Source organism: Paenibacillus sp. sgz302114 (assembly GCF_056120345.1).
The window spans coordinates 1-111956 of sequence record NZ_JBVYOI010000007.1; the positions used below are offsets into that span (position 1 = coordinate 1).

The 111956-nt window shown below is 49.9% G+C and carries 130 protein-coding genes and 1 other annotated feature (1 of these 131 running past the window's edge); of the genes, 31 read left to right on the top strand and 99 right to left on the bottom strand.

Annotated elements, in window-relative coordinates; translation table 11 throughout:
- Positions 1-751: 751 nt before the first annotated feature.
- Both AC0LWF_RS17885 and AC0LWF_RS17890 read right to left on the bottom strand, forming a co-directional pair.
- Positions 752-1579, bottom strand: coding sequence for a hypothetical protein (locus tag AC0LWF_RS17885; RefSeq protein ID WP_474652906.1), 828 nt, complete (start codon positions 1577-1579; stop codon positions 752-754).
- Positions 1548-1985 (bottom strand): DUF6941 family protein, encoded by a 438-nt coding sequence (locus AC0LWF_RS17890; RefSeq protein WP_474652907.1) that lies wholly within the window; start codon positions 1983-1985, stop codon positions 1548-1550. Before AC0LWF_RS17890 ends, AC0LWF_RS17885 begins: the two co-directional genes overlap by 32 nt.
- Positions 1986-2241: 256 nt before the next feature.
- On the opposite strand from AC0LWF_RS17890, the gene AC0LWF_RS17895 reads away from it, so the two are divergent.
- Positions 2242-3099 carry an ATP-dependent DNA ligase gene (locus tag AC0LWF_RS17895; RefSeq protein ID WP_474652908.1) on the top strand — a complete coding sequence of 286 codons (858 nt, stop codon included), beginning with the start codon at positions 2242-2244 and terminating at the stop codon, positions 3097-3099.
- A 134-nt stretch (positions 3100-3233) separates the two neighbouring features.
- Positions 3234-4370 (top strand): DUF4238 domain-containing protein, encoded by a 1137-nt coding sequence (locus AC0LWF_RS17900; RefSeq protein WP_474652909.1) that lies wholly within the window; start codon positions 3234-3236, stop codon positions 4368-4370.
- A 416-nt stretch (positions 4371-4786) separates the two neighbouring features.
- Here AC0LWF_RS17900 and AC0LWF_RS17905 read toward each other — a convergent pair whose 3' ends face one another.
- The 5 genes from AC0LWF_RS17905 to AC0LWF_RS17925 form a co-directional block, all read right to left on the bottom strand.
- Complete coding sequence (locus tag AC0LWF_RS17905; RefSeq protein WP_474652910.1) at positions 4787-5290, bottom strand: hypothetical protein; 504 nt, start codon at positions 5288-5290, stop codon at positions 4787-4789.
- Positions 5291-5537: 247 nt separating this feature from the next.
- Positions 5538-6056, bottom strand: a complete 519-nt coding sequence (locus AC0LWF_RS17910; protein WP_474652911.1) for a hypothetical protein — start codon at positions 6054-6056, stop codon at positions 5538-5540.
- A 259-nt stretch (positions 6057-6315) separates the two neighbouring features.
- Complete coding sequence (locus tag AC0LWF_RS17915) at positions 6316-6657, bottom strand: hypothetical protein (RefSeq protein ID WP_474652912.1); 342 nt, start codon at positions 6655-6657, stop codon at positions 6316-6318.
- Positions 6658-6787: 130 nt separating this feature from the next.
- The gene (locus tag AC0LWF_RS17920; protein WP_474652913.1) at positions 6788-7264 is read right to left on the bottom strand and encodes a copper amine oxidase N-terminal domain-containing protein; all 477 of its coding nucleotides are present in this window, start codon (positions 7262-7264) and stop codon (positions 6788-6790) included.
- A gap of 222 nt (positions 7265-7486) precedes the next feature.
- Positions 7487-7861 (bottom strand): Rid family detoxifying hydrolase, encoded by a 375-nt coding sequence (locus AC0LWF_RS17925; RefSeq protein ID WP_474652914.1) that lies wholly within the window; start codon positions 7859-7861, stop codon positions 7487-7489.
- A 168-nt stretch (positions 7862-8029) separates the two neighbouring features.
- Here AC0LWF_RS17925 and AC0LWF_RS17930 point away from each other — a divergent pair, with 168 nt between their 5' ends.
- Positions 8030-8389: a YolD-like family protein gene (locus AC0LWF_RS17930; protein ID WP_474652915.1), complete on the top strand. Its 360-nt coding sequence runs from the start codon at positions 8030-8032 to the stop codon at positions 8387-8389.
- A 54-nt stretch (positions 8390-8443) separates the two neighbouring features.
- On the opposite strand, the gene AC0LWF_RS17935 is transcribed toward AC0LWF_RS17930, so the two are convergent.
- The 29 genes from AC0LWF_RS17935 to AC0LWF_RS18070 all read right to left on the bottom strand — a co-directional run bounded on the left by AC0LWF_RS17935 (position 8444) and on the right by AC0LWF_RS18070 (position 31730).
- On the bottom strand, positions 8444-9367 hold the full coding sequence (locus tag AC0LWF_RS17935) for a GH25 family lysozyme (protein ID WP_474652916.1): 924 nt from the start codon (positions 9365-9367) through the stop codon (positions 8444-8446).
- Positions 9345-9878, bottom strand: coding sequence for a phage holin family protein (locus AC0LWF_RS17940; RefSeq protein ID WP_474652917.1), 534 nt, complete (start codon positions 9876-9878; stop codon positions 9345-9347). The genes AC0LWF_RS17935 and AC0LWF_RS17940 overlap by 23 nt, the downstream gene beginning before the upstream one ends.
- 49 nt (positions 9879-9927) lie before the next feature.
- The gene (locus tag AC0LWF_RS17945; protein ID WP_474652918.1) at positions 9928-12573 is read right to left on the bottom strand and encodes a phage tail spike protein; all 2646 of its coding nucleotides are present in this window, start codon (positions 12571-12573) and stop codon (positions 9928-9930) included.
- Positions 12570-12695, bottom strand: a complete 126-nt coding sequence (locus tag AC0LWF_RS17950; protein WP_474652919.1) for a hypothetical protein — start codon at positions 12693-12695, stop codon at positions 12570-12572. The genes AC0LWF_RS17945 and AC0LWF_RS17950 overlap by 4 nt, the downstream gene beginning before the upstream one ends.
- Positions 12695-12934, bottom strand: a complete 240-nt coding sequence (locus AC0LWF_RS17955; protein ID WP_474652920.1) for a hypothetical protein — start codon at positions 12932-12934, stop codon at positions 12695-12697. Before AC0LWF_RS17955 ends, AC0LWF_RS17950 begins: the two co-directional genes overlap by 1 nt.
- A 3-nt stretch (positions 12935-12937) precedes the next feature.
- Complete coding sequence (locus tag AC0LWF_RS17960; protein WP_474652921.1) at positions 12938-15094, bottom strand: hypothetical protein; 2157 nt, start codon at positions 15092-15094, stop codon at positions 12938-12940.
- A 19-nt stretch (positions 15095-15113) separates the two neighbouring features.
- Positions 15114-15533: a hypothetical protein gene (locus AC0LWF_RS17965; protein ID WP_474652922.1), complete on the bottom strand. Its 420-nt coding sequence runs from the start codon at positions 15531-15533 to the stop codon at positions 15114-15116.
- A gap of 15 nt (positions 15534-15548) precedes the next feature.
- Positions 15549-16373 carry a phage tail family protein gene (locus tag AC0LWF_RS17970; protein ID WP_474652923.1) on the bottom strand — a complete coding sequence of 275 codons (825 nt, stop codon included), beginning with the start codon at positions 16371-16373 and terminating at the stop codon, positions 15549-15551.
- Positions 16360-20385 (bottom strand): phage tail tape measure protein, encoded by a 4026-nt coding sequence (locus AC0LWF_RS17975; RefSeq protein ID WP_474652924.1) that lies wholly within the window; start codon positions 20383-20385, stop codon positions 16360-16362. Before AC0LWF_RS17975 ends, AC0LWF_RS17970 begins: the two co-directional genes overlap by 14 nt.
- Positions 20386-20655 (bottom strand): hypothetical protein, encoded by a 270-nt coding sequence (locus tag AC0LWF_RS17980; RefSeq protein ID WP_474652925.1) that lies wholly within the window; start codon positions 20653-20655, stop codon positions 20386-20388.
- A gap of 29 nt (positions 20656-20684) precedes the next feature.
- The gene (locus tag AC0LWF_RS17985; RefSeq protein ID WP_474652926.1) at positions 20685-21080 is read right to left on the bottom strand and encodes a hypothetical protein; all 396 of its coding nucleotides are present in this window, start codon (positions 21078-21080) and stop codon (positions 20685-20687) included.
- Between the two features lie 75 nt (positions 21081-21155).
- Complete coding sequence (locus tag AC0LWF_RS17990; protein WP_474652927.1) at positions 21156-21692, bottom strand: hypothetical protein; 537 nt, start codon at positions 21690-21692, stop codon at positions 21156-21158.
- The gene (locus tag AC0LWF_RS17995; protein WP_474652928.1) at positions 21685-21885 is read right to left on the bottom strand and encodes a hypothetical protein; all 201 of its coding nucleotides are present in this window, start codon (positions 21883-21885) and stop codon (positions 21685-21687) included. The genes AC0LWF_RS17990 and AC0LWF_RS17995 overlap by 8 nt, the downstream gene beginning before the upstream one ends.
- 10 nt (positions 21886-21895) lie before the next feature.
- Entirely contained in the window at positions 21896-22279 is a 384-nt protein-coding gene (locus tag AC0LWF_RS18000; protein ID WP_474652929.1) for a minor capsid protein, read from the bottom strand.
- Positions 22279-22665 (bottom strand): hypothetical protein, encoded by a 387-nt coding sequence (locus AC0LWF_RS18005; RefSeq protein ID WP_474652930.1) that lies wholly within the window; start codon positions 22663-22665, stop codon positions 22279-22281. The genes AC0LWF_RS18000 and AC0LWF_RS18005 overlap by 1 nt, the downstream gene beginning before the upstream one ends.
- Positions 22666-22679: 14 nt before the next feature.
- Positions 22680-23006: a hypothetical protein gene (locus AC0LWF_RS18010; protein WP_474652931.1), complete on the bottom strand. Its 327-nt coding sequence runs from the start codon at positions 23004-23006 to the stop codon at positions 22680-22682.
- Between the two features lies 1 nt (position 23007).
- The gene (locus tag AC0LWF_RS28025; RefSeq protein WP_488656656.1) at positions 23008-23538 is read right to left on the bottom strand and encodes a phage gp6-like head-tail connector protein; all 531 of its coding nucleotides are present in this window, start codon (positions 23536-23538) and stop codon (positions 23008-23010) included.
- On the bottom strand, positions 23538-24530 hold the full coding sequence (locus tag AC0LWF_RS18015; protein WP_474652932.1) for a phage major capsid protein: 993 nt from the start codon (positions 24528-24530) through the stop codon (positions 23538-23540). The genes AC0LWF_RS28025 and AC0LWF_RS18015 overlap by 1 nt, the downstream gene beginning before the upstream one ends.
- Positions 24412-24723 carry a hypothetical protein gene (locus tag AC0LWF_RS18020; protein WP_474652933.1) on the bottom strand — a complete coding sequence of 104 codons (312 nt, stop codon included), beginning with the start codon at positions 24721-24723 and terminating at the stop codon, positions 24412-24414. Before AC0LWF_RS18020 ends, AC0LWF_RS18015 begins: the two co-directional genes overlap by 119 nt.
- 2 nt (positions 24724-24725) lie before the next feature.
- Positions 24726-25340 carry an HK97 family phage prohead protease gene (locus tag AC0LWF_RS18025; RefSeq protein ID WP_474652934.1) on the bottom strand — a complete coding sequence of 205 codons (615 nt, stop codon included), beginning with the start codon at positions 25338-25340 and terminating at the stop codon, positions 24726-24728.
- Positions 25327-26598, bottom strand: a complete 1272-nt coding sequence (locus AC0LWF_RS18030) for a phage portal protein (protein ID WP_474653172.1) — start codon at positions 26596-26598, stop codon at positions 25327-25329. Before AC0LWF_RS18030 ends, AC0LWF_RS18025 begins: the two co-directional genes overlap by 14 nt.
- Positions 26573-28366: a terminase large subunit gene (locus AC0LWF_RS18035; protein WP_474652935.1), complete on the bottom strand. Its 1794-nt coding sequence runs from the start codon at positions 28364-28366 to the stop codon at positions 26573-26575. The genes AC0LWF_RS18030 and AC0LWF_RS18035 overlap by 26 nt, the downstream gene beginning before the upstream one ends.
- Positions 28347-28826, bottom strand: a complete 480-nt coding sequence (locus tag AC0LWF_RS18040; protein ID WP_474652936.1) for a phage terminase small subunit P27 family — start codon at positions 28824-28826, stop codon at positions 28347-28349. Before AC0LWF_RS18040 ends, AC0LWF_RS18035 begins: the two co-directional genes overlap by 20 nt.
- 123 nt (positions 28827-28949) lie before the next feature.
- Positions 28950-29372: a hypothetical protein gene (locus tag AC0LWF_RS18045; RefSeq protein WP_474652937.1), complete on the bottom strand. Its 423-nt coding sequence runs from the start codon at positions 29370-29372 to the stop codon at positions 28950-28952.
- Complete coding sequence (locus AC0LWF_RS18050) at positions 29369-29716, bottom strand: HNH endonuclease (RefSeq protein WP_474653173.1); 348 nt, start codon at positions 29714-29716, stop codon at positions 29369-29371. The genes AC0LWF_RS18045 and AC0LWF_RS18050 overlap by 4 nt, the downstream gene beginning before the upstream one ends.
- Positions 29716-29847 (bottom strand): hypothetical protein, encoded by a 132-nt coding sequence (locus AC0LWF_RS18055; RefSeq protein WP_474652938.1) that lies wholly within the window; start codon positions 29845-29847, stop codon positions 29716-29718. The genes AC0LWF_RS18050 and AC0LWF_RS18055 overlap by 1 nt, the downstream gene beginning before the upstream one ends.
- Before the next feature lie 150 nt (positions 29848-29997).
- Complete coding sequence (locus AC0LWF_RS18060) at positions 29998-30543, bottom strand: site-specific integrase (protein ID WP_474652939.1); 546 nt, start codon at positions 30541-30543, stop codon at positions 29998-30000.
- 528 nt (positions 30544-31071) lie between these two features.
- The gene (locus tag AC0LWF_RS18065) at positions 31072-31452 is read right to left on the bottom strand and encodes a hypothetical protein (RefSeq protein ID WP_474652940.1); all 381 of its coding nucleotides are present in this window, start codon (positions 31450-31452) and stop codon (positions 31072-31074) included.
- Positions 31453-31562: 110 nt separating this feature from the next.
- Positions 31563-31730 carry a hypothetical protein gene (locus AC0LWF_RS18070; protein ID WP_474652941.1) on the bottom strand — a complete coding sequence of 56 codons (168 nt, stop codon included), beginning with the start codon at positions 31728-31730 and terminating at the stop codon, positions 31563-31565.
- 243 nt (positions 31731-31973) lie between these two features.
- Here AC0LWF_RS18070 and AC0LWF_RS18075 point away from each other — a divergent pair, with 243 nt between their 5' ends.
- Positions 31974-32186, top strand: a complete 213-nt coding sequence (locus AC0LWF_RS18075) for a hypothetical protein (RefSeq protein ID WP_474652942.1) — start codon at positions 31974-31976, stop codon at positions 32184-32186.
- Between the two features lie 78 nt (positions 32187-32264).
- Here the strand turns inward: AC0LWF_RS18075 and AC0LWF_RS18080 are convergent, their stop codons facing one another.
- From AC0LWF_RS18080 to AC0LWF_RS18130, 11 genes are all read right to left on the bottom strand, one after another.
- Positions 32265-32459 carry a hypothetical protein gene (locus tag AC0LWF_RS18080; RefSeq protein ID WP_474652943.1) on the bottom strand — a complete coding sequence of 65 codons (195 nt, stop codon included), beginning with the start codon at positions 32457-32459 and terminating at the stop codon, positions 32265-32267.
- 58 nt (positions 32460-32517) lie between these two features.
- Complete coding sequence (locus AC0LWF_RS18085; protein WP_474652944.1) at positions 32518-32793, bottom strand: hypothetical protein; 276 nt, start codon at positions 32791-32793, stop codon at positions 32518-32520.
- 11 nt (positions 32794-32804) lie between these two features.
- Complete coding sequence (gene dnaB / locus AC0LWF_RS18090; protein WP_474653174.1) at positions 32805-34166, bottom strand: replicative DNA helicase; 1362 nt, start codon at positions 34164-34166, stop codon at positions 32805-32807.
- A complete protein-coding gene (locus AC0LWF_RS18095; RefSeq protein ID WP_474652945.1) occupies positions 34135-34494 on the bottom strand; it encodes a replicative helicase loader/inhibitor in 360 nt (119 codons plus the stop codon). Before AC0LWF_RS18095 ends, dnaB begins: the two co-directional genes overlap by 32 nt.
- Positions 34481-35203, bottom strand: coding sequence for a hypothetical protein (locus AC0LWF_RS18100; RefSeq protein WP_474652946.1), 723 nt, complete (start codon positions 35201-35203; stop codon positions 34481-34483). Before AC0LWF_RS18100 ends, AC0LWF_RS18095 begins: the two co-directional genes overlap by 14 nt.
- A 107-nt stretch (positions 35204-35310) precedes the next feature.
- Positions 35311-35472 (bottom strand): hypothetical protein, encoded by a 162-nt coding sequence (locus AC0LWF_RS18105; protein ID WP_474652947.1) that lies wholly within the window; start codon positions 35470-35472, stop codon positions 35311-35313.
- Positions 35465-35740, bottom strand: a complete 276-nt coding sequence (locus AC0LWF_RS18110) for a hypothetical protein (RefSeq protein ID WP_474652948.1) — start codon at positions 35738-35740, stop codon at positions 35465-35467. The genes AC0LWF_RS18105 and AC0LWF_RS18110 overlap by 8 nt, the downstream gene beginning before the upstream one ends.
- A gap of 1 nt (position 35741) precedes the next feature.
- Positions 35742-36239: a helix-turn-helix domain-containing protein gene (locus AC0LWF_RS18115; protein WP_474652949.1), complete on the bottom strand. Its 498-nt coding sequence runs from the start codon at positions 36237-36239 to the stop codon at positions 35742-35744.
- Positions 36240-36420: 181 nt separating this feature from the next.
- Entirely contained in the window at positions 36421-36777 is a 357-nt protein-coding gene (locus AC0LWF_RS18120; protein WP_474652950.1) for a hypothetical protein, read from the bottom strand.
- Positions 36777-37106, bottom strand: coding sequence for a DNA-binding protein (locus AC0LWF_RS18125; protein WP_474652951.1), 330 nt, complete (start codon positions 37104-37106; stop codon positions 36777-36779). Before AC0LWF_RS18125 ends, AC0LWF_RS18120 begins: the two co-directional genes overlap by 1 nt.
- Positions 37107-37146: 40 nt before the next feature.
- Positions 37147-37398: a helix-turn-helix transcriptional regulator gene (locus AC0LWF_RS18130; protein ID WP_474652952.1), complete on the bottom strand. Its 252-nt coding sequence runs from the start codon at positions 37396-37398 to the stop codon at positions 37147-37149.
- A 133-nt stretch (positions 37399-37531) separates the two neighbouring features.
- Between AC0LWF_RS18130 and AC0LWF_RS18135 the strand changes: the two genes are divergently transcribed.
- The 5 genes from AC0LWF_RS18135 (at position 37532) to AC0LWF_RS18155 (ending at position 40422) form a co-directional block, all read left to right on the top strand.
- Complete coding sequence (locus tag AC0LWF_RS18135; protein ID WP_474652953.1) at positions 37532-37939, top strand: helix-turn-helix domain-containing protein; 408 nt, start codon at positions 37532-37534, stop codon at positions 37937-37939.
- Between the two features lie 4 nt (positions 37940-37943).
- Complete coding sequence (locus AC0LWF_RS18140; protein WP_474652954.1) at positions 37944-38126, top strand: hypothetical protein; 183 nt, start codon at positions 37944-37946, stop codon at positions 38124-38126.
- A gap of 61 nt (positions 38127-38187) precedes the next feature.
- Positions 38188-38811: an ImmA/IrrE family metallo-endopeptidase gene (locus tag AC0LWF_RS18145; RefSeq protein WP_474652955.1), complete on the top strand. Its 624-nt coding sequence runs from the start codon at positions 38188-38190 to the stop codon at positions 38809-38811.
- Entirely contained in the window at positions 38804-39202 is a 399-nt protein-coding gene (locus tag AC0LWF_RS18150; RefSeq protein WP_474652956.1) for a hypothetical protein, read from the top strand. The genes AC0LWF_RS18145 and AC0LWF_RS18150 overlap by 8 nt, the downstream gene beginning before the upstream one ends.
- Complete coding sequence (locus tag AC0LWF_RS18155; protein ID WP_474652957.1) at positions 39202-40422, top strand: tyrosine-type recombinase/integrase; 1221 nt, start codon at positions 39202-39204, stop codon at positions 40420-40422. The genes AC0LWF_RS18150 and AC0LWF_RS18155 overlap by 1 nt, the downstream gene beginning before the upstream one ends.
- A gap of 79 nt (positions 40423-40501) precedes the next feature.
- On the opposite strand, the gene groL is transcribed toward AC0LWF_RS18155, so the two are convergent.
- The 8 genes from groL to AC0LWF_RS18195 all read right to left on the bottom strand — a co-directional run bounded on the left by groL (position 40502) and on the right by AC0LWF_RS18195 (position 46627).
- Positions 40502-42139 carry a chaperonin GroEL gene (gene groL, locus AC0LWF_RS18160; protein ID WP_474652958.1) on the bottom strand — a complete coding sequence of 546 codons (1638 nt, stop codon included), beginning with the start codon at positions 42137-42139 and terminating at the stop codon, positions 40502-40504.
- 83 nt (positions 42140-42222) lie between these two features.
- On the bottom strand, positions 42223-42504 hold the full coding sequence (gene groES / locus AC0LWF_RS18165; protein WP_090580879.1) for a co-chaperone GroES: 282 nt from the start codon (positions 42502-42504) through the stop codon (positions 42223-42225).
- 202 nt (positions 42505-42706) lie between these two features.
- The gene (gene tatC / locus AC0LWF_RS18170) at positions 42707-43477 is read right to left on the bottom strand and encodes a twin-arginine translocase subunit TatC (RefSeq protein WP_474653175.1); all 771 of its coding nucleotides are present in this window, start codon (positions 43475-43477) and stop codon (positions 42707-42709) included.
- Between the two features lie 113 nt (positions 43478-43590).
- Positions 43591-43833, bottom strand: a complete 243-nt coding sequence (gene tatA / locus AC0LWF_RS18175) for a twin-arginine translocase TatA/TatE family subunit (protein ID WP_474652959.1) — start codon at positions 43831-43833, stop codon at positions 43591-43593.
- Between the two features lie 113 nt (positions 43834-43946).
- Entirely contained in the window at positions 43947-44975 is a 1029-nt protein-coding gene (locus tag AC0LWF_RS18180) for a molybdopterin-binding protein (RefSeq protein WP_474652960.1), read from the bottom strand.
- Positions 44972-45466: a MogA/MoaB family molybdenum cofactor biosynthesis protein gene (locus AC0LWF_RS18185; RefSeq protein ID WP_090580868.1), complete on the bottom strand. Its 495-nt coding sequence runs from the start codon at positions 45464-45466 to the stop codon at positions 44972-44974. Before AC0LWF_RS18185 ends, AC0LWF_RS18180 begins: the two co-directional genes overlap by 4 nt.
- 40 nt (positions 45467-45506) lie before the next feature.
- Entirely contained in the window at positions 45507-45980 is a 474-nt protein-coding gene (gene moaC / locus AC0LWF_RS18190) for a cyclic pyranopterin monophosphate synthase MoaC (RefSeq protein WP_474652961.1), read from the bottom strand.
- On the bottom strand, positions 45971-46627 hold the full coding sequence (locus tag AC0LWF_RS18195; protein ID WP_474652962.1) for a 5-formyltetrahydrofolate cyclo-ligase: 657 nt from the start codon (positions 46625-46627) through the stop codon (positions 45971-45973). Before AC0LWF_RS18195 ends, moaC begins: the two co-directional genes overlap by 10 nt.
- A gap of 132 nt (positions 46628-46759) precedes the next feature.
- On the opposite strand from AC0LWF_RS18195, the gene abc-f reads away from it, so the two are divergent.
- Complete coding sequence (gene abc-f / locus AC0LWF_RS18200; RefSeq protein ID WP_474652963.1) at positions 46760-48700, top strand: ribosomal protection-like ABC-F family protein; 1941 nt, start codon at positions 46760-46762, stop codon at positions 48698-48700.
- Positions 48701-48702: 2 nt separating this feature from the next.
- On the opposite strand, the gene AC0LWF_RS18205 is transcribed toward abc-f, so the two are convergent.
- The 9 genes from AC0LWF_RS18205 to AC0LWF_RS18245 form a co-directional block, all read right to left on the bottom strand.
- The gene (locus AC0LWF_RS18205; protein ID WP_474652964.1) at positions 48703-50952 is read right to left on the bottom strand and encodes a YhgE/Pip family protein; all 2250 of its coding nucleotides are present in this window, start codon (positions 50950-50952) and stop codon (positions 48703-48705) included.
- Positions 50953-51460: 508 nt separating this feature from the next.
- Positions 51461-51814, bottom strand: a complete 354-nt coding sequence (locus AC0LWF_RS18210) for an HIT family protein (RefSeq protein ID WP_474652965.1) — start codon at positions 51812-51814, stop codon at positions 51461-51463.
- 47 nt (positions 51815-51861) lie between these two features.
- Positions 51862-53463 carry a 2-isopropylmalate synthase gene (locus AC0LWF_RS18215; RefSeq protein WP_474653176.1) on the bottom strand — a complete coding sequence of 534 codons (1602 nt, stop codon included), beginning with the start codon at positions 53461-53463 and terminating at the stop codon, positions 51862-51864.
- Positions 53464-54418: 955 nt separating this feature from the next.
- Positions 54419-54728, bottom strand: a binding site (T-box leader).
- An 85-nt stretch (positions 54729-54813) separates the two neighbouring features.
- Positions 54814-55842: a tRNA (adenosine(37)-N6)-threonylcarbamoyltransferase complex transferase subunit TsaD gene (tsaD, locus tag AC0LWF_RS18220; protein WP_474652966.1), complete on the bottom strand. Its 1029-nt coding sequence runs from the start codon at positions 55840-55842 to the stop codon at positions 54814-54816.
- Positions 55829-56329: a ribosomal protein S18-alanine N-acetyltransferase gene (gene rimI / locus AC0LWF_RS18225; protein ID WP_474652967.1), complete on the bottom strand. Its 501-nt coding sequence runs from the start codon at positions 56327-56329 to the stop codon at positions 55829-55831. Before rimI ends, tsaD begins: the two co-directional genes overlap by 14 nt.
- Entirely contained in the window at positions 56326-57198 is an 873-nt protein-coding gene (tsaB, locus tag AC0LWF_RS18230; RefSeq protein ID WP_474652968.1) for a tRNA (adenosine(37)-N6)-threonylcarbamoyltransferase complex dimerization subunit type 1 TsaB, read from the bottom strand. Before tsaB ends, rimI begins: the two co-directional genes overlap by 4 nt.
- Positions 57195-57683, bottom strand: a complete 489-nt coding sequence (gene tsaE, locus AC0LWF_RS18235) for a tRNA (adenosine(37)-N6)-threonylcarbamoyltransferase complex ATPase subunit type 1 TsaE (protein WP_474652969.1) — start codon at positions 57681-57683, stop codon at positions 57195-57197. The genes tsaB and tsaE overlap by 4 nt, the downstream gene beginning before the upstream one ends.
- 17 nt (positions 57684-57700) lie before the next feature.
- Positions 57701-58786, bottom strand: coding sequence for a thiamine-phosphate kinase (thiL, locus tag AC0LWF_RS18240; RefSeq protein ID WP_474653177.1), 1086 nt, complete (start codon positions 58784-58786; stop codon positions 57701-57703).
- 238 nt (positions 58787-59024) lie between these two features.
- A complete protein-coding gene (locus AC0LWF_RS18245; RefSeq protein ID WP_474652970.1) occupies positions 59025-59891 on the bottom strand; it encodes a YitT family protein in 867 nt (288 codons plus the stop codon).
- A gap of 286 nt (positions 59892-60177) precedes the next feature.
- Here AC0LWF_RS18245 and AC0LWF_RS18250 point away from each other — a divergent pair, with 286 nt between their 5' ends.
- Positions 60178-61758 (top strand): response regulator, encoded by a 1581-nt coding sequence (locus AC0LWF_RS18250; RefSeq protein ID WP_474652971.1) that lies wholly within the window; start codon positions 60178-60180, stop codon positions 61756-61758.
- Positions 61755-63575, top strand: a complete 1821-nt coding sequence (locus AC0LWF_RS18255) for a cache domain-containing sensor histidine kinase (RefSeq protein ID WP_474652972.1) — start codon at positions 61755-61757, stop codon at positions 63573-63575. The genes AC0LWF_RS18250 and AC0LWF_RS18255 overlap by 4 nt, the downstream gene beginning before the upstream one ends.
- Before the next feature lie 62 nt (positions 63576-63637).
- Here AC0LWF_RS18255 and AC0LWF_RS18260 read toward each other — a convergent pair whose 3' ends face one another.
- From AC0LWF_RS18260 to AC0LWF_RS18275, 4 genes are all read right to left on the bottom strand, one after another.
- Positions 63638-65203 carry an ABC transporter substrate-binding protein gene (locus AC0LWF_RS18260; RefSeq protein WP_474652973.1) on the bottom strand — a complete coding sequence of 522 codons (1566 nt, stop codon included), beginning with the start codon at positions 65201-65203 and terminating at the stop codon, positions 63638-63640.
- A gap of 53 nt (positions 65204-65256) precedes the next feature.
- Positions 65257-66144, bottom strand: a complete 888-nt coding sequence (locus AC0LWF_RS18265) for a carbohydrate ABC transporter permease (protein ID WP_474652974.1) — start codon at positions 66142-66144, stop codon at positions 65257-65259.
- A 32-nt stretch (positions 66145-66176) separates the two neighbouring features.
- Positions 66177-66995: an ABC transporter permease subunit gene (locus AC0LWF_RS18270; protein WP_474652975.1), complete on the bottom strand. Its 819-nt coding sequence runs from the start codon at positions 66993-66995 to the stop codon at positions 66177-66179.
- A 320-nt stretch (positions 66996-67315) separates the two neighbouring features.
- A complete protein-coding gene (locus tag AC0LWF_RS18275; protein ID WP_474652976.1) occupies positions 67316-68191 on the bottom strand; it encodes a nucleoside hydrolase in 876 nt (291 codons plus the stop codon).
- Between the two features lie 229 nt (positions 68192-68420).
- Here AC0LWF_RS18275 and chrB point away from each other — a divergent pair, with 229 nt between their 5' ends.
- Both chrB and chrA read left to right on the top strand, forming a co-directional pair.
- Positions 68421-69026, top strand: a complete 606-nt coding sequence (gene chrB, locus AC0LWF_RS18280) for a chromate efflux transporter ChrB (protein WP_474652977.1) — start codon at positions 68421-68423, stop codon at positions 69024-69026.
- An 11-nt stretch (positions 69027-69037) separates the two neighbouring features.
- The gene (gene chrA / locus AC0LWF_RS18285; protein ID WP_474652978.1) at positions 69038-69574 is read left to right on the top strand and encodes a chromate efflux transporter ChrA; all 537 of its coding nucleotides are present in this window, start codon (positions 69038-69040) and stop codon (positions 69572-69574) included.
- Positions 69575-69664: 90 nt separating this feature from the next.
- Here the strand turns inward: chrA and AC0LWF_RS18290 are convergent, their stop codons facing one another.
- On the bottom strand, positions 69665-69853 hold the full coding sequence (locus AC0LWF_RS18290) for an H-type small acid-soluble spore protein (protein ID WP_090580826.1): 189 nt from the start codon (positions 69851-69853) through the stop codon (positions 69665-69667).
- Positions 69854-69860: 7 nt separating this feature from the next.
- Complete coding sequence (locus AC0LWF_RS18295) at positions 69861-70028, bottom strand: hypothetical protein (protein WP_474653184.1); 168 nt, start codon at positions 70026-70028, stop codon at positions 69861-69863.
- Between the two features lie 129 nt (positions 70029-70157).
- On the opposite strand from AC0LWF_RS18295, the gene ku reads away from it, so the two are divergent.
- From ku to ligD, 3 genes are read left to right on the top strand one after another with little or no spacing between them, the layout of a single operon-like run.
- Positions 70158-71090, top strand: coding sequence for a non-homologous end joining protein Ku (gene ku, locus AC0LWF_RS18300; RefSeq protein ID WP_474652979.1), 933 nt, complete (start codon positions 70158-70160; stop codon positions 71088-71090).
- Positions 71091-72137, top strand: coding sequence for an ATP-dependent DNA ligase (locus AC0LWF_RS18305; RefSeq protein WP_474652980.1), 1047 nt, complete (start codon positions 71091-71093; stop codon positions 72135-72137).
- On the top strand, positions 72134-73036 hold the full coding sequence (gene ligD, locus AC0LWF_RS18310; RefSeq protein ID WP_474652981.1) for a non-homologous end-joining DNA ligase: 903 nt from the start codon (positions 72134-72136) through the stop codon (positions 73034-73036). The genes AC0LWF_RS18305 and ligD overlap by 4 nt, the downstream gene beginning before the upstream one ends.
- A gap of 327 nt (positions 73037-73363) precedes the next feature.
- Here the strand turns inward: ligD and AC0LWF_RS18315 are convergent, their stop codons facing one another.
- Complete coding sequence (locus AC0LWF_RS18315) at positions 73364-74302, bottom strand: aldo/keto reductase family protein (RefSeq protein ID WP_474652982.1); 939 nt, start codon at positions 74300-74302, stop codon at positions 73364-73366.
- A 156-nt stretch (positions 74303-74458) separates the two neighbouring features.
- Between AC0LWF_RS18315 and AC0LWF_RS18320 the strand changes: the two genes are divergently transcribed.
- Complete coding sequence (locus AC0LWF_RS18320) at positions 74459-74791, top strand: winged helix-turn-helix transcriptional regulator (RefSeq protein ID WP_474652983.1); 333 nt, start codon at positions 74459-74461, stop codon at positions 74789-74791.
- 87 nt (positions 74792-74878) lie between these two features.
- On the opposite strand, the gene AC0LWF_RS18325 is transcribed toward AC0LWF_RS18320, so the two are convergent.
- From AC0LWF_RS18325 to AC0LWF_RS18345, 5 genes are all read right to left on the bottom strand, one after another.
- Complete coding sequence (locus AC0LWF_RS18325) at positions 74879-75901, bottom strand: HD-GYP domain-containing protein (protein WP_474652984.1); 1023 nt, start codon at positions 75899-75901, stop codon at positions 74879-74881.
- A 224-nt stretch (positions 75902-76125) separates the two neighbouring features.
- Positions 76126-76707, bottom strand: coding sequence for an RNA polymerase sigma factor (locus AC0LWF_RS18330; RefSeq protein ID WP_474652985.1), 582 nt, complete (start codon positions 76705-76707; stop codon positions 76126-76128).
- Between the two features lie 92 nt (positions 76708-76799).
- Entirely contained in the window at positions 76800-77933 is a 1134-nt protein-coding gene (locus AC0LWF_RS18335; RefSeq protein WP_474652986.1) for a glycerate kinase, read from the bottom strand.
- A gap of 133 nt (positions 77934-78066) precedes the next feature.
- Positions 78067-79269, bottom strand: a complete 1203-nt coding sequence (locus AC0LWF_RS18340; RefSeq protein WP_474652987.1) for a stalk domain-containing protein — start codon at positions 79267-79269, stop codon at positions 78067-78069.
- Between the two features lie 112 nt (positions 79270-79381).
- On the bottom strand, positions 79382-79999 hold the full coding sequence (locus tag AC0LWF_RS18345) for a phosphatase PAP2 family protein (RefSeq protein ID WP_474652988.1): 618 nt from the start codon (positions 79997-79999) through the stop codon (positions 79382-79384).
- Between the two features lie 148 nt (positions 80000-80147).
- Here AC0LWF_RS18345 and AC0LWF_RS18350 point away from each other — a divergent pair, with 148 nt between their 5' ends.
- Complete coding sequence (locus AC0LWF_RS18350; protein ID WP_474653178.1) at positions 80148-81017, top strand: SDR family oxidoreductase; 870 nt, start codon at positions 80148-80150, stop codon at positions 81015-81017.
- A gap of 14 nt (positions 81018-81031) precedes the next feature.
- Here AC0LWF_RS18350 and AC0LWF_RS18355 read toward each other — a convergent pair whose 3' ends face one another.
- From AC0LWF_RS18355 to AC0LWF_RS18370, 4 genes are all read right to left on the bottom strand, one after another.
- Positions 81032-81901 carry a protein phosphatase 2C domain-containing protein gene (locus AC0LWF_RS18355; protein ID WP_474652989.1) on the bottom strand — a complete coding sequence of 290 codons (870 nt, stop codon included), beginning with the start codon at positions 81899-81901 and terminating at the stop codon, positions 81032-81034.
- A 49-nt stretch (positions 81902-81950) separates the two neighbouring features.
- The gene (locus AC0LWF_RS18360; RefSeq protein ID WP_474652990.1) at positions 81951-82904 is read right to left on the bottom strand and encodes a glycoside hydrolase family protein; all 954 of its coding nucleotides are present in this window, start codon (positions 82902-82904) and stop codon (positions 81951-81953) included.
- Positions 82905-82969: 65 nt separating this feature from the next.
- A complete protein-coding gene (locus AC0LWF_RS18365) occupies positions 82970-83251 on the bottom strand; it encodes an ATP-binding protein (RefSeq protein WP_474652991.1) in 282 nt (93 codons plus the stop codon).
- Positions 83252-83277: 26 nt separating this feature from the next.
- On the bottom strand, positions 83278-83493 hold the full coding sequence (locus AC0LWF_RS18370; protein WP_474653179.1) for a DUF6171 family protein: 216 nt from the start codon (positions 83491-83493) through the stop codon (positions 83278-83280).
- Between AC0LWF_RS18370 and AC0LWF_RS18375 the strand changes: the two genes are divergently transcribed.
- Complete coding sequence (locus AC0LWF_RS18375) at positions 83401-83592, top strand: hypothetical protein (RefSeq protein ID WP_474653185.1); 192 nt, start codon at positions 83401-83403, stop codon at positions 83590-83592. The two genes, AC0LWF_RS18370 and AC0LWF_RS18375, sit on opposite strands and share 93 nt — an antisense overlap.
- On the opposite strand, the gene AC0LWF_RS18380 is transcribed toward AC0LWF_RS18375, so the two are convergent.
- Positions 83589-85100, bottom strand: coding sequence for an alpha-N-arabinofuranosidase (locus AC0LWF_RS18380; protein WP_474652992.1), 1512 nt, complete (start codon positions 85098-85100; stop codon positions 83589-83591). The two genes, AC0LWF_RS18375 and AC0LWF_RS18380, sit on opposite strands and share 4 nt — an antisense overlap.
- 195 nt (positions 85101-85295) lie before the next feature.
- On the opposite strand from AC0LWF_RS18380, the gene AC0LWF_RS18385 reads away from it, so the two are divergent.
- The gene (locus tag AC0LWF_RS18385; RefSeq protein ID WP_474652993.1) at positions 85296-85721 is read left to right on the top strand and encodes a hypothetical protein; all 426 of its coding nucleotides are present in this window, start codon (positions 85296-85298) and stop codon (positions 85719-85721) included.
- A gap of 92 nt (positions 85722-85813) precedes the next feature.
- Positions 85814-86170, top strand: a complete 357-nt coding sequence (locus AC0LWF_RS18390; RefSeq protein ID WP_474652994.1) for a YmaF family protein — start codon at positions 85814-85816, stop codon at positions 86168-86170.
- A 62-nt stretch (positions 86171-86232) separates the two neighbouring features.
- Here the strand turns inward: AC0LWF_RS18390 and AC0LWF_RS18395 are convergent, their stop codons facing one another.
- Positions 86233-86853 (bottom strand): TetR/AcrR family transcriptional regulator, encoded by a 621-nt coding sequence (locus AC0LWF_RS18395; protein WP_474652995.1) that lies wholly within the window; start codon positions 86851-86853, stop codon positions 86233-86235.
- Between the two features lie 5 nt (positions 86854-86858).
- Complete coding sequence (locus AC0LWF_RS18400; RefSeq protein ID WP_474652996.1) at positions 86859-87314, bottom strand: hypothetical protein; 456 nt, start codon at positions 87312-87314, stop codon at positions 86859-86861.
- Between the two features lie 147 nt (positions 87315-87461).
- On the opposite strand from AC0LWF_RS18400, the gene AC0LWF_RS18405 reads away from it, so the two are divergent.
- Entirely contained in the window at positions 87462-88205 is a 744-nt protein-coding gene (locus AC0LWF_RS18405) for an MOSC domain-containing protein (protein ID WP_474652997.1), read from the top strand.
- A 78-nt stretch (positions 88206-88283) separates the two neighbouring features.
- The gene (locus tag AC0LWF_RS18410; RefSeq protein ID WP_474652998.1) at positions 88284-89090 is read left to right on the top strand and encodes a MerR family transcriptional regulator; all 807 of its coding nucleotides are present in this window, start codon (positions 88284-88286) and stop codon (positions 89088-89090) included.
- Positions 89091-89398: 308 nt separating this feature from the next.
- Here the strand turns inward: AC0LWF_RS18410 and AC0LWF_RS18415 are convergent, their stop codons facing one another.
- The 11 genes from AC0LWF_RS18415 to AC0LWF_RS18465 all read right to left on the bottom strand — a co-directional run bounded on the left by AC0LWF_RS18415 (position 89399) and on the right by AC0LWF_RS18465 (position 99493).
- On the bottom strand, positions 89399-90181 hold the full coding sequence (locus AC0LWF_RS18415) for an ABC transporter permease (protein ID WP_474652999.1): 783 nt from the start codon (positions 90179-90181) through the stop codon (positions 89399-89401).
- 9 nt (positions 90182-90190) lie between these two features.
- Complete coding sequence (locus AC0LWF_RS18420) at positions 90191-90997, bottom strand: ABC transporter permease (RefSeq protein WP_474653000.1); 807 nt, start codon at positions 90995-90997, stop codon at positions 90191-90193.
- Positions 90994-91971, bottom strand: a complete 978-nt coding sequence (locus AC0LWF_RS18425; RefSeq protein ID WP_474653001.1) for an ABC transporter ATP-binding protein — start codon at positions 91969-91971, stop codon at positions 90994-90996. The genes AC0LWF_RS18420 and AC0LWF_RS18425 overlap by 4 nt, the downstream gene beginning before the upstream one ends.
- 377 nt (positions 91972-92348) lie before the next feature.
- A complete protein-coding gene (locus tag AC0LWF_RS18430) occupies positions 92349-93422 on the bottom strand; it encodes an ABC transporter substrate-binding protein (RefSeq protein WP_474653002.1) in 1074 nt (357 codons plus the stop codon).
- Entirely contained in the window at positions 93419-94249 is an 831-nt protein-coding gene (locus tag AC0LWF_RS18435; RefSeq protein ID WP_474653003.1) for an ABC transporter permease, read from the bottom strand. Before AC0LWF_RS18435 ends, AC0LWF_RS18430 begins: the two co-directional genes overlap by 4 nt.
- 9 nt (positions 94250-94258) lie before the next feature.
- A complete protein-coding gene (locus AC0LWF_RS18440) occupies positions 94259-95095 on the bottom strand; it encodes an ABC transporter permease (RefSeq protein ID WP_474653004.1) in 837 nt (278 codons plus the stop codon).
- Positions 95092-96207 (bottom strand): ABC transporter ATP-binding protein, encoded by a 1116-nt coding sequence (locus AC0LWF_RS18445; RefSeq protein ID WP_474653005.1) that lies wholly within the window; start codon positions 96205-96207, stop codon positions 95092-95094. Before AC0LWF_RS18445 ends, AC0LWF_RS18440 begins: the two co-directional genes overlap by 4 nt.
- Positions 96208-96389: 182 nt before the next feature.
- Positions 96390-96869, bottom strand: coding sequence for a DinB family protein (locus tag AC0LWF_RS18450; protein ID WP_474653006.1), 480 nt, complete (start codon positions 96867-96869; stop codon positions 96390-96392).
- Positions 96870-97108: 239 nt separating this feature from the next.
- Positions 97109-97963 carry an aminoglycoside 6-adenylyltransferase gene (locus tag AC0LWF_RS18455; protein ID WP_474653007.1) on the bottom strand — a complete coding sequence of 285 codons (855 nt, stop codon included), beginning with the start codon at positions 97961-97963 and terminating at the stop codon, positions 97109-97111.
- Positions 97964-97985: 22 nt separating this feature from the next.
- On the bottom strand, positions 97986-98909 hold the full coding sequence (locus AC0LWF_RS18460) for a 5'-nucleotidase (RefSeq protein WP_474653008.1): 924 nt from the start codon (positions 98907-98909) through the stop codon (positions 97986-97988).
- Between the two features lie 29 nt (positions 98910-98938).
- Positions 98939-99493 carry a hypothetical protein gene (locus AC0LWF_RS18465; RefSeq protein ID WP_474653009.1) on the bottom strand — a complete coding sequence of 185 codons (555 nt, stop codon included), beginning with the start codon at positions 99491-99493 and terminating at the stop codon, positions 98939-98941.
- Positions 99494-99703: 210 nt separating this feature from the next.
- Here AC0LWF_RS18465 and AC0LWF_RS18470 point away from each other — a divergent pair, with 210 nt between their 5' ends.
- Both AC0LWF_RS18470 and AC0LWF_RS18475 read left to right on the top strand, forming a co-directional pair.
- Positions 99704-100645 (top strand): GH25 family lysozyme, encoded by a 942-nt coding sequence (locus AC0LWF_RS18470; RefSeq protein ID WP_474653010.1) that lies wholly within the window; start codon positions 99704-99706, stop codon positions 100643-100645.
- A gap of 95 nt (positions 100646-100740) precedes the next feature.
- Positions 100741-101664: a GH25 family lysozyme gene (locus AC0LWF_RS18475; protein ID WP_474653011.1), complete on the top strand. Its 924-nt coding sequence runs from the start codon at positions 100741-100743 to the stop codon at positions 101662-101664.
- Between the two features lie 71 nt (positions 101665-101735).
- Here the strand turns inward: AC0LWF_RS18475 and AC0LWF_RS18480 are convergent, their stop codons facing one another.
- Positions 101736-102686, bottom strand: a complete 951-nt coding sequence (locus AC0LWF_RS18480) for an NADP-dependent oxidoreductase (RefSeq protein ID WP_474653012.1) — start codon at positions 102684-102686, stop codon at positions 101736-101738.
- A gap of 126 nt (positions 102687-102812) precedes the next feature.
- On the opposite strand from AC0LWF_RS18480, the gene AC0LWF_RS18485 reads away from it, so the two are divergent.
- The 5 genes from AC0LWF_RS18485 (at position 102813) to AC0LWF_RS18505 (ending at position 108044) form a co-directional block, all read left to right on the top strand.
- Complete coding sequence (locus AC0LWF_RS18485; RefSeq protein WP_474653013.1) at positions 102813-103694, top strand: LysR family transcriptional regulator; 882 nt, start codon at positions 102813-102815, stop codon at positions 103692-103694.
- 104 nt (positions 103695-103798) lie between these two features.
- Positions 103799-104026, top strand: a complete 228-nt coding sequence (locus AC0LWF_RS18490) for a small acid-soluble spore protein H (RefSeq protein WP_474653014.1) — start codon at positions 103799-103801, stop codon at positions 104024-104026.
- Between the two features lie 142 nt (positions 104027-104168).
- On the top strand, positions 104169-105290 hold the full coding sequence (locus tag AC0LWF_RS18495) for an ROK family transcriptional regulator (RefSeq protein ID WP_474653015.1): 1122 nt from the start codon (positions 104169-104171) through the stop codon (positions 105288-105290).
- Positions 105291-105472: 182 nt separating this feature from the next.
- Entirely contained in the window at positions 105473-106654 is a 1182-nt protein-coding gene (locus tag AC0LWF_RS18500; protein ID WP_474653016.1) for a hypothetical protein, read from the top strand.
- Between the two features lie 136 nt (positions 106655-106790).
- Positions 106791-108044, top strand: coding sequence for a DegT/DnrJ/EryC1/StrS family aminotransferase (locus tag AC0LWF_RS18505; RefSeq protein WP_474653017.1), 1254 nt, complete (start codon positions 106791-106793; stop codon positions 108042-108044).
- A gap of 116 nt (positions 108045-108160) precedes the next feature.
- Here the strand turns inward: AC0LWF_RS18505 and AC0LWF_RS18510 are convergent, their stop codons facing one another.
- The 4 genes from AC0LWF_RS18510 to AC0LWF_RS18525 all read right to left on the bottom strand — a co-directional run.
- Entirely contained in the window at positions 108161-108514 is a 354-nt protein-coding gene (locus AC0LWF_RS18510; RefSeq protein ID WP_474653018.1) for a phosphoribosyl-ATP pyrophosphohydrolase, read from the bottom strand.
- 202 nt (positions 108515-108716) lie between these two features.
- Positions 108717-109508 carry a phytanoyl-CoA dioxygenase family protein gene (locus tag AC0LWF_RS18515; protein ID WP_474653019.1) on the bottom strand — a complete coding sequence of 264 codons (792 nt, stop codon included), beginning with the start codon at positions 109506-109508 and terminating at the stop codon, positions 108717-108719.
- 996 nt (positions 109509-110504) lie between these two features.
- Positions 110505-111302: a ChbG/HpnK family deacetylase gene (locus AC0LWF_RS18520; RefSeq protein WP_474653020.1), complete on the bottom strand. Its 798-nt coding sequence runs from the start codon at positions 111300-111302 to the stop codon at positions 110505-110507.
- A 29-nt stretch (positions 111303-111331) separates the two neighbouring features.
- Positions 111332-111956: the 3' portion of an alpha-L-rhamnosidase-related protein gene (locus tag AC0LWF_RS18525; RefSeq protein ID WP_474653021.1), read on the bottom strand. It continues 929 nt past the right edge of the window; 625 of the gene's 1554 nt are visible here — the last part of the coding sequence; its start codon lies beyond the right edge, outside the window; the stop codon is at positions 111332-111334.

The following is a 111956-nucleotide window of genomic DNA, read 5'->3' on the forward strand; positions in this document are numbered from 1 at the left end:
GGCATCCCACAAGTTCGGTGAACTCATGAGAAGCCTCTAGTTTTCTGCCGATGTTACCCTTTCGTTACCTCAGGACAACCTCGTACCTTCAACCCCTTATAAATCAGGGGTTTTGGGCATTTATTACATCATGCCGCCCATCTTGGAGCCGTTTTTATTCACTTTTATGCTCGTTCGATTTCATGAGATTAAGCTGTTGAACACAATAGTACACATGTTTATGGACCGTTTATTTTCGAGTTTGAACGAAAAATTTGTGAGGTTTCGTGTGAGGTTTCTGAAATATGTGAGGTTTTGATTATAGCTGAAGAACATACTCCTAAAACCTTTACATATCAAGGATAGGAGAATGTCTGGTACTCACAATTCTCCTCACATATATACCGGTCGATTACACTTGATGCACATGTAGATGTGCTTGCCACCGATCCACTGCCAGCGGAACTTGCCCAGTGCCTTGCAGTTGCAGATACCATTTTCGTATATTTGTTTGGAACTGTCACTTTCGGCTTCTCAGCTTTCTTCCGCTCGACCACAATATGCGGCGGTCCCGGCTCGTATAATCGAACCAAACCGTCATCATGAACGAACAGAATATTTTTCTGCAGGCTAGGCAACGTGAAGGTGTATATGGCGAAGTTCTTTTCAACACCACCATGCTTGAGAGACACGTAATTATTTGACTGACAATAAAAGCCCTGAACCATTCCCTTTTAACTGGAGATGGTTTAGGGCATTAGAATTAAGCGGCTTACTTAGAAACACTTTTAGCCGGCTTTGAGCTAAATTTAAGATAAGGCCTTATCCGCCCCAAATAAAAGCCAATAATCGTATAACCTGTAATATTTGCGATTCCAAGCCAACTTTTCAGAAAACTCGAAACACCTGGAAGCTTCGCATTGATTTGATTCAGGAAATTTATGTCTTGAGTTCGGACATATGTACCTATACCGACTTGTATTACTATTGCGACCAACAATAGAAATAAAAAGTATAGTAACAAGTGCACATTATCCAATATTTTTTTCTCTTTAGGCTTTTTTACTTTAGGTAAGCTAACCGGTCGGGGTGCTTTACTTACTATGTAATCTAAACCCGCAAGCACTATGATTAGTACAACAGCTACTACAAATGGCACTCCGAAAGTTGCCTTCACCGCAGAGCCTACAGTTGCTATAATACCAATCGACTTTACGTTACCTACCGTCCCTTTAACCAAATCTTCTTTGACGTTAGTTATCGATTGTTTCACTTCAGCTGGTAAAACTGCTGATGAAATCCCCGGCATAGCAACACCTTCTTTTCGGCTGGTGGTACTATATGTATTACTCACATCAATCGAGATATAACTTCGTTGTACTGTTTTACTTAGTGACGAGATCTCAAACACGACCATATTTAGAGTTTGATTATCAAAACTAACATCTTCATGAGTTACTAATACGTTTGTGTTGTTGGCGAAGGCTTCTATCGTTGTACTATTGCGTTTAGACGCAGAAGGGGCTTGGAGTGGACGCCTTCGTACAAGTGGTTTTTTCCTGGAAAAATTAATGGTTTCCAGTGACGTTACTACGTTCACTTACCTTACCTCCTTCTTGTTTAATAATATGCATCGGAAATTCACCTATAAGAGTATCGTGTCTTTTACTCTTTTCGAATAATAAAAACTTATAAACACCGAAACTTTCTACTGGGAAATTAATAGGAGAAAACAAATAAACTACTGGCGAAATATCATCTTCACTTTTCAACTCAAACTCATGTTTAAAAAAAACATCCCCATTAGGCTTAGTTATTTGTATTAAAAAAGAGGCTCTCTCACCTTTGGGAATTCCATCTACACCTATTGCAATAAAGAACTTCTCTAATAACGATGGAAGTTCATATGTATTCCACGTATCAAACATACCAATGCAAGATAGGCGATTGTTCTCATCCATAGTAGCTGAATTACATAGAATAAAAAATCTAATTTTGGATTTCATTAGTTGTAACTTTCCCCTTCACCCATTCTCTCTGTTGATTTGATTTTACAGGTTTTATTTAAGCCACGCAACAATATTTGCCATATCAGGAGGATGATACACAGCCGCTGAGCAGCTTAGTTGCGGCTCTCACGTCAATAATATAGGCAAGCAGCAGCTTCCGTATCGCATTTACCGCACTGGATCATTTCCCAATGATCTCATATAAGATGTCGAGTCCTTCGATGGTAAGCTAGTACATAGGAGGACTTTTCACATGCTCAACACGATTATTAAACCTATGCTGCTTCAACCATCACCTACTGTCATTAGCAAACAGGGGTGGTTCCACCAGATAAAGTGGGACGGTTTCAGAGTCCTAATACATTACGATCATGGAAATGTTCGTGCGTTCACTCGTCACGGAACAGAAGTCACTGATCGCTTCCCTGAATTACAACTAATACGATTAAACTGCTCGCAAGCCATCCTAGATGGTGAATGCATTTGTCTCGATCAAACCAACAAACCTTGCTTTGAAGATGTAATGACTCGATTTCACGCAAAGAAATCTGATGCTGTAATTAAACTTGCTCAACAGTTTCCAGCTCATTATGCTGTTTGGGATTGTTTATGGCATGATGGGAAAGACTTGACAAAGACGAGTCTTCATCAGCGACTAGAAACCCTCCAGAAACTCGTCAATCCTTCATCAGTAATTTCAGTTACACCGATGTATGAAGATGGTGAGAGCCTGTTTCAACAGGTTAAGACATTGAGTTTAGAGGGGATCGTATCGAAGAATCCATCAAGCCTATACAGCTTAGATTCAAGGCCAAAGAACGTATGGGTTAAAACGAAGAATTACCAATTCGGTGAATTTAAAATATCAGGGATCCGCAAGTCAGAGTTCGGATGGAGCTTGTCCAACAAAGGACAACATGTAGGTATCATTGAGTTTCCTCCACCTTCCGATGTTCTGAAAGCATTCGAAGCAGTGGCCAAACAGATCGTCAAAGGTGAGAGTAAGAACTGGATTCATCTCGAGTCGGTACTGACATGCAAAGTAAAATTTCAGTGTTATACGAAAGACAATAAGCTACGTCACCCTACATTTGAATCGTTTATTTTATGAAGCTGCTGAGATGCAGCTTTTTATTTCCCTGTCTACAGGATATGGTAATATTAGTAATTGAGAGCCAGTTATTTTTTGTCGATAAAAAATGGTCATTATAAAAAACTTTTGGAGCTTCACCAGGAGATAAGAACATGAGTGAACAATTTGTAATAAATCAGCATTATGTTCCGCAATTTGTCTTGAGTCACTTTTCAAGCAATAAAAAACATGTTTGTGAAACTCTATTAGATGAAAATAAAATTTATACAACAACCTACACCAGGTCGATGTCCGAAAGGAACACATATGAACACCCGTTTCTTCAAAAGAACGAGCTGGAAAAATTCTTCACTAACATTGAATCCGATTTTGCACCTGCTATCAACGAAATAATCCGCATTCTAGACTCCCGAGAAAATGAATCAGTAATCTTGGCTAAAGTAAAAAAAATTATAGAAACATATATGTCGGCAGTAATCGTTTTTTATTACAGGAGTGGAGCGTTATTAAATGAGTTCTCCCTGGAGAACTTAGTAAAGGGAGCGAGAATCGGATATCTCATAGAAAAATTGTCTAATAAGAAATATATAAACGCACTTGGGGACACGATTAAGAAATATTACGATTTTGCTATTATTAAAAGTGAAAACAATGAATTTCTATTGAGTGACCAATACTTGGCTACTGCTGCCTTAGCAATAAAGAGCAGGTTTGCAAATATTAGCAATAGACATATTGGACTCAAGGATGTAATTTTATTCATACCCATTTCAAGTAAATACTACATCGTGTATTACGAGGGTAAGAAACCCAGCTATATATTAAAGGGAAAGATAAATGTCCTGAATGAACAACAAGTGGATGAAATCAACAAGATAATAATCAATAACGCATATGTAAAATGTGTTGGATACTCAAAAGAACCGTTACAAAGAGCTATTGAGCATTTTAACTACCAATCACCTTCTTCAACTTATTTAGGGTATGAAGACGGGTCGGTCGGTGGAGCAACTCTTAAGAAAGAAGTATTTTTTTATGAGACAGATGCGGAGGCGTGGAAGCAGTTTATTGGGGCAAAATGGTTTCCGTATAAAGAGCTTGGTAGAAATGAACAGTGTAGATGTGGAAGCGGTAAGAAACTAAAAAACTGTTGCATTGAAATATTTATGATAATTAAGAAAATGATCGGAACCTTTGGGGATAAAGATTTAAATTTAAAAATAAAACCGCATCCTTCTGCCATGACTGAATATAGTGTTACAGAATTCTTTAGCCCCAAAGTTCGATAGAAAAGTATTGATCCCATTCTAAGGAATTATGTTGAATGGACAAAAAATTGACGACAGCTCAATGAAACCGCCGTATTACGAAGGCGGTTTTTATTAATTTTGGTTATATATATCAATATTAAGGATTTAACAGGTCAAATAAATAATCCCACTCTAGAATTGGTCGTGGATTATTCTTTCTATATTACACTCACTTGACCTATGCATTACGAGTGCGTACAAATTCAGTTTTGCTAGGTTCTACAAGGTCTTATTATCAGTATTTTAGCCTATAATCTTCGTTTAGGTTCGGTAAGGATTTTTATGATGGTAGATGAATGGGTAGATGTGCATTAGATTTTTTCATGTTTCTGAGAGTACATACCTAATAGGAGAGTAAGCTTTAGCCAAGGTCATTATTGAGCTATCGTACACCGTTAGCTTAATTCTCTTTTCCGTCGGTTTCGTTTTAAAAAAAAGATTAATGGAGAAATTACAAGCAATGAAATCATAGCGATTAAGTAAAAATTGTAGTGCTTATTTTTTAAATCATCAAGTTGTTGAAGGTCATAATCTGCATCTGACAGTAATTTTGTACCGCCGCATAAAGTGTCCTCCGCGTACTCTCCCTTCTCATAGTAATATAAGTATTTATCTTTCGTTGTTTTATAAGCATACACAAGATACTCCGTACCTTCTTGAAGCCCATTTCCAACAATATTAATTCTGTCTCCAATATCACCTTTGATTAATGATTCAACTTCAAATGTTGTCCTGCTTTTGGGATTCAAACCACCAAAATCCTCATATGTGGTCTTACCGGCTTTTCCAACGAAAATCAAATCACTTCTATTAAACAAATCTTTTGGTTCTTGGCTATAAACACAAATCCATGCATAGCTTTTATTCGGTGTTAAAACTAAAAATGTAAAAAATACCAATGTTACAATTCCACCAAAGGTCTTAATGTGCCCCACCTATTTTCATATTTATTAACTCACGTTTATTTCCATTATATTATCAACTCAGCTATCTTGACCGTTAGTGGAATAGACCACCGAGTAGCCTGTCCTTTGATGTGTTATCGTGCCCCGTTAGTTGAACAAAGGCAACCTCGCTTATAGTCGGTTGCCTTCTTGTTTTTTAAACTATTGCACCTGTGAAAGCAAGACAAAATAATAAATTGAATCACTTTGAATTCACATTTAAATTATAAAGTTTTACAATGTCTGTTTCTTTATATCTTTTGATGTCTCTCATCATTGCAAATGTATCACCAACTACTTCATTGTCGCATCCCACTAACAACATAAACGTAATACCAAGATCTTTATTTGTACCGGTTTCGAACCCCCTACAAATCGTGCTGCCACTTACATCGACACCCCCGCCATCCCTTGAGTTGTCAAATCTGTAATGAATCACGTTGCCATCATAGTAGATGTCATAAAAAGTTTTCGTATCTGTAATACGTATTTGAGCCGGTGTTTTTGCATCTACTTGTTTGAGAAACTGAACCCACTTGTCTATGTGATAACTATTTCCATACCCGAAAAGGATTACATCTTCATTCTGAACGGCTTCTTCAAATGAATAATCCCCTATTATTGGAGGAAACTCTCCATTTGCAGTTATAGCATTTTCTCGACTTCCGCAAGCCGTTAGTAAGATAAGCACAATGGACAGCACGAATATAACTCTAATCACATTAACACCTCGAACTTTGATAAAATGGTTGGCATTTCAGCGTTCTCACGCGATTGCTTCTTCAAGTTATGCGAGTAAGCCGGATGTGCTTGCGCAGTTCATTCCTCATAAACATCATTATTTAATAAATAATTATTCAATATTTCGTTGATGAATCCTGCCCGTTACTTCAATGAAAAATGGCAGCTGAACATTATGCCAGCTGCCGTCGTGTTGTATTCAGCAAAAGTGTGCCCGTTAGTTCAATGATAAATTCAATTCACGAGTTAAGATCAAACTCATAAATCGGGTTTATACACCTCAAGATTGAGACAATCGCATTATTATATCCAGACATTTTCTCTGTTTCTTTTTCATCAGTGAACTCTTCGTTTTCGATTTGTACCGCAAGTTTACTAATTATATCGAGGTACTTGCTTACAAATTCGTTTTCATCCATAGCTTTAACATCAACTAACATTTCATTATAAGCGAGTAACTCGCCCTCGTTAATATATTGAAATTCTGTTTTATCGAATATGTCATTTGTATTTGTGAAATGAATTTTCCTCTCGATAATATCAACCATTGTAAATTGAATCATTTTCTTTTTATCACGCATTTTTATTCCACCTTTTTTATTCAACCCAACTTTCAGGCTATCCTGCCCGTTACTTCAATAAAAGAAATGGAACTGCTTTGTAGCAAGCTCCTCAGCTATCGTTCCTCGTTTAGCGTAACGGGAGCGGACACTAATTTGTTTTGGGGAAGTCGATATATACAGACAAGTCACTCTTATCGAACCGAACCACTGCACCGAAAGCTTCGGCAATAAAGCGTAGGTTTACATACATTAAATCGTCATCCTCAGAAAGTGCAGGACTTTGTAGAAGACTCACTTCTTTGCCATTTAACTTGGCAATTCTTTTTCCAGCGGTTAAAGTAATCGTAGTATCGTCGTTCTTGGCGGTAACTGTTTTCGTTTGGTTATCAAACTGAGCATTCAATTTCAAACTTGAAAAAAATGCTCTATACGGAACTAATGTAGAACCGCTTGGAGGAATGTTACCCTTTAAATCTTGTTTTTCACCATTGATATAGATGGTCGGTTGACACGGCCAACATTGTTTTGTGTCTTTTAACGTGCCCTGCGCCGATACATTGTGCCCGCCAACGAGCATGAAACAAACAAATAGAACGGCAAGGGAGAGCAATGAATGCCTCTTCATGTATAACAACTCCTTAATATTTATGATTTGGATTTCTCAAACGACTATCTTGTCTTAGACGTATTAGTAACATTGAATGTTGCGCAATAAAGAACATCCAAAATACACCACCAATGAACTTCACAACACCAACAAAAAAACACCTCTGGTTAATGAAGTGCTTTTCTGCGGCGTTTCATTCAACTATCGTACCCGTTAGCGTAATGACAATAAAGAGGAATATTACGAAATATGAGCTATTGCATCGATTTGCACCATGAAACCCATATTAGCAGGTGCTATCGTTCTTGCGGGATATGGTTCTGAAAAGTATTCTTTATATATTTCATTGAAGGTGTCGAACACCGCACCTTCTCCTAGAAATACTGTTACTTTGACAACATCTGATAACTTTGCGCCAGATACCTCTAAAATTGCTCGAAGATTATCAAGTGCCCTTCTTGCTTGCACATCAAGAGTAGTTCCAACACTCATTCCAGTTTCAGGGTCGAATGGTCCTTGCCCAGCGACATAAACCACATTGCCAACCTTTATTGCTTGAGAATATGGCATGCCTCCAGGCTTTTGAGCATCATTTGTGAAAATTATTTCTTTCATGAAAACACCCTCCAAAGTTTATTTACCTTAATAATTCTATACCATGGATATATTTACCTCTTTGTTTATAACTGCCCGTTAACGGAACAGGTAGTGAATAGAATTATCACACGTTGCAACAGAACATACATTCGCATATAATAACACCATCACTACAGAGGACGGTGTATGATGGGAGATACAAAAAAACTAACAGCCGGTGGTAACTGGCTCTGGGAGGATAGCCGGATGATACTTCCTGAGCACAAAAAGGCGCAGAATGAGCATCAACGGGAACTAATGCGTCGAGATCAGAATATCGTCGATGAGGCAGCGTGTTCCGATATATCTGCTGCATTCGGCGCTTCACTGCAACACAAGGTTCCTATACGAGTGAAGATGTTTGACCCTTTTGAGGATCTTACAATTGAAGGTGTGCTCGAACGTGTGGATCAGCAATTACGCCGGTTTAAAATAGACGGGGAATGGTTCGACATGTCAAAGATCGAACGCGCCGGACTTGTCGAAGAGCTTGATTGGGTAAATTAAAAAACTCCGCTCAAATCACCAAGCGCTTGGAGATTTGAGCGGAGCTGCCAACACTTATTTTTTAAAATTCACTTTCTTAGTCTTGCCATCCCACGATACATTGCCACCTAGTAACTCAGCAGCAACTCTGACTCCAATATACGTTATGCCTTCTCTCAGCTTGTATCCGCCAACTACCTTGCCGTTAAGATACGGTGTAGCGGCCGCAGGGTCCCAGTGTACCGTTGCACCGAGAGCAACACCAAGTGGTCGCATCGGTAAGTACACATGACCATCAATCACACGGCCATAGCCGACCAGCTTCTCGTTGACCGTAACCGGGATCTTGTCCGCGCCACTAGGACGCGGAACATCTGGATGAACATATTTGTCGTAAAAGGTACGATCCATTGCATTCGTATCTACATTTCCGTCGATACCATCAATATGACCCTTCTCCGTGTATTGAAACACCGCCCACTCCGACCATGTGTTGTTGCTCATGGGCTTCTCAACTTCATAATGTGCCACCCAGAGCGGCCATTTGGCAAGCTGCTTGCCCAAGTATGACCGCGCGAAGCTAGCTCCGGTATACACCATCGTCGGATGTCCTGTTAGACGCTCCACCTCCTGCAGCCAAGCTACGCACCAAGTCGTCAACTTCGCCAAACCGATCTTCTTGCCCATTCCCTCTCCCTCAATATCCAGAACATGCGGAAAGACTGGCTTGTACTGCTTAACGCTAACGGCAAAGTGTGCCGCTTCCTTGAGCGGATCGTTAAGATCCGGGTGTGCGAAATGGTAAAGACCGTAGGGTAGACCAACGCACTGTGCTCCCTCGGCGTGAGAAGCGAGCTTAAGGTCTACTTTGCTGCCTCCCTCTGTTGCTTTAATAAATACGCCTTGTACACCGCTAGCGCTAACAGCTCTCCAATCGATCTTATCTTGCCACTTGGACACGTCAATCACTTTAATGTTACTTGCTTGCTTTGCTTGCATCCTTACCCTCTCCCTTCGTTGTTGCCATCATATTTAATGCGCGCTCACCCTTAGCTTTGATTTCAGAAGATACGAAGTTAAGTACCTTCTTCGGAATCCACCGTCCCCATCCAGCTCTAAAGGTGTTTGCCGTCATGCTCTCCCAGCTGTGGTAAGCAAGCATGAACGTGAGTCCGTAAAAGGCGACTCCTGGCTGGTTAACTCCAAACGTGGATGCTGCTACCTTATCCAGCAGCATGCCGATGAATGGAATGAAGCTAAGAAATATGGTTCTCAGAGCGCCGGTCTGTCCGTACTCACTACGGTATGTGTCTGTTTTTTTCGCTGCAGCTACACCTGCGATCCAGTCGGCAAGCACGATGGCAGCGAACAATAGATACGCCCAGAACTTCCCGCTCTCGGTTGCTCGATTAATGATTGGTGAGATTATCGCTCCGAATGAAGCAATAATCCCGTTAGCAGGCTTGACGAGCGTATCCAAGCTAAATAAAGATCGAATAAACCTGTTCAAATTGACCATCTCCTTTTGACAACAAAATAAGCCCCGCGAGTGCGGAGCTTTACAATGCATGCCAGTTCAGTTTTAAATTGAAGCTCTCTGTTACACTACTGCTGTAGTTGCGGAAAGTCAGCTTGAGAGCAATGATGCCTCCGTTGTTTGGATCAGGCGTCAAGTCAACATCATAGAGCATTGTATATGTCTTGTTCCAGACACGCGGAGAGAGAACGTGAACGCCATATGGTGTCAAGTTCCTCTGACCGTTTACATGCCCCCGAGCATTATCCGCATCGACGTATGTCGCCCAGCAGGTACGGCCTAAACCATCCGCATTGTTTGCGGATTTTCGCCCAACTGTTAGTTGTGCGCCATATGTGTAATTATCGTAGTCAGTCCCGTCATCCAAAGAGATCGATAAGTTAACGCTTCGACGACCCGAACCAATCTGAACATAATACGTTTGGTAAGAGTTTGCCGCAACACTTACTGCCAATGATTGCGCGCCATATGGCGCACCGCCATATGCTATATCTCCCGCAACAGCTCGGATAGCTCTCTCATCACGGTATCTGACATCGTGATAGATTCGCTCTTTGAATACTGGGAACCCGTCTGTCCCATAATCCTTAGTTCGACTTAACCCGCCGTCCGGATCTTCTTTGCCAAACCCAATAAGAATAAATCCAATTCGTATGCTGCCAGCTGGTGGGCTTGGCGGATATGCAGATAAGCCTCCACTCGTCCCAGCGTTGGCTAATCGCACTACGCCACCAGAATCTAGATAGAGATATCTAAACTCCCAACCATCAAGATCAGAATAGCCTGCCCCTAGCTTCTGTGCTGGGAAGCGCGTTTCCTGGATGGTGAGATATTTGCCGTCCGGCATTATAACCTCCATCGCCGATACGACAATATCAGCTTGCGGTCGGCTAAATAAATACACGCTAGCTGGTAGAGGTAAATTAATACTCAACCCCGATACACCTGTAAACGTAGTCGCTGTCTTGCCCGTGTAGTTGAAAGTCGTAATTGAGCTAAAACTACCGTTGGCAGTGCTCGCGTAAGCCGTACCGCTTGCAACAAAGGCTGCCGTGCTTGCTACCGTAAGAACCGTGTCAGAGGTAGAGTTCGAAGCAACTGTCATTGCTGTCTTGACTACGGTTTGCGAGCGGTTTTGTATCGAGATGATCCCACCGCTGACAATGCCCTTCCCCGCAACTTTATCAATCGCACTTTGCGATATAAATGACCAGGAATCCTGAAGCGCTTGACGTAGCAGAGCAAGCTTGCTGTTAAGATCGCTGAACTTATCATTTACGTTATTGCGCTCAATAGAAGTAATGCTCTTGTCGGCAATTGCGGCGTCGATGGCCGTAATGAGCGCGGCATATGAAGCATCATAATTCGTTTTGCTCGTTCCGAGAGCAGTCTTTAACGTCGCATTGGTATAATACGTATTGTTGTACACGTTGGCATACTCTGCGTCCACGTCCGCTTTTTCGTTCGCGAGCTGCAGCTTATGCTCTCCGATCGCTTGCGTTTCGACAGCTGTAATGACTCCATCCTTAAACGAGCCATCAATATACGCTGACAAGTCGGATTGTGCTTGTGCAAGTTGGGTTTGCTGCAAATTCAGCTCTGCGGCTCGTCGAGCAAGTGTTGCCTCAAGATCGCGTTGCTTACGGCGATAGGTTAACAAATAATCTGATACACCGCGATCACGGAAGTTGCCGAGTACCAGGCGCGGATGCTGCGGCTCGAATGGATATCGTTCATATTCCAGTACCCGTGTGTCAAAATCGAAACCGAGCTCCTCGTCAATCACGCGAACCGTATCTCCAATGCTGATCGCTCCAACCGATATACCTGCTTTGGAGAGGTCCACGAGATCGACTTCATAGCTTACCTTCGGCAACTCGTTCTCCGCGAGATACTTCTGCATCGCAGCGAGTAAGCGCGCTTGATCCTCAATATCCGGCCACTCTTGTTTTGCTTGGTATGGACGCTGTTGATCATAGTAAGGCGAGTCAATGTATTTTTTCGTCTGACCGGGCATCCCCTCGATTGTTAATCCATCCTTGCCATACCCATACAGGCGCGTCACGCGGTCCATCGTATGGACAGTTCGCTCAATCCCTTGCAGGTTTTTGCGATATCGGATTTGCTCACCGTTGTTGGCCCCTCTGCGTGTCGTGAACGTAATCGTTTGATTGTTAAACGACAGCTCCGCCCCAAATACATCGCATAGGTCATAAAGCAATGCTAGCCGCGACTTCTCGCCCCAATCAAAGATATCCTTTGGAGCAAAAGTACCTGATACCACGTAGTTAAAAGGTGTGCCTGCGAATAATTGAGCGAGCAACGTTTCCGGTGTCTGCGCTGCAGCAAAGTCGATGTAGGAGTCAAAGTAGTATTGACCGAAGGTAATCGCAATGTGATGTGCCTCCACATTCTTGCTAATCTTGTCCTTCCTGCCTCCCGACTCGTGCTTAATAATAAACCGCTGACCACCCTCCGTGCTGGCGGGAAAGCGGATCTCATTATCTGTAATCAAGCCGGAATATCGTTCGTCGCTGCCTTGAGACTTCGGATGTCCGAAGGAAATAAAGAATTCCCCGTTAAGCACTTCACGAACGCGAACAGACGAGGCGGCTGGCAAATACGCCAACCGCCCCGTTTGATCCCATAGCTCTAATTTTGAAATCATTCCGATGCACCTTCACCTTGATCCATATAACCCAGATCGCGTAATTGCGCTCGATATGCCTCTGGCACTTCGGCGAGAGTAATCATGCCTTTGTCCAACTTATATCGGTAGTAGGTTAACATTACGTTGCTCCTCCTTCCAGTTGGTTAATCCGTTGATCTTGAGCAGCGACCTTGGCGGCCAGTTCATCGACCAATATCATAAGACCGACCATCGTCGCCCCGAGTTCATCATCATTTTGAAGGGACAACGTCAGCGCTTCTCCGATGTCCCGGATGACGGGCGGTTCGTTCAGCTGGTCCAGTTCCTCCGGTGGAATACCGTGTTGGATGCAAAACTCACGAATAGCTGCTAAGTCCATCGTCTACCCTCCTAGCGCCTTCACGCGCTTATACATCTCTGCCATACTTCGAACCAAGATTTCAATCTGAGTTGTGTTATCGGCACCTTGCTGCACTAGAGCCGATTGGATACTTCGAGCCGTTGATTGGTATTCAAGTTTGGCTTCGACCGCATTGGCCGTGTATGAATACTTATCCATCACAATATAACTGATGTAATAATCGTAAGCAGGGTCAAAATCAGCTATTGTGCACTCTGCACGCTCTAGCCCGTAACTCGTACCACCTTGCTTAATTGCCCACTTTGGATCTTTATCCTGACCTCTGTAGATACCCAAGATTTTTTGGATTCTGTTTTTGGCTATACTAGTCGATAAATTCCCAAAACCAGTGTCGCTGTTGTTTATATGATATAAGTTAGTCGCTGCGCCTGTTGATAGCTTTGGAGCTATCTTCTCGCGCACTATAACACCTTCGAGCAATTCTATTTGATTGCCACCTGCTGCTAGTGATATTACACCTTCAGCTCCGACGATTAGTTCTTCAACTGGATTGGCTAACACATAATCCAATGTGTAAGGAGTAAACCCTGTTGCGAGCGTAGTCGGTACGGCAGTAACTGCCCCTGTGTTACTCGTCGCATTCCATAGTGTCCATGTCTTTGTACCTGAGCCATCATATGGTGATCCAAATGTCCCGTTATTCATCTTCCAACCATAAAAATACGCTTTCCAATCAGCATTGCTCGGCACGTAAGAATCACCAAAACCGGTTAATGAATTCGATACTGACATGTAAAGATTATAAGGACTGGTTCCGCTAATAACATGTGCATCAGCTGCATTACCTGGATCAGTCTTAAGTACAGTGGCTCCATCAAAACGAGTTACGCGACTTTTTTCTTCATTTGTGGACGGCATCCAAGCTTGTCCTGTGTTGTTATAATAGACTCGCTTCGAACCTGTGAATGATGTGGCCACATGATTAATCCACGCCAGTGACCCGTCTAAGACAAAACCTGTACCCCAACGTTTTCCCTTGTACCAGTTTCCTTCACGTTCGTATGCCCAATCCCGAATACTACCATCAATGTTTGACGCAAGGATTGTTGGAAGATAGATGTAGTCAGCGTTATATGGAGCGAATTGTGTTGCAGTTGAACCATATTCAATTTGCAAATTCGACCATGTAAATGTTCCTGCATTTATGTTAACGGTAATAATTGCAAGCTCTACAATGTCTGATGCTATCGTTAGCGTCTTAGAAGTGCCACTATTGAAAGTTGTGCTTGTGTATGTGCCATCTGCTTTATAGCAGCGAACATCGTAATAGCAATTGGTCGTAAGGGCTATTCCCGATGATAATGTAATAGTTTGCCCTCCAAGAATAGGAATACGGATTGAGCTGTTTTGACCTGTAGCTGTGGCATTCAAGGTCAAATTGTTCTGGTCTGTAATAACTGCATTGGCATGAAGCGACCAATCTTTAAAAGACGGCAAAAGGTTCTTTCCTGACTTTCTTACCGCCGCCCCTTGCAAATGCTTTACTCCATCGACATAAGGGATTTTATCGGCCAGCCGATCTCCGATGTATTCGGGATCAATACCTAGCTTTGCATAAGTTCCCGCATCTACTTCGTACAAGCAAAGGTTATCCACTTGGAAGTTGCGTGATGCTACAGAACCACCTTGCCAAAGCCAGTTCAATCTCAAATTCGTTTCGCCGTTATATTGAAATTTCAAGTAGGAAAACGCATAGTTGGCATTAGGCGGAATCGAGGTTCCGGTAATCCCATTAGCCGCCCAATCTCCATTACCAACATTTACGTAGTCGCTATTGTTTTTGGTTAGCTGAAAATATAAATCAGTACCATTAGCAATGTCGTTACGAATAAATGCAGAGATTATATAATACTTCCCGGAAGTAAATAAAGTTGAGTCTACATTATAAACTTCACCACCAAATCCCGATTGGGTACTTGTATACTGCGCTGCATACGTGCCGGAATATACATTTGAAGTTGTTATACCCCACGTCCCTCCTGGGTCATTTCCTATACGTCTTGCACCTGACAGACCGTTTACATTGCTTATGCCAGATTCAAAATTCCCTCCCTTGAACATATTGGCTAGCGTACGTCCATAGATAGTTGCCTTTGCAAGACTTGCTGCCGCTACCATAGCATATATACCTCCCTTCTTAGATAATGTTTAAACCATGCTTCAGTGATACGCTCTGCGTCGCCGCATCTAGTTGTTGCGCATGGATCTCCCGAACAAGAGTCCCAAGCGTTGACCGGGCAGTTCCGTCCGCTCCGAGGCGAGCGTCCACCATCTCCGTGTTCCCGGTACCCGCTGATCCAACGATGTTGTTGACCTGCGTTTGCAGTGCATCGATCTTACCTTTAACACTGGTTCCGGCTGTGTACTCAATCTGTGTCGCCGTATGCGCGGTTGACGCGCTGGCATGCGCGGAGTCTGCCGCGATTCGCTGCTGCTGCTCGGTCGTGATTTGTTGCTGCTGACTCGTAAGATCCGCGTCGGCCTGATCAAAGTTCCTCTGCAACTCGACTTGCGATTGCGCATCGAGATCCTCTCGGATCGTCGCAAAACGACTCATCGTTATTCCCCCTTATCAGTAGAAGTAAGTATGTCGGAAACGAAAAGCGACCGTCATGTTCGGACCGGTCGCTGTTATCGTAAAACTATTGGGTCCCTCTATGACCTTCGGGAACTGGCCCGAGAAGAAATTCAGGACGTTGACTCCATTCTTCTTGGCCGTCTGCTCCAAAGGCGTGCAATTGAGCTCAAGAACATCGGTCGGACCGAGTGAAATATTAACAGTACATGATTCGCCAGTAGTCGTATTGGCTATCGTCAGGTTAGATGCTGCTCCAGTAATCGTAATGATTGGATGCGCTTCATGAGTTCCTGCATGATGTACGGTAACCGTCCTCGGAGATGAGTTAACCGCAAACGAATATTGGCTACCTCGCTTCAACCCCATACCAAGCGTGTATCCTTGCCCATACTTGAGCGGAACTGTGGTATCCAGCACGCTCCTAGAAAACGGGCTAAACGCTTTAAACGGAAGTGTAAACGAACCGAGCTGCAGCAGCTTTTCAACACTAATGGTGCCGTTGTACTTGCACATCCAGCGCTTACCTGTCGCTCTGTCGAGCACAAGCGGTTTCGCTCCTGCGCGTGCATTAAATAGTTTCGCAATCTGCTGCAGCCTGCTTTGGTACTGATTCTCGCTGGATGCCAGCAATATTACTTCGAGCTCGATGAGCCGAGGACCGTATTCCGTCCCCATATCAATCGTGCCATCGTATCCTGGTATTTCGACTTCTGTTTGCCGCGTCTCAGGTAGCAATGGGATATTCGACTTCACGAGTTTCAGCCCAAGAGATGCGAAGCTGATTCCATCGTACGTCGCGCCCCCGTTATCGATTGTCATAACGTTCACCTCTCGCCAAGAGTCGTTGAGCAACGGAGTCGCGTTCACCCCAGTAAGATTTTGCATCGGACTGGTCATCAATATGAACATCTCCACTATGTTCAACAAGCGGCCCATAGTAGTTGTTCGTGACCTCAACTGCTTGCTGGCTCTGTACCGCCCCTACCAGGCTCCCAATCTGTTTACGTGTTAACGTTACCTCGCCAAGGCGAAGAATCGAATGGAGCTCATCCGGCATAAGCGTGTCCCCGATTCGGAACGGCTTCTGACCGGCAACGCCGCCTGTATGATAATAGATTGGTACTGTACTGACGATCTTGCCGTTGAGCACGTACCCTCCAGCCTCCGGCGTCCAAACCGCTCCTGAAGCTAGTGTTTCCTTTAATTTCTTGCTCGCATTTCCGCTGCTGTTCTTTGTACTTGATGCAGCGGTTCCGGTTTCCGTTATCCCGCTAGGTTGACTCGTACCCGAACTCGTTGTGGAAGAAGCAGTTCCAGTTTCCGATATTCCGCTAGACTGGCCAGAACCAGCATTCGAAGCTAGCGCTGCATATTCTCTCTCCAAAGCTAAGAGCTCCGCCCGAATCTGGTTATTGGTCTTCTTAAACGCTTTATATCGCTCGTCTTCAAGCAATTTGTATAACGGTTTCATGTCCCCGCTATGGTCTTGAAAAGCTTGCTTCAAATCATCGTACCAAGACTCAATGTCGTCTTTCTGATCGTCGAGTGCATCAAGCTTGTCCTGACGTTCTCTGTCCAGTTGTCGCTTCTCGTCCTCATTGTCCATCTGCCGCATCTTGTCCTGAAGCTCTTTGTACTTTGCTTTACCTTGTTCGGATGTGGCGAGTCGATATTTCTCAAGTTCTTCAATGAGTGACTTACGCTCTATAACTCGCTCGGAATCGTCAATCGCTTCTTTCTGATCGTTGTAAAACTGATCGATTTGCTCGCGCCGCTCTTCCAACGCATCAAGCTCTGCTTGTTTCTCCCGCTCAATCGCATCGAGCGCAACGTCAGATGCTTGCTTGATTTGCTCCTTCCGCTCGGTTTCTAGAGCCTTAAGAGCATCCTCTTCGCGCTGCATAAGGTCGAGCTTGTTCTCGTAGACCTCGTTGTCCGCTTCCTTGTAAAACTCGGAGTCTTTCTCATAACGATCGCGTACCCGCGTCCACGCCTCCAGCTTCACGGTGGTAATGTCCGCCTCTGACTTGCCAGCCAGTCGCATTCGTCTCTCTTCTTGTTCAATCCACTCGCTCGAAGCTTCAAACTTGTCCTTAGCAGCCTCTTCACTCTGCCTCAGCAGTTCCTCTTGATGCCGCTCTTCTTTGTCTCCCATTTGTTCCTTCAGCTGATATACGCGCTCTTCAAGGTCCTGCCGAATCTCGCGGTTGTCTTTGTACCGCTGCTGAAGCCGCTGAAGCGCTTGAAGTTCCTCACTGTCGGACATTTGGTTCAGACTACGCTGGTGGTCGATAAACTTCAGTGACGACTGGTACTGATCCTGCAACGCTTGTTCGGACTTCCTAGCCGCTTCATCCTTCTTCTTGCGCTGCTCTTCCAGTCGAGCTTTCTCCTCCACTTCCATTTGCTTTTTCAGCTGATAAACGCGCACCTCAAGGTCCTGCCGGATCTCACTGTTTTTCTTGTATCGGCCCTGCAGCCGCTCAAGCGCCTGAAGCTCCTCGGCCTCTGATAGCTGATTTAGCTGTCGTTTGCGCTCGATATATTTTAACGAAGCTTGATACTGCTCCTGTTGAATCTCTTCTGCCGTCTTCCCTTTACCCTTACCTTTATCCGGAGTAGTCGAACTACCCGGCAATGGTTTGTCAAATACACTGTAGTTTCCAGTGGTAATCGCGCTGATATCGCGCTCAGCTTGCAGTAACGTAGCCTGAGCGGTATTAATTTGTCCCGATGTGTCCTTCATGGCAGTCTTCAACGTCCGCTTCAGCGTATCTTGCGTAAAGGTCCCTAAACCGGGAACTGTTGGTTGCGGAATTGGTTTGCCTTCCAGAGCTTGCATCGCTGCCAACTGAGGTTTGAGTAAATCAATTCGCGTCTGCGCTTCATTCTTTGCGATCTCAAGACGCTGCTTAGAACCTTCGGCTGCGGCCTCCACAGTGTCCTGCTCTGCATCAATAAGTTGCTTGAGCGCATCAACATTGTTAATATGCCACTTGCCTTCCTCGTCCAGCTGCACGATAAGGTCGGGGTATTCCCGCTTGAGCTGCTCTACTGTATCCGCAAGCTTCTGCTTTTGCTGTGTGGATAGCTTTTCCTTGCTGCTCAGCTGCTCGTATTGCTTCTGCAGCTTGTTCATTGCATCAATATGCTTAACTTGTCCGGACACGACACGGACGTTTGCTTCCTCTAAAGCGACTTGCGCGCCAACAGCACCTTTCGCCTGATCTCTCATGCGCCCAAGCGCATCTGCAGCAGCATCTCCTGACTCAAACCCAAGCCCCCGAAGCTCTGCGTCCACACTTTTTATGGCATCTGCGAGTTCATATATTTCATGCGTATTCTCAATGCTTCCTTTGCCACTCTGAGCAAGAGCCATTTTCTTGTTATACTCGTCCATCAGTGCGTTACGCTTCTCCATAATCGGATTCAGCGTTTTAATGCTGGATGTCAGCTTTTTGTACTCCTCGACCTGCATATTGAGCGGAGACTGCTGAAGCTTCGCGTTTAGAATTTCTTGCGAGCTCGCGAACTCCAATGCCGATTGAGAAGCTGATGAAGCTCCAGCTGTATAGGCTGCAAACCCACCGACAACTAGTCCGATCGCAGCGATCGCTAGTCCGATTGGCCCGAGAGCGATCTCTAATCCGGCGAAGGCCGTTGTAAGGGTATAGATTAACGGTACGAGCGCTGTTACAGCCGCTGTAATGGCTAAAACAGCCGCAGTTCCCGCCGTAATACCTACTGCAAGCCCTTGGTTCTCTTTTGCCCAATCTGCAACAGATTTAATGATCGGCATGAATAGTTCCATAAGCTCTTGCAACAATGGGAGAAAGCCTTCACCTATCTCTGCTTCGGCTGTTTGAAGTGTTTGATTGAACTGCGCTTGAGTACCGTTATAACCCTCCATAGCTGAAGCAGCATTTCCGGCGTACATGGATGACTCCTGAATAATACCGTTGTATGCAGCCATCGTCTTTTGCGCATCCGAGAGTTTATCCGCTGTCGTACCGATTGAGGCGGCAAAGCGGTCATACATGACGCTCAGATTCGTAGTAATGCCTGCGGCGTCAGTCAATTCCGAGTTTCCTGTCTTAACTCCTTGCGCAACCTGTTCAATGGCTTCACCCCAGCCAAGATGAGCCTCTCGGTTATAAGCTGCGGCATCCGCTGTGGCGAGAATTAGACTTTTGGTTTGATCCAGATTCAAGCCGGATGCTAGCAAGGTTTTAATCGTCCCTGAAGCTTGAGCGAGATCCATAAATCCCCTGTCGGTCAACTCTTGCGCTAATTCAGTCGTTTGCTTTACATTGACTCCTAACGCCTTCGATACCTCTTCAAGACCTCGTTGCGCATTAATATAAGCATTTGCTTTATCAGCAAGCGTCTCGATCTCGCCGATAAGCTTTGTCAGCGCAGCTCCTGCGCCCAATGCGATAAGCGCATTACTTAAAGCCTCGACGCGGTTTATGGACTCCTTGGTCTCTTGCTGCGCTTCACGCATCTTCTGCTTGATCTTCTCGATCATATCGCTGCTCGCGCCAAGCTTCCGCAGTTGGATTTCGACCTTCTTCAGTTCCTGCTCCAGCAGCTCCGGCTTAACCTCCCGAAGTTCCCGCTGAATCTGCCGCATTTCCTTCGCGCTCAAGCCAGTATCCATCAAAGATTTGCCCAAGTCCTTGATTTGCTTCGTCACTTGGCGTGCTTCATTGGTGGATGCGCCCATACTCTGCTTGGCTTTGGATAGCGATTCGTTAAAACCGCTTGCGTCCAGCTCCATCCTGGCACGGATCGCTCCGACATCGGTAGCGTTCGCCGTTGATCCTGACATCTACTCTCCGCCCCCTTGCAACCGTCTCCGAAGCTTCGCTAGCCCCTCAGCGTCAAATTCATTCTCAGTGTTGCTTGCTTGATGCAATACTTCGCTGATTGATTGATAAAACTGCTCGAACTTCTCCTGCTCCATATTCGGTGCACAGATTGAGAGCAAATTTATCACTCTCTCCTCAGCAATCTTCACTTCCATTTTGTAAAGAAGCTGTGGGAGATCGACCATATAAAAGTCGTTTTCCAACCTCAACTGCGTCGTTCCGAACTTCAAAGCTGCCTCCGCAAGCCATTCGTCAAGCGTTATCGGCCCGCGACCGGCTTGCTCAGGAGAAGCTTGCCGAACGGGGCGAGAAACTTTTTTGCAGCTTCATTTAAGTTGTTCCTCTGTACCGTCCGCGATATGAATTGAATCAACTCATTGTGATCGACATTCTCTTCAATCCACGTCGGTTCCAAATCCGTCAGGACAGCTACGAGTTCAACGATCTCATCTACAGCCAGTTGAACGCCGACCAATACCGTTGCTGTAAAATCTGATGTTTGGCGGGAAGCGATTATGTCCAGTACCAGTTGCGGCAGCGTCTCGACTTTCTGGAACAACGCCTTCCACTTAGAAACCGTGAGTTTCGGTATTTCGACCCGTTTATCTCCAAACATAACGTAATTCTGATCATCTTCCCTCTTAGACCATCGCATGCCTTTTCTTCCCCCTCATAAAAAGAAGCAGAGCCTCGTTGAGGCCCTGCTTCTAACATTATTCCTATAGAATAACTACGCGGTTTGGTCGCCGAACGCTAGTAGGTAACCCGTTGTTGTATCGGGGAACGCCTTGAAGGTTACATTCGTAATGAGCTCGCCGGTATAGTCATACTTATATTTCAAGTTTGTGCGTGGTGCTGCCTTATACAAAACAACAGCGTCGTTTGCCGTTGCCGTTGCCGATAGAGGCTCAAGCTTCACCATCTTCGCAATGTCGAGTAGGTTAATAACCTTCGATGCGTCGATATCCACACGTTTTTTAATAGGATTCGTTCCGTTCGTTGTCAGCTTCGCACCTGGAATGACTTTCGATAGCTTGTCCAAATCCTTCTCAGCGAAAGGTACTTCAATTGATGCAACGCGGCCGATGATGATTTCACCTACTGGCGTATCGCCATACTGATCGACCTTTACCTCTCGAGTGGTCTCTTCGTAACTAAGTACGACTCCACCTTGTGTCGTCTCAAAAACGACAGGTGTACCGCCTGATCCTGCATCAAACGTTACTTTACATGGACCAAGTGCAATTTTAGTCAAATCGCTAGGCATCCGTATTCTCCCCCTTGTTTTCATTCTTATCTATATAAACAGCAAGACCGTCGGCGACTAGCGCATCTGCAACCTTCTCGTCGCAGTTCACTTCTTTTCCATCGGTCTTGTAATCTGGCTGTTCCGCCGTGCCGAAATTAACTTGATGGTTATCAGCCAGCGTTAATCGGATTAAAACTTTCTGTGCTTTCACGTCTTCCACCTCACTCCAAATAGATGCATGTGAAATTCAAGCTGTACATTGGTCGCTTGTTTTCATCGCGGCCAATATAAAGCGGTGCTGGTTGGTCTGCAGTACACTGCCGTATGCACATGCCGTCAGGAATCAGCTCAAACTCGCTTTTTCCGTGTAAATGGGTATGAATCGCCACCGCCAGCTCTTCGGCTTCCTGCATACCGAATTCCTCGCCTCGTAATACAATCTGGAAAGACGGCCGCCTAATTGCCGACTCTGGATTCGGTGGAAATCCACCAGATACCTGAACATATGCTGCCGAATCCGGCGCGTTCTCAGGGAACTCATTTACAAAATAAGCGAGTGGAAATAGAACGCTGAGATAATCAACGAAGTAAATAGCTCGCAGCATTAACCGTTCAGCTCCTTTGCTATCTCTTGAGCAATTATCTGCCGATATCGCGCTGACTTTGCCTTTAATGGTCGTTCGAGGTACTTCGGTCCTGTACCTGGCGTTGTTAGCTGTCTGAATCTTCGGTGCTCATGCAAGAAAAGCGCGACATCTGTACCCCAGCCGCGCTTGTTCTTCTTTAAAAGGGAGAATGAAACTTCTCCTTTAACACTGTATCCCGAAACAGTTACATTCACACGCGCATGCTGACGCAGTTCTCCGGTCAGTTTCGGCGCGGCAGCTTGTGCGTCTTGCTTGAGTTCTTCCATTGCCTTTTGCATCCCGCGCTCAGCTGCAGCTCGGAAGCGTTGTTCTGCGAAGTCGATACCGCGAAAAACATCGTTCAAGTTGATCTCGAAGCTCATGGAAGATTCACCACAGTTATACGCACTCTGCCTTGAAAATCATGAATTGGTTGAATCCGAATAGGCGTTTTTCTTAATGCTTGTCCAAATGCGTCAATCCATTCAATTTCGTCATCATAAGAGACTGGAACCATGCCAAGAAAGCTAATTGTGGTGCCACTTTTACTCTCTTGCCCATGCTGGTCCTGTACTAACTGACTGTCTGCATCTATGCGGCATCGGTATCTCAATGGCGTGGACGTGCCTAGCGGTTTACCCCACGCATCGACACCGTCTCCCTCTTTGCAAATGACTTCCGCAGAGTGAATAAATAGATGATTCATCCTATGCGAACCTCCTGTGGGCGTCCAAGAGGCTTTTTACAGCCAATGACATCCCACCTTCCTCGTAAGTCGTGGAGACTGGTCCGAATCGCTCAGAAATCACGCCGGGACTTCGCATTAATTCTTGAACAAGTAGCAAACATGCCAGCTCAATGTCCTCTGGAAGGTTAGCCTCAACATTACCCGGCAGAATATAGCCGCCTGTATACGCAATACAAAGATTGTACCTACCAGTCGGCCATCCGGAGGCGCGAAATAAGCGTCTCTCATCGATTACCTCAAAATCGAGAACAGGTTCTTCGTTCGCAGTGACTGCATGCACTTCTGAGACAGGGTAACATGAGAGGTTAATGTGTTTCGCCCCAGAATAAACGTCGAGCACCTCAGTTACCTCTCGCTGTTCCAATTGCCGGTTTACATATTGACCGATTGTCGCAGACGCGGCACGGATCATTAAGAGCAAATGCTCGTCCTGAACCCCCGGAAAGACAGCTGAACCTTTTAATCGCTCCAGCGTGGTCAGCATCGGCATTATGGCAGCGTGATAAGACCCGCTACAACAGCTTCAGAGTCAATTGTCTGCATGTCGTCTCGGTAAATGGCCCGTGCTTCCGTCGTATCCGTGCGCCATGCGCTACCGCCAACCGTAGTCGTTTCAAGGCGATAGCCCTTTCGCTCGAAAATAGCGATTCTATCGTTTAAGGAGCCGAGATAGATCGGCGCTTTCTTCGTTGTCGTGCCGATGGATGGCATTGTATCATTGCCAACGACCTCTACAGTCCTGCCGTTAAACAACTTCTCGGTTGGTTGCGAAGGGTTTGGTTGCAGTAGCGGACGCCCTGTTCCGTCAACCAAGTTGTCCAAGAAGTTAAAGCCATCCTGATTGGTCACGAGAGACGATACCTTTGCAATTGCCGGGTTCAACGTGACATTCAGAATCTTCTTCAGATCGGATACCCCAGCGACTGCCACAGGATTAGCAATCGCGGCCAGCATCGTAACAATCTCATCATTTCGCGTACCTGTTACACCACGAGCAACCCACTCGGCCAGGTAAGCCATAATTTCTGCTTCGTTGCCGTCTTCAAGCAGGTCGTTAGGAATATCCATAAATCCGGCTTTATCCTCAATGGTGTACGTAATTTGTGCGAGTTTCGGCGAAGCCAGTTCGCTAATTGCCGCACGCTCTGCTTTTGTAAGGAATTTCGTAAATCTTGCACCGGTTTCAATGTTCCGCGTACCGCTCGCCGTTTTAACTGAAATTAGGCGGCATAATTTTTCGAGCTGCGGAAGATCCCGTTTCAGTCGCATAATCTCCAGTTCAACATCTTTCGGTACCAAAAATCCACCGTCTTGACCTGTTAGGGCGGACAGTGCACGCGCTTCCTGAAGCAGAGCATTGTCTTTATCGCTTACGCACGCTATTGATAAACGCGCTACGATATTCTTTCGATTCCAGAATCTGCATGACGCGTTGTGCGTTACGCTGTTCAACCGGCGTTTGATCATCAACCGGATTCCCATTCGGGTTTGGAGGGCCATCCTCTAACGCATCAAGCTCTTCGAGCGTTGATACGTTCTCCTGCAAACTCCGCATCTCTGCAGTAATGCCTCGTACTTCTTCAAGCTTGCCTTCTTCGGCCAGCTTGTTCGCCATAGACCGTTTTTCATTGAGCAGTTGTTTCAATTCGTTAATTTTCTTAATGTGTTTGCCCACTGTTATACCCCCATGATTTCAATTTCGCAAAGCAGCTTTCGCATTTCCAACTCGCTTGCTGCTTGCGGTTGTTTGATAAACTTATCAACTAAACTACGCGCTTCCGCGTCCACTTCGCTATCCTGATATGCTGCGAACCCTGTTGGAGATATTTCGAACAAATCGACATCCAGCAACGTTCTCAAGTAAGCTCCCTCATCAGGAAGGTAAATCCAATCCTGACCTTCGGAGGGCGCATTGAATCCAAACGAAACCCCGTCGACATCGCCGCGATCCACCGCATCAAAAGCAAAACGGCCCCACTGATTGTCCGGTAGATCGAGTTCGAATCTTAATCCGATCTCGTCCTCTTCCAGACGCAGCGTGCCGCTTTTGGTTGAACCCAATACAATATCAACGTTATGATTCCACAATGCCTTCACGTTCGTTTCCGCAAGTGTCCGTTTAAATGCTTGCGGTGCAATCATTTCATAAAATTCACCGTAAAGCAGATTCGAACGTGTGTTGAACTTGGCTGCATATCCGTAAATGGTCAAGCTCTTCTCCCCATCAGGCGCTGCTCTTGTCTCCAGCAGCGGGATCTGGAGGAACCTCATCTCCTTTTTAATTGCCTTCACCCCCTTTCAGGCCAGCTTTGGCGTTCTGGTAATCGTCCATGTTCTCCAAATTCACGAAGTTTAAGGATACGAATCGTTTATCTCCATGCGGACCGATTCCTTCTTGCTCTTCGAGAGCCAAGACCATGTTAATGGAGTAAACGCCTGATTCGATCATAATCTTATAGAAGTTCGCTCTTGTCGCCATGTCCCCGCGAAGCTCGCTAGTCATGTTAGCTTTAACGTAGTACACTTCCTGCTCTGAAAACGTAAATAACTTATCATCCAGCTCCTGCTCAACGTTCGTAACCAGTGGCTGTAGCGTATTTTTGACGTACTCCAGGGATTGGTTCTCCATGTTGGAGTACTTCACATCAGAAATGCCTAATTTGTAACCTGGAACCTTGTAGATTTTTGACACTTCCGCAATGCCAAACTTTGCGGATGCGATAAACTCAGCATCCTTGAGAGGCATGCCGAGCGGTGTATACTTCATGGTGTTATCCATGACAGCCACCCGCGCTACATTATCCATGCCTGATGTCGCTTTTTCAAATTCTTCTCGAATAATATCCTTGGATTCACTCTTCAAGGGTACATTCGTCTGAACTTCCAAGATGCCTGATATATTCGTGCCTTTGCTATAAAAGCGGCTGAGGAACTTCTTCTGCGCTTTCTGCACACCTAATTCTTCTCGGATTGCCTCTATAGGTGTAATCCCCTTCAGTCCTGATGTGCCAAGTGCCTTAAAATGCAGTATTTCATCTGGATATATTTTACGGATTTGCCCATTCGGGAGCTGCGTGACGTAATACACTTCGCCTTCCCGCGAAAGATAAACCTCCGTAAGTGATGGATTAAGCGGCCACAATGCCTTGGGATAACCTGTCCTATCGTCGAATTCAATATTGGCATACGCGTTGCCCCAAACAACCATATGAACCATCATCGTTTCCTTAAAGGTATAGGCTGTCATGTACGGATTCGCTTTTTTGCCCAATATTCTTGATACAGGGTGATCGGTCACCTTCTTTATGCTATCTCCCTGTTTGCGAAAGACTTGAAAGGGAAATTTGCCGATATCTCCACCTAAAACAGAAGCTACAGTATAGACATTGCTGTTCAGGACGGCTTGATCATTTGAAACGTATGCGCCTTCTTCGTAGGTGGACCTGCCCATACGCCATGAGTCCCAACCATCAGATCGCCGTTGCCAGAATTGCCACCATCTCCTCGTGATAAGCTCGCCTCCCTTAGAACGTAAACCCGTTCGAAATATGCTCGTTCATATCAACTGCCTGATCCAGCAGCATCGCACGAACTAACGCATTGATTATCGCTGCCAGCAAGTCAATTCGTTGGCTATCGTCTTTATGTTTCTTGCTCAGCTTAATATTTCCGTTATTATCCACGATCTCAAGCGCGTTCGAAACGCACCAAGTAAGCAAAGGACTGCCATCGTGAACCAGCAGCCCTTTGAGTACAAGCTCACGGAAAAACTTCGTCGGCTCCGTCAACGTCTGAACGCCTTGGCGAATCTCAACTCGTTCGTATCCTTCCGCTTCGAGTTCCTGTGTAAAGTGCGTAGCATTGTACGGATCGTAACAGACCTCCTTCACCATCCAACTCTCGCTCACTTCGAGCTGTTGTATATGGCTCTTAATGAATCGATAATCGGTTACCGATCCTTCCGTCAATGTACACCAGCCATCATTTGCCCAAGCCGTGTAAGGCACTCGGTCTGAATGCTCATGTTCACGTGCCCGCTCAGCTGGCATAAATCCATGTGCAGTAACCGCATATCGTCCATCCGGCAGCTTGAATACATAAGCGGCAGCTGTAAGGTCCGTTGTCTTGGATAAGTCCAATCCGCACCAAGTCTGCCATCCCTTCACCAACGTCAAAAAAGCGTCTCGCGAAATGCCGAGCGCCTTATACTTGTCCATCAGTCCGGACATAAACTTGTGTTCACTATCCGACTGCCAGCGATTTACCCGCTTAGTCAGCCATTCACGAATCTTTGCAGGGTCGCCGGTATTGTACGCTTCGTCATGCTCTGCACGTATTTGCCCCCGCAGCTCCTCCGCATACTCATTGTCTTCTTGCAGAATGGGATTCGCTTTAATCCAAAATGCTTCATCGTGAGGATCATCTTCTTTTTCAAGCTCACGAATCATTGCGAAATAGGTTTCGTTCATCGGCGTTTCACCTGAAAGCATCTTGCAAAGCGCGTCATATTCCTTCTTGCATGGACTGTTCTCAGCATCTTTCCCAGCCGTTGTGATAATTAGCATCAGCGACTGGAGACGCTTGCCGAATCCCGAGTAAAGTACGTCCACGATCTCACTTGTCGAGTGAGCGTGATACTCGTCAATAATAACAATGCAAGGTGCCCCAGAATCTTTGTTCTTGGTATCCTTGGAGAGCGGCCTCAGCCACCCACCTCGCGTCGAGTGCTCAATATAGGTCCTCTTAATTCGCAAGCGCTTGTAAATATCAGGACTAGCCTCACCCATTTTCTGTGCATCGAGCCAGACACGCTTTGCCTGAGTCTTATCGACCGCGGCACATTCAACTTCAGGACTTTCTTCGAAGCGTTTAAACTCCGGCATTGCTGGAGGATAAACGCAATCCCCGCACATACCATATAAGGCAAGTCCGCTCATCTCAGTCGATTTAACATTACCGCGAGCACGCTGGTTGTACGCTTTCTTGAATCGGCGCTTTCCAGAGTCCATATGAACCCATCCAAAAATGCATCCAAGATCAAACTTCTGAAATGGAAGCAGCTCAATGAGTTCGCCGGAGAAAGGACCGCGTACGTGTCGGCAGCAGCGCTCGAACCAGGCATACAATCGGTCTGCACGGCTCTCATCGAAAACATAAGGGAAGCCTTCTGTTGCTTGTCTCTGAAGATCGTCCAGATGTCGCTTGCAAGCCAGCCACTCCATCCTACAGCTTGGTCGATATCCCGTTACGATCTCAGCAGCATAGCGGTTAGCAGGATGAACATCTTCCCAATCTGGATTAGTCGAAGAGTTCATCATTCGGATCTTTCTCCTCTGCCATACGCCTTGCAAGTCGGGCACGCGCACCAGCGGTGATACCGAGTTTCTCGCCAAATTGGAGAATCAGCCGTGCATAATCCTTCGCCATAGTTACATGAGGATTAGCAATTTCAATGCCGCCCTTGCCCTCTATCGTGAACCCTTGCTCATCAATTTGCTCGTTCATCGCTTGATGCTTCGCAACAGCATCACAATAGGCAGCAAGAACGTCCTCGTCCAACGGATCGAAGATATCGAACTCTTCCATGTCCCGAACGATCTTCCGCCATACCTTGCGGGCATTGTCGTCAAGCCAAGACGGTATCTTAAGCGTCCGCTTCTTCTTGCGTTCAAACGACTTACCGGCTTCTTCCCGCGACTGTACTTCTTTCTTTGTCCAATGCTTCCCGCCGCCCTTCTGACCGACGCGCATATGATCGAAATGGACGACCTGATTCATCGCCAGTTTCCTCCTTTCAAAACGATCTCGTTTCTCATATCGTTTTGGGGACTTTTTTTCACAAGCGAGACCCCTGCGGTCTCGCCCCCGTTGCCGTAAATTTTCGTACCCCCGGGGGGTCTCCTAGCTAGCGTTTGTCAGCTCGGCAAGCTTCGCCTCAAGCATCTCCACGGCTGACTTCCTCGGTTTCTCTTTGGACTGTTCATACGCTAGGAAGTGTTGGACAGCTTCCACATCAGGTGCATCCGCCAATGCTTCTTTCAGTTGCTCAATCGTCATGTCAACATCAGGAGCCGTGACTGCATCCGAAGCCGCTAACGCTTCTTCAATTGGTTCTTCCAGTGTCCGAACATAGAGAACGCTGCTGAACGGCAGGAAGTAAGTAACTCCGCTTGTGTCGTTTACAATCACCGTTACCTGCGATGTATTAACTGATTGGTGTATCTTCGACATGAGCCGCTCTGCACTAGGCTCATCAATAACAATCACTGTACCGTCGAGTAGTTTCACTTCAGTCTTCATAATGGATTGCTCTTCTTGGTTCATCTTCCAAATCCCCCATCTTCCTTAACTGTTTTAATGTCGTGATGCTTCTTACATAATGGCTGCCAGTTGTTACGATCCCAGAATAGCGCCTTGTCTCCCTTGTGCGGCTTGATATGGTCCACAACAGTCGCCGCTGTAACCAGTCCAACCTTGTAGCACTCAGCGCATATCGGATGCTTCCTAAGATAGCCAGCTCTGGCCGCACGCCATTTACTGTCGTACCCCCGTTGTGCAGCTGAACCACGGTGCGCGTCCGCAGCTGACTTGTGTACCGAGCAAAACCGCTCCGTTGTCAGCTGACTGCAACCAATCTTCCCACATGGATGCTTCGGCTTAGCTGGCATTAACGCTGTGCCTTCATCGTCTTCCAGCTCGCTCGCCACATTTCACGGCGCTCCTTGCGATTCAGAATGAGCATCGATGCAGCTTCTTGCAAAATAATCTTTTTTTGTTTCTTCCACCATTTCTTCAGCATTTCGTCCCCTCCAGTTTTATGAAAATAAGGTGTTTGAGCTGGACATAATGTATATTCTGTCTAACTCGGCAAGAGACTCGAACCCGTTTCACTACATGGGATTGAGCCTAGTCATGAAAACGAGTAGCACGTATCCGCAATATGGCGAACTCAGAACAGTCTGAAGTTCTTCATAGACGAATCCATGGTCTCCTGAAGCTCTCCAATATAGCGCAAAGTGATCTTCTCTGACGAGTGGTTAAAGTGATTCATCAGCAACACAATGTCCTTGAACTTCTTATAATGGAAGTAGCCGAACGTTTTCCTAAGAGTATGGCATCCCACTTCAGAAAGACGAAACACGTCCGCAATAGACCGCATAATGTTGTATGCTTGGCTTCGACTAATTGGTCGATTGACGCCTTGCCTGCTTGGAAACAAGTATTCGTGCGGTTGCATACCATCCACATATGCCTTCAATGCCTTCCGCAGTTCCGAAGTCATCATGATTCGTTTTTCCTTCTTGGTCTTTCTCTCTCGAATCGAGATATGAGATCCTAGTACATCCCTGACTCGTAGCCTCAATAAGTCACTCACTCGAAATCCTGTGCTGAAACCCGTTATCACAAATGCATAGTTACGCGGGTTCGTCTGTCTGAGATGATCCAGTATATCTTCTAGAAGCTCAGAGTCAGTTATCGGCTGGACTGTATTCACATGACCACCACCCCTATTGCTATAAAATGGAAGTTGCACTACATTAAAATGACTCGTGGGAAAGCATCCCCGAGTCATTTTCTATTTCCCTGCTTAATGCAGGGTCTTCTACTACATAACTGCTTCACGCCATCCCATCTTCCCCAAACGCATCCACGGCAGGGAACCGGTTGCGCTTTAGAGGTGTCGATGGGTCTCAATTTCCTCGTTAATGGCAACTGTATCGCCTCCTGGTGACTGCCGATCTGCGGCCTAAAATAAGATCCTCACAACAACCCATGAAACAACAACTCGCTTCGCGAATGATCTCATGAGTTGTTGTAAAAAACTTATGGGGTGTCAAACCCCACCCCATCTCCACACGCTTGACGATTAACGTCTAAGGTCAATGACCCACCGCATGGCCGAGTCCTACATGTAATAAGGGTACAGTAGGTATCACCCGAGCAATTCGCTCTTTGTGATTCCACTGTACCCTCGTTTTGCCGACATTTTGCCGACGCTTTCCCGACAAAAAACCGTCATTTTTTAACTTGTCCACATCTTCAACGTATTGGCAATCGACGTGATCCCTTCATTAAGCTTACGCTCCACTGTCCGATCACTCATGCAGCTGCTGAAGAAAAGAACTGTTGCGCTGTGGGTCTGACCTTTTACAAATCGATGTTCTATAATTCTGCGAACTTCTTCGTCGATAATAAGGGAAATCGATTGCTCAATAAGTCTGACGTTTGCTCTGTACTTTTGCAGCCTATCTTTTTGTTCTGGCGATAACCGGTCAACATCTTGATCAAAAGCAATTACGACCTGCTTTGCCTTTCTAAAATCCTTCAGCAGCTTCTTCGCCTGAACAAGATCCGCCAACGTCGCTCGCGGGAAAAGCTCTATTTGTTCGTCAAATTTCGCCATTGCCAACATTCCCCTCGACCTCTCTCTATGATATATTTTAGAGAGAGTCAAGGCTCCAAACAAAGCCCCGGCGTCCAGATCCCCATCAGGTCCGGGGCATTTCTATGCTTTCAAACCAAAATAATCGCATCATACCAATCAACGAACTCACCAAGATACTCCCCATCTGTTAGTATCTGATATCTTTCAATAAAGAATGGACCCTTTACACTTCTCGCCTCGAATTCTTCACCTTGTTTAGGACCCTTATCCGTTTTCCTGATGATCTTGATTTTCAAGCTGCACACCTCCCTTCGCGTATTCATCAATATTCAAAGCTGGGTTATCTTTGCTTAATGGTTCACATGGCTTTCAATTTCCCTGCTGCTGCTGTCGTATTTAGTCCATACGATCACTTCAGATCGTTCCTCCTTATGTCATTCCGTATTCAAACTTGTCAGTGCTACGTTGCCACCTAATTAGGAAAAATATCCTATTTCGTCGATTTTATAGTAGAATATTACTAGAAAGGAGGGATTCCTGTGGCAGATAGAGTAGAAGTTAATCCTACACCCATTCAGAGAAACACACTTGATGTTGCAATGGAGTTAACACAGCTATATTTTCAACAAAGTGCGGAAGCAGACATCGAAAAAATAGATTCTATTTTCGCTCGATTTTATTCAGCAGCTAGAATACTTCACAGTATGCGTCCGGACCAATTACATCAGTATTTTTCTGAAGATCTGAAGTAACTTCATCCCGCTCTACGGAAAATCCGTAGGGCGGAAGTCGTTATGCCGTTCGCCTCATGTTCTTCCGTATTCATTGAATTACATCACCGGAACCAATACCCCTAGATGCTCCAATGCGATTTCAACATGTTCTAATGCAAGCGAAGCAGCTGCAATTTCTTCAATATCTCGCTCATTGACAGACAAATATAATTTCGCTGTCTCGGCCTGCTCTCTTGCCTTGATTAATGCTTTAATTAATGAGTCTTTCCTCGACTGGTCGTGCTTGTTCAAACTCAACGCCTCCTAATCCATACAAAAGTGTCCTACTTGAATTAGTTACTACAGTCCATCAAATTATCATTTCCAGTTGACCGCCAATGACCTCATCAATAAAGTGATAAGGCGCCGAAATCCCCTCCAAAACTCCGCGATCCATGATACTACCTACCGAGCTGCTCCATGTATACGCCGCGTTGCAGAAAGGAGAGACAACGAAGGACTTGAGCGTCCCACCATGCAGAGCTGCGAAGCGATTGTCTTCAGTTAACGCGATTATTTCAATTCCGGCTTGGCAATTTTGAATGACTCTCTGAATAAGTGCATGTTTCTGTTCATATAAGGTCAACTGCTCTCCTCCTAACTGGCATGCTGCCGATCAAGCGAAATGAACTTGTTGAACTGCTTTAAGAAAGCGAGCTCCACCGTTCCAACAGGTCCATTCCTTTGCTTTGCTATAATGACTTCGATAATATTTTTCTTCTCCGATTCCTTATCGTAGTAATCATCACGATAGAGAAATGCGACAATATCGGCATCCTGCTCGATTGAACCGGATTCACGAAGGTCAGACATCATTGGCCGCTTGTCCTGGCGCTGCTCGACGCCCCTACTCAACTGAGAGAGTGCGATGACCGGCACCTCCAATTCTCTTGCAATTTGTTTCAGTGTTCGAGAAATCTCTGAAACTTCTTGCTGCCGATTTTCTTTACGAGTTCTGCTTGAGATTAATTGGAGATAATCGATTAAAATAAGCCCAAGACTGCCCACTTGTTTTTTCAACGTGCGGCATTTGTTGCGGATTTCCGAGACGGTTATCATCGGAGTGTCATCTATGTAAATATTCGCCTCATGAAGGCTACCTGAGGCTACCGCAACTTTCTCCCAGTCCTCATTTTCCAAATATCCCGTACGGATCCGGCTTGCATCTACATTACCTTCTGCAGCTACCATTCGGTTAACTAACTGAGATGCCGACATTTCCAAGCTGAATACAGCTACGGTCTTTTTGGCGCGAATGCCGACATTTTGTGCAATGTTGAGAGCAAAGGCTGTCTTTCCGACCGAAGGTCGAGCAGCAACAACGATTAAATCGTTGCTTTGAAATCCCGAGGTCATCTTGTCTAAGTCGATAAACCCTGATGGCACACCCGTTACCCCGTTCTCGGAGCGATGCAGTGACCGAAATTCAAGTTCTTCGAAGTTACTAAGACAGATGTCCCCAATACGCTTAAACTGAGAATCAGTAGTTGTACGATCAGCAAGTGCTGCCCCTGTTTCTTGCATCCCTGCAACGATTTCCTTAGCGTCACCTGCTAGAATCGCGGCTTGCAATCGTTCTTTATATTCTGCAATCGCAGATCTCTGCAAGAATCTATCCAGGACAACACTTGCATAATGCGACACATTCGATGATGATGGAACGGCTCCCGCAAGCTTCGTAATATAACTGATTCCGCCTACCTTTTCCAATTCATCTCGGGATTGTAGTGCTGTGCTCAATGTAACAACATCAATGGGCTGGCCTTCCTCTCGCATATGGACCATGACGCGGAACAACCGGGAATGGGGCTCGTAATAGAATTCATCACCACGGAGCATTTCAGTGAGCTTGTCCAATGCCTCAATATCAAGGACGGCTGAACCTAACGCCGCTTGCTCTGATTCAATGCTTCTTGGCAGTAGCTCGTTATTGATCTCTACGATTGGAGTTCCGTTCAGCAAGTTCTCGCATCCTTTCTTTCACGTTTGATGGTGGCTGTGTAGCGGTAAGTCGTTGCTGCTCCATTTGCCCAATAAAAAGTTCTGCATCTTGGCGCAACTGGTCTTGGTAAACAGTTACGCTATCCTTATCCTTTCGCAAGTCAGCGATAGTAGGTGGCCACTTTGGCTCCTTAGATGCAAATTGCTTCAAATTAGACAAAGCCAAATCAAATGGCACATCAAGAAGCAGTTCATGCCATGCTATAACTTTCTCATCATCTCCACCAAAATTCGCATAGTAGCGATTAATATATGCGAATAAAGTGAACACCTCAGACTTCTTCAAGTTCCGCCTCCCTCGCTTTCTGAACAAAATAAGATGCTGGGTCTGACTTCGGGAGCTGATTCGACTGGAAGGCTTCAAAAGCTGCCAGCGTCACGATACCACGCTCATCACAACGCTGGAGAATGCCCCATAAGTAACCGATGTCTTTTCCTTTAAGGCGTGTGATCTCAACTGCTCTGGTTACAAGATCGTGCCCCATTCCCTTGGATATGTAGGATCCTAGGTGCTGAGACTGAAGCGAATTTATCCGGGCTGGGAATTGAGCATCAATTGCTCTTATTGCCTTCCTAAAGTTCAGGTCGATGATATCGGACAGATCACCACTATCTTGTTTCGTTTCGTTTAGTTTAAATAATGCTGAACCTTTTACCTCATGGTTTACCCTATACTTTGCCTCATACTTTGCCTCATGGTTTACCTCATTATTTGAGGTAAAGGGAATGAGGCGGTATCTACCGGCCTGCTGTTTCCCCTGGCTTTTATACTCGATCCTTCCTTTTTGGACCAAATAGTTTCTGTGCTTCGTCAGGGTGTTTTCGGTGACGCCTACTTTTGCCTGTAACAGGGTATTGGCTACTGCAAACCACTCTGGCCATCCACTCTTATTTGCGACCGCCATAAGGTGAAACCACAAAGTTTGTGTGGATGCTTCCAACGGATTTGTTTCGAGCCAATCGAAGAAGGCGTTCATCTCGCGTAAATAATTCATACTTCACCGCCTCGACACCGTTCCACTTCCCAAGTTCCATTTCCCAAATCTTTATAAAACGCTGCATAGACAGGAGCCTGGTCAACTGGCATTGCCTTGTTATTAAATTAATCCCCTACAACAACGACCTTCTTACTACCGGCTTCTTTTCTAGGGACGACTGGTACAATATCTCCATGCCGAGGAGCTCGCTCCTGGACCCCGACAATTACCCCATCTCGATTGCGCTTTACCCATAACAATTCCTGCGTCCAAGCTTGTTTATCCAACTGAGATTTCCCCCTTTGACAAACGTTTGGGTATTGGTAAAATAGAGCACAAGAGTTCCATTGCACGGATTCTTACTGATGTCCGCCCTGGCCGGCGGGCATTTTTCATTTCATAATTTGCAAAACGAATTAGCATCAAAAGATACGCTACCATTTCTTCGTGCTTGTTATTGTCGTACCGATCAGGGTGCTTTCCCATCCACATCAAGTTATGAATAGCATTAATCCCAGCTCGCTGAGCTTCTGCGGCCAATTGCTCTCGTGACATTTCACCGATCTCCCCTTTTTACTTCCATCTCGTGACGCTTAATGAGCTGCTTACGATCTAACCCGAATTCTTCTTCCAGTACGCCTTGCATCACAGCTACCTTTTGCCCTACATCTCGCAGTTCAAGGTAAACACGTTCAGCCGATTCACGCCTCTTCTCGGGGTCAATGTGTTTTGCCATAACCAGTGCCTCCAATGCTGTCTCAGCTTCGTCGAGCTCTTTCAGTAAGAGATCCTTAAGCGCAGCCGGATGTAAGTCGAGATTCGGTACGTCTTTCAAAATATTGCTTATAAAGCCGTCTGTCTCTTCATCTGCGATTGTTAATGCCATTCGCCAAGATGACCTAGACAAATGCTGTCTCATTTGAACAGTTGCATCACGCTCACCGGACTCTATTCGAGAGAGCTGTGTCCGATCCATCGAGAGTAATAATGCGAACTCCGATTGATTCATGTTCTTCCCAAGGCGAAACTCCTTCAACGCTTGTCCAATCGACATAGATCCATCTCCCCGTCACATATTTAATCGTTGTTTGCTGCAATGGCGCAGGCTTACTATGCTTTGTGACAAACTGGCACAAAGTAGCAGTCGATATGTGACATTCCAATTTGCTACAATTTGATTACCAACAACATTCCCTTATCTTGCCTGCCGTTCATATTCACCGGCAGGTACTTTTTTATCCAAACCGCAGCTTGATTGCTTCGAATGCAAGTTGCTTATTGTTTGGATCTAAGTAGTCCATATCGGACAGATTGACTTTATGGATCTCGTTATATAGGTGGAGAGCAAGATTCAGCATGAACTTTTCGCTTTGAGACCAAGGAGCAGATGCCCGCTTTAAACCTGTTGCTTTTATGGAGCGGTAATACAAATCAAAATACTGAGTTGTGAATACTGCGCGAAGCTTGGCTTGATTAGAGAAGAGATGTATTGTTCCTCTCCAATATCGATCTCTCATTAGATCAATGGGGATTGTGTTTTCTACTGGGCAGGTCAATTCAATTCCTCCAGATTTTGAATTAAAATTGTTCATTATTTTGCTCGTCGAAGGTTTGCTGGTCTTGTTCCAATTAATGATGAAGAACCTGAGTTCTTATTAATCCAATCAGTATGTTCTTCACACCATTGAAGCAATAAATGGGTTAAAACTCTCGGATGGCCAAGCTCTCTAATAACTGGGAAATCATCACGGTTCAAAAGCTCAGCTGCTTTCGTAGCGCCGATGTCCAAGAGTTCCATGAATTGCGTCCGATTGAGTATCGGAGGTAAATTACTTGATAATGAGTGCCGTTCAAGTGCTGAATCGACTGCAGCATTGATTATTCCTTGAAGCTGGTCATAATCAAACTCAAATTTAAGCATTGATTTCATTTCCTTTCGTCATCGGCTTTACTTTCAGGAATCAAGCACCTTGCGATCCTGAAACTTCGCGTATCGCATAGCGACTAGCCAGAAAAATTTCTTCTCGTGGTTTTCCATACAACATTGCAATCTCAAGTGCTCGCTCAGAGCTAACCATTCTTCTGCCGTTCTCAATTTGAGATAAGTAACCAGCTGAAATACTAAGTTTTCTTGCAGCTTCTTCAATGCTCATTCCAGCCATTAAGCGTGCTGACTTCACATGGTTTTCCATTTCACACCTCCAACTTCGCATATTGCGTAGTTCATGGATCGAATATACTACGCAATACGTAAAGTTGTCAACGCATTTTGCGAAGTTTATTCAACGTTTCTTTTCATTATGCAAAGTGCAAAGTATAATTGATAAGACAAAGGAGGTGTTCGGATTGTACGGAGAACGAATTAGACAGCTACGTAAGGAGAATAAATGGACAGGTAAACAACTCGGAGAAAAATTGAATTTAGCGGAATCAACAATATCTGGGTACGAGAACGAAACACGAAAACCTGACATTAGCTTACTTGATCGAATGGCAAATCTCTTTAACGTGTCTGTCGACTTTCTGACAGGAAGAACAGACTCCAGGGAACGCAACCATACAGCCGCTCCTGATCTGAATAAGTTTACCGTAAGTGTAAATGAGCTTTCTGCCAATGAAACAGACATTGGACGTGCATTTTTCGGTGGAGCCGATAAATACACCGAAGAAGAAATCGAGGTTGCTCGTGCAGCTGCTAGAGCAGCTATTGAAGCGATGAGAAAAGCGCGGAAAAATAAAGAAGAGGGAAATTGACACCATGAGAGCAAGTGAACTTAACGATGCGTTCCTCTACAGTTCCCACATCGAAGTCTGGCAAGACGGTGAACTTCACGATTATGGCGGCCAGATCGAGCGCCATAGCAAATATGAAGTTGTCATTAACGGCATGCATTATTTGAAACATGCTTTTGAATTTCGGATTAAGAAAAATAGCCCATAATCAACAGGGCTATTATTTTTCACCATAAATAGAACATATGTTTGTATTTTGGAGGGACAACATGAATTACATAGACCTTTCTCTTTACAAAGAAACTGATTTGGAGAAATGGATTAACGAAGCATATCGCAAGAACGATATTCATTATGCTAGCGATATCGATATTGAACGGATTGCTGCGATTTGGAATGTTGAAATTCGCACTTACCTCGGCCCCTCGTTTGCAGAGTGGAAAGATGACGATTACTCTTTTATTTTTATCAACGCCTACTTAACAGAAGAACATCGCCGAGAAGTATTCTTCCACGAGTTGTGCCATCCATTACAGCACACCGGATGTCAAGACACTCATATGGCCATTCAGTTCCGCGAGCTGCAGGAGACCCAGGCAGGGCTGTTTCAACTCTACTCTGCTATGCCGGTCTACATGCTTGATGAATTTAAATCCATTCAGGATCGCTCTTACTACTTAAAAGTACTAGCAGAAGAGTTTGTTCTACCACTACGTATCGTGGAGCGAAGAATCAGTCAGATACAAAGAAGAGTTCAGCAGGAGCGAACTGACCTGCAGTTCAAAGAGCGTCAAACACGACAAGAGCCTCGGACGTATTCAGCAGCCACTCGTGAGCTCATGGAGCAGCTTCACCGGCAGCTGCGAAAAGACCAGGTACAGCATAATGCGTAGGGCATCTGTCGTCTACAGAGAGAGCGGGTTCTTCGGTGAGCTAGCACCTGAATGGCTCATATACGACCTTGGCTTGCTCACTGAGGCATCGTGGGGTAAACGCCTGTATATTCCTATAAACGCACCGTTCGAACGTCAGGAGATCGATGAGTGCGACGATACAGCGTCGATTACAGTTCCTATCAGCGCGTACACGTTACGAGAGGACAAGCCTGATCGAGTTGGCATCCACCTCCCCACCGTCGCAGCTTTCGCAGAAGCACGTTGCCGATCCATCGGTGCGACATTCGACAGCTCACTTATCAGACGCCTCGTTATGCGCCTAGCCGACATCGAGGAAGTCCTTCAAATAGATGTTCGATTTCATATTCAGAATGGAGGTTTCGACTAATGGCATCGTTTAAGAAAATTCCATCCAACAACAAGCAAGGTTACAAGTGGGTCTGTATTAAAGACGGCCCGCCAGATCCTGTGACAGGGAAACGCAATCAAATTGAAAGAAGAGGAGATACGAAGAAAGAAGCTGAGGCTCGTGTAGATGCAGCTCTCGCTTCTCTGAAGAATGATGGCATCAACCAGAAGAAGATTAAATCTTTGCCATTTGAGCAAGTCGCCGAAGAGTGGATTGAAGCATATTCGCGAGGACCGGTAAAGAAGAGTACCGTGCGATCACGCAGAAATTCAATTGATCTCCTTAACAAGCACATAGCATCCGTAAACATTGATAAAATCACACACAGAGCTCACCAGAATATCTTGAACGAACTCTTCGACAAAGGATATTCTAGATCCCACATTGAGAGTGCGCATGTAACGGCCAATCTCATATATAAGTATGCAGTTCTGGTTAAGTATCGTAAGGACAACCCAGCTGCTGGAGCGATGATTCCTGTGAAGGCAGTGACTGTAGAGGAAATTGAGAATAACCCAATCGAGGAGAAATACCTTGAGAAGAACGAATTAACCGAGTTGTTGAAAGCAGTCGTACAACACGGACTGCCCGATGATAAAGAAATGTTTTACTTAATGGCTTTCTCCGGCATGCGAAGCGGAGAAATGATCGCACTTAAGGATACAGATTTCAATTTCGATACGAATGAGATGCGTGTTACTAAGACGTTATATAATCCAGACAACAACGCCAAGAAATACGAATTAACACCACCAAAGACAAAAGGGTCTATCCGAACGATCGATCTCGATCCGACTATTATTGACCTGGTTAAAGAACATATCAAACGGCAGAAGAAGATTCGAAAGAGTGTCATGCACTTTAATCCGGACTACCATGACGAGAAGTTTCTCTTTTGCAATGAAGAAGGGTACCCCATCATTCAGAAAACCGTTAATCGCCGGCTTGAGAGACTGATTACAAAGACCTCCATCAAGAAGAAGGCAACCTCACACATATTCAGACACACCCACATTAGTATGCTGGCAGAAGCAGGCGTCGATCTCCCGACGATTATGAAACGCGTCGGCCACGATGATCCTAAGACCACGCTGCAGATCTACACACACGTCACAGACAAAATGAGAAAGGATGCTGGCGAGAAGGTGAATATCCACTTCAAAGACATCCTTCAAGGCGCCTGTTTGCAAGAAATGTGAGTTTTTTGTGGGTTTTTATAATAAAAGGGACCCCTAGAGGTCCCTTTTCCCTTGATATTACTGGACTTTTTAAAACGGCTTACATCATGCCGCCCATACCGCCCATGCCGCCCATGCCGCCCATGTCAGGCATGCCTGGTTTGCTTGCTTCTGGTTTGTCAGCTACTACAGCTTCAGTTGTCAGGAACATTGCTGCAACGGATGCTGCGTTTTGCAGTGCGGAACGTGTTACTTTCGCAGGGTCTACGATACCTGCTTCGAACATGTTTACCCACTCGCCAGTAGCTGCGTTGTAGCCTACGCCGATTGCTTCTTTTTTCAGACGCTCAACGATTACGGAGCCTTCTTGACCCGCGTTAGCCGCGATTGTGCGAACTGGCTCTTCCAACGCGCGAAGCACGATGTTTACGCCTGTTTTCTCGTCGCCAGAAGCGTTAACAGCTGCTACTGCGCTGTATACGTTCACGAGTGCTGTACCGCCACCGGATACGATACCTTCTTCCACAGCTGCGCGAGTGGAGTTCAGAGCATCTTCGATGCGCAGTTTGCGCTCTTTCAGTTCTGTTTCTGTTGCTGCGCCAACTTTGATTACGGCTACGCCTCCAGCAAGTTTAGCAAGACGCTCTTGCAGCTTCTCGCGGTCGAAGTCGGAAGTTGTTTCTTCCAGCTGCGCACGGATTTGGCCGATGCGAACTTCGATGTCTTTCTTGTCGCCAGCGCCGTCAACAACGATTGTGTTTTCTTTCGTTACGCGGATTTGACGAGCTGTACCCAGTTGATCTACAGTTGTCGCTTTCAGCTCAAGGCCGAGCTCTTCTGTGATCACTTGGCCGCCTGTCAGAGCAGCGATGTCGCCAAGCATAGCTTTGCGGCGGTCGCCGAAGCCAGGAGCTTTAACAGCTACGCAAGTGAATGTACCGCGCAGACGGTTAACGAGTAATGTTGCCAATGCTTCGCCTTCGACGTCTTCAGCGATGATAAGCAATTGCTTGCCGGATTGAACCACTTTCTCCAGAACCGGAAGGATCTCTTGAATGTTGGAGATCTTCTTGTCTGTGATCAGAATGAATGGATTGTCGAGGACAGCTTCCATTTTGTCTGTATCCGTGATCATGTATGGGGAGAGGTAACCGCGGTCGAATTGCATGCCTTCAACCACTTCAAGCTCCGTTACGAAGCCTTTTGATTCCTCAACTGTGATAACGCCGTCGTTGCCGACTTTCTCCATCGCTTCAGCGATCAGTTGGCCAACTTCATCGTCAGCGGAAGAGATCGAAGCAACTTGTGCAATAGATTGCTTGCCTTCGATTGGCTTCGCGATTACTTTCAGCTCTTCAATAGCTGCACGAACCGCTTTTTCGATACCTTTGCGGATAACCATTGGGTTAGCGCCTGCAGTAACGTTCTTCAGACCTTCGCGGATCATCGCTTGCGCAAGAACCGTTGCAGTTGTCGTACCGTCACCAGCAACATCGTTAGTCTTTGTAGCAACTTCTTTAACGAGCTGTGCACCCATGTTCTCGAATGCATCGTCAAGCTCGATTTCTTTCGCGATGGACACGCCATCGTTCGTGATCAGCGGGCTGCCGAATTTCTTCTCAAGCACCACGTTGCGGCCCTTAGGACCAAGTGTAACTTTAACGGCATTAGCCAGTGCATCTACACCGCGCAGCATTGCGCGACGAGCGTCTTCGCCGAATTTAATTTCCTTCGCCATCGTTAATAACCTCCTAATGTCTTGTAAAAAATAAGTAAGACGTATCTGTTTGTTGCCATGTATGTGGAGTCAAGCCGGAAGGCTTAGCCCAAGATCGCGTGAATGTCGCTTTCTTTCATAATCAAAAGCTCTTTGCCTTCGAACTTCACTTCTGTACCAGCATACTTGGAGAACAACACGCGGTCGCCTTCTTTAACTTCAAGCGCAATACGTACGCCGTCTTTAACCGCGCCGCTGCCTACAGCGATAACTTTGCCTTCTTGCGGCTTCTCTTTCGCTGTTTCCGGCAACAAAATGCCGCTAGCAGTCGTTTCTTCTTTCGCGATTGGTTCGATCAATACGCGTTCACCTAAAGGTCTGATCATGAAAATAGCCTCCTCCTGATTTGGTGCTGCAAATTTTTACTGTTAGCACTCGCAATCATCAAGTGCTAATAACAATTTTTATAATACCGATTTTAACGACAAATTTCAAGTCTTACGGTTACGAATTCAAATGAATTTTACAATCAGCCCCGGCTATCCTGCTGCAAATAAAAAAAGCCGGCCAAAAGGCCGGCTTTACCTATTAATTCCCATATTCTGCTTCCCACGCCTTATCAGCCTTCAGCTGTTTCCGGTACACAACGCTCGACAGCAGCACGCTCAGTTCATACAGAAGAATGAGCGGGGCTGCTACCAGTGAATCGGAAATAAAGTCCGGCGGCGTTACGATGACACCGATGATGATTAGGACGAAATACGCGAGACGGCGCATCTTCCGAAGTCGCTTCGGATTCAGAATGCGCAGCTTCGTCAGAAACATAATCGCAATCGGCAGCTCGAAGAGGAGCGAGATCGGCAGAATTATATTGAACATAAACGAGAAGTACTGATAAATACCGTACGTTTCGATCAAATTTAAATGCCTTGCAACCTTCGTCGTGAAATTAAACGCCATCGGGAACACGACCAAGTACGAGAAGGCCAATCCGACCAGAAACATGAAGAGCACGAACGGGATAAACATCAAAGTTGCCCGCTGCTCCTGCACGCGAAGCGCCGGCTTAACGAATGACCAAATCTGATATGCCGCTACTGGCAGCACCAGAATAAGGGCGATAACAAGCGCAAATTTCATATAGATGCCAATCGCATCCCACAAGGAGAATGCGTGAAGCTCCATCCCCTTAACCGGCTCCTGATTAATGAGGAAGTTATATACCGGGTCCGCGCACACAAGGCCGATAATCATCCCGATCACTAGGACGATGATGATGATGATCAAACGTTTGCGAAGCTCGCCGATATGATCAAACAGCGACATAAGCTGATCGCCGCGTGCCGCTTCCGCAGTCATGGGTTCTTTCCTATCTGCCACTGCTTACAACTCCTTCCAAGCAAACGACATGGATGCCGCTATGTAAGAGCACAAATCCATTTTGTGCCTTGACTAAAAAAAGCGGGCCCCAGTTATTCTGGGAGCCGCTTGTTCGTGCTTTGATCTTCTGTAGCCGTACGATCTGTACGACTCACTTCAACCCGATTGCGATCACGATCGTCGTTATCGTCCATTATGTCTTTCGCGCCTGCCTTGAATTCCTTCAGCGTACGGCCGAATGCGCGGCCGAGCTCAGGCAGCTTGTTCGGTCCGAACAGCAGTAATGCGACAAGTGCAATGAGTAGAAAACCTGTTACGCCAATACCATTAAACATCTTTGAAATTACCTCCTTCTAATGACTTGTAAAAGCTTATGCAACGAGTAATCTGCCTAGTAGGGCAGAGGAAATAGTCAGTTCGCTTCATTAATGATTAACCATCTTGATCATTAACAACCATGCAGTCCGCCATAGCCCATCCCGATAATGTCCGCTCTTGTAATCGTGTCGCCTGCGAGAATCCGCGGCAGCAGCACATTGAACGAGGTGTACGGGTCATGCATGACGCAGCCTGGGAGTCCCATAATCGGTACATCGCCAATATAGCCCATAAGCAGCATCGAGCCCGGAAGCATCGGTGTTCCATAGCTGACAATTTGCGCGCCGGCCTCGGCAATTGCAGCTGGCGTGCGGTCATCGGGGTCTACCGACATCCCGCCTGTTACAAGTATCATATCATACGACTGATCGCGTAAATAGTGTATTTCCTTGACAATTGTATGGCGGTCATCCGGCGAGAACCGCTGCTCTGCGATCTCCGAACCGAGCGACTCTACGATGCTTGTAACGGCAGGGCCGAACTTATCTTGAATCCTTCCAGAAAATACTTCTCCACCCGTTGTCAGCAGGCCGATCCGGAATTTGCGAAGTGGCTTCAAGCGAAGCGGAGACGCGCCTTCATGCTGTTCCTTGTAGCTGGCAATAAGCTCTTCCACCGCGTGCACTTTAGCCTCTGGTACTACTAGCGGAATGACCCGCGTCGCAGCCAGCTGTCCACCGGGCATGACCACTGCGTTCGTCCGAACCGTCGCAAGCGCAATCTCGCCTAGCTCGTTAACGGCATGAACGACAGCCGGGTCGATCTCGGCGATGGCTGGAACGTCCAGCCCCGACTTGATCGCCACCTTGCCCTCATGCGGCTCAGACAGCTGTAGGCCATCACACTTAAGCGCATTTGCCATACGGCGGGCCGCGTCATCCTCATGCAGATCGCCTTCGGCAAGCTCCATAATGTAAATATGCTCCTTGCCAATATCAAGGAGCTTAGGTATGTCTGCTTCTGTAATCAAATGGCCCTTCTTAAACAGCCGTCCCTTAAACTGACCGGGGATGATCTGTGTCAGATCATGCGCGAGCCGTAGGCCGATCGCTTCCTGTACCGGCACTTCCTTCAATACCGTACGTTTGCTCTCACTCACTCTGTATGCTCCCCTATCCGGCCGGAGAGGATGCTAAGCGCATGCGGGAGCTGATCCATAATGGCCAATAAATTTTCATGTACGCCTTTCGGACTGCCGGGCAAATTAATGATCAGAGAACGACCGCGTATGCCGCATACACCGCGCGAGAGCATCGCTCTGCGCGTGCGCTGCATAGCGCCTACGCGCATCGCTTCTGCAAGTCCCGGCACTTCGCGATCGATGACTTTCAGCGTCGCTTCCGGCGTCAGATCACGTGGCGCAAGTCCTGTGCCGCCCGTCGTAATGACAAGGTCCGCTTGATAGTAGTCGGTCATCTCAATAAGCGCCGCCATAATTTCATCCTGCTCGTCGGGTACAATCCGGTAATCGACGATTTCTCCGCTGAGCTCTTCTTCAACCAGCTCCCGGATAACTTGTGCGCTCGTATCCTCGCGCTCGCCTCGCGATCCTTTGTCGCTCGCTGTCAATAACGCTACTTTCCACCGCATGAGCTTCTTCCCCCAATCGCTTTTTCAGAAAGATATGCCATTAACGATCAACTTTATAATCACCGTTTTTTCCGCCGCTCTTCTCGCTCAGATAGGTCGGTCCGATAACCATGTCTTTCTGCAGCGCCTTGCACATATCGTACACGGTCAGCGCAGCCGCGGAGACTGCTGTTAATGCCTCCATCTCAATGCCGGTCTTGCCGGTCGTCTTCACAGTGCCTTCTATATATAGCTCGTCCCTGCCATTATCGGCAAAGGCCAAATTCACGCCAGTCAGCGGAAGCGGATGGCACATCGGAATCCAGTTCGACGTGTTCTTCGCCGCCATAATGCCCGCCACCTGCGCAACCGCGAGCACATCTCCTTTGCCAATGGTGCCCGCTTTGATCCGTAACAATGTATCCTCTGCCATCGTCACAGTCGTACGCGCAACTGCAATGCGTGAGGTCACCTCTTTGTCCGAGATGTCCACCATGCGAGCTCTACCCTGTTCATTAAAATGTGTCAAATCCATGCTGCGCGCCCCCTTGTCATTCCATGTTCCGTAATGACCGCATCGACGGCCGCATCATGCTCATCCATTGGCACGCTATCGACCCACTGCGCTTCGTAGCCAAGGCCAACCCAGAGCGGGAACTTCCGCTCCTGCTCAGCAGCGATACGACTCAGCAAATCATGAAACCGGTCATAATAACCGCCGCCGTACCCCAGCCTGCCTCCGTTCGTATCGAACGCCAGCCCCGGCACGAAGACGACGTCTGGCAGCTGAACGGCCAAATCCCATCGCTGAACCGTCGCCGGATCCGGTTCTTTAATGCCATAAGCGCCAGGCACGAGCTCATCCCAAGCTTGAAGCAAGTACAGCTCCATGGAGCGGCTCTCCTTCACGCAGCGCGGCACGATTACGGAGATTCCGTTGCGCCAGCACCACTCGATCAAGAGCGTCGTATCAAGCTCCGAACGAAACGGGATATAGATCATGATGCTGCTCACCATCGGTCCTTCAAGGTGCTGCAGCCAATCGACAGCCTGCTGGCAGGTCGTATCCGACCAAGCGAGCCTCTGCTGCTCCGGGAAGCTGTCCCGCCGCTTCACGGCAAGAAGCCGGGCCATCTTCTTCTCCTCCGCATGCCTCATCCGATTCACCGCTTTGCTGGTCATAGTTACTCCATAGTTTATCACTATTGCCCAATTTTCGCCAATAAGCGGACACCCAGGTGCATGTCGCACAATAACCATTTTTCATGTAAACTGAGAGGCATAGGAATTTTTCAAGCGGAGGTTTCAACAATCATGCTTCTTCAAGTTTCTGATGTATCCAAAAGCTACGGGGTAAGCAAGGTGCTCTCGTCCATTACATTTCAAGTGCAGCCGCGTGAGCGGGTTGGGCTTGTCGGCGTGAACGGCGCAGGCAAATCGACGCTGCTGCGAATTATTGCCGGCGAGATGTCTGCCGACTCCGGCACCATCTATAAATCGAAAGAAACGACGATCGGCTACTTGGCACAATCGAGCGGCCTGCAGTCGGATAAGACCATTGACGAGGAGATGCGCGCTGTTTTTGCTCACCTCCTTGAAGCGGAGAAAGAGCTTCGCACGCTCGAGCAGCAAATCGCCGATCCGAATCTCCACGCTGACGAGAAGCAGTATCAAGCGGTACTTGACCGATATTCGAAACTGTCCGACTGGTTCCGGGAGAACGGCGGCTTCGAGGTGGATACGCGCATTCGGATGATTGTGCACGGGATGGGCTTCGGCCAGTTCCCTCCGGATACGATCATCTCCACGCTGAGCGGCGGTCAGAAGACACGCCTCGCGCTGGCGCGAATTCTGCTGCAAGCGCCAGATCTGCTCATGCTTGATGAGCCGACCAACTATCTCGATATCGAGACGCTTACTTGGCTCGAAGACTACCTGCGCGGCTATGACGGCGGCATTCTGGTCGTCTCTCATGACCGTTACTTCCTCGACGCTGTCGTCCAGACGATTGTCGAGATCGAACGACACGCGGCAAGACGCTATACGGGCAATTATTCCCGTTTTATCGAAATTAAAGCGGCCGAATTCGAAGCACAGATGAAGCAGTTCGACAAGCAGCAGGATGAAATCGCAAAGCTTGAGGACTTCATCCAGCGCAACATCGTCCGTGCATCGACAACAAAGCGCGCTCAAAGCCGTCGAAAGGCGCTTGAGAAGATGGATCGTCTCGACAAGCCGCAAGGCGATCTGAAGAAGGCGAGCTTCTCCTTCGAGATTGAACGCCAAAGCGGTAACGATGTGCTGGATGTGAACGATGTCTCCATTCGCTTCCCCGAGAAGCAAGCGCCGCTCTTCGAGCATGTTTCATTCCGATTAGAGCGTGGCGAGAATGTGGCACTGATCGGTCCGAACGGGATCGGCAAATCGACGCTCCTCAAGGCTCTAGTTGATCAGCAGCCATACGAGCAAGGCACCATTCGCTGGGGAACGAATGTGAAGATCGGCTATTACGACCAGGAGCACACGGGGCTGAACAAAGCGAATACCGTGCTTGAAGAGCTTTGGAACACCTATCCGGGAATCGAAGAAGCGCGAATTCGTACCGTACTCGGCAATTTCTTGTTCAGCGGCGATGACGTGAAGAAGAAGATCAGCACGCTCAGCGGCGGCGAACGGGCACGTGTCTCCCTCTCGAAGCTGATGCTTGCCCATGCGAATATGCTCATTCTAGATGAGCCTACCAACCATCTCGACTTGTACAGCAAAGAGGTGCTCGAATCCGCGCTTATGGATTATGACGGCACGCTGCTTTTCATCTCCCATGACCGATATTTCCTTAACAAGATGGCGGAGCGCATTGTCGAACTTGGACCGGAAGGCACTCAGCATTTCCTGGGAAATTATGACGAAATGATCCAGAAAAAGCGTGAAACCGAGGAGCTCCATCTGGAAACGCTGTCAACTCTGCAAGGAAAACCGAACAAAGCCGCAGCCGCGCAGGAAGCGGCCCCTGTTTCTTCGTACGAAGCCGACAAACAAGCGAAGCGTGACGAACGAAATCGGCAGCGCAAGCAGGAACAGCTTGAGAACGACATTGCTCGCCTGGAAGGCGAAATTGCTGGACTTGAAGAGCAGCTCACCGATCCAGACGTTTACAATGACTATGTGCGGGTACAGCAAATCCAGTCCGACCTGGAGTCGCTCAAGGCACAGCTCCAAGATGTTTATGAAGCTTGGGATCAGCTGCTCGCTTAACCCTAAGCCAGCTTCACTTCTTTCATAATTGAGCGACGTTTGATCACATATAGCAGCAATAGCGAACACAACCCGAATCCGGACAGCAGCCCTGCAGTCCGGATTATTGCTGTCCACCCCCCGAGTGAGATCAGATGCCGGAGACCTTCAACCGCGTAAGTCATCGGCAGAAAAGGATGAATGAACCGGAATAGCCCCGGCTCCAGCACCACTGGATACGAACCGGAACTCGAAGTCAATTGCAGCATCAAGATTAGCACCGCCACGAACCGCCCTGTATCACTGCCAAGCACCGCAATCATCATGAACAGAATCGCCGTAAATACGAGCCCAACCAGTATTGCGTAGATATACATCGCAAGCGGCGGCAGCACAGTTGGGATACCTAGTCCCGTATGCAAAATAAACACGGACAACAGTGCCTGACAGACGCTGACCGAAGCAAGCGCGACGTATTTGCTGCCAAGGTATGCGAGTGGACCATGAGGCAGAGCGAGCACCCGCCAAATGTCGATCACAAAGAACAGCACAAGTGAGCCCACCCACAATGACAACGCGATAAAATAAGGCGCAAACCCGACGCCGTTGCTCGGCACCGGATGCAAATTCATTTCCTCCAGCTGCACGGGATTCGCGATAACCGCTTGCCGGTTCGCCGCTTGTCCATCTGAGGATGCCATGCCCGCTGCATCCGTTAATTTATCCGCTAGCTCACCTTGCCCGCGATTGATCTGAGCAAGACCATCACGAAGCGCAGCAGCACCGTCGCCAAGCTTTGCATTGCCGATGCGCAGAGACTCCACCCCGCTGCCAAGCTGCAGCAGCCCGGTCATCAGCTTGCCGCTTCCTTGCTGCAATTGACTCACGCCACTCGCCACAGCTTTCACTCGTCCTCCAATCGTATCTGCTGCCGACTGCTGCTTGCCCAGCAATGCTGCAACATCATCTGCCGCTGTACGGAACTGATCCATCTGCCCTGCCAACCGATCAAGCTTCGGTGTCAAAGCAGCCGCTTTGCTGGCGACTTGTCCAATGGATTGCTCCAGAGACGCTCTTAACGTGTCAATCGACTGTATCGCCGCTTGCAGCGTACCGGCCGCATCAGCTCCTGTCGACTGAATGCTGCCAAGCTGCTCAGCTAGTTGCTTGTAATCGGTACTGTTGGGGAGATCCGCATTTTGCTGTCCTAATCCTTGAAGCAGCTGCTGCCCGTTCTGTGCCCGATTACTCATATCGGCGACTTGCTTCTGCACCGGACGAATTAGCGTGCTTAATGTATCTATATCTGATGTCACACTCTTGACGTTAGCCAGCTCGCTTCGAAGCTGCGTCATATCGCGGCTTACCCCTGTCAGCGATGTGAGCAGTTCGGACTGTGAAGCGGCTAACTGATTCGCGGGATTGGATGCAGCAGGTTGTTTAGAAATGGAAGCTGCGCGAATACCGCTCCATTGGTCAATTCCAGCCGTCGCTAGCTCTGCCCAAGCATTCAGCTTCACAAGCCCATTTTCCAGCTCATTTGCACCATTTGTTAAGGATTGTAAACCTGTGGATAGCTTCGTCATGCCGCCTCCGCTTTGAGTTAATCCGTTTGCCAGATCGCCTGCACCCTTGTACGCAGCGGCCGACGCTGCAGACAGCTTGGCTGCGCCGTCTGCAGCGTCCTGCAGCCCTTTTGACCCATTAAGCACCTGATCGAAAATAACGCTTAAATAGTTTTCCTGCAGCTCCTTGCGCAGCTTATCATTCACGCTGGCTGTCACGGCTCGCACAATCTTTGCCTGCAGCATGTTGCTCCCTTCGCTTAACTCCATGTTCAAACGAGTCGGCTGTGGATGATCGCCGCTGACGCTGTATGCTTGTGTCGAGAATTCAGACGGAAGATAGAGTGCGAGCGCATAACGCTCATTCTTAATCCCTTTATGCGCTTGCTCTTTGCTCACCTGGGTCCAGTGGGTACCTTTATCCGCGACCAGCTTCGCTGTAAGCTCACTGCCCAGATTGTGCTGTTCACCACCGCGTTTTGCGCCTGTATCTTCATTAACGACTGCAAGGGGCAGCTTGCTTATCCTTGCAGTAGGATCCCAAAACGCCCATAAGTAGATGAAGCTGTACAACAGTGGAAGGACCATGAGTCCCAGCAGCGATTTACGAACGGCGCGAGACCCCCACATGGATTTGATATCGAGAATAGCTAACCTCAAGCCACTTATTGTTCCTGCCTCATTCGCCTTACTCGTCGTTTCCTGCATTGCATGTTCCTCCCTATCGTCTGTCTAAGTAGCATTTGCACGAAGGCGGCAGCACATGCGATTTTTCAATCTATCCCCCTTGTCCACAGAAATATCCACAGCTATGGATGAATTGTGCGGCAATTCTGGCACTATTAACGAGGTTAAACATGAATAAATTTAACGTTTCTTTAATATTAGATGTTCCTGAGAATTATGAGAGAAGTTATTATCCACTTTATCCACATTGTCCACAGATGGGTTGTGAAAAACTTATCCGACATTTGTTCACATTGTAAATGCCCATTTTATGCGGCTTTCACGCACTTGTTCACATTGGAAGGTATTGCTGTGAGTAACTCTGTGGATAACTGGCGCTGACCCGTGGAAAAAGAAAAACAGAGGGCTGGATAACCCTCTGTTTTCTGTACTATTTGGTGATTGCAGCGCGCAGCTGTGAGCAGACTTGCTGGATATGCTCGGCGCTGCCGCGCGGCGCGTCCGTCCACTCTGCAAGCTGTACCGGGTGTCAGAACAGCTCTGGGGTCCCGGCGTAGCGCGGGATGAGATGCATATGGAAGTGCGGCACAGCATCGCCTCGCACATAGCTATACACATGCTCCGCTTGCAGCGATTCTCGGAGTATCCTGCTAATTCGGTTCGTCGCGACGAAGACTGCGCTTGCCTCCCCGTCCGTCAGATCGCCAAGCCCGCGCGTATGCCGCTTCGCTTCGACGATCAGATAGCCGAGATACACACTCTTGTACTCGCCTCCAATCCCCAAATGCGATATGGATACATGCTCGTTCTCATAGATGACGCCTCCCGCTGGCTTTATGTCTCCGCGGTGCTTGCCGCATATGAAACACGGCTGGATGTCCATACGGTTAGGCGCCTCCTTTTGGGCGGTTCGGACGGCTCGCTTCTAGCTTAAGCTAGCTGTTCCTTCACTTCTTCCGACTCGCTATCTTGCATGCTCATCAGCATCTGGTTGCATGCCCCTACGTATGCCTGTGCCGCCGCCAAAATAATATCGTTATGCACAGCCGTCCCCGTATACCGCAGATTGTTATACACAATGCTGACATTTGCTTCGCCATGCGCATCCTCGCCTGTAGATAACGAGTGGATCTCCAGATCCTCGAACTCCGCGGATACCGGAATCGCCTGCTGCAAGCAGTGAATGACCGCTTCGAGCGGACCTGTGCCCGTGCCTGTCAGCGTCCGTTCTTCTTGCGAGTCGCGCTCGCGGATGGTCACGGAAGCGATGCGGGAACGCTGCGTTCCGGCAAGTACTTGAAGGTCAATCAGCGTGTATGGATCATGCTGCGTCGCTGTCGATTCGCTAGCCAGACGGACGAGAACATCGTCAGGCACGATTTTCATCTCGTCTGCTTTCTCCTTGAACCGATTGTACACATCGAGCAGCTGCTCGTCAGTCAACTCAATGCCGAAATCTGCCAGTCTATGCTTGATCGCATGACGTCCGGAATGTTTGCCAAGCACGATCATGCTGCGCGGAATGCCCATCGCCTCTGGGTCCATAATCTCGTACGTGTTGCGGTTCTTCAAGAGACCATCCTGGTGAATGCCCGATTCATGCTGAAAAGCGTTCCGCCCTACGATTGGCTTATTGTACGCAATCGGGAAGTTCATCGCCCGGCTGACCATCCGAGATGTTTCGTAGATTTCGCTCATCACGATGCCAGTCTCTGCGCCGATGGCCGATTTCCGCGTCTCGATCGCCATCACCAGCTCCTCCAGCGAGCAGTTGCCTGCCCGTTCGCCGATGCCGTTGATCGTCACTTCCACCTGGTTCGCACCAGCTTGGATCGCAGCAAGGCTGTTCGCTACTGCAAGGCCAAGGTCATTGTGGCAGTGTGCGCTGAACTGCACTTTATCCGCACCTCTTGCGCCTGCCCGCACCGTGCGGAACAAGTTGCCGTACTCCTCTGGCAGCGCGTAGCCAAGCGTATCCGGAAGGTTAATGACCGTCGCGCCTTCGGCGATGACCGCTTCAACCATTTCGATGACGAATTCGCGGCCTGTGCGGCTCGCATCCATCGGCGAGAACTCGATTTCATCGACAAACTGCTTGCCGTAAGCGACCATCTGGCGAGCGATCTGGAGTACCTCCTCGCGGGATTTCTTCAGCTGGAAATCCAGATGGATATCCGAGGAGGAGATGAACAGGTGCAGACGGCGGCGGGCAGCATCCATCGTGGAGCGGACCGCGGCGTCAATGTCGCCTTTGATCGCGCGGGCGAAGCCGACGATCTCCACGCCTTGCAGCTCGCGGGAAATCTGCTGCACCGCCGCGAACTCGCCCGGGCTTGATACCGGGAAGCCCGGCTCAATAATGTCGACGCCAAGCTTCGCCAGCTGGCGGGCAAGGACGATCTTCTGCTCCGGGCGCAGCGTCGCGCCCGGCGACTGCTCGCCGTCACGCAGCGTCGTGTCGAAGATGCGGATGATGCGGTTAGTAGATTGGGATTGGGATTGGGGTTGAGATTGAGATTGAGATTGATTCATAGTCATAAGGGTTAACCTCCTAAATGGTTTATGGGATTTGGATTTAATTTGGTGGTGTAGCTGGCTTGGCGGACCTCTTAGGTCAATGTAGATACCTGAAGTACCTTCTTTGGGGCGCTCCGGTGATTTTTGACCGATGTAGATACTCTTAGTACCTTCTTTGGCTCGTTTCGGCGATTTTTGACCGAAGCGACCTGGAGTACCTTCATGGGCTCGCTCTGGTGATTTTTCATCGATGTGCTGGTTTAGTGGACCTCTTTGGCTCGTTTGACCGACTTTTGCTTGATGTAGCTGGTTTGATGGACCTGACCTGATGTTAGTTAATAGAGCTCCCTGGGGGATACTCTTGCGCTCTTTCGGCTCATGTAGGGTAACCAGTACCCTTCTTGCGCCATTTTGCTGCTTTTACGGCTCATGTAGAGTAACCAGTACCCTTCTTGCGCCGATTTGCTGCATTTTCAGCTCATGTAGGGTAACTGGTACCCCTCATAGCCAACGCCAGTAGCCGCCGCTGCCCAACAAAAAAAGCCCATCGTCTCTTGTAATCAAGAGACGACAGGCTTCATGAGCTTGCCGCGGTACCACTCTCGTTGCCCGAACACTCAAAGTCCGGACCCGCTTAAGCAGCAATATTTTCGGCGAGCATGGCGCAACTTGCTTGCCATAACTCACCTTCAATATGCTGCACCCGATCACGGGGGTTAGCCGTAACTGGCGTACTCCCGGCAGCGAACGCTTCGTGCTTAACGCCCCAAAGCATTGCTACCGTGTTCCACCGTTCCGCTCCCAGGCGAGTTCGGATCATCCTTCGACTGCGTCGCACCACCCCGCAGCTCTCTGCTTTTCCCGGATTCGATTCCTACTGCTCCTGATCATTGCGTTTCTGATCTATGTTCACTTCAGTCGTAATAGCATCAAAAAAAAGCCTGCCATCCCCGATTCGAAACCTTTCGAATCAAGAGACGACAGACTTGTTAGTCCAGCGCGGTACCACCCTTGTTGACGCCGCCCATGAGAGCATAACGTCCACTTAAGCATGCTAACGATTCTAGAAGTCGTCAGCGATGCACCCGATCACGGCGGTTAACCGTAACAACGTACGCGAGCTGCTCCATCAGCCTTGGCCTTCGGCCAACAAAACATGGGCTCGTTTCCGCTATTCCGCTCCCAGGCGAGATTCAAGCTGTTACCCGTCTGCGTTGCACCAACCCGCAGCTCTCTGATCACGGTACGTAAGCTCTACTATTCCTGTTCAACGCGTTTCGCATAATGAATGTGAAGTGTTGTTGCCTATTATAGGCTTCCCGAAATCGTCTGTCAATTCAGATATCGAGCAGAGTGAAAATAAATTTAACACTGCACCGACCATTCTTCCAGCGACAACCCCGGCTCTGCTTTCATGTCGAGCGGCGTGAACTCCCCACGCACAAACTTGAGATGCGCAGCCGCGCCAATCATCGCGGCATTGTCCGTGCACAGCTTAAGCGGCGGAATAAGCAGCGGGATGGCAGCTTCTTCACAGCGTGCGGTCAATGCCGCGCGCAGCCCGCCATTGGCGGCAACGCCGCCGCAGAGCAGCAGCTGCTTCGCGCCTGTCTCGCGCACCGCGCGAAGAGCTTTTGTCACGAGCACGTCGATGACAGAGGCTTGGAATCCGCGGGCGAGGGCCGCTTCGCGAAGCGGTTCACCTTTCATTTTGGCAGAGTTGATTGCAGCTAGAACGGCCGATTTCAACCCGCTGAAGCTGAAATCATACGAATCCGGCTCCAGCCACGCGCGAGGCATCACCATCTCCTCTTCAGCACCCTGAGCCAGCTTGTCAATATGAGGTCCGCCCGGATATGGAAAATTCAAAGTCCGCGCTACTTTATCGTAAGCCTCACCTACTGCATCATCCCGCGTACGTCCAAGAATCTTGAACACACCCTCGCTCTCCATCAGTACAAGCTCCGTATGACCGCCCGATGCAACGAGCGCCAGACACGGATATTGCATCTCCGCGACAAGCTCATTCGCATAGATATGCCCCGCGATATGATGTGTGCCGATCAAGGGCAGACCTAGCGCCATTGCTAAGCTTTTGGCTGCGACGATGCCGACAAGCAGTGCCCCGACTAGCCCCGGACCTTGCGTAACCGCAATAGCCGACAGATCGCGGAACGTCACGCCTGCCTCTAACAGCGCCTGCTCCATAATGAGCGTAATCGACTCGACATGCTTGCGCGATGCGATCTCCGGCACGACGCCTCCGAATCTTTTGTGCGTCTCGATTTGGCTCGAAACAATGTTGGATAAAATATGTTTACCGCCGCGGATAACCGCTACGCTCGTCTCGTCGCAGCTCGTCTCCACAGCGAGAATAAGTTCATTCGTCGTCATCTGTAAGCCCCACACCCGAGGAATTCAGCTCCGCCCACATAATGAGCGCATCCTCCATATTGTCTGAATAATAGCCAGGGCGAATGCCGGACGGCTCAAAGCCCAGCTTGCTGTACAGCCGCTGAGCCACCTCATTGGACACCCGCACCTCAAGCGTCATGCGCTTCGCGCCGAACATGACCGCAGTCCGCTGCAGCTCCACCATCAGCTTCGTGCCGAGCCCAAGACCGCGATACTGCTCGCGAACAGCCACATTCGTCACATGCGCTTCATCCATAATCGTCCACATGCCGCCATAACCGATCACTTCACCCTCGTAATCCATCACCATATAACGGGCAAAATGATTGTTCGTCAGCTCGTTCACGAACGCCTCCTCGGTCCATGGACTCGTGAAGCTTTCCCTCTCGATGGCTACAATCGTAGGCACATCATCAAGCGTCATCATTCGAAAAACAAGACGGCTCACATCCTCAATTACTTTCACTGTGACCCGCCGCCCTTTCCGTCAGCCGCTTGCTGGGCTGTTTTCTCCTGAAGCTTCACTTCCGCTTCCGTCAATTGCGTATAGTTCGGGATGAACGTATGCGCATCATCCCGCTCGCCTGCAGCGAGGCGCTGCAAGCCAAGCGAAGCAACCGATCGTCCTTCCAAAATATACTCCTGCTTGCGCACTTCTACGCTGAGACCAGCTTCCGAGCACAACTGCTGCAGCCGGTCCGCTTCGGCTTCATGCTTCTCCAGTTCGCCGACGATCCAAATCGCGGACGGTCGCGATTCAGAAGGTAACTCAGCTAGCCTCGCAACAAGCCGATCTACCCAGTCGTGCATGAGGCGAATGCCGTCTTTGGACACGCGCGTCCAATTGGAGTCTTCGCCGTCATTCGCCCACGCCTCGAACAACGCCGTGTATACCTGAGCGCGCCTTGCGTCCATAATCGGAACGATCCACACTGGAGCGTCCACCTGCGACTGTTCTGCATAAGCATGAGCATGGGATTGCCACGCGCCAAAGCCGAGCGCTTCGATGCTGGACACGCCGACGAGCGGCTTGTTCCATACCCATGACAGCGTTTTGCCCACAGAAACGGCGATTCGCATGCCTGTGTAAGATCCGGGACCGCGTCCAATCGCGATACCGTCCAGCTCTTCCGGCTTTACGCCGCAGTCCGCCAAAATCTGTTGCACAATAGAGACGGTATGAACCGAATGGTTGCGCTCCGCAAGCGACTGTATGTCTTTAAGCACTTCTTGCCCGCGCACGAGCGCGCAGGCCAAAGAGGCTGTTGATGTATCTAGTGCGAGCACGAGCTGTTGCCCGTTCTGTTTCGCCGGCGATTGTGTATGTTCACTCATTCGCTTTGTGCTCCTATCGCCTGTAATTGTTGGCACCATGCCACATACTGCGCGCCGATGCCGGTTATCGTAATCCGCCGCGCTTCGTCGCCTAAGTGCGTGATGTACATCTGCAGCCGATCCGGCGGAAGCAGCGCTTCAATCAAGCTTGCCCATTCGACGATCGTGACGCCGTGGCCGAAGAAATAGTCGTCAAGCCCAAGCTCGTCCGCCTCGTCCTCGGACAAGCGATAAACATCCATATGATAAAGCGGCAGCTGCGCGCCTTTATATTCTTTAATAATCGTAAACGTCGGGCTGTTCACGACGCCCGGCACACCGATTCCGGCTGCAAAAGCTTGCGAGAACCGCGTTTTGCCCGCGCCAAGATCGCCGTCCAGCGCCAGCACCGTTCCCGGCACTGCCCAGCTCGCCAGGAGCTGCGCCAAACGGACGGTATCCCCTTCGTTCTCCGTCATCCATATGACTTCCATTTGCTCGCTCATGAAGCGTATCTCAGCTCCTAATTTCCAAAATGATTATAGCCGCGCTTCGCAATCGTTTCCCGCAGCGGCCCGCCACGAACATCAAACTCGCGAATAAGGGCAACTCCGGCAGGTCCTGCCTCGACCTCGCCGATGAGGTACATCGGCAGGCCGGCCGCGGCGAGCTCCGCCTTCGCCGCCTGTGCATCTGCTGCTGCGAGCGTGCCGAGCAGCATGTAGTCTTCGCCGCCGTAGAGGATCCAGTTCAGCGGATCCTCGCCGCAGCTGTGCGCGTAGGCGGTCATGCTGCCGCTGCGCGGCAGCAGTGACTCGCGCAGCGCGAGCGTGACGCCCGAAGCCTCTGCGATTTCCCAGGCTTCGCTGGCGAGTCCGTCGCTGATGTCATTCAGCGACGTGACGCTTCCGCGCGCGGCGAGCATCCGCGCCGCGCGCACCGAAGGCGCCGGGCGCTGGTGTGCTTGCACCAGCGCCGAGGCGCCAGGCGGCAGCGGCGGCGTGCCCTTGCCGCCGCCAGCCGCTTCGCCGCCGCGGGCAGCTGCCGCGGCGAGCAAAGCGTGAAGACCGGCCGCGGCCATTCCCGCGGGGCCGGTCACGAACACGGCGTCGCCGGGCGCTGCGCCTGCCCGGCGGATCGCCGCTCCTGCCGTGACGGTTCCCATCACCGTCACGGACACAACCATGTGCAGCGGCGCAGATGTCGTGTCGCCGCCAACGATCGCGACGCCATAGGCATTGGCGCACGCGAACAGCCCGTCATAGAGCCGGCTTATACGTGGCGGCTCCCAAGCTGGCGGAGCGCTGATAGAAACCAGCGCATGCCGGGGCTCGCCGCCCATTGCCGCTATGTCGCTAATATTGGCGGCAAGTGCCTTCCAGCCGATGTCGAAAGCCTCCATCGTCGCATCGCTGAAATGGACGGTCTCGACCATCGTGTCGACCGCCATCAGCCACTGCAGCTCGCCGGCGGCAACACTTGCCGGCGCCTCTACAATCGCGGCATCGTCGCCGATGCCGAGCACGACTCCTTGCTCCTGAAGCAGCGCCGGGCTTTGGCGGCCTTCTGTCCAGTAGCGTATCCGCGCAAACTCATCCAATCCGGCCACCTCCTGCTTCGCGCCGCTCTTTGTTTTTCTTTTGCCCATACTCTCAAACGCTTCGCTTAACGCGGGCCGCTCTGCCATCGCATTGTTTACTTACAATAAGCTTGCTTGTCCGCTCAAGGTTTGCCGCATTTGCTTAATTTACCTTATTATATCGGTCAACCACTCTACCCGCAACAAAACAGGCAAGACCACGCCAGCGCGCAGCCTTGCCTTTATTGAACTGCCTATACCTTAAACACTAGTGGATTGCCCGCTTCTTGAAGCGGCCGCCCTTCACGTCGTGTATGTTGCCTACCGCGAGAAAAGCAGCCGGATCCAACTCCTGCACAATTGACTTCATCTTCGCCTCTTCCAGACGCGTAATGACGCAGAAGATAACCCGCTTCGTGCCGCCGGAGAACGCCCCTTCCCCGTGCAAATATGTCACGCCGCGGCCTAGACGGCTGATAACCGCATCGCCGATTTCTTTCCACTCCTCGCTAATAATCCAGACCGACTTCGACTGATCGATCCCCTCCAGCGTCACGTCTATGACCTTGAAGGCAATGTAGTAGGCAATAAGCGAGTACATCGCGCTGTCCCAAGAGAAGACGAAGCCCGCGCTGCCGAGAATGAACAGATTGAAGAACATTACGATCTCGCCAACAGAGAATGGTGTCTTCTTCGTAAACAGAATCGCAATAATCTCCGTCCCATCGAGCGATCCCCCGAACCGTATGACGAGACCGACACCGATGCCGAGAATGACACCGCCGATAACCGGAGCGAGGAACGTGCTATACGTCAGGGCCTTCACTGGGTGCAGCAGCGTTGTACCGATAGACATGACCACGACCCCATAAAGCGTGGAAAGCGCGAACGTTTTACCAATCTGTTTGTATCCGATGATAAGGAAAGGCACGTTTAGCACGAATAGAAACATACCGAGAGGCAAGCCCGTTAAATGAGAAATAATAATTGAGATACCGACAATCCCACCATCAATAATGTTGTTCGGTACGAGAAAAATCTCAAGCGCGACAGCGACAAGCGCAGCGCCAATAGTAAGAAACACCAGTCTAGATAGCAGTTCAAGTTTCGTCAACCGATAATGCTGTTTAGCCATATGATCCCCCCTTAAGCTTAACAAAAACACGAAAAATAAGCTTATTTATCCATTATACCCTCTTTTGAGCCAAATTCCAAATATAAACCCGTGTTATCTTCATCTTTTAATAATTTACATCTTCCAATCGTCATCTTTCGATGTTTATTGCAAGACTGCTTCTATTCATCTCGTTATGTAGTTGAGTACATTTATCCTCCTACTCAGACAGAGACTTGTGTTGTAACATGGGGATACACTTTGTTATGTATGGACGATATAACTGCATGATCGGGAGTGAAATCACATGATTAAGCTGCTCGTCGTTGAAGATGAGTCCGATACGAGAAAAGGTCTGATGAAGCATATCAAGTGGAGCGAACTGGGTGTGGATGTTGTTGAAGAAGCTCGGGACGGCATAGAAGGACTAGAGGCAGCTCGCCTCATGCAGCCCGATATCGTTATATCTGATATAAGAATGCCAGGAATGAACGGTATCGAATTTACTGCCAATGTCCACGAACAATATCCAGCATGCAAAATCATTTATTTAAGCGGATACTCGGACAAAGAATACCTTAAAGCCGCTATTCGTTTAAACGCTGTCGGCTATGTTGAAAAACCGATTATTATCGAAGAGCTGCAAGCTGTTATTAGACAAGCCGTACAGCTTTGTATCGAGAACAATAAAGTCAATCATATTAACGCGGCACTCTCCGGCAGCCTGCCATTCATAAAGCAAAATATTGTGAACGGGCTTATAAACAACACGATAGACGGCCGCGAACTGCAACGAAACTTGAGCCTTGCAGGCATATCTTTTGATCAAGACGACTCCTATACGGTTTCTATCATCGTCCCCTCCTATAAGGAAGACGAGTCGAATGACGTCAAACAAAGCTGCGGTAAATTGATGACCGAATTTCTGAATCAAGGTTCTGACGGCTTTACTCACTTGGCGGTTAATGATGATGCACATCATATCGTAGTCGTATCCGCGCACAAACCGGAGAAAAGGAAACAACTTAGCGAACTCTATCAGCTTCTTGCAGAGCATGTGAAGGAAAAGGAACGGAAATGCGCACGAATTTCTTGGATTGTCGGAAGCACCTCGTCCGAATTGTCCAAAATAAGAGATTCCTATGAATCCGCAGCCAGCTTTCTAAAAACCCTCTTTTATTATGACAACAGTGCTATTTATTATTCGACTGCCCTGCCAGGTGCTGTACACAAAATCAATGAGGAAATCTTGCCTTCCTATGCGAAGCTGCTACAGCATCTTCAGCAAGCGAATATCATTTCGTACATTGAGCATGTCTATTACGATCTCAAAACAAAACCAGGAATGCCAGTTGAGGAAGTCAAAAATCTATTCTATCTCATGATGCACATGCTTACCCAGCAAGCTGAGAAACGAGGACTGCAGCTAATCATATCCGGTCAGCCGAGAGAAGAATATGATTGGGCGATCATGTCGAGGATGGATACGCTTAAGCAGCTTAAAGATTATTTTCTCAAAAAAGCAACTTATATATTTGACCAGTTAGAAAAGATAGAATCCAATAGCAGAGCAGTTGTTGACGTTATCAAATATATACGCAGCAACTACAGCGACAAGGAAATTTGCATGAATACGCTCGCCGAGCATGTTCACCTGACGCCTACCTATCTGTCATCGCTGTTTAAGAAAGAAACAGGTAAAACGATCGGCGAGTATATAACAGAGGTCAGAATTGAGAAATCAGCCGACCTGTTGATGGAACCACATTCCAAGCTGTATGAGATAGCGGATCGATCCGGTTACAATGACGCCAATTATTTCTCCAAAGCATTTAAAAAAATAAAAGGAATGACGCCGGCACAGTTCAGGAGAAACCACAAATCGTGAGCCATTTATTCCGGACCATTATCGGATTATTCGCACATATGCACCTCAGGGGAAAGCTGCTTATCTCCTACTTCCTTCTTATCTTCTTTCCGCTGGCGCTGCTGACGGTCATTTCTTACAAAAATGTATCTCGTGATTACGAGAAACAAATACTCCACTCCGCGGACCAGTCGTTCGACCAGGCCTATACGTTCTTAAATTATAAAGTGAACACGCTTATTCGGGCTTCCGATGTCATCTATTTCAACTCTGATGTGCAATCGATTCTGACAAGGAACCAGAGCGAGTTCGAGAACAATTTTGTCCAGCAGAATATCGACAGACAGAAGCTGGAGTTTTTTCTCGAAAGCTTCAAGAACATTGAAGATATTTATCGGGCCAGCCTCTATGTTCCCAAGTGGTTCATGTATGCAGAGCAGAACTACAACTTTCATGATATTAACTTGTTTTCCGGGACTGAAACCTATCAATCACTGATGCTGTCGAAGGATAAGGTCAATTGGCTTCCATCGCATGCCATCAGAAACAACAATAGCGATCTCGATCCGGTGCAGGTCATCTCTTTGTTAAGAAAAATTAGAAACATTGAACAGACATCAGAAATTATAGGTGTTATTGAGCTCAATATACTGAAAGCAAACATTGAGAACATTATACAGAAAGCAAATATCACCTATGATGGAGTCGTTTATATTCAAAACTCGAATGGGGATATCGTCAGCTGCTCCAACGTGCAAAATTTTGATCAGATTAATCCGAATGTAGCGCTTCTCAAGGAGCTTCCGGGAAACGGCACGACATGGAACGACGCCTTAATCGGCAGCAATGATTACGTTGTAAAAGTACGAGCATTAGAAAATACAGATTGGACGATGGCAACAGCCATTCCATATACGGAAATATTTAAGCAGAGCACCCGGATCAGAGCGCTCATGCTCGTATTGATGCTGATATGCGGGCTTGTCTCCTATGGATTCGCCTATTTGATTACAGGAGCAACGGTCAAGCGAATACTCCTGCTAATGAAAAAAATGAGGTTGGTGCAGGAAGGATTTCTTCATGTTGAAGTGAATTCCAACGTTCACGATGAGATCGGCGACTTGACCGACAGCTTCAATCATATGGTTAAGAGACTGAAGCTTCTGGTAGAGGAGCAATATCAGAACGGCAAAGAAATTAAAAGTTTGGAGCTTAAAGCTCTCCAGGCGCAGATCAACCCGCATTTTCTATATAACACGCTGGAAATGATCAACTGGAAGGCCATTGACAATGACGTGCCTGAAATTGCAGTCATCTCACAATCGCTGGCCAAATTTTATAAGCTCAGTCTTAACAAAGGGAAAGATATTGTAAGCATAGAGGATGAGCTCGACCATATCCGAATATACGTCAAAATACAGAATCTTCGATTCGACGATCAAATAGAGCTCGTCATCCAAATTGACCCTGATTTAAACAGCTACGACATTCTGAAACTAATCCTCCAGCCCATCGTTGAAAATTCCATTATCCATGGCATACGAGAAATTAGGGGGATCGAGAAAGGCACAATCACCATTACCGGATTGTTGGATAAGAATGATATTATTCTGATTGTCCAAGACGATGGCGTAGGAATGCCTCAGGAAAAAGCCGATGAAATACTTGCAACCGGAAATACAGAGGTTGAACTGCATGGATATGGCGTTAGAAACATTAATCATCGAATCAAGCTCTGCTATGGGCAAGAATACGGCTTAACCTACTCCTCCTCGCCAGGTTATGGAACCTCGGTAACGATTCGCATACCGGCCGTGCGATCCTCCGATAAACAATAAAGGTTCGGGAAGGATATCATCCTTCCCGAACCTTTATTGTGTCTATATACGCCTCTCAGCTATTACTTGTTGGCTGCAAGAAAGGCATCCAGCTGTTTTTGCATCTCAGCTATAATTTTATCGGAGCCGGCGTTCTTAATTTTTTCAACCAGCGTCTTGAGTCCGTCCTCTGGATCTTTGATGTATCCGTAGTTGAGCGGAACCGCGTATTGCTGCACGACATTATTTATGGCTGCCATTTCGTTCTTGACGGGCTCAAAGTCTGGCGTAAAGAGCGCATAAGGATTATCTTTAGCTCGATCTGACAGCTGCTTCCTAATATCGCTAATGTTCGGCGGAGAGTCAACAGGCTCCTTATAGAACTCCGGCGTCTTAAAGCCCCAGGAGCAATAGCCTTCAGGCGCGAAGCCTTCGATATCAAGCACCTTCAGCTTGTTGTCTGCCGTAACCTCATAATGCTTGCCTTCGATTCCATAAGTGAGGAGGTCATAATAGCTTTCATTCGTTCTAAGCAATTCAAGGAACATCAGCGCTCTTTCCGGGTTTTTGGCCGATGCAGGGATCGCCATTCCATCCTGCATAGCTGAAGTTTTATATGTGTATTTGCTGTTCGGGAAAAACTCTACATTCCAATCCGGATGCTCCATATACACGCTTCTCCAGGAATCCTGATTGTGCAGGTTGCTCGCCGCTTTTCCATTCTTGAACATCTTATCGTCTTTATTTGAGAGAATCGATTTCGACCAATACCCCTTATCTCCCCACTCTTTCATTTTCTTGTAGTAATCCAGAATGCCATCGGTTTCATACAAGTTAACGATCTTCGCAGCTGGATCATCCATGTTCAACACGAACGGAGAGTATTGTGTCGCTAGGATATTATAGTACCCGTTAGCTGCATAATAGTAGCTTTCAAGGCCGCCCGAGGAGCTGATTTGGCCGCTTGGATCAAGCTGCGGATCGTTCTTCACAACCGCATCATAATATTTGCCTAAGTCGTCCAAGTTCTCAATCGACTTCAGACCGTATTTCTCCATCAAATCGCCTCTTACAATGTAGCCCATATCCCCGTACTGGTAAAACTGGGCTGGCATGGCATAGAGATGACCATTCACTTCCGTCTGTTTATACGCATCGGGAGTGATTTGTGCCAAGCTTTTCGGTGCATACTGCTTGGCCAGGTCTTCAATCGCCATAAAAGCACCTTTCCGAGCATTGGAATAAAAATTCGTCCACGTTGATGCATAAATCAGATCGATAGGCTCGCCGGAAGCAAGCAGCAGCGGATATTGCGTGCCGAAATCAGCCCATCCGATCCAGTTGACCTTCAGCGTAGCGTTTAAATCCTTCTCCAGCTTTTTGTTCACTTCAGCAAGGACCGCATCGTAATCTTTCGCAGGAGAGCCGATCAGATACATATTCAATTCAACCTTCTTGGAGAGATCTACAGATGTGTTGCTGGAAGCACTATCGTTCGTGCCGCTCGGTTCAGCTGCGTTGCTTGATTCGCCCGTGTTGCTCGAATTGGAGCTCGATTCATTGGAATTTGCTCCTCCGCAGCCTGTAAGTACAACGCCCATAATGAGTATTACAGCTAATAGCAGGCTTACGACCATTGATTTTCTCAAACAGATGCCCCCCTCAATATGTTTGTTTATGCGATAAACCGGCTTTGCCGGTACTACCCTTTAATTGCGCCAACAGTAAGGCCCTTTACGAAATACTTCTGTACATAGGGATAGACGAGAATAATTGGTCCTGTCGCGATGACCGCCATCGCCAGCTTTAGCGATAAGGTAGGCACATCAATCATGTTCACGCTTGCCATTCTGGATATTCGAGATATGGCTTCAGAGGATTGGAGAGTCGAGAACAACAAGTATTGAAGCGGATATTTCTTCGTATCTGTTATGAACAGCATGGCGTTATACCAATCATTCCAATATTCCAGCGCATAGAACAGTCCGATTGTTGCAAGCCCGGGCTTGGTTAGCGGCAAAATCAGCTTTTGATAGATGGTGAAGTCTCCCGCTCCGTCGATCTTTGCCGATTCGCTTATGGAATCAGGTATTGAGCTTATAAAGCTTCTCATGATAATCAAATAAAACACATTAATGAGCAGAGGGAGAATTAACGAAATCAAGTCGTTCTTCAATTGTAGATATTTGACAAAGAAGATATAGATCGACAAAATCCCGCCATTGAACAATGTTGTAAAGTAAAAGAAAAACGCGAGCTTGTTCCGATATTTAAAGTCCTTTCTGTTAAGCACGTAGGCTGTCATTGAAGTAATGAATAGCCCGACACTTGTTCCAACAACCGTAATGAAGATGGAAACTCCATATGCCCTAAAGATATCTTGAGGGTACTTAAACAGTATCCGATAAGCCTCAAAGGATAACTCTCTCGGCAGGACTCCGTAGCCATGCTGAGCAATGGCGTTCTCCGAGGTGAAGGATCCGGACACCAGCATGACAAATGGAAGCAGGCATAGAATAACGGCCACGACAACCACCGAATAGCTAATGACATTGAATACAATTCTAGAGCCTGCAACCTTCTTGTTCATATTTCACCTCTCCTGTAGCAGTGCTTAATAGATTAGAACAGCGCGTTCTCCGGTCTTGTCTTTCGAATAATTCCGTTCACGAGCATAATCGTAACGAAGCAGAGCACGGATTGATAAAAGGTAGCCGCAGCCGGCATCGCGATATCGCCGCTTGTAATAAGCGATCGGAATACGAACGTGTCGATGACATCGGTAGCGTCGAACAGCTGGCCGTTATTTCCGACAATCTGGTAAAACATCTGGAAGTCGCCGCGCAATATCCTGCCTAGGCTGAGCAGGAACATAATGAATATCGTTGGCGTAATCGACGGCAGCGTAATATAAAATATTTTTTGAAAAATATTAGCTCCATCAATATCCGCCGCTTCGAAGCATTCGTTATCGATACTGACAATAGCCGCAATATAGATGACCGATGTATATCCAACCCATTTCCACGAGTTAAAAAAGCAGATGATGATCACCCATACATAGGGCATGCTGTACAGATTGACCGGGTCCATGTGCAAGGATTTAAGCACACTATTCAAAGTTCCCGTTTCATAATTGAAGAGGTTATAAGCGAAAACGCCAACAATCGTCCACGAAATAAAGAATGGCAGGAAAATAATCGATTGCGATATTTTCTTGAAATACTTGCCTCCCATTTCACTAATAAAAATCGCAATCATAATTGCAAAGCATTGCGAGGTTACCAGATTAAGCAGGTTATAGAGGATCGTATTTCTAGTAACCAATAGGCCTGTACCTGAATTGAAAAAGTATTTGAAGTTATCTAGCCCGTTCCACGGACTGCCGAACACGCCAAGATTGAACCTGTATTCCTTGAACGCCAGTATAATGCCCGCCATAGGAACATAGGAGATCAATACAATTAGAAAAATGGCCGGCAGAACCATTAAAAATAAAGTTCTATTTTTTCTGAGTTCATAAAGAAAGCCGTGCTTTGTCAAATCGGATCACTTCCTTCGTCTGTTCATTCAATGGGCTGTAACGAACCAACCGAAAACGCTTACGAACCCAATTTTAGTACACCGCCAACCGGGATAATATAAACAAAAATATGATTTCAAGTAAAAATATACGATGTTTCAGCATAGCGATAAAAAAACTCCTATTGCAGAGGGGCAGCCATCGCTGCCCTGCAATTCGGAGTTTAATGAGACACTTCTTATAAGCAAACCCTGTCCATATACAATTTAATAAACGCTTCCGAATCGACATCTTTGGCAGCCCGGATGACGGACTTGTCCGCATCACCGCGCCAATAGAGCGCGCTCTTGTTATATGTCGCCCCGCGTGTGAACTCGCCCTGCGTCTCTACCAATAACTTGTCGTCGAATATCGCGCAGATTGCCAGCGGATCGTGCATCATCGGATAATGATCCGTAACGACTTGCTGCCACCGCGTAAGCACTTCCGGCAGATAGCTCGCCGATTTTTTCGGAGAGGTTAGCAAACGGTCTACGTCTTCCTTGGTCAGAACGCATTTTACCGTAACATCCAATCCGACAGCCTTAATCGGAATGCCAGATTCGAACACAACTCTTGCGGCTTCCGGATCGCATCTAATATTCCATTCGCTTAAATGGCTGTAAAAGCAGCCGCCCATCATGACAATTTCTTTCACCTTATGTTTGAGTTCCGGCTCTTTGAGTATCGCTATCGCGATATTGGTCAGGGGGCCGATCGGAACTAATGTAATATCCCCATCTGATCTCATGACCGTATCGATAATGAAATCAATCCCATTCGTACCGAACCCGTCCACATGTCCATCCTTCTCTTCAGAGTATTGGTTCGGAATCTCCTTCACGTCCACCTTGTTTAGAATAGGACTGCCTATGCCAGCGTATACGGGAATGTCTTCCCGACCGGCCATCCGAAGCAGATTAACCGCCAGCTTTGCCCTAGCTGTTACATTCTTAAATACCGTCGTAATTCCGATTACGTCCAGCTCAGGCGACTCAAGAGCAAACGCAATCGCTAACGCGTCATCAATATCGTCGCCAATATCCGTGTCTATAATTATCTTTGTCCTGTCCATTGTTACCCTCCATGTCATAGGTTATAAACAGATAGATTAGATCAATTGCATAGTTTCATATTATTCGCTGGATCAGGAAGAAAACAATGTACAGTTATCGTCTAACCATTTTTGCAGGATTTACATACAGCCGCGCAGAAAAAGAAAAAGAATGTCACAAGCTTAAGAGAGCCCAGTGCTCATTTACGCGCAACAAATACGCATAGGAATGAGGTTTTATAAGCAATCCATGAACACAGCAGCCCCAACTATAAAACCATACACCCAGCTCTGCTGGGCGATGATGAAGACCGGCATCCTCGGCTACGGCGGCGGACCGTCGATCATCCCGCTCATCCGCTACGAAGCGGTAACGAAGCACCGCTGGCTGGCAGATGAAGAGTTCGGCGAGATCCTCGCCCTCGCCAATGCGCTGCCCGGCCCAATCGCGACGAAGCTCGCCGCATATCTCGGCTACCGGCTGAAAGGCGCACTTGGCGCGACACTCTCCGTGCTCGCCCATATCCTGCCCTCGTCTATCGCGATGCTGTCATTGCTCTCGGCAGTTAACTACCTGAGCCATTCCGCCATCGTTCGCGGAATGATTAGCGCCGTTGCTCCAGTCATCGCCGTCATGCTCGGCGTTATGGCGTATGAATTCGGCGAACGCGCCGTGAAGGGACTCGGCCGCAAGCTTGGCATCATCATGCTGCTCGTCTCCTTCGTGCTGCTTCAGCTGCTCGGCGTCCATCCCGCAATTGTGATCGTGCTGTTCCTCGCGTACGGCGCGATGCACTTCAAGCTGCTCAGCCGCCTCAAGCGCGCTAAACCAACCGAAGATTCGGCGCAGAAATGAGGCTCAACTAAATGGAATGGCTCAAACTATTACTCGGTTTTTTCATTGCAAACGTGCTTGGTTACGGGGGCGGTCCTTCTTCGATCCCGCTTATGTATCAAGAAATTGTTACGCATTATCACTGGGCGGACGACGCGGAATTCTCGAATATTCTTGCGCTCGGCAACGCGCTGCCCGGCCCAATCGCGACGAAGATTGCGACCTATGTCGGCTATGAAGCCGCCGGCTGGTTTGGCATCGTCATCGCGTTGATCGCAACGATCGTTCCATCGGCACTCGCGCTAATCATCCTGCTCAGGGTTCTGAAGAAACACCGCTCTTCGCCGGTCGTCAAAGGGATGACGCTGCTCGTTCAGCCCGTCATCGCGATCATGATGGTGCTGCTCACCTGGCAGATGGGCAGGACGTCGGTCCAAGACATCGGCATCTGGCAAGGTCTAATCATTGCCGCCGTCGCCTTCTGGGCGATGCAGATCCGCCGCATCCATCCTGCTTTTGTCATCATCGCGGCATTTGCTTACGGAGGGCTTATCCTCCCCTTGCTATAGTCACTTCCGCGCACAGCAAAGAGCGTCCCAAGCCTCGGTCATCCGAAGCCAGGACGCTCTTCTTTATTCGTCTAATCCTTGCTTTCCTTCCTATTCCTCGCCTTCCTCTTTCAGCCGATCGACCGAAACCGTCTGCGTATTCAGCGGATCGGAGCCAACCTGCACGGTTGCCATCCCATTCACTTCATCCACATTTTCGATCCAGACCGGCTCCCCGCTCAGTTGAACGGAGAATGTATCCTTCGAGCTGTAAATTTCCACTGCACGCTTCGTATCCATCTGTTCGCTATTCCCTCGCTTCTTGCTCCATTGTATCCGTGGTCGATTCGGCAATCAGCCCGTTGTTCAAGGTCACTTGCCCGCCGCCTAATCCTTCATTCACCATCCGGTCAATGTCCATAAAATAATCAGCGCGGCCTTCATGGTTCTTGTCGTTGCTATCTGTATCCGCCAATCCAATGTCCTCCTTCAGATGATGATGTTGGTTCGTGCTACCCCAAAAATATGCCCGATCTGGCTTACTTTCATGCATTTGAGGGAACACTGGTACTAGTGTTCAATTACAGGGTGAGGGGGAAATAAAATGCACACGGTTTGGAAAGGGGCTATCAGCTTTGGCCTCGTACATGTGCCTGTCAAAATGTTTTCAGCTACCGAGGATAAAGATATTGCGCTCAAAATGATTCACCGCGAGTGCGGGAGCAATATTAGCTATATTCGCAAATGTCCGACCTGCGAAGTCGATGTCGAGTGGGATGATATTGTAAAAGGTTACGAGTACGAGAAGGGACGCTACGTCATCTTGGAAAAGGACGAGCTGGAGGCTCTTTCGAGCGATGCGACGAAGACGATTACGATTCTCGATTTTGTCGCGCTGGAAGAGATCGACCCGATTTATTTTCAGAAGACGTATTACCTCTCCCCCGATCAGGCGGGCGGCAATGCGTACAATCTGCTGATGGAGGCCATGCGGCAATCAGGCCGTATCGGCATCGCGAAGGTATCGATCCGGTCGAAAAGCTCGCTCGCTGCAATTCGGATCATCGACGACTGCCTGGCGATGGAGACGATTTTCTATCCGGATGAGATTCGCTCAATTGACCAAGTACCCGGCCTTCCTGAGACGGTGAACGTCAATGAGAAAGAGCTGATGATGGCGCGGATGCTGATCGAGCAGCTGTCGACCCCTTTTGAGCCGGCAAAATATACCGATGACTACCGCTCTCGTCTAATGGATCTCATTCAGCACAAAATCGCAGGTGAAGACGTTCGTGTCGCGCCTGAGCAGCAGCGCACGAATGTGCTTGATCTCATGGCTGCGCTGCAGGCGAGCCTTGAGGCCGTGAAGCTGCCGCCGACTACGCCTGGCGGCATCGATACAGGCGCGGCAGGCATGTCGCCGACCGCTGCCAGCGAACCGCCTGCTTCCACTGAAGCAGGCGGCGAAAGCGAAGTCGTCGCCAAGGTGACGAAGCCGCGCGCGCGCAAAACGGCGAAGAAGGAAACGGTGTCCTAGATGTCTGCGCACAATCAGGAGCAGCCGTGGGCAGACGATGCCTCGCTACTTGCGGCTAATTTGAGCAGCAGCGGCGCTGTGCAGCCGCTCTCTCTTCCGAATGAGCCAATGGCACCGATAGCTGACGACGAGCTGCCAATCGGGAGCGATTGGGGCTACCAGCTCAAGTGGGACGGCGTCCGCATGCTTGCTCGTTTGGACGGGAACGGGGATGTGGAGATCTTTTCGCGGAAGCTGTATTTGAAGAATGGCATCTATCCGGAGATTGTTTCCTTGATCGCCTCCAAGACGGAGAAGCTTGGCCGTTGTCTGCTCGATGGCGAAGTCGTCTGGTTTGACGGCGTTCGCCCGAGCTTTCAGCATGTCCTGAAGAGGGAACGTTCGCGGTCCTCGCTGATACAATCTGCCACGGCTACGGATACGGATACGAAAGCACCGCTAAATGGCGGGCTTGTCTATGTGCTGTTCGATCTGCTCGCTGATGAGAGCGGCGATCTTCGGCATCTGCCCTATGAGGAGCGGCACCGCAGGCTGATGGCTCTCTGCCCGGAGGGCGATCCGCGCATGTTCGTGACGGAGCTGTTCAAGGATGGGGCGGCGCTGTGGGAATGGGTGCAGACGAACAATTGGGAAGGCGTCGTGAGCAAACGGCTCAGCAGCCCCTATCGGGAGGACAAGAAGCACCGCGACTGGCTGAAGAAGAAGATCGCGCTTGTGCTCGATGTCGATATTGTGGGACTCAAGTGGCGCAATGGCATTGTCGCGAGTCTCATTATGGAGCATGAAGGCAGCTATCTTGGCAGCGTCTCGCTTGGACTTAACGATGCGCTTCGGCGTGTCATCGCTTCGACGTTTCGACCGCAGAACTCTCAGCTCGCAGTGGTTGCCTGTCCTTTTCCAGTTACGCCAGAGGATCTGCGCAAAGAAGAGGTGCAGTGGCTAACGCTGCCGTTCAAATGCCGCGTGACCGGGCTTGAGTTCACTTCCGCCGGGCAGCTGCGCCATCCGAAGCTCGTCACCTTCCTGCCGAAGGAGCCTCTGCCATGAGTGCCCGTTCGGTTAAAGGGACGATCATCGTCGAAGGACAGGAGCTGACGATCAGCAATCCCGAGAAGCTGCTCTTCCCGGATATGGGCATCACGAAGGCGATTTTCTTGCAGCGGCTGGCTGCGTTGTCGCCATGGTTGATCAAGCATTGCCAAGACCGGATGCTGACGACGATCCGTTTTCCCGATGGCGTGGACGGCAAATCGTTCTATCAGAAGAACTGCCCCACTCCCGCTCCCCCCTTCGTCGAAACGATCGAGCATGAAAGCATCTCCTACGTGAAGCTAACGTCGCTGCCTGTATTGCTCTGGCTCGGTAACTTAGCATGCATTGAGTATCATGCTTCGTTCGATCGCATCAGCAATCCTGCGTATCCGACGGAGTGGATTCTCGATCTCGACCCGACACTCGAGGAGGAGCCGCGCATTATGGAGGCTGCCCTGCTCGTTGGCGACCTGCTCCGCTCGCTTGGCATCGAATCCGTGCCAAAGACATCGGGCGCAACCGGCGTGCAGGTCATCGTGCCTGTTGTCCCTGAGCTGAACTTCGACGAGTTGCGCGTCATCGGGGAGTTTGTCGGCAATTATTTGTCGGATAAGCATCCGAAGCTGTTCACGATCGAGCGGTTCAAGCGGAATCGCGGCGATCTGATCTACATCGACTACTTGCAGCATTACCAAGGCAAAACGATCATCGCCCCCTACTCCCCGCGAGCCCGCAAAGCCGCCAGCGTCTCCACGCCTCTCTACTGGGATGAAGTGCGTCGCGGTGTCTCCATAACCGACTACAATTTGCTGAACATCGAAGAACGGCTTTTGCAGGAAGGCGATCTATTGGACAAAGTTGCGCCGCAGTCGCTACGCTCGATTTTGCAGTTTATTGGCGGGAAGGATCGGTAGAGACGATTCCTGCTAGCGGAATGAGAGCCTTCTTGAAGGACTCAGCACATTTCACAATCGCAGTTCACGGGACGAGCTGGTTAGCGAGATGGGAACGGTTCGTGTACACGAGAGGACTGCGGCTGATTAAAAGAGTGATTAGGTAAAGGTTGCCCGCAAGCATCAACCTAACAGGAGACCGCGGCTGACGACGGACGGACCGCCGACGGACCCGTTAGCGCTTACCCACTTCAGACAGCCGATTCGATCCGCCCCAACTGTACCCATAAGCAGTAAGCTAAAAAGCCGGACCCCCAAAGGTCCGGCTTTCTTCTATTAGCCCAAAATCTATCCCAAAACCGCTTCAATCCGTGTCAGCACATCATCGGACAACGTAATGCCGGATGCGTTCACGTTCTCGACGACCTGCTCCGGACGGCTTGCGCCGACCAGTGCGCTCGCGACGTTCGATTGGCGCAGAATCCATGCAAGCGCCAGCTGGCCCGTCGTAATATCGAGCTCCTTCGCAATCGCAGACAACGCGCCGACCTTCGCGATTTTCTCCTCCGTGATGCCTTTGCGCACCCACTCGAGCTTCGCTGCGCGGCTGCCCTCTGGGATATCAGCCAAAGAGGCGTATTTCCCAGTCAGAAGACCTTGCGCCAGTGGCGAGAATACGACTTGTCCAATGCCGTTCTTCTCTCCGTAAGGGATAACTTCCTTCTCAATGTAACGCTCAAACATGTTGTACACCGGCTGGCTGACAACGATGCGGTCGAGCAAATAACGATCTGCTGTCGCAAGCGCATCCGCCATTTGGGATGCCGTCCACTCGCTGACGCCGGCATAAAGCACTTTGCCTGAACGAATCAGATCGTCGATCGCACGAAGCGTCTCCTGCAGCGGTGTTTCTTGATCGTAACGGTGGCAATAGAAAATATCGACATAGTCCGTGTTAAGCCGCTTCAAGCTCGCGTTTGCTTGTTCAATGACATGCTTACGGGAGAGGCCGCGGTCATTCGGGCCATCGCCCATCGGCCAGAACGCTTTGGTCGCGAGCACATACGATTCGCGCGGATACGCCTTGATCGTTTCGCCGAGCAGCACCTCTGCCGCGCCGCGTTCGTACACGTTGGCCGTATCGAAGAAATTAACGCCGAGATCGTATGCGGTTTCAATTGCTTTCACCGCATTTTCGCGTTCGACATAACCGCCATATGTAAGCCAGCTTCCTAAGCTGATCTCACTTACTTTAAGTCCACTTCCACCAAGCTTTCTGTAATTCATCCAATATCCCTCCTGGATCCATTTACGCGAAACCCACGCAAACCTATTCTACCGATATCAATATCAAATTTAAAGTAGTGAAAAAAACATCAATATATTATACTTATTATATATACTATACTTCTTGTTACTAACTACTCGGAGAGGATTGAGTCGATGTCTGCCAATAATTATGTTCCGAAAGAGCCTGCTTTCATCGAGTGCAATATCGAGAAGACGCTTGACGTCATCGGCGGCAAATGGGCATTTCTCGTGCTCCGTGAGCTGTTCAGCGAGAAGCGCCGGTTCGGCGAGCTGCAACGGTCGATCCCGTCGGTTAGCCCGCGGGCGCTGACAAGCACGCTGCGCCATCTCGAGAGCCAAGGCGTGCTGGAGCGGCATGTCTTCCCTACCGTTCCTGTCACTGTTGAATATTCTCTAACGCCGAAGGGCGTCGATCTACATCAAATTCTTCATGAAATGAAGCTATGGGCCGCAAAGTGGACCTAAACGTCGTTTCTAGCAGAAACAACAAAAAGAGCAGGAGAAAGGACATGCTGTCCTCTTCATCCTGCTCTTTTTGCTAACGAAACCTCATTACAGCCCGATAATCTGTTTAATCTGAAGCTTGCGCTCGCACGACAAATCAATGAAGCTCTCGCCTACTTTAATTAGCGGCGCCTCCTCATCATGCGGGTTAATATAGACAATCTCCCCTTCGCGGTCATCCGTGAGCACGACCTTCTGGCCGATCATCTTCGTCGTTATATTCTCCAGGAATACAGAGACGATACGCGGATCGAGCTTGCCGAAGTAACCTTCGCGCAGCTGGCGGACCACTTTATAGAACGGCAACGCCTTCTGGTATGGACGATCCGATGACATCGCATGGAAGATGTCTGCAACCGCTACGATTTTGCTGAATAGATCGATCTTGTCGGATGGCAAACCAAGCGGATAGCCTCCGCCGTCTTCCCGTTCATGATGCTGCAGCGCGATAAGCGCCGAACGGTAGCCGATCCCTTCGGTCTTCTTCAGAATGTCGTAGCCAAGGACGGTGTGCTTCTTCACGAGCTCGAACTCTTCTTCGGTCAGCTTGCCTGGTTTATTAATAATCTCCGCCGGAATTTTCACCTTGCCGATATCATGCAGCGTCGCTCCGAGAGTAAGCGCTGTCAAATCTGCGTCACTTAATTGCAGCCACTTGCCGATCATCGTGGAGAGTATGCCAACGCCGATATTATGCTGATATGTATAATCCCCTTGAGCCTTAACCGCTTCGAAAAGTCCGAATATATTCGGATGTCCAGCAATGTTTTTCACCGCTGGAATGATGTCATTCTGAAGCTCATTCACCGGTACTTGACCCGACTCGCGAATGGATTCATACATTGCTTTGGCGCGGTTCATCACTTGCCCCACCGCTTCGCGAGCCGTGTCCGATTTCGCTGAATTCCGCTCAGGCTGGGCCAGATCGAAGAGAATGGAGACATTGTCGATATTATGCTTCTCTAGCAGCGCCAAATGCTCTTCCTGAAGCACGCTTCGTGCCGGAAGGATTGTAACGCCAAAGTGGTTGACCACGTCATGTTTTAACGTTTTTCCAATAAATTGTCGCATTTAGCGCCTCCAACGTTACTCTGAATTCTCTCTCCCCAGGAGGTAAAACTTGTATGTTATTAACAATGTACCATGACCATGTAGCTAATGTCCTATGGTATTGATTTACAGTATGCAAAATGAGACAAAAGCACTACGCGCATGTCAGGTTTCCTGTCGAAAATAAACAAAAAAAGGCAGCGGAGTCCACTGTCTTTTGGATTAGAAGATATTCAGCTAATAGATTATAGCTCTCCCGTCATAAGCGCGGTCGTCCACCGGTCGACGGCGTAGGGCAGCGGCGGTGACAGCTTGCGCTTTGCCGCGCGTTTGCGTTTTATGCCGGCTTCCTGAGCGCGAACGCGGTTGCGAAGCGTCAGCTTGGAGCGGTGCAGCACCATCTTGACAGCGGGAACCGAGCAATTCATCTCATCTGCGATGTCTTGATACGAGTAGTCGAACACCTCGGCAAGCAGCAGCATCTCCATCTCTCGTGCGGACAGATGCTCCGTGACCCATTCCAGCGTGCCGCGTACGGAAGCATAGTTCGGATCGTAATGAGGCTGCAGCAGCGCTTCGTCGATCGGAACCATGACGCCGCGCCGCCTGCGATGCGCATCGATGTGCAAATTGCGAGCGATCTTGTTCAGCAAGGAGCGCGGATGGCGAAGCTTGCCTGTATCCCGGTAATGCTTGAATGCGCGAAGTAACGTCTCCTGCAATAGATCCTCCGACTCCCATTTCGAAGCGGTTAAATAGTAGCAATAAGCCCGCACATGTGGCAGATGAGGCTTCACGTCTTCTTCGAACTCGGTCCACGGCTTCACGCTTCTCATCCCTCCTTACCTTCATTCATGTTCATTCAGTGACCTTAGTCTAACAGCCCATTATGAACATGATGTGAAAATAAGCTTAAGATTCAGAAGGAATATTCTAATAAAGCGAAGATTTGTTCTGTGCAGGCTTCGGCGAAGCTAAGTGTCTGTGCCATCGCTTCCTCCAGGCTGCAAGGGCCAGGCACGATGGAGAATGCGCTCACTCTCCCGAGCTGGCACAGCGCTTCGCCAGACAAGCTCTTCGTGCCGCACAGAATAATAACCGGAATATCCAGCGGCTGCGCCGCCCGGCATACGCCTGCCGCTACCTTGCCAGCCAACGTCTGCTCATCGAGCTTCCCTTCGCCTGTGATGATGCAATCCGCATCCTTCACAGCCTCCGCGAAGCCGGATGCCTCCATCACAACGTCGATGCCGGGACGAATCGACGCATTCATAAAGCCGAGCAAGCCAGCGCCCATTCCTCCGGCTGCTCCGCCGCCCGGGACGCTGAGCACATCAATGCCGCGAAGCGCCTGGATCTGCTCCGCCAAGCGTCGCAGCCCCGCATCGAGCTGCGCGACCATCTCCGGCGTCGCCCCTTTCTGCGGGCCGAACACCGCCGATGCGCCTTCAAGGCCGCATAACGTGTTCGTCACATCGCAGGCGATTGTGAACTGCGATGCCGCTAGGCGCGGATCGAGCGCGGCGGCATCGAGCTCCCCGAGCTGCGCGAGCGCGCCTCCGCCGTCTGCGAGCGGCTGCCCCGCCGCATCGAGAAGCTGCAAGCCAAGCGCCTGCAGCATTCCGGCACCGCCATCATTCGTCGCGCTGCCGCCGAGGCCGACGATGAACTTGCGATAGCCACGGTCCAGCGCATGCTTGATCAGCTCTCCTGTGCCGCGCGTCGAAGTAAGCAGGGGCTGGCGTTCCTCCAGCTGGAGCAGCGGCAGGCCGGAAGCCTGCGCCATCTCAATGACCACAGTGCTCCCATCGCCGAGCACACCATAATGAGCCGTAATGTTTCGTCCCAGCGGGTCAGCTACGACAGCCTCAATCCGGCTGCCTCCCGTTGCATGGACAAGATTATCCATAATGCCCTCTCCGCCGTCTGCCATCGGCAGCTCCACAAGCTCCGCTTTCGGCATCACGCTGCGGATGCCTCTCGCAATGGCGGTACATAAGTCACGCGCTGATGCTGAGCCTTTAAACGAATCCGGTGCAATGACGATCTTCATCCGGCACTTGCCCCTTTCATGCCATGTAAGGTTGATATCTTCATTATACCTACTTCATGCGTGACAGCCACCTAGAAAAAAACAAAGCCCCGCCTCTCCCATTCGGGAGCAGGCAAGGACTTTTGCTTGTCAGTTATTGACCAGAGTCATCGTTAAGGATTGCATACCCCGGCATCAGCAGCCATTTGCCATCCTGCTGCTTCTGCGCATGGTATAACTCCAAGGAATGATAAGAGTCTGATTCGCCTTGGTATGTCTCATCAACCTTAAGCGCCACCAGCAGCAGTGCTTCGTTCTCATGCAGTTCCACGATGGCACTGCGTTCTTTTGATAAGGTGAAGCTCTGCTCCGTATCTTCGAACTGACCTTTCATAGCATCGATTGCGTCTTGGACTCCTTCGGCATCCGGAACAAGCGTTGCGCTGTAAGCATTGATATCCTTCGCGTTCGCCGCTGCCACCTGTGCGTCAAAAATCGCGTTGACTGCCGTTTTATCCGCTTCGTCCACCGTTACTTCTTGCTTCCAAAGCGCGTCGAAATCCTTGATCTCGGAGGACAGCACCTCAATATCATATATCGCCCATTTGCCGTTGTCTTTATGCAGCGTATAAGCGACTTCGTCGTTGGTGTCTGGATAGAAGCCGTCGCCGCTTACTTTGTACGTATGCTCGACCGTCGACATGACTACTTCCGTCGCCGAGTACGACTCAAGCGTCATCTCTTCGTAATCCGTCTTCGTATGCATGCGAGCGAACTGGTCGCGAATCGCGTCATTAATGTCGCTGCGGTAAGGTGACGCCGAATGAATAAGTGCCATAAATGCATCTGCATCCTGCTTGTCCTCAGCTGCAGCCAGTTGATTCAATACCGCAACCACTTCCGTCTTCTGCGCAGCAGTCGGTCCTTTATCGGTAATCGTCACGAGCTTCTTCGTGCCATCCCAGTTCACTGTCTTGTCTGACAATGTTGCGATGAAACGAACGCCAACCATCGTGCGGCCGCTCATCAGCTTCATTTCGCCGTTCACTGGCACCTTCTTACCGTCAACAAGTGCGGTTGTACCTGTAGGCTGCATTTGAATGCTGCGTACAGCAGACGTTGCTTTAATCGTCTTCGTCGCAGCAGTATAGTCGATTTTGTAACCGAGCTTCGTGAACAGCGTACGGAACTCTACGTATGTTTTACCGTTTGATAGAACAGGCGGTGTCGGGAATATAACCCACTCCCCGTTCAGCTTTACTTTAATGTCATTCTGCTGAGTTGCAGCAGAAGCGGTGCCGGCTGCCATCGTCAAGACGACGAGCAAGGCAAGAACAAACCCCATCAAGCGTTTCATAGTAAACCTCTCTTTCATGAATAACAGATTTATAACAGCACTATTTTATAGACAATTACAGCATTTTACAATGCTCCAAATGTTGCATTTGTGTTCTCGATTGCACATTGGTTCACTTGCGCTTTCGAGCAAAAGCCCGAAACAGGCGAATGCACAGGGCTGCCCAGCAAGCGCTGAGCCAATAGCCTGCAAGCACATCCGACGGATAATGCACGCCAAGATAGACGCGGGCAAGGCCGATGCAGATAATCATGCACGCGCTGAAGATTAGCAGCGTGATGCGCCATCTTCTCAGATGAATATGCCGCCAAAGCAGGTAGGTAATGAGAAAATAAAACGTAAACGCCGCCATCGAGTGTCCGCTTGGATAGCTGTAACCCGCCTGTTCGGCAAGCCGGTGAATATCTGGACGGGCACGCTTATAAATGTCTTTGATCACATGGTTGAGCAATGTTGAACCGAGCATCCCGCCAAGCAAGAGCACAAGCTCCTTGCGGTGCTTCAAATAAATAAACAGAATGACGGAAAGCACAAGCAGCCCCGGAATGAGCACCGCGGATGAACCGATTAACGAAAGAAACTTCGCGATCTTCGTCAGTGTATCGTTCTCCCAACCTTGAACGGTGGAGATGATTGTATGGTCAAACTGCATGAGCTGATCGCGCTCAACGAGCATCGACAGCACTTGGAATCCCGCAATGGCGAGAAGGAAGAAGACGAGCCACAGCAATTGGAACAAACCCCTTTATTCTTAAGTTTTGATTCTTGTGACCGTTTCTGTCAGTGAACATCGGTTACACTGAAGAAGGTGATGGTGATAGATGGATAAAGATGAGAAATTGATGAAGATAGGAGCAGTGTTGCACATGCATATGAATATGAAACCATTAGAAGGCCGAGTAGCCGTCGTCGCAGGAGCTACCCGCGGCGCAGGACGAGGCATCTCCATTGCCCTCGGCAAGCTGGGCGCAACCGTATACGTAACTGGCCGCAGCACTCGCGGCAACTTGTCCGACATGGGCCGCAGCGAAACAATCGAGGACACGGCGGAGCTCGTCACCGCTGCCGGCGGCAAAGGCATTGCTGTACGCACGGATTTTACAATAGAAGAAGACGTCCGTCAGCTTTTCGAGCGCGTTGCGCAGGAGCAGGACGGACGACTCGATATTCAAGTGAATGATATATGGGGCGGCGACCCGCTCACGGTCTGGACGGAGCCATTCTGGCAGCATTCGCTGCATAACGGCCTGCTCATTCAGAAGCGCGGCGTTCATACGCATATGATGGCGAGCTACTATGCCGCGCCGCTCATGATCGCCCGCGGCTCCGGGCTTATTATTGAAATTACCGACGGGTACGATTACCGGTACCGCGGCAACTTGTACTATAGCCTCGCCAAAGTATCCGTCATCCATTTGGCGGAGGCCATGGCGGCGGATCTGAAGCCGCATGGGGTGACTGCCTTGGCGCTGACACCGGGCTTCCTCCGCTCAGAGGCAATGCTCGATCACTTCGGCGTGACGGAAGCCAATTGGCGGGATGCGACGCAGCAGGACGAGCACTTTATCGAGTCGGAGACGCCTGCTTTCGTCGGTCAAGCTGCCGCAAGTCTAGCTGCCGATCCGGATGTGTTCAAGAAGAGCGGCAAAGCCTTCACCTCATGGGACTTGTCCGAGGAGTACGGCTTTATTGACGCCGATGGCAGAAGTCCGCATTGGGGCCGCTATGCCGCGAAGCACGGCTTCTAAAAGCAGCTTGGCAGCTAAACTTCAGATAAGTCGATCCATATCGCCGTCTTGTCATCGGACTTCTTCATTCGCGGGAATTGCGTGCAGTCAGGGTCCGACTCTTCGAGCGCTGTCAGCCACTCCATGTATCGTGGCAGCCCCATCTCCCGAACGAGCGATGCGATTCTGAAGGCGCTGTCCTTGTCCGATTCACCCGGCGGCATCGGGATGTACAAGCCGTCGGAGAACAGCAGCAGCGCCTGCACATTCGTGCGGCTGATGCGCCCGAACTCGGCATAGTCGGCGAATGCCGGATCGCCGTTAATGACGCTGTAGCCGCCATCCGTATTCGCGAGAGCCCTGCCCACAGCGATCTGAGCTTTGCTATGCTCCCACAGCTCAGCTCGCGTCGCTAAGCCAGCTTTGATGCCCGCTGTCCAGACCGCTTTCGTCCGGTCATCGACATGGGCAAGCTGATCATTCGTCACGATCCGAATCGTGCCGTCTGTATAGTAGACAGCGAGCATACAGTCGCCTGTCTGGGCAAACTCGATCCACTTGGGCGCAATCCGCACAAGCAGAGAGCAAGCACACCACACTTCCTCCTTGCGCTCCGCATCGATGCCAGCTCTCACCATCGCTTGGCGCAGCTCATTATTCGCCTGCTCGAGCAATTCCATGAGGCTGGGAGGAGCCGCTTCCACCGGTGCCGTTGCCTCGTTGCAAATGCGGGCAATGAGCTGTGAGGCTAGATAGCCTCCGGTTTCCCCGCCTGGTCCGGTGTAAGGAACAATCGAGGTCGCTCCGTCGATGACGCCGTAAATGCCAAGCGAAGCGTTGCTGATGAGCGCATCCTCGTTCCATGCGCCCACCCCATGCTGCGTTATTGTCGTTGGTTTCATCATCGTCCATTGCCCTCCACGATTTCGAAAATTAGCCTATCAGCTTTAAGGTTTACGCTTTACGTATTGAGGAAAGGCAAATTTGTGATGAGAGATCCCACGTATACTTGCCGCGGCTGCCTTCATAAATCATTACGAAGTGCTCCTCCGTCTCCGTAATGGCAGGGAACCAGATTGCGCCGCCATCCTCCGAGCCCTTTGCACCGCATCCGAAGATCGGGTTGCCGGGATGCGACTCCCAGTGCAGCAAATCACGGGAACGCGCGAGGCCGAAGAAGTCCGGCTCATCGGCCAAATAGGCGCTAGCGCCGTAAATCATATAGTAGTGCTCCTCATCCTTGAGCAATCTGGCCGTCACGATGGACAGGCTGTCCCAGCCCCCCGTGCGATCTTGGAAGATCGGCTCGTCCGACACCGGCGTAAAATGAATACCATCCTCTGAGCTTGCCAGATGAAGCTGATAGCCCTCGTTGCTGAACATTTGATAAAGCATATGGATTTTTCCGTCCTTCACGATCACCTCAGGCGCTCGTCCATCCATAATTTTGCCGTACTTTGTAAAATGCTCGCCGTCGCTGCTGATTGCAAGCCCCACCGAATCCGGGCCGTCGCCAACCGCAGAGTAATAAAGGAACACTTGGTCCTGCCACACAACAGATGCCGGGTCCAGCACATCCGTGCAGTCGAATTCTCCCGGTGCACCAGCATCCACGATAGGTTCTCCACCGTTTAAGTCTTGAATCTCGATATGGTCTGCCGACAATTGAATCACTTCGGCGACGGCGAGACGGTCATGCCGCTTTCCGTCCGTTCCTGGTTGAATGCCGTTTCCACGGTAATAGAGAAGCTGCTTGCCCTGAAATTCCAGAAAGTCCGGGTTTGCGACCCATATGCTTTTCCACGTCTGCCCGCTTGCCGGAATGACGGGATTGTTCGCCGAATGGCTCCAACGAAGGCAGTTTTCACGATAGTCGTTCGAAAAGAGATTCCAAAGCTTTGTGCTCATTTCCAGTTCCCCTTATGATTAGAATGAGTAACTAAAATATCGTTCCAAATATGGCGAACCGCTGCTTACATAGACTTTGCCGACGGTAGTGCTAAAGGAAACTCTAACACAATTTCTACGCCTTCGGAATTCGCTTTATTATAATCGATTTTCCCGTTCATCAGTTCAATCATTCGAAACGAAACCGATAAACCTACGCCGCATCCGTTTTCTTTAAAAGAGCGGTAGAACGATTCCAAGAGTGAAAGCTTGCCTTTTCTGTTGTCACTATTCAGTAGGACGATCCGAGCTTTATTCTTGATAGGCAGCAAGGCAAGCGCAAAATGGCGGTTGCATGGACATCCCATGTAACCGCCATTATTTTGTATAGCTACTATAATTGGTTCAACAAAGGATCACGCCCCCACCTCGACCCACTCGGATGTGGGCAATCCTTTGCTGCCATCTTCGCCCTGACCTGGACAAAACAGCCGCAATGCGCGCAAGTGGTGCCGTATTGGAGCGACGGACACGTTGCACAATTGCTAAGGCGCGTCTCATATTGCGCATCACTTACGCAGCTATCCGGATGCAGGGCCAGCTTGCGCAGGACGCGTTCGAGCTGCTCATCCGTCACATGCACGGAGGCGCTGCACCCTTTGCAGCCCTCTCTTGGCTCAGCGCTAGCGCTGAGGACGGGCTTCATTAACCTGCCTGCAGCACAGCAACAGACGCTGGCGGCAGTGTCACCTGAATGCGACCGTCCGCGCTTAGCGTAATGTTCTTCAGCTCTACGGGTTGTACTTGCTGCGGCTGCTCTATCGTATTATGCGCATTAATGGCATCGCCTTGCAGCAGCCTGCCACTGATCGGAAGCCGCTCCCCGCCATTGGCACCGCCATTTCCGCCGGCCAAGCCTCGCAGCTCAATGGTCACGACCGCTTCTTCATCGTGGCTCAGATTGCATAGGCTCACATGAATGCGTCCCGCCTGATCGCGCGTAGCCGAGACGCTTGTTTGCGGAATGGATTCGCTGCCTTGCGTATACGATGCAGGGCGATGATCGACATCAAGCGCTACCGCATCCTGATGCACCTTGAACATTTCGAAGACGTGATAGGTCGGCGTCACCGTCATGCGAGCGCCTTCCGTCAGCACGACAGATTGCAGCACATTGACCGTCTGGGCTATATTCGCCATCCGCACACGATCATGATGCTTCTGGAAAATATGCAGCGTTGCAGCAGCGACAAGCGCGTCGCGCATCGTATTTTGCTGATAGAGGAAGCCCGGATTCGTGCCTGGCTCCACATCGTACCACGTCCCCCACTCGTCGACGATGAGGCTGATTCGCTTCTGTGGATCGTATTTGTCCATAATCGTCTTATGCTTCGTCACCAATTCGTCCATTACGAGCGCCTTGCGCAGCGTCAAGAACCATTCGCTCGTTTCGAAATCCGTCGCAGACCCTTTCTCCGCCCATGTATGCGGAACCGTATAATAATGCAGCGTTAAGCCGTCCATGTACCTTGCCGCTTCGCGCATGAGCACCTCGGTCCACTCATAATTGAAGTCGTTCGCCCCGCACGCAATTCGGAAAATCTTGTTGTCGCCGTAGTTGCGCACATACGTCTGGTACCGGCGATAGAGATCCGCATAATATTCCGGACGCATATTCCCGCCGCAGCCCCAGTTCTCGTTACCGACCCCGAAGTAGCTAACCTTCCACGGCTCTTCGCGTCCGTTCGCCGCACGCTCCGACGCCATTGGCGACTCGCCGTCAAACGTCATATATTCGACCCATTCCTGCATCTCCTGGACTGTGCCGCTGCCGACGTTGCCGTTAATGTAAGGCTCGCTGCCGAGCAGCTCGCACAGCATCAGAAACTCATGCGTGCCAAAATGATTGTTCTCCACCACGCCGCCCCAATGCGTATTAATCATCCGCTTGCGCGCCTCCCGTGGACCGATGCCGTCCTTCCAATGATATTCATCGGCGAAACAGCCGCCCGGCCAGCGCAGAACCGGGATTTGCAGCCCGCGAAGCGCTTCCAGAACATCATTACGGATCCCCTTCGTATTCGGGATGCTGGAGTCCTCTCCAACCCAGATGCCTTCATAGATACAGCGGCCCAAGTGCTCGGCGAAATGGCCGTAAATATTGCGGTTGATACTTCCGTTTGTACGATCGGTATGAATGACGACGCGGTTTGACATGTAGGTTTTGCAGCTCCTTTTTAGATGGCGGAATTGGATTCGAATTTGAATCGGATTTGGACTATGATTAATATAAGTATTAATCAATAAATATATTAGCTACTCATACATCCATTAAACTACAGACCGTTCTACTTTTCAACGCTTTTATTGGAGAGACTAATTAGAAATAGAAATAGAAAAGGTGATAACCCAATGATGCGAACCCGGCAATCCCGGGGATCCCGACTCCCCCTCCTATTTATTTTCTATGCTCTGCTGCTAGCTGGACTTATTTTGCTGCTCGTCCTTATGTACTTGGATGTCGGCAGCCGCTGGGCGATCATCTACGCGGTTAGCTACTTGGCTCTGCTGCTGCTATCGCTAATCTACCTTGTTATCACTGTCATCTTTAAAGCAATCAAGCTTCCTTGGCCGGATCTGCGCCGCAGATTGCTCACTTTCCTTATTACATATAGCGCATTCGTCATTCTCAACCTAATACTCCCGTACTTCACCCACACGGCAAGCGTCAATCTTAGCCGGCTTCTGCTAAGGCCCACCGGGATCGCGCTTGGTATCAGTTTCTTCGATCTCATGTTTCTGCGGAGAAATCGATCCACTTCAGAGGATGAACCGTAAGCCTAATCTGCCATTCGCCCAGCACAACAATGCGTTCGGTTTAATAGCATGTGGTGAAGTTAACCTCATTTTCCAAAAGGAGGAAAGACTGAATGCAAAAGAAGCGACGCACCTTCAAGCCTACAACGCACTGTCGCCGGCAGAGGCACGACCATGAATTTGAGGGAAGCACGAAGCTGGCGGAAGAGGGCAACGACCGCCATAATCACCGTTTCGCAGGCGTTACCGGCCAGGCGATTCGAGTCGGCAGCAGTCACGTGCATGAGATTGATCTATCCCGAACTGATTTTCTCGACCACTTCCATCAGCTGAAGAAAATTACGACAGGTCCAGCGATACCTGTTGGCAACGGTAAGCATGTGCATTTCGTATTCGGCAGAACGACGCTGGTTGACGGCCATAAGCATCAGTTTAATTTCGCCACGTTAATCGATTCGCCGCTCACATAACACAAAAAAGGTACGGCTTCTCTCATTAGAGACGCTGTACCTTTTATTACGTCGTATGCTGTTTATTCCCGAACCGCTCTGCCAACAATTTCAACAAGTTCGTTTGCGTAGGTTTCCAAGTCGACCCGCTTCGTGATGCCCGTGTACGACATGTACTCGCCGATGGCGCCTTGGATGACGCTCGCCATAACATCAAGATGGAATGCGCCGAACTCCCCGCTCTGCTGGCCTTCGCTTAATATCCGCTTCAGCTCTGTAACGACAAGATCTTCTTCGTCATCATCGCCGATTTTGTAATACGGAATATTGTCCGGCGTGCGCCCGTTGAAGATGATTTCGAGCAGCGCAGCGTTCCTCGCCGGATGCGTTCCCTGGTAAGCCAGACTCGCTTCAATGAACAGCCTGAGCTTCTCCCTCGCCGTGTCCGCTCTGCTGACCCTCTCCAGAATATAGGAAGACGACTGCTCAAGCAGCCTCATAATCAAGTCGTTCATCAGATCGTTCTTATCGGCAAAATGGTATGAAATGAGCGCTGTGCTAATGCCCGCCCGCTTCGCAATTTGCGACAGGCTTGCGCTTACGTAGCCAATCTCGTCTAGCGTCTTGATCGCTGCCTCGACGATTTGTTCCCGCCGCGCTTCCGCGATGAATGATTGCTTGCTTTCTTTGCTCGCTTCCTTCATTTGCGCTACCTCGAATATTTTTTAAATTGATGAAGTGCGGATCTTACTGCGAAGATAATGGCAACGACAAGGAGTGCCTTGTTGAACGGCGTAGCGAATAGTTTGGAGAATAGATCGCTTGCTTCCCCTTGGAACAAGCCGATGACAACGCGTACGAGCAGGACGATGAGATTAACGAATAGGATGAGCGGAATGGCCGAGACACTGCCCGTAAATAGCGACCAGCCAGCTCCAGCCTTGCCAGCGATAAACAATAGCGTCGAGAGTAGAAAGAGCATGCCGACCAGCGTAATGAGTGCGGGGCGTATCCAGCCGTACCACTCGAAGCTTGGCGGGTCGACGATCTCATGATATTTCGTCCAGGTGTACCACAATGCGCCTGCTCCGAGAAGAGCGCTTAGAAAAGGTGCGAGAGTGAGCAGCCACTTCGGTGGTTGTTCGTTCAGCTTGGTGTCGTTCATCCGGAGTCCTCCCAGAGTGATTTGGTTGATCAAATAAATTTCTGATTACTTGATCAAATTTTAGCACGGAGAAATTTGGCAGTCAAGGAGGATAAATGCGTATAATAGAGCCATCTGAATTTTATTTTGACGAAAAGAGGCTTATGTATGTCTGTTTCTACGATTGGCACCATCACAACGATTCGCCGTTATCCGGTAAAATCCATGGCAGGAGAAGTGCTTCAGAGCAGCCGCATTGAAAGCTACGGCTTGTACGGCGACCGCTCCCATGCGTTTATTGATGAGACGAAGGAAGGCTGGAATCGGTATTTTACGGCACGGAATGCTTCCGAGCTGTTAGCTTATCAAGCATCGCTAGGCGGCGTTGCGGAGGATGAGGCAAAGGCGGCGGACAAGTTCCCGCCTGTAGTCATTACTGCTCCCGATGGGCGGCAGCTGCAATGGAATGAGGAATTGCTGCAGGAGATCCAGCAGTTCGCCCAGCCAGAGCTCTCCCTGCTCGAACATTCACCTATCTCCCCGGAACTGCTCGCCGTTGATGCATCGAGCATACTCATCGTGACCGATAAGTCGGTGCGGAAGCTGGAAGCCTTGTGGGGCAAGCCGCTCGATCCGCTTCGATTCCGTGCGAACCTGCTCGTTACGCTTAGCGAGGAAGACGGCGACGAAGACAGCTGGCTCGGCAAGCAGCTAACTGTTGGCACGGCCGTGCTGCAGGTCGATGAATATTGCGAGCGCTGTTCAATGATCACCATTGATCCCGAGACGCTCGAACGCGATCCATCACTACTGCGCAAAGTAAACGAGGAACTGAATTTGAGTTTCGGTGTGTACGCATCGGTCGTGAAGCCCGGGCATGTGAAGGTTGGGGATAAGGTTTATTGGGCTTAAGGAGCCCTATGAATAGACTCTTGCTTATGACGTTGCGTCATAAGGTAAGCTTGTCTCAAGTAGAAAGGAGGTGTGGCGATGAATGGCGAGCAGTTGTTCCGCGCGAGCGCTTTTGCGAAGAAAGCCGGCGTGTCTGTCCGAACGCTGCAGTTCTACGACAAGTCGGGCGTACTGTCTCCATCATCGCGCACGGCTTCGGGACACCGGCTGTATCGTGAAGCCGATTTGGCCAAATTGCAGCATATTCTGGCGCTTAAATTTCTCGGCTTCTCGCTAGCTGAACTGAAGTCTCTCCGCCAGATGGAGCCGCAGCAATTCGGCGCTGCTCTGGTGGCACAGAAGCAGATGCTGCTTGAGCGGCGCTCCCACCTGGACGAAGTTCTGCAGGCGATTGAGAAAGCAGAAAAGCTGGTTCCGTCGAATGACGGACCAGCTCTTGCAGACGCGCTCACGAATCTAATAGAGGTGATGCAGATGGAACTCAAACCGAGCTGGGTAGCCGCTTACTTGACTCCGGAGGAGCAGCAGACCATGCGGCAAATTACGGCTGAGTCGTACTCGCCGCAAGCACGGGAGACGCTGGCGAAGCAGCCCTTCGCCAACGAAACCGGCCGCATGTACCGCGAGTTTCGAGAGGAGCTGAAGCGCCTCTGCGAAGCAGGCGCCGACCCGGGCAGCCCGGAGGCGCAAAGCCTCGCGCGGCAGCTGATGGAGCTGAACGCCCGGCGTTCGCAGGGCGATCCCGAAATTATCGCGGGCATGAAGCGAGCATGGGCCGCGCTCAATGCACTTCCCGCGGAGCAGCAGCCCGCGATGTACGCCATGAGCGCGGAGGAGCAGGCGTTCATCCGCGAGGCGAGCGTGATTATGTACAGCAAGCGGTAGACTGGACTGCGGGGTCTGCGGATTGAGTTCGTTATTCCGCGGCCCCTAGATACCTAGCGGATTTCTGCCTCTTCCGCTCCTCGAGAGCGGGTTTTCCCTCTCTCAACCGCTAACTTCGCGGTTTTCTCTCTCGGCACAGCTACCTAGCGGATTTCTGCCTCTATTTATTTTGCTCAGAGAACATATGCGTTCTCTCAACTAACTTTCGGTGCATTTTGGAGGCTGAGAGCACATATGCGTTCTCTCACCATCAGAATGTTGGTTAGTTTTATCGGTTTCGGCGGTGAGAGCACCTCCCGCCCACTCAATCAAGATCCTGTCGAGCGGTAATGCCGCACGCCGATGCGCCAGACGAGCATGCATGGCGCGAGGAATACGATGCCGAGCAGCGGCAGCAAGGCGTACAGCGGGTTATCTGCGCCGTCACGGCCGAGAATGTACAGCAGCGGCAAGTAGTTGACGCAGGCGAACGGGATGATAAAGGTGAAGAACCGCTTCACCCAGCGATGATAAATGTTCAGCGGATACTGAATCATCTCCCGTCCGCCGTCGGTAAAGATGTTCGCTACTTCGAGCCCCTGCACGGTCCAGAAGCTTATCGACGCGGCGAGAATGAAGATGCCCGTGAAGATCACAACTCCACTCACCACCATGAGCACGAGCGCCACTACCTTCAGCGGCGTCCAGCTTGCCTCAATATGGCCAGTTGCCCATACCATTACACCGGCGCTCAGCAGGAGCCGCCCGATACGGGCGAACTCGAATCGAGAGCCGAACACCTGCAAGGCCGTGCTGCGCGGGCGAACGAGCAGCCGGTCGAAGTTACCGCTCACGACGAGGCTCGAGAATACATCGAACCCCCTCGCAAAACATTCGGTGAACGAGAACGCCATCTGCGTCACCGCAAAACATAACACCACCTCGTAGAAGCTCCAGCCCTTCAAATCCCCGAACCGTTCGAACATAAAGTAGACGCCGGCGAACGTTGTAAAAGGCGTCAAGCACTGACCGAACGTAAGCAGCAGAAAGGAGCCGCGGTACTGCATCTCAGAACGCAGCAGCATCAGCATGTATTTGAAATATAGCTTCATCCTCGCACCTCACCCTCCCTGCACAACGACACGCCGCAGCGCTTTGTTCATTAATATTTTGCCTAAAGCAGCTAAAGCTACCAGCCATGCCGCTTGTGCCGCCAGCCCCGACAAAGCCTCACTCTTAGACAGATCGCCAGTGAATACACGGAATGGAAAATCTGCGGTCCAGTGGAACGGAAGCATATAGACGATATTTTGCATCCAGTCCGGCATAAGCGGTACGGGAATGATTAGTCCCGCGAGAAACTCTCCGAAGATACTGAACAGCAAGAGCGAGCCGCCCGGCGACATCGTGACGAAGACGGATATGTAGATCAACATAGAGATCGCAACGACCATGAGCAGCCCGACAAGGAGCACCGCAACGAAAAGCACAGAAGTGAGCAGGTCGGAAGGCAATTCGAGCCGATACGGTCTCGGAAGGAACAAGGTAACAAGGAGTAAGGGGAAGCAGCGAAGCAGAGCGCTCGATATTCGGGTCGCGAGGAGCTTGGCGTACCAGAGGCCGTATATCTCGCTCGGTCTGCACAATTCGTAGGCGATGTTGCCGCTTGTGATGAGTCCAAACAATTCATTATCCCTGAGCCACAGCATTATAAACGCGAGAAAAGCTTGCTTGAGCCAGGTGTAGGTGATCACTGCAGTCAGTGTCATTGGGGGTGTTGAGGTGGAATGCGCGTAGAACGCTTGAAAAATCATAATAAACATAAAACCGAAGAAAAACTGTGTCGCAATGCCAGCCAGCGCCGCCGCACGATACTGCAGCCCCATGCTGATACGCAGCCTGAATACGGACAGATACGCCTTCATCATATCTCGTACTCCTTATACATTTGCACGATGATGTCCTCGATCGGCTGCGTATCAATGGTCACATCCAGCAGCTCGACCTGCGAAGAGAGACTCGTAATCGCTTCGGAGATCATCACCTGCTCGGTATCGACGCTGATGATCGCCCGCTCCGGCGTCCAAGACAGCAGCGATCCGCCTGGAATTTCAATCGGCTTCACGTTCTCGTGATAATCCGCCGTAATCGTCCTCCGCGTGCCGAACCGACCTCTCAGTCCAGCAACACTGCCATCGTAGAGAAGCGTGCCTTTGCCAATGAGAAGAATCCGATCCGCCAGCGCCTCAATGTCATTCATGTCGTGCGTTGTAAGAATGACCGTGACGCCTCTCTCTTTGTTGATCTCCTTAATAAAATGGCGCACCGCAATTTTCGATACGGCATCGAGTCCAATTGTCGGTTCATCGAGGAACAGAATACTCGGACTGTGCAGCAGCGAGGCGGCGATTTCACAGCGCATCCGCTGTCCAAGACTAAGCTGCCGAACCGGCGTGTACATGATAGTGCTGAGATCCAGCGTTTCAACGAGCAACGTCAACGTCTTCTTGTACTCCGCCTGCGGAACGTTGTAGATGTCGCGCAGCAGCTCGAAGGATTCAATTACGGGAACGTCCCACCATAGCTGTGAGCGTTGCCCGAAGACGACGCCGATGTGCTTCACGTACTGGACGCGATCGAGCCAAGGGGTATATCCTTTAATCTTGCAGGTTCCGCGATCCGGGACGAGGATACCGCTCATCACTTTGATCGTGGTCGATTTGCCAGCGCCATTCGGACCGATGTAGCCAACGATTTCACCCGGTGCAATCGAGAACGATACGTCCCGAAGCGCCTCCACAGCGGTGTATTCGCGATGGAACAACGATTTGACCGCATGCTTAATACCTGGCTCGCGCTTCGCGACCAGGAAGGTTTTGCTGATGCCTTGGACGGTTATCAATTTCCTGTACCTCCATATTTACATAATTTTAGTAAATGACAGGGAGAAGATAATAGCATTCCTTGCTTAAAACTGTCAATAACAAAAAAAGCCCGTTCATCGAAATCATCGAACGGACCTTCAGCACTATTTTCTAAAACAGTTTAAAAGGCAGTATCGAAAAGTCGAGCACGCGAAGCTGGCCAGCCGCCGTACTGGGCCGTGCTCATGTTTGCTCATTGTCGTCTCCCTTGAAATAAAAGTTCCGTCCGCCGATGGACGGACGAACGGACTTTTGCCAAAGCTATAGAACTGGCCCATAGATCACGCTTCATGTCGAGTACTTGCACTGTCATAGCCGCAACCACATATGGACTGGCTGTGCAGAGGGTCTGTACTTATTTGCGGTGCATTTTGAACTCCAGGAACAAGTCGTTATAGTGTGAGAGCATTCTCTTGCCCAAGTTGCGGTAAACCTCTAGCTTAGCAGTCACTTCCGGGCTCGGATAGAACCGCTCGTCGCTCGAAATATCTTCCGGCAGCAGCTCGAGCGCTTTCTTGTTCGGCGTCGCATAGCCGACATATTCGGCGTTTTGCGCGGCATGCTCGGGATCAAGCATGAAGTTGATGAACTTGTGCGCGCCTTCCACGTTCTTCGCCGTCTTCGGAATGACGATATTATCAAACCACAGGTTCGAGCCTTCCTCCGGCACCACATAGGTCAGCTTGTCGTTCTCGTCGATAATCTCGGCAGCATCGCCCGACCAGACGACGCCAACCGCAGCCTCTTCGTTCGCAAGCAGCAGCTTAATCTCGTCACCGACGATCGCTTTGACGTTCGGCGTCAGCTCCTTGAGCTTGTTTTTCGCCTGCTGCAAGTGCTCTTCGTTCGTATCGTTAAGAGAATAATGGAGGCTGTTCAGCCCGAAGCCGATGACTTCGCGCGCACCGTCCACGAGCAGAATTTGATTGTGCAAGCTAGGGTCCCAAAGATCGTTCCAGCTCTTGAAGTCGATTCCTTTAACAAGCTCCGGATTGTAAACGATACCGACTGTGCCCCAGAAATACGGGATCGAGTACTCATTATTCGGATCAAAGGATAGATTCATGTAGCGCGGATCTATATATTTGAGATTCGGCAGCTTCGATTTGTCGATCGGCAGCAGCAGATTCTCCTCTTTCATTTTGCTAATCGCATATTCGGAAGGGACGCTTATGTCGAAGGTTGTGCCCCCTTGCTCGATCTTCGTCATCATCGCTTCGTTAGAATCGAAGGTTGAGTAGATCACCTTGAGGCCGCTCTCCTTCTCGAATTCTGTGATCAGCTCAGGGTCGATATAATCGCCCCAGTTATAGATGGTCAGCGTATTAGCTCCGGAGTAGCCTTGTGACGAGTTAAGCGCGGAAGCGCCGTACATCAGGACAAAAGCAAGCAGAACGACGAGCGCCATCATCCGCATCAGCTGGTTCATTTGTTCACCAGCCCCCATTCCTTGCCGCTGCCACGTCTACCAGCTACTTGTCCGCGACTGCGACGGTTAATGAAGTAGTAGCCGACAACGAGCAGCATCGTAAAGACGAAGATGAGCGTCGATAGCGCATTAATAGACAATGACACGCCTTGTCGCGCTCTAGAATAGATCTCAACGGACAAAGTCGTAAAACCGTTGCCGGTCACAAAGAACGTAACGGCGAAGTCATCCAGCGAGTACGTTAACGCCATGAAGAATCCTGCAAAGATGCCTGATTTGATGAAGGGGAGCATAACCTTCGTCAGTACATCCCACTCCGTCGCACCAAGATCGCGCGCCGCATCCAGCAGCGTCGGGCTCATTTCCTCCAGCCTCGGGAGCACCATAATGACGACGATCGGAACACTGAACGCGATATGCGAGATCAGCACCGAAGCGAAGCCCAGCTTGATGCCAATCATCGTGAACAGAATGAGGAAGGATGCCCCGATGATGACGTCCGGGCTGACGATCAGCACGTTGTTGAGCGACAGCAGCGTGTTCTGATTCGAACGCTTCCGGACGTGATGTATGGCGATAGCGCCAATAACGCCGAGAATGGTCGAGATAACCGACGCGAACAGCGCAATGACGAGCGTATTCAGTAAGATAATGAGCAGCCGCGTATCCGCGAACACTTCCTTATACCACTCCAGCGTAAAGCCTTCAAAGCCATGCATGCTGCCGCCGCTGTTGAACGAGTAATACGACAAGTAAAGAATCGGCGCGTACAGAATAATAAAGACGAGCCAAAGATACATATTGGACCATTTGAGCGAACGTTTCATAGGCTGCCGTTACCTCCTTCCTCTCGTGCGATTGCCGGTCAGTATCATAATGATCGCCATCGCAATAATGAGGAACACCGCAATTGTCGCGCCCATACCCCAGTCCTGCGTGACGAGAAAATGCTGCTCAATCGCCGTGCCGAGCGTAATAACTCGGTTGCCTGCAATAAGCCGCGTAATCATGAACAGCGAGAGCGCGGGTATGAATACCGCTTGGCAGCCGGATTTCACGCCATTAATCGTGAGCGGGAAGATGACGCGTCGGAACGTCGTCCATGGCGAAGCGCCAAGATCGCGCGCAGCATCGATGAGCGATGGGTTCAGCTCCTCAATCGCGTTAAAGATCGGCAGAATCATGAACGGGATGAAGATATAGACCGATACGAAAATAAAGCTGAAATCCGTAAACAGAATTTGCTGCTTGCCGATTCCAATCGTCTCGAGAATCGCATTCGCCGCCCCATAAGTGCCGAATAAGCCGATAAAAGCGTAGGTTTTCAGCAGCAGGTTGATCCAGCTTGGCAGGATGATAAGCAGCAGCCATAGCTGTTTATGCTTCGTTCTTGTCAGCAGATACGCCGCTGGGTAACTAACCAATAGCGAGAATGCCGTAATGAGGAAGGCGTACCAGAACGAGCTGAACGTCATCTTCATATAGACCGGCGTGAAGAAATGCCCGTAGTTGGCGAATGTGAATTTGCCGTCTACATCGAACAGCGAGTCATAGACGATGAGGATAATAGGCGCCGCCACGAATAGCAGCATCCATAGCAAATAAGGAATCAGATAGAAATTCCGAGCGCGCGGAGCGACAGCTTGGGAAGAGTAGGTATCGGCCGTCCTCATGAGTACGATTCCAGCCTTCTGTCGAATTCTTCTTCCGTTTCATTGAACCGCATCACGTGAATCGCCTCGGGGTCAAAAGTCAGCCCGATTGACTCGCCAACCTCCGCTTTGCGTGTCGAGTGAACAAGCCACTTGTTGCCGGCTTCGTCGGCGCATTGAATCTCGAAGTGAACGCCTCGGAACAGCTGCGTCTCCACGCGCACTTTCATCTTGCCTTCATCCGGCCGCGTAATCTCCAGATCCTCCGGGCGAATGACGATGTCGATCGGCTCGTTGGGCTGTAAGCCTTTGTCCACACACTCGAAGGTTTTGCCTGCGAATTCGACGAGGTAGTCTGCCTTCATCCGTCCGTCTACGATGTTCGACTCCCCGATAAAATCAGCTACGAACCGGTTGATCGGCTCATCATAGATGTCCATTGGCGTACCACTTTGTTGAATGCGGCCTTCGCTTAGAACGAAGATTTCATCTGACATCGCGAGCGCCTCTTCTTGGTCATGCGTAACGAAAATAAACGTAATGCCAAGGCGCCGCTGCAGCTCACGCAGCTCCACCTGCATTTCGGTGCGAAGCTTCAGGTCGAGTGCAGAGAGCGGCTCGTCCAGCAAAATAATTTCCGGCCGATTCACAATCGCCCGCGCAATCGCAACCCGCTGCCGCTGGCCGCCTGACATCTCCGTAATCTCACGGTTCTCGTAGCCGCTAAGATTAACGAAACGAAGCGCCTCCTGCACCTTGTCTTTGATCTCAGACTGCTTCAGCTTTTTAATGCGCAGGCCGAATGCCACGTTCTCGAACACGTTGAGATGCGGGAACAACGCGTAATCCTGGAACACCGTATTCACTTGCCGCTTGTTCGCCGGAATATGGTTAATTATTTGCCCGTTAAAATAAATGCTGCCCTTCGACGGAGCCGTGAACCCGGCAATGAGACGCAGAATCGTCGTTTTACCGCAGCCGGACGGACCAAGCAGCGTATAAAATTTGCCTCGCTCAATTTCGAAGCTAACGCCTTTCAATACCGCGGGATCGCTCTCGTACTGCTTGGTTACGCCATCAAAGCGAATGATCGCCTCTGCCTTGTTTGCGTTCAGATTGGTGTTTAGACTCATGCCCCTAGCACACCCCTTTCGGATAGAGATGAAAAATGTCGATTTTTATTCGTATATTCCTTTGGATAGTATAACCAAACATGGCTGGCACATGAAGTATTTTTTGAGGATGTACGGATCTGTTTACATAAAAAAACCATCCGGCTGGTAATCCCGGACAGTCGTAGTTGAGGCGGTTGCCGCTAGCTGCGCGCTAGCAATGATTTGTACAGCTTAATGACACTCAGGTGCATCCCCTCATGGAAGAGATTAATGCTGCAAAATTGTTCCGGAGATTCAATCGTGAGTCCCGTCGATGTTGTGTAAGGCTGCGGCAGCGTCTCGTGAAGACGATGCGCAATCGCCGCTTCGACCCGCTCCAGCTGACCAGCAAGCAGCTGCTCCAGCTCCGCGAGCGTCGGGATGTTCGCGTCACTTGGCCAGTTCAGCGGCGTGGTCTTGAACTCGAACAGCTCTTTGAATCCGGCAGGCAGCTGCTGCGGCAGATTCAAGCATTGGAAAATGTACCGTTCCAGCACGACGTACACATGCCCGAGATTCCAGCGGATCGTATTGCGAAAGCCCTCCGGCACGCGGTCCGCCATCTCTTCCGTGACGCCGTCAATCAGCTTCAGCGTCTGGCTCCTTACAAACTTCAGCTGCGTGAATAGATAATGCTCCATCGTCGTCTCCACTCCTAAAAAATCATATGATCCTTCTCTACCTACACAATTCGCCATCTACTTGCGCTCATTCCGCCGGAGTTCCACCGATGTAGTCCTCTAGACCAGCTTCAACTAACTATAAAAAGCTTGGATAGTGAGAGTGCATATTACGTACTCTCAGCATGGAAATCGGACGATTGCAGCTCTGAGAGTATTGATTCAGCACTCTCAGATAAGGAGAGAGCACACTTGCTCACTCAGCGCTCCAACCGCTGAATGCTCTTCATATACGCGGTCACGCGGTGATCCAGCGCGTGCGGATAATCGTAGCCGAGCTTCGTCGCAACATCCGAGGCGAGTCTCCCGAACAACGCTGTCATCGCGAACAGCGCGCGCCAGTTGTCCTCCAGGCTCGCGCCTGCATACGTCTGTTCGAGCTCCGCCCACGTCTCCTCGTCCAAGTAGCGCTTGAACCACCGGCCCTTTTTGCCTGGGTTGACGTTCCAGTCGTGGCGCTCCCCGATATGCCATTCGATCACTGGCATGAAGTAATTGAAGCGAATGACACTCTCGAACATATACTTGGCATGAAAGAGCTCATCCCGCCATAAGCTCTTCGCCACATAAGTAATGTCCCACCAGAACTCCTTCACCGCCGTGTTAAAAGCCTCACGGGTCGGCTTCTCGATCAGATAGCCGGTATGCCGCGGCGGCTTGAGCCCCTTGGTCAAGCCATCCTTGTCCATCAGCACGCTATAGCCGATATCCAGCTCCTCGGGCAGCAGCGGCAGCTCGAGCTTCTCTTCCAGCTTCTCCACCACATAAACTTGAAAATCAATCCGAACCCCATCGTCGAACAGGACGAGCCGCGTAATGGACTGCTCATGATTATCGCGGTATTCGGTCATCACCTTACCGAATTGCGTGATCCATGCGTCGCTCTCGCGGAACGGCGTCGTGTCCGTCACGACAAGCTCGATATCGTAATCCGACAGTTCGTCGACCGGCGCATTCGGATTGACGCGGGAGCTGGTCATAATGACCGCCCGTATTAAGCTGTGCCGCTCTGTCCACGCAAGCAGCTGACGTAATAATTCATCTTGTCCTCGCATCTTCCCACCTCGCTCCTTATCATTATTGCTTCGCATTCGTAATGCCGAACGGCACATGCACCGAAGGGAAGCTCCGCGCAATGCCCTCGATATGTCCCACTTGATCATCGAAAAAGATATGAGGCTTAAAAATATTCAGCACCCTGCTCTTATCAATCCCGCCGAGGAAGAACGCTTCATCGATGCGGATGTCATGCTGCCGCAGCGTCGTAATGACTCGCTCATGAGCAGGCGCATTCCGTGCAGTCGCAATCGCAACGCGAATGCCCGGCTTCTTGACGCCGCCCTCCTCCTCGCTAAGCCGCTTCTGCAGCTTGGCAATTTCGGTGAAGAACCGAATGAGCGGTCCGCCCGGCAGCGGCTCCCCCGCTTTGCGCCGCTCATGATCGTGGAAAGCGGGCAGCGCGCCATCACGCTGAAACACCGACTCAGCCGAGTCGTCTGCAATAATGCCGTCGAAGTCGAATGCAATCCGCAGCTCCTCGTCCTCATCATCGTCGATATAATCGCTCGGATAGATGCAGCCGGCCGGATAGCCATGCTGGACCGCTTCCTTCACGTCATCCGCATTGCCGGACAGAAACAACGAAGCATTAAACGCCTCCAAATATAGAAAAGGGTTGCTGCCTGCCACAAACACCGCCCGGCTAATCGGCAGCTTGTAATGCTCAATTGACTTGAACACACGCAGGCCCGTATCCGGGTCGTTACGGGACAGAAGCACGACCTCGACCGGTTGATCGCGAGAGTCGCCGTTCACCCGGAGCAAGCGCTTGATAAGCGGAAACGCAACGCCTGGCCGCAAAATATTGTTCTCGTTCGCTCGCTGAAAGCTTCGATACTCGTCCTCCCCTTTTTCCTGAAACACAAGGTCGGACTCCGTCAAATCGAACAGCGCGCTAGATGCGACTGCGATGACAAATTTATTTTCAATGGGATATGGCATACGGTTCGCTGCTCCTTCACTACATCTCGTTAACCTTTTACTTCGGCAAGCACTTTCCCTTCGTCATTCAACCCGCGAAATACAAAAAGGCCAGCCTTCTCAGTTGGCAGCCGCTGATAAGTTGCCGCGTACCCGTTCTCGACCTTAACCTCGATGTACTGATCCGCTTGATCTCCCTCTCGGCTAAAACGTACGATATGAATATCCGGATTCTGCACACTTGCAGCTAGCAGCACGTTGTACTCACGCTCATTCGCCGAGATTGCGAGCCATGAAATACCCATCGGCACCCCATCATCGCGAAAATAAAAGGCCGAAGACGATTTCACCTGGTAGAGAAAGCCCCAATTTTTGTAGATTAGCTTGGCTGTCGGCTCGCTTCCCGCCCCTGTAATACCGACCGAATAGTTCCCGAAGCTCTTTATATAAAGCGGCGCTCCATCTGATCGAGGGAACGAATGACGCAGCGCTCCTTCCTTACTCAGCGAGTAACCGGATATTTGGAACAAGCAATAAACAATAAGCACAACAGCTACAGCAAGCAGCAGAACCTTCCTTAGCCGCTTCGATTTCAAAACAGCCATATCCCCACCTCTTTTAGCAAATATTGGGTGTTTCCTTCATCTTCCTCCCATCATAAGGCAAGGCGATCGCCAGGCACAACAACTCCCGGATAATTAATCCGTTTGCCAGCCGTTACTGCCGGCCTCTAGGCGCTTGCAGGATGCATCTCTCTCCCGACTCTCATAAACTATTACGAACTAAACATTTAAAGAGAGGAGTCGTGTGCGTCAATGCAAGCAAGAGGTTTGGCCCATATCAAGATCATCGACGTCTCCCATCATCAAGACGAGATTGATTGGGTGAAGGTTAGTGCGAGCGGCATAGCGGGCGCTTTTATCAAGGCGACGGATGGACGGCTCGGCGTTGATTCCAATTTCAGCCGCAATGCGACCGCTGCGCGTGCAGCCGGCCTCCCTATCGGGTTCTACCATTATGCACATCCAGAGTTGAATAACGCGATTGCGGAAGCGAAGCATTTTGCCGAGGCGGTGAACGGGTATGAGTCGCAGTTTCCGCATGTGCTCGATGTAGAAGGCGATGCCGGCAAAATCAAAACCGCTGAATTGACCAAATGGTGCGTCACTTGGCTTACAGAGGTGCAGCGGTTAACCAGCCATCCAGTGATGATCTGCACTTCAGCCAGCTTCGCACGGACCAATCTGGGCAAAGATCTGGGCCGTTGGCCGCTCTGGATTGCTCATTACGGCGTCCTCACACCGATGGACAACGATATATGGAACACATGGGCAGTCTTTCAATATACGTCGAGCGGACGGATTAACGGAATTAAGACCAATGTGGATCTCGATGCGATGGAGCAATCATTTTTTGAAAAATACGCTGTAAAAGCGGTAGAAGCACCAATAGCACCCGGTCCCCAGCCGGCAAACCCGCTTGATACCGTTAAAGTGGTGGTGGATGGTAAGACGACAGCGTTCGGGCGACTAATCGACAGTCAAGTCTATGTGCCTCTCCGCCAGCTCGGCGACGCGCTTCAAGTGCCCATAAGGTGGGATGCCGCGGCAGCAACGCCTTACGTAGACGGCAAGCCAATCACGAACTTCAAGCTGGTCAGCGGCAAAACGTACATCAGCTTAAGGGCGGCAGTCGAAGCGCTCGGCGGCAAAGTGACATGGGACAAGGATATGCAGCAGGTGCATGTCTGTACGTGACGGGTCGGTTATGGGCGAAGTAACGGGCAACGACCGCCATTCGTTCATACAGTGGTAAGTACAACATCCGTCTTACGGAAAAGGAGCTGAGTGTGATGCAAGCTAGGAGCGCAAGCAATGTGAAAGTCATCGACGTCTCGCATCATAATGGCGTAATTGACTGGAAGAAGGTTAAAGCGGACGGAGTAATGGGCGTCTTCATAAAAGCCAGCGAAGGAACTACGTTTGTTGACGATAAATTCAAGACGAATGTGAGCGAAGCTACGGCGGCAGGCATCAAAGTCGGGTTCTATCATTATGTGCATCCCGAGTCGAATAACGCCAAGTCGGAAGCGGCGCATTTTGCAAGCGTTGTGAGCGGAGTGAAGGCGGACTTCCCGCATGTTCTTGATGTAGAAGGCGATGCGGAGCAAGTATCCGTAACTAAGCTGACGCAGTGGTGCGCAGATTGGCTGCAGGAAGTAGAGCGGCTGACGAATCACCCTGCTATGCTGTACACCGGGGCATACTTTGCCAGAGATAACTTGACGCAGCCGCTCGGTCAGTGGCCGCTGTGGATTGCCCATTACGGCGTTACGACTCCACTGGCTAACGACACTTGGAGCGAATGGTCGGTGTTCCAATTCTCCGAGAATGAGCGGGTGAATGGCATTGGCGGCGATGTCGATATGAATGCGATGGAGCAGGCGTTCTGGAACAAATATGCAAACCCGAATCTCCCACAGCCGCTAAGCCCGGAGGATGACGTCAAAGTCGTCGTCAACGATCAGCTGGCTGCGTTCGGGCGAATCATTGACGGCAGCACGTTTGCGCCGCTTCGCCAGCTTGGCGACTTCCTTGGCATACCTGTGTCGTGGGATTCCGCGACATCGACGCCGTACTTCGACGGCAAGCCAGTGACGAACTTTAAGCTGATCGACAATCGCACCTACATCGGAGTACGATTGGCTGGCGAAATGCTCGGCGCGACGACGATCAAATGGGATAGCGTGAATAGGAAGGTTTATATTTACTATTGAGGTATTGAATGATTAAACAAGAGCAGCCCCCGCCATTTATTGGCGGGGGCTGCTCTTGTTGCACGTATAGCTTAATCCGCGATGTGCAGCACAATGCGTCCGTGGCCGTGGCCTGTTTGGCTGCGATCCTGCGCCTTCGCCGCCTCGGCGAGCGGGAAAGCTGCGCCGACAACCGCCTTCACTTGCCCCTCGGCGATCAGCTGTGCGATCTGCCCCAGCGCGTCGGCAGCTGGCAGCTTATTCGAGAAGAATGCTTTCACGCCGTGTTCTTCCGCCTTCTCCGGGGATGGCTGGCCGACTAGCGAGATCATTCGTCCGCCAGGCTTCAGTACGGCGAATGACCGGCTCTGCGTCTCGCCGCCGACCGTATCAAGCACCAAATCCACGCCTTGCGAGCCTTGCCCGGCGATCGTCTCGAACCGCTCCTTCGTATAGTCCACCACATGATCCGCGCCGAGCGAAGAAACGAAGGCGGCGTTATCCGCGCTGCATGTCCCGATCACTTCCACTCCTCTCCACTTCGCCAGCTGCACGGCGAACAAGCCTACGCCCCCGGCTGCGCCATGAATGAGGACGCGCTGTCCCGCTTGCAGCTCGCCGCTATCGAATAAAGCCGACCATGCGGTAAGCGCGCCTCCGGAGATGGTGGCCGCTTCATCGAAGCTGAGCGCATCCGGCTTCAGCGCTAGGTAATCCTCGGCAGCTGCCACGTACTCGGCATAGGTGCCGCCAATCGCGCTTCGGCCGAAGACGGCATCGCCTACCTTGAGCTTCGTTACTCCAGGACCGACTGCCGCTACCACACCGGCAAGCGAGGAGCCGGGCGTGTACGGGAATGTTAACGGCCTGAATTGCTTAAACATCCCTTGCCTCACCTTCCACTCAATCGGCAGAACGGCCGCCGCATGGACACGGACAAGCACCTCCCCCGCGCCGGGCTGCGGACATAGGATTTCTTCCAGCTTCAGCTCCTCAGAGCCGCCATATTGATGCACGCGAATTGCTTTTATCATTGTCGACATTGTTCCGCTGCCTCCTCTTCACCTTCTCTTGTTGTCTAAGTGTACGCTGCCTGAATACATCATGTATAATACATATTTAATAATAAATTAATAAGGTAAACATTATGAATAGAGAGGTGTCAGGGGTTGGAACTGCTGCAGCTGAAATATTTTCAAAAGGTGGCTAAGCTTGAGCATATGACGAAGGCGGCGCAGGAGCTGCACATCGCCCAGCCGGCACTGAGCCAGAGCATCGCCAGGTTAGAGCAGGATCTCGGCGTGCCGCTCTTCCACCGGCAGGGCCGGCAAATCCGGTTGAACAGCTATGGAGAAGCGTTCCTCGCCAAGGTCGAGGTCGCGCTGCATGCGCTTGAGGAAGGGCGCCGCGAAATTGCGGATATGAACGGCACCGAGCGCGGACGAATTCATATCGCGACGACGACGATGGCGCGGTTCTCCGAGATGATCCGCGCCTATCTGGCAGACTATCCCGATACGAATTTGCGGATCACGCAAGTGTCTCCAGAAGAGATAATCCCGCTCATCGAAGCAGGAGACATCGACTTCTGCTACACGACACCGCCGATTGACCGCCCCGGCATTAGCGGAATTCCGCTGCTGCACGAGGAGATCTTCATCGCCGTCCCTCCCGGTCACTGGCTTGCGGATCGTGAGCATGTCACGATTGACGAGATCCGTGACGAGCCCTTCGTCAGCATGAAGGAAGGCTCGCGTATCCGCGGCATGATGGACCAATTCTGCAGCCGCCGCGGACTTGCGCCGCGAATTGTCTGCGAAGTCGATGATCCTGCCGCGATGCGCAGCTTCGTCGGCGCAGGCCTTGGCATCGCCTTCTTGTCCGCATGCAAGAAGTCGGATGCGAAGCCGCTTGTGCTGCTGCCGATTCATGATGCGGGCAGCAAGCGTACTATCCAGCTGGCATGGCTGGAGAAGCGTTACTTATCGCAGGCTGCCCACACCTTCCGCGATTATGTTAAGCATTATTTTAGGAGTGACACCGGGAATTAACTGCCTTGCATATCACTGCCTGCTATCGCAAACAATGTAACACGTACGCGAAAATGCAAGATAGCGAATCGCATATAGCAAAATGCAGGAGGAACTCACTTACGATGAACGCACAGCGCGCCCAAGAAATCGCCGAATCCGCCACGATGGTGGATGTCACCTATGACGGCAAGCCCATCTATATTCAGCATGTCGATGCTGAGAATGAGACAGCCCGGATTTACCCGCTCGATCAGCCCAATCAAGAGATGACCATATCGCTCAATAGTTTGACCGAAGCGTCGCCGTTCCAATCGGACGGCATCCAGATGATTTGCGACAGACGCGACTAGCCCTTGCCGCGTAATAAGTACAGCACTACTATAGGCTGCCTCCACCCTGGGGCGGCCTTTCCTGCTTGGTGTCGATGTCGTCCCAGCATATGATATAATTCAGCTCATAAACTATATCGTATCAAAGGGGTCCACCATGACATTGAACCCATCGGAAAAGGAAGTGCTGAGGCTCATTTACGGCGGCGACGGCATTTCCCGCAAAGCGCTGGCCGAACTGTCGGGCTTGTCGCAGGCGAGCTTGACGAAGATTACGAAAACATTGACAGAACAAGGGCAAATCGAAGAAGGTGAGCGAATCGGTAAAGGGCTGGGGCGTAAAGAGGTGCTGCTGTACGCGAATCCACGCAAGTATCGCTACCTCGGCATCGACATCGGCAGCTTCAGCATACGGCTGGCCGTTTCCGATAATGGACTGAACATCACGCACCGCAAGGATTTTCAAACCGCTCCTTTCTCGGGCGAAGAGCCAATCTTGGACCATTTGACACGAGAAATCGCGTCATTCCTCGAGGAGACAGGCAGCAGAGTTATCGATGCGATCGGGATCGGTGCGAGCGGCATCGTCGACGCTGGACTGCGGCGAATCGTCAACATCCCGAACGCGACAGGCTGGGATAACCTAAACATTGCGGATCATCTGTCGGCAGCGTTTCAATGCCCCGTTTATTTGGACGAAGGCGGCAGGACGATGGCGCTAGCGGAGAAAATGAAGGGAAAAGCGCGCGGTTCGAATGATTTTGTCGTCGTCCATATCGGCTTCGGAATCGTTGCGGGCATTATGATTAATGGCAGCTTGCTTCGAGGATACCACAATGTCGGCGGGCTGCTCGGCCATACGACAGTCGATGAGAGCGCCGGACGCTGCCGGTGCGGTAACTACGGCTGCCTGGAGAACGTAGTTACGTTTCCGATTTTGGAGGCGGCTTATCGGCAAGGACATGGGGACTCATCGCTATCGATTGTCGAGGCGTTTGCCCTAGGTGATAAGGATGCGATTGATATCTGTCTGAACGCCGGCAAAGCGCTCGGCATCGCGCTTAGCAACCTCGTCAATTTGTTTAATCCCGAGGCCGTTTATATCGGTGGCGCGGTTGCCGAGCAGCTTCCGCTCGTGCTAGAAGAAACGAAACGGACGATTCTTCTGCGCGCTAGCCGGTTTGCCACGGTCGGGCTGCGACCTGAAGCGAGCTCGTTCGGCAACAATGAAGGACTCATGGGTGCACTTACTTTAGCGGCATCGTCGTTACTTTTTACCGCTTGAAGACAGGTGTTCTTTGCCTTCTGACCGTACACCTACATAAAGCTATGAAGCCTTCCATCCCACTCGAATAGACTCCATTTTTTTGATACTGGTCTATATACAAGATGTTTATTCATTTATATAATTTACTTAATGAATTAATTAGTCATCACAACTCTAACATGCCAATGAGGAGAGTGCCGATGCTAAGAGCCGCTTTTGGAAAAGTATGCGTAACACCTGAGGAACGAGCACCGCTTCAGGGGTACGATCCCGATGTGTTCATCGCACAGCCGCCGGACGATATTCAAGACGATTTATTCGCAAGATTACTCCTCCTAGACGATGGACGCTCCCGGCATGTCCTCATCTCCTTCGACTGCTGCCTCACGAATGAACAGCCTTTTCTAGCACGCCACTCACAAGGAAAGACCGGTGAATACCGCGAGTTTCGGAATACGTTTCCTGAAGGCACGCGCGTTGCCTGGAGTATAGCGGCGGGAACGACGGAGCAGCGCGTATCCGTGCATGCGACGCACACACATTCGGCACCCGAGCAGTTCGGTGAGAAATACACGAACGGAGTTGCTGAGAAGCTTGCTCAGCTAACTACCGAGCTTCAGCCAGTCACACTGAGGGCAGCGGAAGGCAGCTGCGGAATATCCGTTAATCGGCGGCCGAAGCTTGCTCCGAATGAGGCGCTGCCCGTCGAGCGAGCGATGCACTTCCTGCTGCTGGAGACGCCAGAGGGCATGCCGCTCGGCGGTATCGTGAACTGCGCCGTTCACCCTACGTCGGTGAACAACCCCAGGAATCGCGTGTCACCGGATATGGTCGGACTTGCGATGGCAAGACTAGAGCAGCACTATGGCGACGGGTTCGTCTCGCTTTTCCTGCAAGGCTTCTCAGGCGATATCGGGCCGAAGGGCTTTTCTTTCGCCATCATGGAAGACACCTATCCGCTCGTTACGAGCCTCGCGAATCAACTTTATTTGAACATTGTTGAGACAGCCGGACGTCTGCAGCCCGTACCCGGGCATCCGCTCGCAAGCGCCTCGCGAATCGCCCGTCTTCCGACACAGGAAGGGTACCCCGTTCGGCAAGTGGGAACGGAGCTCCACGCGCTTCGTCTCGGAGATCTTGTACTGCTCTCTTCTTCCTGTGAGGTGTTCGGCAGCTATGCCAGTCGGCTTAGGGAACGCTGCTTCTCGCAGAGGCTCTTATTATCCGGCGTGTCGAACGGATACGCCGGATATCTCCCATCGCCGGAGGCGATCACGGATGGGCTAGGCGGCTATGAGCTCAACGCTTCGCCTTACAGGGAAGAGGCTTGTGCTGTGTTTTTGCACGAAGCGGAGGATCTGATTAAAGAGGTCTCGCGGTGATCGTGGGCGTCTGAATCGTCAAGGAAGGTACATCGCAACGCTAGAGATCATCAGAGGAATCAGTTCGGCTCTTGCATGGAAGGCAATGCGCTCGTCAGCATCAAGCTAACGGGTAGCGGAGAGGAGAGCGATGAAGATGACGACGACAAATACTGGGCCAGTACGCACGAAGCCTTGGGATTTCGGCTTTATTAGCACGGAGGAATTCAGCGAGCTGGAGAAAGAATACGTCATGCGGGTGCTGGACAAGAAACGGGTATTTCGCTACACGGGCAAAGATATCGAGAACTCCGAGGCATTCAAGCTGGAGGATCTGTACCGGCAGCGAGTTTCGACCCGCCACTGCTTGGCGGTCAATTCCGGCACTTCCGCGCTCATCGCCGCACTTGTCGGCGCGGACATCGGTCCGGGCGATGAGGTCATCGTGCCCGGTTACACGTACATCGCGACTGCGGCGGCTGTGCTCGCGGCTCGCGCCGTTCCGGTCATCGTAGAAGTCGACGACACGCTGACGATGGATCCGGCAAGCTTCGAGGCAGCCATTACACCGCACACGAAGGCAGTCATTCCTGTCCATATGCGAGGCGTTCCTTGCCAGATGGATGAAATTTTGAACATTGCCAGAGCGCACGGACTCACCGTCATTGAAGATGTCGCTCAAGCGAATGGCGGCTCTTATCAAGGCAAGCCGCTCGGCTCTATGGGCGATGCAGGCTGCTTCAGCTTCCAGCAATATAAACTCGTTACGGCGGGAGAAGGCGGCATGGTCACGACGAACAACGACCGTATTTATTCGCGCGCCAGCATCTACCACGATTCGGCATTCGTTTACTGGGGCACCGAGCGGCAGCAGAATTACGAAGCCATTCCCGGCGAGAATTACCGGCTCAGCGAATTAAACGCAGCGCTCGCCCTGGCGCAGTCACAGCGGATCGACCCGATAATCGCTAAGCTGCGGGAGATCAAGAAGGCGATCGTGAGCGGCATCGCTGATATTCCGTCCATTCAGCCGCAGCGAATTCCAGATCCTGAAGGCGATGTATCGTACAGTCTTGTCTTCTACTTGCAAACGGCGGAAGAAGCGCAAAGCTTCGCGGCCCGCCTTGCGGCGGAAGGTATCCCGAATGGCACAATCAGCAATAACGGCTTTGCCGACCGGCATATCTATACGAATTGGACGTATGTATTAGACAAACGCGGCGTTTCCGAGCACGACACCCCTTGGACTTGCGCAAGCTATAAGGGCAATGCGCAATATTCACAGGATATGTGCCCTAACACGCTGAATTGGCTCGGACGCGCCATCGCCATCGCCTTGCACCAGCGGATGTCAGACGAGGATGTATCCGACGTCGTTCGCGCCATCCGAAAAGTGGCTGGCGCACAATAACAGAGCAGCGCGTAAAGGCGAAAGGCCGAAGCTTCTCTATGGAGAGCCTCGGCCTTTCGTGTATACAGTTTCCCCACAACACTGCATCGCAGGCATCAGGCCGCGACTGTGTCCCTCTAATCTGCATGAACTAGTAAAAGCTTTTCATGAAATCCACCACGTTGCTCCTGTTTCTTTTGTCGTACTTGTTCGAACTGCTCGATTGTATAACCGCTATTGATCACGATGGCGTGTATAACCTCTACGATATCTGCCAATTCAGGCAGTATCTCATCTTCCGGAGCCTCTAAGTACTCTTTCAACTCCTCATGAAGCTTCTCATTTAACTTCAATTTGTACTCTTCATCAGTAAGCTTTTGAACAGAGTACTTAACTCCCTTTGCTTCCAGAATCGCAGGTATCTTATCTCTGACTAACTTATTGTAATGTATCATTATTATCTCCGATCCTTCTCCAATTCGCCTGTCCATTGTATCAAAGCTTCACGTTGCTGATGTTTCGACCGTTGCACAAAAAAAAAGGAGACCCGCTGGCAACGGGCCGCGGGTCTTAAAAGAATATATATAATAGGGGGTTGAGTCTTATTATAGAGACTGAAGATTAAAACAAGATGAAAATGGCGTTGCAGTTCCATTACATTTGCATGTCAGTACGAGTAACATTATCTCTTTATTACGCCAGCTTCGGCAGCAGTCCTCCACCAAGCTGATCTCCTGGCTCAAATCCGAGTCCATCTGTTACGATGTGGCCAGCTCCGCTAAACCGCGTACCGTCCTCTAAGAAAATAATCGCCAGCGCCCGGCGCGGCTTGTCGGTCGAATTCGCATGCGCGAAGTGGAACGTCATGCCGTCATGGAACGTGCAGCTGCCTGCTTTCATGCGACAAATGACCGCCGTGTTGCGGTCGAGCTCCTTCGCGCCCTCCTGTTCAAAAATATCTTCAGGCGTGACGAGATCAACGCCCTTCAAATTGCGGATCTTTTGCGATTTCGGCACAAACATCATGCAGCCGTTATGCTCATCGACGTCATCGAGCGCTACCCAAATCGAGAACGCAATCATCGGCTTGTCACCTTCGATCGGCCAATACGGACGGTCCTGATGCCACGGCGTCACTTTGGAATCGCCGGGCATCTTCAGCAGCGCATGATCGTGGAACAGCCGAATGCCGTCAAAGCCGGTCAGCTGCTTGCCCAAGTCCGCAAAGCGCTCGCCCAGCACGAACCGCGCCATGCCGCCGTGATCGCGCCATGTGTTCACGCGCTGGTTCAGTACTTTATAATACGCGCCACCTGCTTCTGAGGTCTGAACACCTCGTCCGCCCTGTGCGTTCATCGTCTCATCCATATGCTGGCGAAGCTCCTCCAGCTCCTCTGGCGACAGCACGTTATCAATTTGAACAAAGCCATTTTCCTGGTAAAATCGCACTTTATCTTCGCTAATCTGCATCTTCGAACTGATCATATTGAAACGCCCCTTCATGCTTTAGGATATACCTCTACTGTACATCTGAAAGCGGTATCCTTCTTGGAGGATATGGGGAAAAACTAAGACGATCTGCCAAGGAGTGGAGCTGTGTTTATCTGATAGCTTGATGTTTAGCATTGAAAAATATATCCTCCACCCTTATGATTGGAGGAGACGAAGAACGTCCATCTGAATGACCGTTAACAGCGGCAGCCAGATGGACGTTTGTGTTCGTATACACAGGAGGTCGTCGACATGGATTTCGAACGAGAATACGAATCGTTTATGCAATTTCATATCAGCCACAGAGGTGGCGCGCGAAAAGGGAGACTTTTGACCCGAAACTTCCACGCCGAGAAACTATTTTTGAGCAGAGTTTGATGGCTTTTGAAAGAAAATATGGATGAATTGCATCCGGAGTATGAAATCATGGATTGGCGCGGACGCTCTTATTTCGCCGACTTCGCATGGCTCCCCCCTGGTCCCACGAAATGGCTCCCAATCCGACCGCTTGATGTTAAAAGTCATCTAAACATCGATTATCGGCTAGCCATTCGATGTTTATCGAATCTTGTTAAAGGGGGCTGGCTCGCACCAATCGCTGGTGCTATCGGTCGAAGAACGATGGGTTACCGTCTCACACGGCAGGCCATGAATTACTTTGAATAACTGCAAATATCAACTTATTTAGCTGGATTGCACCGTATCGGTTGGAATAAGTGCCAATGTCCACTTATTCCTTCCCTCATACCGAGTAATCGCCCATTCCGCTGCAAATAAGTGGATTATCACAATTATGAGCGGCAACGCTGGGAATTCGCCTCCAATAAGTGGATTTCCGCATTTATCTGTTCAATTATCCTGCCTTTGATGCAATCCGAGAGCTGCGACTGCATAGAATGTCCACTTTCTGAATAAGTTTCGTGTTCGTATGAATCTAGTAAAACGGACACCTACACCGAATAGCTCGGCTTAGATGTCCGCTCGCAACTCTTAAAGCTCTACCGCTTCGACATAGCGGATCGGAACGATGCCCCGCTCCTTCACGCAAGCAAGCACATCCTCGCGCATGAACATCAGACGCTCGTTGATCCGGTCGGCAACGACCTGCTCGCTCTTGTAATCAGCATTGCCGAAAGCACGCATATCTGCTTCATCATAGCCCGGATGGCCGACGATGAGATATTGGCCAGGCTCGGCCCACGTCAGCCGTGTAATGAGCGCCTCCACTGGATCGCTCAGCTTGTCCGGGCCGCCTGCTGCTTCCGGTAACGGCTTGCTATAGCGACGGTAATTACGGATACCTTCGCGCTCGCACCAACGGTCGAACGGTTCGGCGATTTGTGGAATCGCCCATTCGAATACCATATGCGAATCGGCGTAGCTGATGTGGAAGCCAAGGCTGCGCAGCCGGTCCAGCTGCGCTTGCAGCTCCGCCATCACTTCCTCAACGACCGGCGGCCTACTCAGAAAATGCGCCGGCGTCGGCGTAAACATGCCCGTATCCGGCTCGACCAATGACGGCACCTTCGCCGCGCCAAGTATCGGTCCCCAGCGCACATCGGTCCACTCCGCGTTCAACGTGCCATGAATGCCGACGCATACATCTTGGCGCCCGGCAAGCAGCTCAGCTGCATGCTCGATCGTCGGGCCAACCGCCATCAGCGATACGTTGCGGACGATGCCACCCTCGATTGCATCCAATATGGCGCGGTCCGCTGTACGTGCGCTGCCCGCATCATCGGCGCGCGTTATGAGCCGAATCTGCTGTTCATTCTTCATCGTCGTCATTGGTAGCGTTCAGCTCCTTCTCATTTAACTTAGCGAACGATTCGCACCGTTAATCCTTCCGGCACTCGTATATAGTCAAACACTCGCACGCCGCCCTCATCAAGATGCCATTTCACTTCAATAAGGCCAAGCTCGTGCGGAACAGCGCCTTCGGCAGACGTAACTCCCGCTGCTTGCACATCAATAACAACCTCAGCCGGCCTGAGGTCAATCTCTGGCAGCTGAACACCAAGCACATGCCGCGACATAAAGTAAGTCGGGCAGGACGACCAAGCGTGGCACAAGCTCTGTCCAAGATCATAATACTCCGGCGTCTGCTTCAATCCCTTCTGCAGAAACCAGCCCCAGCCTTGACGCATCATCGTCTCCGCCGTCTCCGTCAGGCCAATCGCATAAAGCCCTTCGAAAATATAGAACGAGAAGCTTGGCGACACCTTCACGCCTTCTTCCGGTCCATATCCGTTCACGAACAGCGATTTCAGCTCGTATGCGACATGGCGGCGAACCGGCTCCAACTGCTCTTCGGTGAGTACGCCTGCACGGGCAGCGAACAAGCTCGCATGTGCCGAGTGCGTCGTCTTCTTCTCATTATCGCTGTAGCAGCCGAGCTCTTCATTCCAGAACGTCTCGCGAATAGAGCGCTCGACGATTGCA

What these genes read in the sequence shown, in the direction of transcription:
- AC0LWF_RS18315 (WP_474652982.1), bottom strand. Translation starts at nt 74,302, where the DNA reads ATGAATTACAGAAAGCTTGGTGGAAGTGGACTTAAAGTAAGTGAGATC.
- AC0LWF_RS18040 (WP_474652936.1), bottom strand. Translation starts at nt 28,826, where the DNA reads ATGAATCAGGTCGTCCATTTCGATCATATGCGCGTCGGTCAGAAGGGC.
- AC0LWF_RS18000 (WP_474652929.1), bottom strand. Translation starts at nt 22,279, where the DNA reads ATGCTGCGAGCTATTTACTTCGTTGATTATCTCAGCGTTCTATTTCCA.
- groES (WP_090580879.1), bottom strand. Translation starts at nt 42,504, where the DNA reads ATGATCAGACCTTTAGGTGAACGCGTATTGATCGAACCAATCGCGAAA.
- AC0LWF_RS18155 (WP_474652957.1), top strand. Translation starts at nt 39,202, where the DNA reads ATGGCATCGTTTAAGAAAATTCCATCCAACAACAAGCAAGGTTACAAG.
- AC0LWF_RS18115 (WP_474652949.1), bottom strand. Translation starts at nt 36,239, where the DNA reads ATGTCGATTGGACAAGCGTTGAAGGAGTTTCGCCTTGGGAAGAACATG.
- tatC (WP_474653175.1), bottom strand. Translation starts at nt 43,477, where the DNA reads ATGACTGCGGAAGCGGCACGCGGCGATCAGCTTATGTCGCTGTTTGAT.
- AC0LWF_RS17970 (WP_474652923.1), bottom strand. Translation starts at nt 16,373, where the DNA reads ATGACAATCGATAACGGGGGCGCGACGTACGATGGAATCAGCTTCGCA.
- tsaE (WP_474652969.1), bottom strand. Translation starts at nt 57,683, where the DNA reads ATGAGCGAGCAAATGGAAGTCATATGGATGACGGAGAACGAAGGGGAT.
- AC0LWF_RS18010 (WP_474652931.1), bottom strand. Translation starts at nt 23,006, where the DNA reads ATGAATCATCTATTTATTCACTCTGCGGAAGTCATTTGCAAAGAGGGA.
- AC0LWF_RS18335 (WP_474652986.1), bottom strand. Translation starts at nt 77,933, where the DNA reads ATGAAGATCGTCATTGCACCGGATTCGTTTAAAGGCTCAGCATCAGCG.
- AC0LWF_RS17915 (WP_474652912.1), bottom strand. Translation starts at nt 6,657, where the DNA reads ATGCGTGATAAAAAGAAAATGATTCAATTTACAATGGTTGATATTATC.
- AC0LWF_RS18440 (WP_474653004.1), bottom strand. Translation starts at nt 95,095, where the DNA reads ATGAGGACGGCCGATACCTACTCTTCCCAAGCTGTCGCTCCGCGCGCT.
- AC0LWF_RS18445 (WP_474653005.1), bottom strand. Translation starts at nt 96,207, where the DNA reads ATGAGTCTAAACACCAATCTGAACGCAAACAAGGCAGAGGCGATCATT.
- AC0LWF_RS18465 (WP_474653009.1), bottom strand. Translation starts at nt 99,493, where the DNA reads ATGGCTGTTTTGAAATCGAAGCGGCTAAGGAAGGTTCTGCTGCTTGCT.
- AC0LWF_RS18140 (WP_474652954.1), top strand. Translation starts at nt 37,944, where the DNA reads ATGAGAGCAAGTGAACTTAACGATGCGTTCCTCTACAGTTCCCACATC.
- tsaD (WP_474652966.1), bottom strand. Translation starts at nt 55,842, where the DNA reads ATGACGACGAATGAACTTATTCTCGCTGTGGAGACGAGCTGCGACGAG.
- AC0LWF_RS18490 (WP_474653014.1), top strand. Translation starts at nt 103,799, where the DNA reads ATGAACGCACAGCGCGCCCAAGAAATCGCCGAATCCGCCACGATGGTG.
- AC0LWF_RS18305 (WP_474652980.1), top strand. Translation starts at nt 71,091, where the DNA reads ATGTCTGCGCACAATCAGGAGCAGCCGTGGGCAGACGATGCCTCGCTA.
- tsaB (WP_474652968.1), bottom strand. Translation starts at nt 57,198, where the DNA reads ATGAGTGAACATACACAATCGCCGGCGAAACAGAACGGGCAACAGCTC.
- AC0LWF_RS18290 (WP_090580826.1), bottom strand. Translation starts at nt 69,853, where the DNA reads ATGGATACGAAGCGTGCAGTGGAAATTTACAGCTCGAAGGATACATTC.
- AC0LWF_RS18390 (WP_474652994.1), top strand. Translation starts at nt 85,814, where the DNA reads ATGCAAAAGAAGCGACGCACCTTCAAGCCTACAACGCACTGTCGCCGG.
- AC0LWF_RS18195 (WP_474652962.1), bottom strand. Translation starts at nt 46,627, where the DNA reads ATGACCAGCAAAGCGGTGAATCGGATGAGGCATGCGGAGGAGAAGAAG.
- AC0LWF_RS18340 (WP_474652987.1), bottom strand. Translation starts at nt 79,269, where the DNA reads ATGAAACGCTTGATGGGGTTTGTTCTTGCCTTGCTCGTCGTCTTGACG.
- AC0LWF_RS17930 (WP_474652915.1), top strand. Translation starts at nt 8,030, where the DNA reads ATGATGGGAGATACAAAAAAACTAACAGCCGGTGGTAACTGGCTCTGG.
- AC0LWF_RS17955 (WP_474652920.1), bottom strand. Translation starts at nt 12,934, where the DNA reads ATGGACTTAGCAGCTATTCGTGAGTTTTGCATCCAACACGGTATTCCA.
- AC0LWF_RS18470 (WP_474653010.1), top strand. Translation starts at nt 99,704, where the DNA reads ATGCAAGCAAGAGGTTTGGCCCATATCAAGATCATCGACGTCTCCCAT.
- AC0LWF_RS18365 (WP_474652991.1), bottom strand. Translation starts at nt 83,251, where the DNA reads ATGGGATGTCCATGCAACCGCCATTTTGCGCTTGCCTTGCTGCCTATC.
- AC0LWF_RS18045 (WP_474652937.1), bottom strand. Translation starts at nt 29,372, where the DNA reads ATGAACCAAGAAGAGCAATCCATTATGAAGACTGAAGTGAAACTACTC.
- AC0LWF_RS17945 (WP_474652918.1), bottom strand. Translation starts at nt 12,573, where the DNA reads ATGATTTCAAAATTAGAGCTATGGGATCAAACGGGGCGGTTGGCGTAT.
- AC0LWF_RS18055 (WP_474652938.1), bottom strand. Translation starts at nt 29,847, where the DNA reads ATGCTGAAGAAATGGTGGAAGAAACAAAAAAAGATTATTTTGCAAGAA.
- AC0LWF_RS17900 (WP_474652909.1), top strand. Translation starts at nt 3,234, where the DNA reads ATGAGTGAACAATTTGTAATAAATCAGCATTATGTTCCGCAATTTGTC.
- AC0LWF_RS17950 (WP_474652919.1), bottom strand. Translation starts at nt 12,695, where the DNA reads ATGTTAACCTACTACCGATATAAGTTGGACAAAGGCATGATTACTCTC.
- AC0LWF_RS17975 (WP_474652924.1), bottom strand. Translation starts at nt 20,385, where the DNA reads ATGTCAGGATCAACGGCGAACGCTACCGATGTCGGAGCGATCCGTGCC.
- AC0LWF_RS18380 (WP_474652992.1), bottom strand. Translation starts at nt 85,100, where the DNA reads ATGTCAAACCGCGTCGTCATTCATACCGATCGTACAAACGGAAGTATC.
- AC0LWF_RS18185 (WP_090580868.1), bottom strand. Translation starts at nt 45,466, where the DNA reads ATGCGGTGGAAAGTAGCGTTATTGACAGCGAGCGACAAAGGATCGCGA.
- AC0LWF_RS18125 (WP_474652951.1), bottom strand. Translation starts at nt 37,106, where the DNA reads ATGCTTAAATTTGAGTTTGATTATGACCAGCTTCAAGGAATAATCAAT.
- AC0LWF_RS18120 (WP_474652950.1), bottom strand. Translation starts at nt 36,777, where the DNA reads ATGAACAATTTTAATTCAAAATCTGGAGGAATTGAATTGACCTGCCCA.
- AC0LWF_RS18510 (WP_474653018.1), bottom strand. Translation starts at nt 108,514, where the DNA reads ATGGACAGGCGAATTGGAGAAGGATCGGAGATAATAATGATACATTAC.
- AC0LWF_RS18325 (WP_474652984.1), bottom strand. Translation starts at nt 75,901, where the DNA reads ATGCGACAATTTATTGGAAAAACGTTAAAACATGACGTGGTCAACCAC.
- AC0LWF_RS18110 (WP_474652948.1), bottom strand. Translation starts at nt 35,740, where the DNA reads ATGTCACGAGAGCAATTGGCCGCAGAAGCTCAGCGAGCTGGGATTAAT.
- AC0LWF_RS18395 (WP_474652995.1), bottom strand. Translation starts at nt 86,853, where the DNA reads ATGAAGGAAGCGAGCAAAGAAAGCAAGCAATCATTCATCGCGGAAGCG.
- AC0LWF_RS18355 (WP_474652989.1), bottom strand. Translation starts at nt 81,901, where the DNA reads ATGATGAAACCAACGACAATAACGCAGCATGGGGTGGGCGCATGGAAC.
- AC0LWF_RS18320 (WP_474652983.1), top strand. Translation starts at nt 74,459, where the DNA reads ATGTCTGCCAATAATTATGTTCCGAAAGAGCCTGCTTTCATCGAGTGC.
- AC0LWF_RS18015 (WP_474652932.1), bottom strand. Translation starts at nt 24,530, where the DNA reads ATGGGAATCCGGTTGATGATCAAACGCCGGTTGAACAGCGTAACGCAC.
- ku (WP_474652979.1), top strand. Translation starts at nt 70,158, where the DNA reads ATGCACACGGTTTGGAAAGGGGCTATCAGCTTTGGCCTCGTACATGTG.
- AC0LWF_RS18270 (WP_474652975.1), bottom strand. Translation starts at nt 66,995, where the DNA reads ATGGCGGGCATTATACTGGCGTTCAAGGAATACAGGTTCAATCTTGGC.
- AC0LWF_RS18475 (WP_474653011.1), top strand. Translation starts at nt 100,741, where the DNA reads ATGCAAGCTAGGAGCGCAAGCAATGTGAAAGTCATCGACGTCTCGCAT.
- AC0LWF_RS18215 (WP_474653176.1), bottom strand. Translation starts at nt 53,463, where the DNA reads ATGAATCAATCTCAATCTCAATCTCAACCCCAATCCCAATCCCAATCT.
- AC0LWF_RS17890 (WP_474652907.1), bottom strand. Translation starts at nt 1,985, where the DNA reads ATGAAATCCAAAATTAGATTTTTTATTCTATGTAATTCAGCTACTATG.
- AC0LWF_RS17920 (WP_474652913.1), bottom strand. Translation starts at nt 7,264, where the DNA reads ATGAAGAGGCATTCATTGCTCTCCCTTGCCGTTCTATTTGTTTGTTTC.
- AC0LWF_RS18455 (WP_474653007.1), bottom strand. Translation starts at nt 97,963, where the DNA reads ATGCGAGGACAAGATGAATTATTACGTCAGCTGCTTGCGTGGACAGAG.
- AC0LWF_RS18435 (WP_474653003.1), bottom strand. Translation starts at nt 94,249, where the DNA reads ATGAAACGTTCGCTCAAATGGTCCAATATGTATCTTTGGCTCGTCTTT.
- AC0LWF_RS18100 (WP_474652946.1), bottom strand. Translation starts at nt 35,203, where the DNA reads ATGAATTATTTACGCGAGATGAACGCCTTCTTCGATTGGCTCGAAACA.
- AC0LWF_RS18275 (WP_474652976.1), bottom strand. Translation starts at nt 68,191, where the DNA reads ATGGACAGGACAAAGATAATTATAGACACGGATATTGGCGACGATATT.
- AC0LWF_RS18450 (WP_474653006.1), bottom strand. Translation starts at nt 96,869, where the DNA reads ATGGAGCATTATCTATTCACGCAGCTGAAGTTTGTAAGGAGCCAGACG.
- AC0LWF_RS18500 (WP_474653016.1), top strand. Translation starts at nt 105,473, where the DNA reads ATGCTAAGAGCCGCTTTTGGAAAAGTATGCGTAACACCTGAGGAACGA.
- AC0LWF_RS17895 (WP_474652908.1), top strand. Translation starts at nt 2,242, where the DNA reads ATGCTCAACACGATTATTAAACCTATGCTGCTTCAACCATCACCTACT.
- AC0LWF_RS18460 (WP_474653008.1), bottom strand. Translation starts at nt 98,909, where the DNA reads ATGCCATATCCCATTGAAAATAAATTTGTCATCGCAGTCGCATCTAGC.
- ligD (WP_474652981.1), top strand. Translation starts at nt 72,134, where the DNA reads ATGAGTGCCCGTTCGGTTAAAGGGACGATCATCGTCGAAGGACAGGAG.
- AC0LWF_RS18505 (WP_474653017.1), top strand. Translation starts at nt 106,791, where the DNA reads ATGACGACGACAAATACTGGGCCAGTACGCACGAAGCCTTGGGATTTC.
- chrB (WP_474652977.1), top strand. Translation starts at nt 68,421, where the DNA reads ATGAACACAGCAGCCCCAACTATAAAACCATACACCCAGCTCTGCTGG.
- AC0LWF_RS18360 (WP_474652990.1), bottom strand. Translation starts at nt 82,904, where the DNA reads ATGAGCACAAAGCTTTGGAATCTCTTTTCGAACGACTATCGTGAAAAC.
- AC0LWF_RS17985 (WP_474652926.1), bottom strand. Translation starts at nt 21,080, where the DNA reads ATGCGATGGTCTAAGAGGGAAGATGATCAGAATTACGTTATGTTTGGA.
- AC0LWF_RS18520 (WP_474653020.1), bottom strand. Translation starts at nt 111,302, where the DNA reads ATGACGACGATGAAGAATGAACAGCAGATTCGGCTCATAACGCGCGCC.
- AC0LWF_RS18400 (WP_474652996.1), bottom strand. Translation starts at nt 87,314, where the DNA reads ATGAACGACACCAAGCTGAACGAACAACCACCGAAGTGGCTGCTCACT.
- chrA (WP_474652978.1), top strand. Translation starts at nt 69,038, where the DNA reads ATGGAATGGCTCAAACTATTACTCGGTTTTTTCATTGCAAACGTGCTT.
- AC0LWF_RS18250 (WP_474652971.1), top strand. Translation starts at nt 60,178, where the DNA reads ATGATTAAGCTGCTCGTCGTTGAAGATGAGTCCGATACGAGAAAAGGT.
- AC0LWF_RS18050 (WP_474653173.1), bottom strand. Translation starts at nt 29,716, where the DNA reads ATGCCAGCTAAGCCGAAGCATCCATGTGGGAAGATTGGTTGCAGTCAG.
- AC0LWF_RS18145 (WP_474652955.1), top strand. Translation starts at nt 38,188, where the DNA reads ATGAATTACATAGACCTTTCTCTTTACAAAGAAACTGATTTGGAGAAA.
- AC0LWF_RS18065 (WP_474652940.1), bottom strand. Translation starts at nt 31,452, where the DNA reads ATGGCGAAATTTGACGAACAAATAGAGCTTTTCCCGCGAGCGACGTTG.
- AC0LWF_RS17965 (WP_474652922.1), bottom strand. Translation starts at nt 15,533, where the DNA reads ATGAGTCGTTTTGCGACGATCCGAGAGGATCTCGATGCGCAATCGCAA.
- AC0LWF_RS18430 (WP_474653002.1), bottom strand. Translation starts at nt 93,422, where the DNA reads ATGAACCAGCTGATGCGGATGATGGCGCTCGTCGTTCTGCTTGCTTTT.
- AC0LWF_RS18035 (WP_474652935.1), bottom strand. Translation starts at nt 28,366, where the DNA reads ATGATGAACTCTTCGACTAATCCAGATTGGGAAGATGTTCATCCTGCT.
- AC0LWF_RS18265 (WP_474652974.1), bottom strand. Translation starts at nt 66,144, where the DNA reads ATGAACAAGAAGGTTGCAGGCTCTAGAATTGTATTCAATGTCATTAGC.
- AC0LWF_RS18245 (WP_474652970.1), bottom strand. Translation starts at nt 59,891, where the DNA reads ATGGCTAAACAGCATTATCGGTTGACGAAACTTGAACTGCTATCTAGA.
- AC0LWF_RS18515 (WP_474653019.1), bottom strand. Translation starts at nt 109,508, where the DNA reads ATGATCAGTTCGAAGATGCAGATTAGCGAAGATAAAGTGCGATTTTAC.
- AC0LWF_RS18385 (WP_474652993.1), top strand. Translation starts at nt 85,296, where the DNA reads ATGATGCGAACCCGGCAATCCCGGGGATCCCGACTCCCCCTCCTATTT.
- AC0LWF_RS18410 (WP_474652998.1), top strand. Translation starts at nt 88,284, where the DNA reads ATGAATGGCGAGCAGTTGTTCCGCGCGAGCGCTTTTGCGAAGAAAGCC.
- AC0LWF_RS18210 (WP_474652965.1), bottom strand. Translation starts at nt 51,814, where the DNA reads ATGGACATCCAGCCGTGTTTCATATGCGGCAAGCACCGCGGAGACATA.
- AC0LWF_RS17925 (WP_474652914.1), bottom strand. Translation starts at nt 7,861, where the DNA reads ATGAAAGAAATAATTTTCACAAATGATGCTCAAAAGCCTGGAGGCATG.
- AC0LWF_RS17935 (WP_474652916.1), bottom strand. Translation starts at nt 9,367, where the DNA reads ATGCAAGCAAAGCAAGCAAGTAACATTAAAGTGATTGACGTGTCCAAG.
- AC0LWF_RS18350 (WP_474653178.1), top strand. Translation starts at nt 80,148, where the DNA reads ATGAAACCATTAGAAGGCCGAGTAGCCGTCGTCGCAGGAGCTACCCGC.
- abc-f (WP_474652963.1), top strand. Translation starts at nt 46,760, where the DNA reads ATGCTTCTTCAAGTTTCTGATGTATCCAAAAGCTACGGGGTAAGCAAG.
- AC0LWF_RS18130 (WP_474652952.1), bottom strand. Translation starts at nt 37,398, where the DNA reads ATGCGAAGTTGGAGGTGTGAAATGGAAAACCATGTGAAGTCAGCACGC.
- groL (WP_474652958.1), bottom strand. Translation starts at nt 42,139, where the DNA reads ATGGCGAAGGAAATTAAATTCGGCGAAGACGCTCGTCGCGCAATGCTG.
- moaC (WP_474652961.1), bottom strand. Translation starts at nt 45,980, where the DNA reads ATGGATTTGACACATTTTAATGAACAGGGTAGAGCTCGCATGGTGGAC.
- AC0LWF_RS18150 (WP_474652956.1), top strand. Translation starts at nt 38,804, where the DNA reads ATGCGTAGGGCATCTGTCGTCTACAGAGAGAGCGGGTTCTTCGGTGAG.
- AC0LWF_RS18405 (WP_474652997.1), top strand. Translation starts at nt 87,462, where the DNA reads ATGTCTGTTTCTACGATTGGCACCATCACAACGATTCGCCGTTATCCG.
- AC0LWF_RS18420 (WP_474653000.1), bottom strand. Translation starts at nt 90,997, where the DNA reads ATGATGAAGGCGTATCTGTCCGTATTCAGGCTGCGTATCAGCATGGGG.
- AC0LWF_RS28025 (WP_488656656.1), bottom strand. Translation starts at nt 23,538, where the DNA reads ATGCCGATGCTGACCACGCTGGAGCGATTAAAAGGTTCAGCTGTCTTT.
- tatA (WP_474652959.1), bottom strand. Translation starts at nt 43,833, where the DNA reads ATGTTTAATGGTATTGGCGTAACAGGTTTTCTACTCATTGCACTTGTC.
- AC0LWF_RS18480 (WP_474653012.1), bottom strand. Translation starts at nt 102,686, where the DNA reads ATGTCGACAATGATAAAAGCAATTCGCGTGCATCAATATGGCGGCTCT.
- AC0LWF_RS18205 (WP_474652964.1), bottom strand. Translation starts at nt 50,952, where the DNA reads ATGCAGGAAACGACGAGTAAGGCGAATGAGGCAGGAACAATAAGTGGC.
- AC0LWF_RS17990 (WP_474652927.1), bottom strand. Translation starts at nt 21,692, where the DNA reads ATGCCTAGCGATTTGACTAAAATTGCACTTGGTCCATGTAAAGTAACG.
- AC0LWF_RS17960 (WP_474652921.1), bottom strand. Translation starts at nt 15,094, where the DNA reads ATGGTAGCGGCAGCAAGTCTTGCAAAGGCAACTATCTATGGACGTACG.
- AC0LWF_RS18415 (WP_474652999.1), bottom strand. Translation starts at nt 90,181, where the DNA reads ATGAAGCTATATTTCAAATACATGCTGATGCTGCTGCGTTCTGAGATG.